The following is a 111,945-nucleotide window of genomic DNA, read 5'->3' as shown; positions in this document are numbered from 1 at the left end:
TGACAGCATCGGCCGCCCGCCTGTGCAGGGCTGATCGCCACACACGATTGTCATACCCCGCGTAGGCGGGGTATCCAGTAATCCCGATCTTCGTGATGATCGGGATCTGAGTTGACTGGATCACCCGCCCGGCGCGCAAGGCGGGTGATGACGGATGCGAGATCTTGCCCCGCAGTTTCGACACACCCCTTCCGATCGATGCCGTGCTCGATGATTTGTCGCGCACGCTGGAGTCCAACAATGCCGCCGTGCTGGTGGCGCCGCCCGGGGCCGGCAAGACCACGCGGGTGCCGCTGGCCTTGCTCGATGCGCCCTGGACGAAGGCTAAGAAGATCATCGTGCTGGAGCCGCGGCGCATCGCGGCGCGGGCCAGTGCCGACCGCATGGCCAAATCGCTGGGCGAACGCGCCGGCGAGACCGTCGGCTACCGCGTCCGGTTCGGCTCGAAGATCTCGCGCACCACGCGCATCGAGGTGGTGACCGAGGGCATCTTCACCCGCCAGATCCTCGACGATCCCGAACTGTCAGGCGTTGCCGCCATCCTGTTCGACGAATTCCACGAGCGCTCGCTCGATGCCGACATGGGCCTGGCGCTGGCCCGTGACGCCCAAACCGGCCTGCGCGAGGACTTGCGCATCCTCGTGATGTCGGCAACGCTCGATGGTGCGCGCGTCGCAAAGCTGCTTGGCGATGCACCCGTCGTCGAGAGCGAGGGCCGCGCCTTCCCCGTCGAGACGCGCTATCTCGGCCGCAAGGCGGATGTGCCCATTGAGCGGCAGATGGCGGATGCGATTGCATCGGCGCTGCGTGCCGACAGCGGCTCCGTGCTGGCATTCCTGCCGGGCGCCGCCGAAATCCGTCGCACCCAGAACTTTCTCAGCGAACGCGTGCAGGACGCCAGCATCGAAATCGTGCCGCTGTTCGGTGCGCTCGACGCCGCCGTGCAGGATCGCGCCATTTCGCCTGCTCCCAAAGGCATGCGCAAGGTGGTGCTGGCGACATCGATCGCGGAGACCTCGCTGACGATCGAAGGCGTACGCATCGTGGTCGATTCCGGTCTTGCCCGCGTGCCGCGCTACGAGCCGGACATCGGGCTGACCCGGCTCGAGACCGTGCGCGCCGCGCGCGCGGCAGTGGATCAGCGCCGCGGTCGCGCCGGCCGCACCGAGCCAGGTGTCTGCTACAGGCTCTGGGACGAGCCGCAGACGGCTTCGCTCGCGCCCTACACCCAGCCGGAAATTTTGAGCGCCGACCTATCTTCGCTGGTGCTCGATCTCGCGCAATGGGGCGTCAGCGATCCCGCCGCGCTGTCATTCCTCGATCCGCCGCCGGCGCCCGCGTGGAAAGAGGCAAAAAGCCTCCTCTCCGAGCTCAACGCACTCGATGGCGATGGCCGCATCACCGCAGAGGGAAAAAGCCTGCGTGCACTGGCGCTGCCGCCGCGGCTGGCGCGCATGATCGTGGATTCGCATCGCGCAGGCGAGGGCGAAGCCGCCGCCGAGATCGCGGCCATCATCACCGAGCGCGGGCTTGGCGGCGACAGCGTCGATCTCGAGCATCGGCGCGACCAGTTTCGCCGCGACCGTTCGCCGCGCGCCGCCAGCGCGCGCGATCTGGCGCGGCGCTGGGCCTCGCAAGTGGCGGCGTCGGAGAAGGCGGGGCCGCAGGATGATCTCTCGACCGGCTTGATGCTCGCCTATGCCTTCCCCGATCGCGTCGCGCGCAATCGCGGCAATGGCAGTTTCGTGCTGGCCAACGGCCGTGGCGCCGCCGTCGAGCAGACATCCTCGCTTGCCCGCGCGCCCTACATCGCGATCGGCGAGATGACCGGGACGGCGGCGAGCGGGCGTATCCTGCTCGCCGCGCAGATCACTGAGAGCGAGATCGAGCGGCATTTCGCCGAGCATATCGAGAGCGCCGACGAGATTTCGTTCGACCGCGGCGCGATGGCGCTGCGCGCGCGGCGCAAGCGCGTGCTGCATGCGATCACGCTGTCCGAAGCGACACTTGCCGTCTCGCCCTCCGAGGACACCGCGCGCATCTTCGCGGATGGATTGATCGCCGCCGGCCTTGATCGGCTGCCCTGGTCGAAGGCTGCAAAGCAATGGCGCGACCGGGTGATGTTCCTGCGCAAGGCCGAGGGCGACAGCTGGCCCGATCTGTCCGACGACGGATTGATCGCGCGCCGCGACGACTGGCTGGTGCCGGCGCTCTACGACAAGATCGCGCTCAAGGACATTTCGCCCGGCGATCTCTCCGACGCCCTGATGGCGCTGCTGCCGTGGGAGATGCGCGCGCGGCTCGATCGCGAGGCGCCGACGCATTTCGAGGCGCCGACCGGAAGCGTGCTCGCGATCGACTACGAGGCCGAGCAGGGGCCGACCATCGCGGTGCGGCTGCAGGAATTGTTCGGCCTCAACAGCCATCCCTCGATCGCCGCGGGCAAGGTGCCGCTGGTGCTGGAATTGCTGTCGCCGGCGCAGCGCCCGGTGCAGGTGACGCGCGATCTTCCCGGTTTCTGGCGCGGCAGCTACGCCGCGGTCCGTTCCGACCTGCGCGGCCGCTATCCCCGTCATCCCTGGCCGGACGATCCGGCCAGCGCAGTGCCGACCCGACGCGCCAAGCCGCGCGGGACGTGAATCCCCATTAACCGTTCGCTCATCCTTTTCGTCAAAATAGCATTGCTCTGGCCGCAGCAATGCTCGCGGCTTGGCGTGTCGCGTGGTGAAGTCGAGCTTTCCGGCTCGGAAGTGGTGTGATGCGTAACATTATGATCGTCGCAGCCGTCATGATCGGCCTTGGCACCTTCATGGCGCAGATGGCGGACAAGATGAGCTCCGCCTCCGCAACCTCGGTGCCGCGCACCGCGGTCGCCGTCGCGGCAACCGCGCCTGCCGGGGGGCGCAGCGTCGCAATTTCTCGCGATGGCCGCGGTCATTTCCAGACAGAAGGCAGGATCGACGGCCAGCGCATCGGCTTCATGCTCGACACCGGCGCCTCCGTGGTTGCGCTGAATGAGACCTCGGCGGCCCGCTTTGGTCTGCGTCCCTCGCGCAGCGATTACAACGCCACCGTCTCCACCGCCAACGGCACCATCAAGGCCGCGCGCACCCGCATCGCCATGCTCGAGGTCGGCGGTCTCGTCGTGCGCGACGTCGATGCCATGGTGCTGCCCGACGAGGCGCTATCGGAGAACCTGCTCGGCCTCTCCTTCCTCTCCCGCCTGAAGCGCTTCGAATATTCCAACGGCCAGATGGTGCTGGAGCAATAAGCGGAGCCTTTCGCGATCAAGCGCCGTCCATTTCAAGATAGCTATTTGCCTCGACCGCCTCTGCGGTAACGTTTCTTCGTTACCAAACTGCCGCAATTATCGGCCATAAGCCTTCATTCCCGCCTTCCGCTGCGGCCTGGCATTCGCTAAGGCTGCATCAATTCCTGCCCTTTTTCACGAGACCGTCTCAATGTTCCCCAAGCCGAAATCCGTATTGCTGCCCAACACCTACGCCTTCGAATCCGAGCCGATGGTGAAGCCCACGGGCTTTCGCGAATACGACGCGCGCTGGTTGTTCCAGAAGGAAATCAACCTGATGGGTGTGCAGGCGCTCGGCATGGGGCTGGGCGCGCTGATCGCCGAGCTCGGCGTGAAGCAGGAGATCGTTACTGGCCACGATTTCCGTGGCTATTCGGCCTCGATCAAATACGCGCTGATCTCCGGTCTGATGGCGGCGGGCTGCAAGGTGCATGACATCGGCCTTGCCGTGACGCCGATGGCCTATTTCGCGCAGTTCGACCTCGACGTGCCCTGCTGCGCGATGGTGACCGCCTCGCACAACGACAATGGCTGGACCGGCGTGAAGATGGGCGCCAACCGTCCGCTGACCTTCGGTCCCGACGAGATGACGCGGCTGAAGGAGATCGTTCTGAACGCGGAGTTCAAGAACAAGGCCGGCGGCTCCTACCAGTTCCACGAGAACTACCCGGCGCGCTACATCGCCGACCTCACCTCTCGTCCGAAGCTGACGCGCAAGCTCAAGGTGGTCGCGGCCTGCGGCAACGGCACCGCCGGCGCCTTCGCGCCGCAGGTGCTGGAGGCGATCGGCTGCGAGGTGATCCCGCTCGACACCGAGCTCGACCACACCTTCCCGAAATACAATCCAAACCCCGAAGACATGGAGATGTTGCACGCGATCCGCGATGCGGTGCTGCATCACAAGGCCGATGTCGGCCTCGGCTTCGACGGCGACGGCGATCGCTGCGGCGTCGTCGACAATACCGGCGAGGAGATCTTTGCCGACAAGGTCGGCGTGATGCTGGCGCGCGATATGTCGGCGATCCACAAGGACGCGCAGTTCATCGTCGACGTGAAATCGACCGGCCTGTTCGTCACCGATCCGGTGCTGCAGAAGCAGGGCGCGAAGGTCGCCTATTGGAAGACCGGCCATTCCTACATGAAGCGCCGCACCAACGAGACCGGCGCGCTGGCGGGCTTCGAGAAGTCCGGCCACTTCTTCTTCAACAAGCCCTATGGACGCGGCTATGACGACGGCCTGGTGTCGGCGCTCGCGATCTGCGACATGCTCGACCGCGCGCCGGGCAAGTCGATGGCGGACCTGAAGAACGCACTGCCGAAGACATGGTCGTCGCCGACCATGTCGCCACATTGCGCCGACGAGACCAAATACGGCGTCATCGACCAGGTGGTGAAGCATTTCGAGGGCTTGCAGGCCAAGGGTGCCAAGATCGGGGGACAGTCGATCCGCGATCTCGTCACGGTCAACGGCGTGCGCGTCACGGTCGAGGACGGTAGCTGGGGCCTGGTGCGCGCCTCCTCGAACAAGCCCGAGCTCGTCGTCGTGGTCGAGAGCCCGGTCTCCGAGCAGCGCATGCACGACATGTTCGAGATGGTGAACAGCGTGCTGCGCACGCATCCCGAGGTCGGCGAGTACAATCAGAAGATTTGAGGTTGCTTGAGTGAGGCACGATCCATGCCTCTCTCTCCGCTGTCATTCCCCGCGAAAGCGGAGAATCCAGTACGCCGCAGCTTCTCCGTATCCGATCACGGTCTCTGGAATACTGGATCGCCCGGTTAAACCGGGCGATGACAGTTTTCGTGTGGTAGTTGCTACGCCGCCACCACCGCCGGGATCGGCAGCGCCGTCACCGACTTGATCTTCTCCATCGCGAAGCGCGAGGTGACGTTCTTCAGCGGCACGGCGCTGATCAGCTTCTTGTAGAACACGTCATAGGCCTGCATGTCCGCGACCACGACGCGCAGCATGTAGTCGACGTCGCCGGCCATGCGATAGAACTCCATCACCTCGGGCATGGCGCTGACGGCTTCGGCGAATTTCTTGAGCCAGGCGTCGGAATGATCGGAGCTTTCCACCGAGACGAACACGGAGATGCCGAGCCCGATCTTGTTCTGGTCGACCAGGGCCACCCGCTTCAGGATCACGCCGTCGGCCTCCAGGCGCTGGATGCGCTTCCAGCAGGGGGTCGAGGACAGGCCGACGCGGTCGCCGATCTCGGCGACGGACAGGGAGGCATCCTCCTGCAGGACCATCAGAATCTTGCGGTCGATGGCATCGAGGCGGCGGCTGGTCTCGGGGATCTGGACGGCAACGTCGGTCATTTGAAGAACTTTGTTCCATTTAAGGGGCTGATTTCCCTGATATAGAGAAAATCTTTCCCCAGCAAGCCTATAATCTCGGCTCATCCATGGAATTGCTCTAGGGCCTCCCTCGCAAAAACTCTTCAACTTCAATGCGTTGGGGTGCAGCCATGCCACCGCCGTGGCGAGTGCATTTCAGTGCTGCCGCGGCCGCGGCGAATCGCAGCGCCTGCCGCACGTCGCCGCCCTCAGCGAGGCCGAGCGCGAAGGCGCCATGAAAGACGTCGCCGGCGCCGAGCGTATCGACCGCCTGGACCGGGAAGGCCGCGGTCTCCTCCAGCTCGCCTGTCTCGTTCAGCCAGATGGTACCGAGCGGACCGCGGGTTGCGGCAAGGAAGGCGGGCGTCAGCCTGGCCAGGCGTCGCAACGCCTTGCCGTCGTCGGCGATACCGGCGGTCTCCTGCACCTGCTCGCTGGCGAACAGCAGATGCGAGGCGGCGGTCAGCAGCCCGTCCTGCAACGACATCGCGCGATCGACACCGACGATGACGGGAATGCCGCGTCGCCGGGCCTCGGCGCAGAGATCAACGCAGAATGAGGCACAACGGCTTTCGACGAGGACGGCGCGGCAATCGGCCAGCAATTCGTCGGCATTGGGCAGCTTCACGCTCCACAGGCCGGGATCGCGATAGATCGTGAGGGTCCGTTCGCCAGAGGGCTCGATCATGATCGCCGACACCGGCGTGGTCACATCAGGCATGCGCACGATGCGCGTAGTGTTGATGCCCTCCTGCGCCATCTGTTCAAGGATGAAGCCGCTCGATGTCTCACGCGCATCGCCCATGGGACCTGCGAAAAAGACGCGGCCACCAAGTCGCGCAATCGCGATCGCGGCATTGAGCGCGTTGCCGCCGCAGATCTCGGCGAGATGGCTGGCGTTGGCCTTGCTGCCGCGCGTCGGCACGGCCTCGACCCGAAAGATGAGGTCGCGCACGGGAATGCCGATGCAGAGGATTCGCGGCGCGATCCCGGATGCGGCCATCGGCGGTCAGCTCTTGTCGTGCACCCAGCGGCCGAGCAAATGATGGGCGATGGCGAAGGGATGCGGGCCGGCGAGTCCGTCCGGATGCGTTCGCGCCAGCATCAGGGCTGCCTCCTCGCGCGTGAACCAGCGCGCATCCTCCAGCTCCGAGTGATCGACGACGATGTCCTCGCTCACAGCTCGCGCGCTGCAGCCGATCATCAGCGACGACGGATAGGGCCAGGGCTGCGTCATGTAATATTGCACGTCGGTGCAGCGGATCCCGGATTCTTCCAGGATCTCGCGGCGTACCGCGTCCTCGATCGTCTCGGCGGCCTCGACGAAGCCGGCGAGGCAGGAATACATCCCTGCCGGAAACTGCTTCTGGCGGCCAAGCAGGCACTTGTCGCCGGAGGCGACGTGCATGATCACGACAGGGTCAGTCCGGGGAAAATGCTCGGCCTTGCAAGCCGGGCACTCGCGCTTCCAGCCGCCCTCCTTCATCGCGCTGCGAGAGCCGCAATTGGCGCAATAGCCGTGCCGCTGGTGCCAGCCGACCATCGACTTCGCCATCGCGATCGCCGACAGCTCGTCGGGGGGAATCGCGCCCTGCATCGCCATGCCGCGCAGCTCGGTCACGGTGTAGTCCTCGCGTCCGACCAGCTTCTCGGCCGCGGCCTGCGACAGGCCCATGCCGAACATCGCGGCGCCGTCCCGCAGCCCCAGGAAGATCGTGCCGGGATTGGCGCCGCACTTCAGCGCCTCGTCGATCGAGAGCAGCGCGCGAATCTTGTCGCCCTCGCGCTTGACCAGGAGCGAGTCGCGGTAAACGACATAGGCGCGCGAGGAGGGCTTCTGCTCCATCGCGAACAGCTTTTGGTCGTCGCGGCGCAGATGCGCGGCGCGATCGAGGATGTTGGTGACGAAGGCCGGCTGTCCCAGCGGAAATGCGTTGAATGCTGACATTATCGTTCTTTCAACCCAACCAGATCTTGCGGCGAAGCGCGCTGATGAAATTCTGAACCTCTGCGGCGTCATGCGCCAATGGCGGCATCACGCCCCAGACCGGCCGCGGCCAGGCCGCGTCACTGGTGCGGCGCGCGATGATGTGGACGTGGAGCTGCGGCACGAGGTTGCCGAGCGCCGCGACATTGAGCTTGTCGCATCTGGTGATCTCCTTCAGCGCGCGCGAGACGCGGGAGATCTCCGTCATCAGCTGCGCCTGCTGCACCTCGTCGAGATCGATGATCTCGACCGCATCAGCGCGCCGCGGCACCAGCAGCAGCCAGGGATAATGCGCGTCCTTGATGACCAGCACCTTCGACAGCGGCAGATCGCCGATGTCGATGGTGTCCTCTTTCAGGCGGGAGTGCAGCGACCAGGCGGGTTCGGGCATATGCGTTTCCGGATGGCCCGACGGGGACGGGCGTGTTGGGCACGACCATACGATAGGGAGTTAGCGAGGGGAAGGATGGCAACTGCATACTCGATCGTCGTCCCGGGTCTGCGCTTACGCTTGCCCGGGACGACGACTGAGTTTGTGGCGGCGCTTGCGGCTAAGCTGCCTCACGCCTCCGCCAGCACCCGCGCGTTGGCGCGGATCGAGGCTTCGCTGACTTGAATGCCAAGGCCGGGCCCGTCGGGCACGACGACTTGGCCGGCGCGGTTGGCGACGCGCTCTTCCAGCACGTCCTCGGTCAGCACGTGGTGCGGCATGTAGAATTCGCAGCCGAGCGAGATGCCCGGCGTCGCCGCGATCAGCTGCGTGCCGGCGGCAAGGCCAATGCCGCCTTCCCACAGCGTGCCGCCGTAGCCGGGCAGGCCGGCGATGTCGGCGATGGCCATGATCGCCTGCGCCTCGAACAGGCCGCCGGCCTTCATCAGCTTGATCGAGACCGCATCGGCGGCCTCGCGGCGCACCACCTCCATCATGTCGCGGCGGTCGAAGCAGCTTTCGTCGGCCAGCACGGGCGTTTCCAGCGCGGCGGTGAGCTGCGCCATCACGTCGAGAAACTTGCGTGGTACCGGCTGCTCGATGAAGGTCGGCGCGAACTCTTCGACATCGCGCAAAATCTTGATGGCGCCGAATGGCGCGAGTGCCTGGTTGTAGTCGACGCGCAGATCGACCTTGTCGCCGAATTCCTTTCGGATCGCTTCGAGATGGTCGAGATCCTCGCGATGCGGCTTCACGCCAGTCTTGACCTTGTAGATGACGTTGCCGTCCGGAACCATTTTTCGCATGCGCTCGAGATCGGCGGCGAAATCCGGATCGGCGATGGAGAAGGAGAGCGGAATCGTGTCGCGCACGCGGCCACCGAGCAGGTCGGCAACCGAGAGCCCCGACGATTTGCCGACGATGTCGAGCAGCGCCATCTCGATGGCGACTTTTGCTTCGGCGTGACCGACCAGCGCGCGGTCGAGCTCGGCCATCAGCGCACGAATGCGGCGCACCGGTTTGCCGAGCACGATGGGCCTTAAGTAAATATCGAGCGCGGCGAACGCGGCTTCCGGTGTTCCCGTAAAGACCTCCCACGGCGCAGCCTCGCCCCAGCCGATCACGCCGTCGCTGGACGTGAGTTCGATCAGCACGCGCTTCACCGTGCCCTTGACGTTGCCGACGCCCTGCAGGCGCGCCATCTTGATCGGGCTCTCGATCAGGAACAGCCTGAGACGTTCGACGGTTGCTTCGGTCATGTCAGGCCTCCATTGACGTGCCAGACCTGGCCGGTGACGTAGGATGCTTTTGGGGATGCCAGGAAGGCGATGATTTCGGCGACCTCTTCCGGCCGCCCGCGGCGGCGCATCGGGATCAGCGCTTCGGTCGCGGCGATCTGCTCGGGCGACAGCCGGCTCTCGCTCGGCTTGTCCTTGACGATGAGGCCCGGCGAAACCGCGTTGACGGTGATGCCGTCGCTGGCGAGCTCGATCGCGGTCAGCCTCACCAATGCTTCCAGCGCGGAACGGCTCGCGGCCGTTGCCGCGAACGGCGCGAATTCGGGCCGGATCGCATGTGCGACGAAGGAGGACACGGCGACGATCCGTGCATCATGCCCCGCGCGCAGCAGTGGGAGCGCGGCATCAACCAGACGTGTGAAGGCCAGCGCAGACTCGTCCATCGCCTGCCGGAACTGATCCGCCGGCGTGCCGATCGCGCTGCCGCGGCGGGCATGGCCGCCGACCAGGATCAATCCGTCGAGCCGACCGAAGGCGGCTTTCGCGGCGGCGATGGCGTCGATGGCCGCGCTCTCCTCGGCGAGGTCGCCAAGGCATTTTGCCGCCACGGCGCCCTTCGCTTCGACGTCCGCTGCGGTGGCTTGAAGACCTTCTGCGTTCGATCGCGTGTGGAGCAGCAGGGCGGTGCCGGGCGCAGCGAGCAGTTTTGCGGTGGCGCGGCCGATGCCGCTGGCGGCACCGGTGACGAGATAGACGCGATTGATATCGGACATCACGATGCCGTTGTGGCCGGCGGCAGCGCGCCGGTGCGGTGGAAATGGCTGAGGAAGGCGCGCGTGGCGGCTTCCCTGGGATTGTCGATCACCTGCCGCGCCGGGCCTTCCTCGACCACGACACCGTCGCGCATGAAGATGAGGCGGTCGGCGACCTCACGGGCAAAGGCGATCTCGTGGGTCACGATCACCATGGTCATGCCTTCGGAGGCCAGTTGCTGGATCACGTTCAGCACCTCGCCGACCAATTCGGGATCAAGCGCGGAGGTGGCCTCGTCGAACAGCATCACGTCAGGCTCCATCGCGAGCGCGCGGGCGATGGCGACGCGCTGCTTCTGTCCGCCGGACAGCGTCGCCGGATATTGGTCGGCCTTCTCGGCAAGGCCGACCTTGGCAAGCTGGGCGCGCGCGAGCGTCTCGGCGTCCGCCTTGGCCATGCGCCGCACCGTAACCGGTCCCTCCATCACGTTCTCAAGCGTCGTCATGTGCGGGAACAGGTTGAAATGCTGGAACACCATGCCAGTGGTGGCGCGGAATTTTGCCAGCGTCTTCACGTCGGGCAGCTTCGCACCGTCGCCGAATGCAAAGCGCGTGTCGCCGACGCGGACGCTGCCGCCATCGGGCACGACCAGCAGATTGATGCAGCGGAGCAGCGTCGACTTGCCCGAGCCTGATGGCCCGATCAGCGCCACGACACCACCCTTGGCGACGTCGAGATTGATGTTCTTCAGGACCTCATTGCTGCCGAAGCTCTTGCGCAGGCTGCGGATCTCGATTTTTGATGCCTCGCTCATTCGCTGACCGCCAATCGCTTCTCGCCGCGGCGGACGAGGATGGTGAGCGGGATCAGGATCGCCGCATAGGCGACCGCGACCGCGGTGTAGGTCTCCAGCGGCCGGTAGCTGTCATGTGCCGCGACCTGGCTCTGATAGACGAGGTCGGGCACCGCCAGAACCGAGACCAGCGAGGTGTTCTTGAACTGGATGATCGACTGGTTCATCAGCGCCGGGATCATGCGCTTGATCGCCTGCGGCAGCACGATGCGCCGCATGGTCTGGATCGGCGTCATGCCCAGCGCGGCACCGGCTTCGGACTGGCCGCGGTCGATCGAGATGATGCCGCCGCGGATGATCTCCGAATAGAACGAGCCGCCATAGAGCGAGAGCGCCAGCGCCGAGGCCGTGATCGGCGTCATCTCGACGCCGGCGAGGATCGGCAGCGCGTAATAGAACCAGATCAGCTGCACCAGGATCGGCGTGCAGCGGAACGCTTCGATGAAGGTGAGCGCGAGAAGACGCAACGCCCTGAAGCGCGACAGGGTGCCGAACGCCCCGAACAGGCCGAACAGCAGCCCGCACACGACGATGACCACGGTGAAGCCGACGGTGACGCCCAGCCCGTTGAGAAACAGCCAGCGATAGCTCCAGAGGATGCCGAAGTCCCACTGATACATTTTTTTCCGGACCTCAGTCGCGGGATGACTTGGTAAGCTCGAGCCGCGTGCTCGGTGCACCTCTCCCGCTTGCGGGAGAGGTCGGCGCGAAGCGCCGGGTGAGGGTTCTCTCCTCTTGGGGAGTCTCCCCAGAGGAGACACCCTCACCCCAACCCTCTCCCGCAGGCGGGAGAGGGAGCGCAGCGAGAATGCCGATGCAGCAACGCTCAATCACCTTACAACGAAACGCCCGGCGGAATGTCCGCTTCGGTCACGCCCACCAGTTCCATGTTGGTGATGATCGCGTTGCGGATGAAGCCGAGGCCCTTGTTGAAGTCGATCCAGGTGTTGACGTAATCGCGCCAGGTCTTGTCGGTCTCGCGGCGGAAGCCGGCATTCGAGGTCGTTGCGAAGATCGGCGTCGGCAGCACGAGCTGGCCGAGCGAGGGGTTCTTCTTCAGCACGGTCAGCGACAGCATGGTGATCAGGCACTGCGCATCGACGCGGCCGGTCTGCAGCGCGGCGGTGGCGTCGTCCGCCGTCTTCAGCCGCGTGATCTGCGCCTTCGGTGTCAGGCGGCTGACGACCTGATCGTGCGAGGAGCCCTGGTCGACCGCGATCTTGATGTCGGGCGAGTTCAGTTCGGCCCAGCTCTTCGGCTTGAAGTCCTTCTTGCAGAGGATGGCGAAGGCGTTGTTGAAGACCGGCACCGAGAAGTCGACCACCAGCGCGCGCTTCGGGGTCGGGTTGAGGCCGAAGAAGATGTCGATCTTGTTGGCCTGCAGGTCGAGCACCGAATTGCCCCAGGTCGTCTCGGTGATCTCGAGCTCGGCCTCCATGTCGTCGGCGAGCCCCTTGGCGATGTCGATGTAGAAGCCCTTCCACTGACCGCTGGAGAGATCCTTCATGTAATAGGGCGCGCCGCCGCCGACCGCGCCGATCCGCATCTTCTTGGTGCGGCGGATGCGGGCGAAGGTCGATTCGTTCGGATCGGCGGTCTGGGCCACGACCGGCGAAGCCAGCGCGGCCGCGGCCATCGCGCCAAGTCCGACAATCGATGCAACATCACGACGTGTAACCATTGGGATCAATCGCTTTTCTGGTTGGGACAGGTTCCGGCAGGTTCATACCAAGGCAGCACCATCAGTGAAAGCACAGCCTATCGGCTGGGCAGATCGGGATTTGCCCGGATGCTGGGCAGGCGCCGTCAATCAAGGGCGATAGCCGCTTGCTTTCCGCCCCTTTTGGCCCCAAATAGGGACCGGGAGATTGGCGGTGGACGAGCCACTCGCCAACCGGGTCAGGTCCGGAAGGAAGCAGCCCTAACGAGGTCCGGATCGGGTCGCTCGTCAGTCTCCTACCTGTTTTTCGAGCGAACCAGCGCCGGCGGCACCAGCCGCCAGCGCGCTCCTTTCCGCAAAAGCCGGCCAAGAGACATTTCATTGCGGATCGACCGATGACCGACGCTGGCGCCCCTTCCAACCCCGATAGCGCCGGCCGGGCTGGCAACGCGCCCTACCGGGTGCTGGCGCGCAAATACCGTCCCTCCAGTTTTGACGATCTGATCGGCCAGGAAGCGGTGGTCCGCACCGTCTCCAATGCGTTCGAGACCGGGCGGATTCCGCAGGCCTGGATCCTCACCGGCGTCCGCGGTGTCGGCAAGACCACCACCGCGCGCATCCTGGCCCGTGCACTCAACTACGAGATGCCTGATGGTTCGGTGAAGGGCCCGACCATCCACATGCCGACCCTGGGCGTGCATTGCCAGGCGATCATGGAGAGCCGGCACATGGACGTGCTGGAGATGGACGCGGCCTCGCACACTGGCGTTGACGACGTCCGCCAGATCAATGACAGCGTGCGCTACGCGCCGGCCAGTGCGCGCTACAAGGTCTACATCATCGACGAAGTCCACATGCTGTCGACGGCGGCGTTCAACGCTTTCCTGAAGACGCTGGAGGAACCGCCGGAGCACGCCAAATTCGTGTTCGCGACGACCGAGATCCGCAAGGTTCCCGTCACCGTGCTGTCGCGCTGCCAGCGTTTCGACCTGCGCCGGGTCGAGGCCGACGTGCTGATGAAGCACCTCGCCAATATCGCCGCGAAGGAAAGCGTCGAGATCGAGCCCGAGGCGCTCGGCATCATCGCGCGCGCCGCCGAAGGCTCGGTGCGTGATTCGCTGTCGCTGCTCGACCAGGCGATCGCGCATGCGGCAGGCACCGTGAAGGCTGACGCCGTCAGGCAGATGCTGGGGCTCGCCGATCGCACCCGCGTCATTGACCTCTTCGATTCGCTGGCGCGCGGCGACATCGCCGCCGCCTTCAAGGAGTTCCGCGACCAGTACGACGTCGGCGCCGATCCCATCGTCGTGCTCTCGGACCTCGCCGAATTCGTCAATTTTGTTACCCGCGTGAAGGTCATTCCGGCGATTGCCGACAACGTCGCCTATGGCGAGACCGAGCGCGTGCGTGCGAAGGATTTCGCCTCAAAGATCTCGATGCGCGTGCTGTCGCGGATGTGGCAGATGCTGCTCAAGGGCATCGCCGAGGTGCAGGCCGCGACGCGCCCGGCTGCGGCCGCCGAGATGGTGCTGGTGCGCATCGCCTATGTCGCCGACCTGCCGACGCCGGACGAAGCGATCAGGATGCTGGAGCAGAACGGCGGCGGCTCGCCGGTCGCGAGCGGCGGCGGTGCTGCACGCAGCGTACCGGCCGCGCCGACGGCCTCCGCAGCGCCTGTTCGCATGCCGACCTCGTCGCCGCCTTCGTTTGGCGGTGGTGGAGCGCGGCCGCAGATGGCCGCACCTGCGCCGGATCCGCAAGGCGCCGCGCCGGCGTTGCGCATCACGAGCTTCACCCAGCTCGTCGCGCTGGCCGGGCAGAAGCGCGACATCATGACCAAGAGCGCGCTCGAAGGCGACATGCGCCTCGTCCGCTTCGAGGAGGGCCGGCTGGAGGTCGCGCTCGAGCCGAACGCCTCCAAGACCATGATCTCAGAGCTCGCGAAGAAATTCGAGCTGTGGACCGGCCGCCGCTGGACGGTGATCGTCTCCAATGAGCAGGGCCAGCCGACGCTGCGCTCGGTGAACCAGGCGGCGAAGCAGGAGCATGCCCGTACCGCGGAGGCCGATCCGCGCGTGCGGGAGGTGCTGTCGCGTTTCCCCGGCGCGAAGGTTGTCGAGGTCCGCAGGCTTGCCCCCGAGACGCCGGAAGCCAATATAAACGCTGACTATGGCAGTGACGATCCGCCCGACGGTTCCGACGGCGACGATCTCTGAGCCCATCTTTATTCCAAGGACGAGCACCGATGGCTGATTTTCTCGGCATGATGAAGCAGGCGGCGCAGCTGCAATCCAAGATGCAGGAGATGCAGGAGCAGCTGGCCAACGTGGAAGTCGAGGGCATCTCCGGCGGCGGCCTCGTCGCCGTGCGCATGACCGCGAAGATGGACGTGAAGGGCATCAAGATCGATCCTTCGCTGATGAAGCCGGAAGAGCGCGAAGTACTCGAGGATCTGCTCGTCACCGCGCTCGGTGATGCGCGCCGCAAGGCGGAGACCGCGATGCAGGATAAGATGCAGTCGCTGACCGGCGGTCTCGGCCTGCCGCCGGGGTTGTTCGGCCAGTAAGATGGGCGCGGTTGCAGGTCCCGAAATCGAGCGGCTGGTGCAGCTTCTCGCGCGGCTGCCGGGCCTCGGTCCGCGCTCGGCGCGGCGCGCGGCGCTGCATCTGATCAAGAAGCGCGAAGCGCTGATGATGCCGCTGGCCTCGGCCATGCAGGTCGCGCTCGACAAGGTCCAGGTCTGCAAGACCTGCGGCAACATCGATACGCAAAATCCCTGCACCGTCTGCACCGATCCCAAGCGCGATGACGCCATCATCGTTGTCGTCGCCGACGTCGCCGATCTCTGGGCGTTGGAGCGCGCCAATGCGACCCAGGGTCGCTATCATGTGCTGGGCGCGACATTGTCGCCGCTCGACGGCGTCGGCCCGCAGGATCTGACCATCGACGCGCTGGTCGCGCGCGCGCATGATTCTCGGGTGCACGAAATCATCCTGGCGCTGAATGCGACGGTGGACGGCCAGACCACGGCGCACTACATCACCGATCTGCTCCAGGACGCCAACGTAAAAGTAACCCGGCTGGCCCATGGTGTGCCTGTCGGTGGCGAGCTTGATTATCTCGATGAAGGTACGCTATCGGCCGCGATGCGGCAGCGTACCCTATTCTAGCCATCCAGACTTTACGGAACGGACGACATGACGAAACTTTTCGCCACACGCTTGGCTTTGGTCGCGACGATGATGCTGCTGGCGAGCCCGGCCATCTCCGCGCAGCAGGACGACGGGGCGCCGCCGCCGTCCAAGCCCGGCAAGCCGATCAACGCCGGCGAGGTGTTGTCCGGCGAGTTGAACGCCTTGAAAGTGCGCGACGTCAAGAATGCCGGCAAGCGGGTTGCGACCTACCAGATCACGTCCGAGCCGCGCCGCCTGCCGCCGCCGAACGGGCTGTGCAATCTCGAGACCGGGCCCGAGACCTTCCAGCTCGTTCCGAGCGGCGATGCGCAAGCCGCGCAGCTGAAGACGTTCGTCGGCAAGGAAATCTCGGTCAAGGTCGACGAAGTCGCCTGCGCCAGCGATCCCGGCCAGATGAGCGAAGCCGTGATCACGAAGTGGAGCCTGATCAAGAAGCAGTAGGGGCGGCGAGGCGAGATGCCGTAGGGTGGGCAAAGCGAAGCGTGCCCACCACCTGTTTCTAATTCATGGCGCGATGGTGGGCACGGCGCGTCGCGCCTTTGCCCACCCTACGAGACCTTCAAACTGCGAGACCATCACACCCGGACCGGCCCCAGCGCCTCGAAATGCCCACGCTTCTGCAAGTACGCCAGCAGCACCAGGCTCGGGATCGCCACAAGCACGCAGATCACGAAGAACAGCGGCCAGCCGGTCGTGTCCGCGACATAGCCCGCACTCGACGACAGATAGGTCCGCCCCACCGCCGCGAGCGCGGTGAGCAGCGCATATTGCGTCGCCGTGTGCAGCGGGTTCTGGCAGAGCGCCGAGAGGTAGGCCACGAAGATCACGGTGCCGATGGCGCTGGTGAAGTTCTCGGCGCAGATCGCGAGCGCCAGCGCCCATTGATTGGTGCCGACCACTGCGAGCCAGGCAAAGGACAAATTGGCCAGCGCCTGCACCACGCCACCGATCCAGAGCGACATTGCCAGCGGATAGCGCCGCGCGACGAAACCACCGGCAAACCCGCCGATCAGGGTCGCGGCGAGGCCGACGCCCTTCACGATCGCCGCATAGTCGTTGCGGGTGAAGCCGAGGTCGATCACGAACGGCGCCGTCATCGTGCCCGAGAAGGCATCGGTGAACTTGAACAGAACGACGAAGGCGAGCGCGGCGAGTGCGTCCTTGCGCGACAGGAATTCGGAGAACGCGCCGATCGCCGCGCTCAACACACGCGCAAATGCGGTCTCGGTTTGTGTCGCAGCTTCCGCCTGTGCGGATTGCGCCGGCTCGGTCGCGGCCAGCGCGGTGATCGTGCCAATCAGCACCATCGCGGCCATCACCACATAGCCCCACATCCACGCCGAGGTGCGGGGTATGCCGGTGCCTTCGAAGCCCGAGACGATGAACAACGCGCCCGCGGTCGAGACCAGCATTCCGATGCGGTAGGCCGCAACGTAAGCCGCCATACCGGCCGCCTGCTCGCTCTCCGGCAGGCTCTCGACGCGGAAGGCGTCGACCACGATGTCCTGCGTCGACGACGTCGTCGCCACCAGCAGCGCGCCCAGCGCGACGTAGAACGGCGAGCTGGCCGGGTCGGTCATCGCCAGCAGCAGGATCGCGACGATCAGCAGCAGCTGCGAAAACACCAGCCAGCCGCGCCGCCGCCCGAACGCCCGGGTGAACAGCGGCACATGCAGCGCATCCACCAGCGGGGCCCACAAGAATTTCAGCGTGTAGGGCGTGCCGACCAGCGCGAACAGCCCGATGGTCTTCAGATCGACCCCGGCCTCGCGCATCCACACCAGCAGCGTCGAGCCCGACAACGCCAGCGGCAGGCCGGAGGAGAAGCCGAGAAACAGCACGATCAGCACCCGCGGCTGCAGGTAAACGGCAAGACTGTCGCGCCAGGAGGCGGCGGGGGCGGAGGTCGCGGCGGGGGAGGTCGCGTCGGGAGCGGTCATGGGGCGGTGTTAGCAGATTCTGGGGGGAAAGACTCGTGGTAGCCGATGAGGCGGAAGAGCCCTCAAAATCCTCGGTGTCATCGTCCGCGAAGGCGGACGATCCAGTAAACACCAGCGCCCCGGTTCAATCCCACCCGCCGCGGCGTACTGGATACCCCGCCTTCGCGGGGTATGACAGAGTGGCGAAGGCGTGGCACCATCATGGTGGCCCGGCTATCTCGTGATAAAGATCATCCCAATTCGGGTTCTGCTGCTCGATCAACCGAACCTTTCAGGCCCTGTTCCACTTTTTCAACCGCTTTTCCCGCTTGATCGCATTCTCGGGGTCATCGAACTGCTCGAAGTAGACCGGCCTCACGACGCCGTAGTCTGTCGTGAAGCTCTCGATGACCTGCAGCTTGTGTTGTGCGACCCGGCGGATGAGATCGTTGGTGACGCCAATGTAGAGCGTTCCGCCAATCTTGCTGGCGAGAATGTAAACGTAGTAGCAGCGAGGGCTCATCTGCCGCCTCTGGGATACTGGATCGCCCGGTCAAGCCGGGCGACGACAGTGAAATTGGGCTGGCAGCGTACCTGATCTCAGAAGAGAATCACTCCCCCGCCTGGAGCTTCCTCGGGAACAGCTCACCCGCGCCCGTCGCCACCAGCCGCGGCCCTTCCGCATCGCTCTTGCTGAAATCGAGCTCCTCGATGCGTCCTGCGCGCTTCTCGATCTTGTCGGCGGAGATCAGGATCTGGCGGACGTCCTCGTTCGCGTCGGAAAAGTGTTTCTGCAATTTGACCACGCGATCCCTGAGGCGTCCCAGATCGTCGCCGAGCTTGATCACTTCAGTCTGAATCTGGTCGGCGGCATCGCGCATGCGGGCGTCCTTCATGATCTGCTGCATCACCTGGATCGCGAGCATCAGCAACGAGGGCGACACCAGCACGACGCGGGCGCGATAGGCCTTCTGGATCACGTCGTCGAAACCGTCGTGGATTTCCGCGTAGACCGATTCCGACGGCACGAACATCAGCGCCATCTCCTGGGTCTCGCCGGTGACGAGGTATTTTTCCGCGATGTCGCTGACATGCTTCATCACGTCGCCGCGCAGCCGCTGCGTGGCAACGCGCCGCTCCTCGTCGGTGCGGGCGTCGTGCAACGCCGTCATCGCCTCCAGCGGAAATTTCGCGTCGATGCAGAGCGGGCGCTGGTCGGGCAGGAACACGACGCAGTCCGGCCGCTTGCCGGTCGAGAGCGTGAACTGGAACTCATAGGCGCCCTTCGGCAAGCCGTCCTGGACGATCGCCTCCATCCGCGCCTGGCCGAAGGCGCCGCGCGACTGCTTGTTGGCGAGCACGTCGCGCAGGGTCGTCACCTGGGTGGTGAGATCGGTGAGGTTCTTGTGGGCGCTGTCGATGATGCCGAGCCGCTCGTGCAGCGCGCGCAGGCTTTCCATGGTGTTGCGGGTCGAGTGCTCCATCGATTGGCCGACGCGATGGGTTACCGAATCGAGCCGCTCGTTGACCGCGCGCGCCATCTCGGCCTGGCGTCCGGCCAGCGCCTGGGTCATGGCGTCGACCCTCCCGGAGGATTCGCTCTGGGCGCGCAGCACCTCGCTGAGGCGCTCCTCGAGTTCGTCGGCCCGGATCGCATGCGCCATCGCGAGTTCCGCGCCGCGCCGGCCCGAGCGGCCGATCACGACGGCGATTACCACCAGGAGGATGAGGACGAGGGCGCCGAAGCCGATCAGCGCATGGATCGTGCGCACCGGCCAGTCGCCCAACATGAAAATGATCTCGTTCATTCCGCCCTTCTAGCCGATTCGCTGGACTCCCGCGAACGAAGAGGGAACGGCGGCGGTTAACGACCCCCTAATTTTTATGGTTAACGAAAGCTGAAGTTTTATGGTTAGCGAGGGGTTAACGAGGTTCCTCTCCGCATTGACCGCATCCGGCATGGGGCTTAAATCGCGGCTATGGCCCTCAGAGAAATCATCATCCTGCCCGACAAGCAGCTGCGTCTGGTCTCCAAGCCGATCGAGAAGGTCACGCCGGAGATCCGCAAGCTTGCCGACGACATGTTCGAGACCATGTACGACGCGCCCGGCATTGGCCTCGCCGCGATCCAGATCGCGCAGCCGCTGCGGCTGATCACCATGGACCTCGCCAAGCGCGACGAGAACGGCGAGACCGCGCCGCTGCCGCGCGTCTTCATCAATCCCGAGATCGTCGCCTCGTCCGAGGAACTGTCGGTTTACGAGGAAGGCTGCCTCTCGATCCCCGAATATTACGAGGAGGTCGAGCGCCCTGCGAAGGTGCGCGTGCGCTTCACCGATCTCGACGGCAAGGTGCACGAGGAGGACGCCGAAGGCCTCTATGCCACCTGCATCCAGCACGAGATCGACCACCTCAACGGCGTCCTGTTCGTCGACTATCTGTCGAAGCTCAAGCGCGACCGCGTGATGAAGAAGTTCGAGAAAGCTGCCAAGCGCGCGGAGTGAGTAGAGCTCGGCTCTCTCACGTCGTCATGGCCGGGCTTGACCCGGCCATCCACGCCTTGCTTGCTTTGTCGCCAAGACCATGGATGCCCGGGACAAGCCCGGGGCATGACGGGGAATCAGAACTCTCACCGAACGCAGCCACATGCCCCTCCGCCTGATCTTCATGGGCACGCCCGATTTCTCCGTGCCGACGCTGCTCGAGCTGGTCGCGCATGGCCACGAGATCGTCGCCGTCTACACCCGCGCGCCGAAGCCCGGCGGGCGGCGCGGCCTGCAATTGCAGCCAACCCCGGTCGAAGAGGCCGCGCGAAAGCTCGGCATTCCCGTGCTGACGCCGAAGACGCTGAAGACCCAGGAGGCACTCGACGAGTTCAGCGCGTTCGACGCCGATGCCGCCGTGGTCGTCGCCTACGGCATGATCCTGCCGCAGGCGATCCTCGATGCGCCAAAACTCGGCTGCTACAATCTGCACGCCTCGCTGCTGCCGCGCTGGCGCGGCGCGGCGCCGATCAACCGCGCCATCATGGAGGGCGATGCCGAGAGCGGCGTGATGGTGATGAAGATGGATGTCGGTCTCGACACCGGCGACGTCGCCATGGCCGAGCGCCTCGCGATCACGGACAACATGACTGCGCTCGATTTGCACGATCGTCTCTCCCGCCTCGGTGCCGATCTCATGGTGCGGGCGATGGCCGCGCTCGCCCGCGATGGGCTTCGGCTCAAGAAGCAGAGCGAGGACGGCGTCACCTACGCCGCCAAGATCGACAAGGCCGAGGCGCGCATCGACTGGACCAGGCCTGCGCGCGCCGTGCTGCGCCACATCCACGGCCTGTCGCCATTCCCCGGCGCCTGGGCCGAGCTTGCCGGCGTCAGCGAGAATGCGCGCGTCAAGATCCTGCGGTGTGAATTGGCAAAGGGGTCGGGCGCGCCGGGCGAGGTGCTCGATGACAAGCTCACCATCGCCTGCAGCGAGGGCGCCATCCGCATCATCGAGCTTCAGCGCGAGGGCAAGGGCCGGATGCAGGCCGCGGACTTCCTGCGCGGCGTGCCGTTGAAGGCGGGAGCGAGGTTCACCTAGTCAACTCGTCATACGCGGGCTTGACCCGCGTATCCATCTTCTAACAAAACTCTTTCCCAGGCGATGGATTGCCGGGTCAAGCCCGGCAATGACGTCGGATAGAGCTGGATTGAGATGCCCCGCTACAAGCTCACCATCGAGTATGACGGCGCGCCGTTTTTCGGCTGGCAGGTGCAGGACACGCTGCCTTCGGTGCAGGGCGCGCTGGAGGCGGCCGTGAAGGCGATGACCGGCGCGGATTTGCGCGTGCATGGCGCCGGGCGCACCGATGCGGGAGTGCATGCGCGCGGCCAGGTCGCGCATGTCGACATCGACAAGCAGTTTCCGCCGGGCCGGTTTCGCGACGGGCTCAACGCGCATCTGCGCCCGCATCCGATCGCGGTGCTGGAGGCGGAGATCGTGCCTGACGCGTTCGAAGCGCGCTTCTCCGCGGTGAAGCGCCACTACCGCTACCGCGTCATCAACACCCGCGCCAACCTCGCGCTCGACATCGGCCACGCCTGGCGCGTGCCGCGCCGGCTCGATGCCGATGCGATGCATGCGGCGGCACAGCGTCTGCTCGGCAAGCACGATTTCACCACGTTCCGCGACACCGAATGCCAGGCCAAATCGCCGGAGAAGACGCTCGACCAGCTCGACGTGCTGCGTGACGGCCGCGAGATCACCATTGTCACCTCGGCGCGCTCCTTCCTGCACAGCCAGGTCCGCTCGATGGTGGGATCGTTGGTCTGGGTCGGCGAAGGCCGCTGGACCGCCGATGATCTCTCCGCAGCGTTGGAGGCGCGCAACCGCGCCGCCTGCGGCATCGTCGCCCCGCCGGACGGGCTGTATCTGATGAAGGTGGATTATTAGAGGTGTGAGAGCGCAGAGACCGCGCGCTCTCTCCACACCCTCGGTGTCATGCCCCGGCTTGACCGGGGCATCCAGTACGCCGCGGCCTTTCGGTTCGATCACTATCGTCTCTGGAATACTGGATCGCCTGGTCCTAGTGCGCAATTGCGCACTGGCCGGGCGATGACAGCGGAGTGTTAGGCAAAATACCTTGTCAAAATCCCGCGATAGACCTGAGTCAATTTCTCCAGATCCTTAACCGGCACGCGCTCGTCGACCTGGTGCATGGTCTGGCCGACCAGCCCGAATTCGATCACCGGGCAATAACTCGAGATGAACCGCGCGTCCGACGTGCCGCCTGACGTCGACAGCTCGGGCTTCCGCCCCGTCACCTCCTCGATCGCGGACACTGCGAGATCGGTGAAAGGGCCGGGCTTGGTGACGAACACGTTGGAGTTCGAGGGCTCCCAGACGATGCGGGCCTTGATGCGGTTGCCGCAGGCTTTTGTCAGCCGCGTCTCGACCAGCTCGCGCAAGGAGGCCTGGGTGTGGTTGTCGTTGTAGCGGATATTGAACTTGGCGCGGGCCTCGCCGGGGATGACGTTGTTGGCTTTATTCCCGACGTCGACAGAGGTGAACTCGAGATTGGAGGCCTGGAATTGCGCGCTGCCATGGTCGAGCGGCTCGTCGGAGATCGCCACGATCAGCCTGGAGATGTCAGGCACCGGATTGGAAGCGCGATGCGGATAGGCGACGTGGCCCTGCACGCCGTCGACATAAAGCGTGCCGGATTGCGAGCCGCGGCGGCCGACCTTGATGGTGTCGCCGAGGGTCTCGACATTGGAGGGCTCTCCCAGCACGCAATGGTCGAACTTTTCGCCGCGCTCGGCCGTCCATTTCAACAGCTTGATGGTGCCGTTGATGGAGACGTCTTCCTCGTCGCCCGTAATCAGGAACGAGATCGAGCCCTTTCCGTCGTTGCGCGGCTTGCCGTCATTGGCGGCGAGATGCTCCAGCACCGCGGCGACCGAGCAGGCGATGCCGCCCTTCATGTCGACAGCGCCGCGGCCGTGCAGGACGCCGTCCTTCACCTCTCCGGAGAACGCACCGACGCTCCAAGCGCTCTCGTCACCGGGCGGCACCACGTCGGTATGGCCGGCAAAGGTGATGTGCGGGCCTTCGGTGCCGATCCGCGCATAGAGATTGTCGACGTCGGCGGTGCCGGGCTCGCTGAACGTCACGCGGCGGCAGGCGAAGCCGGCGGCGGTGAGGGCTTTTTCGAGCACCCCGAGCGCACCGGCATCTTCAGGGGTTACCGAGGGGCAGCGGATCAGATCGCGGGCAATGGAGAGAGCATCGGTCATGCGCCCCGCTTAACATGCATGCCGCCGGGTGGGCTAGCACGGGGCGGGACAATTTCGATCTCGCGGCTCTGGTCCCAGCTTTTCGCAGGGGAGGCGGCGGATGCCGAACTGTCCTCGATATCGAGGAGCGGATCAGGGCCGAACCGGTTGTGGCCCGAGGTGCCGGACCGGCAGAACATTTCGACGAGGCCCCACAGCCACAGCAGTGCGGCAGTCAGGTTGAGCGAAAATATCCAGCTTGATTTGGGCAGCAGGTCCGCGAACTGGCTGAACAGGCCGGGCAGGAAGAAGAACGGAACGATCCACCAGCCGCTCTTGTCGCGGTCATGGAGTCGCTTGATCGCCGTCGCGAGATAGATCCAGAAGAACAGCGCCATGCCGGACGCCTTGAGGATCGAGCCCGCGAGATCGGCTGATGCCAGCGCGTGGGAGACGCGGGGGTCGACCAGCTTGAAGAGGCCGTCGAGACCGAAGTCGAAATCGAGCTCAATTCCGAGCTTCAGGGTGGACCTCGTCCCTCCGGCGATCCCGATGACTTGACCGGCAATCTCCAGCAAGCCCGCCAGCAGCGCGACGATCAGCAGCGCCTGCCACAGCAACGCGCGGTTGATGCGACCGTCGAAGCGGAACAGATACCAGGTCCAGTCCATGCGAACGGCTCCGGGCGGGAGGAGCCGCCCGAGGATTGGTCGCGATGGAGAAAGCGTGGGTTCGATGAGGTACCAAACCCGTCGCCCTTCGAGGGCCGCCGAACGGGGCGGCCGCCTCAGGGTGACGGTCAGAAAGCGGGGCTTATGGCCTCAACTCAATCCCGCAGCAGCTCGTTGATGCTGGTCTTGGAGCGCGTGCGCTCGTCGACGCGCTTGACGATGACGGCGCAAGCGGTGCTCGGGCCGATCTGGCCGTTCTTCATCGGCTTGCCGGGCAGCGCGCCGGGCACCACGACGGAATATTCGGGCACTTCGCCGATGAAGACCTCGCCGGTCTCGCGATCGACGATCTTGGTCGAGGCGCCCAGGAACACGCCCATCGCCAGCACCGCGCCCTTGCGCACGATCACGCCTTCGGCGACCTCGGAGCGCGCGCCGATGAAGCAATCGTCCTCGACGATCACGGGCTCGGCCTGCAGCGGCTCGAGCACGCCGCCGATGCCGGCGCCGCCGGAGATGTGCACGCGCTTGCCGATCTGGGCGCAGGAGCCGACGGTGGCCCAGGTGTCGACCATGGTGCTCTCATCGACATAGGCGCCGAGATTGACGAAGGACGGCATCAGCACGACGTTCTTGGCGATGAAGGCCGAGCGGCGCACCACCGAGCCGGGCACGGCACGGAAACCGGCGTCGCGAAAACGGTTCTCGCCCCAGCCTTCGAACTTCGAGGGCACCTTGTCCCACCAGGTCGCCTTGCCGGATCCGCCGGGAATGACGCCCATGTCGTTGAGGCGGAACGACAGCAGCACGGCCTTCTTCAGCCACTGATTGACCTTCCACTTGCCGTCGCTGCCGCGCTCGGCAACGCGCGCCTCGCCCTTGTCCAGAATCTCCAGTGCCTGGTCCACGGCCTCGCGCACCTCGCCCTTGGTCGAGGTCGAGATGCCGTCGCGCGCGTCAAAGGCGCTGTTGATGGTGGATTCGAGGGCTTGGAGGGACATCGGGATTTCCTCTGGGGAAGGCGTGGTTTCGTGTGAATTGGAGCGCTTTTTCGGGATTTGGAGCGGGAGAGTCAAGGCATACTCAGCTGTCGTCCCGGGGCGCGCGAAGCGCGAGCCCGGGACCCATAGCCACAGGCAGTCGTTTGGCGAGGACTCGGAGTTATCGATCTCGCGCCACAACCACTCCCTGTGGTTATGGGTCCCGGGCTCGCTTCGCGCCCCGGGACGACAGCGGTTATTTGGGCGACAACCCCGCCAAAAAGCCGGTCAGATCATCCGTGACGTGGTCGACATGGGCGGCATCCCGGCCTTCCAGTTCCCAGTCCTCCCGCACCACCTCCTTCGTTCCGTCCGGCACCACCAGTACGGTCGTCATGCCGAGCTGGTGGGGGACGGTGAGGTTGCGGGCGAGGTCCTCGAACATCGCGGCTCTGGTCGGATCGACCGCGTGGTCGGCGAGGAATTTCTGATAGGTCTGCGCCGCCGGCTTCGGCTCGAATTGGGCGGCGATGATGTCGAACACGCCGTCGAAATGCGTTGCTAGGCCGAGACGCGCCAGCACCGCATCGACATGGTCGACCGAGCCATTGGTCAGGATCAGCTTGCGCCCCGATAATTTTGCGATGGCTTCGCCGAGCGCCGGGTTCGGCTCCAGCGGCGAATGGTCGATCTTGTGGACATAGGCGAGATAGTCGTCGGCGGAAACGCCGTGCAGGGTCATCATGCCGCGCATCGTGGTGCCGAAGCGCAGGTAATAATCCTTCTGGAGTTTTCGCGCCTCCGCCGGCGTCACCTGCAGCCAGCTGGACACGAACTCTGTGATCCGCACATCGACCTGCTGCCACAGATTGACGTGATGCGGGTAGAGCGTGTTGTCGAGGTCGAACACCCAGGTGTCGACATGGGCAAAGGTGCGGGGAGATTTCATCACAGCTCTTTCGATCACGGCACCGCAAAGCGCAGCGTCTTGCCGCCGCTCGACATGTCCACCGCGCCAAAGCCGGTCGCCGCGAATCCGCGCGCGCCGCAATCGGTCTGCTCAACGGTCTCGAACTTGGTCTCGCGCGTGCAGAGCTGCCTGTCGCCGCCCCAGTTCAGCGGCCGGTCCTTCAGCTTGACGGCGCGGTTGTCGGCGTCGACGGCCTCCGCGAAGCTGAATATCTGCTTCGGCTGGCCGGTCACGTCAGGATGCAGGCACGTCTTGGGATCAATGCGATACCAGCCGCGGCTGGTCACGGACTTGCCGTCGTCGGTCGCGATCGCCGCCATCACCTTGTGCGGCGTATCGTTGCACCAGGTGAGGCCGGTCGCGGACGGCGTCTGCACCGCATCGACCATGGTCTTGAAGAAGTTTTGCGAGCCCACGATGTCCGACGACAATCCGCGGCTCTTCAGGAACGCGGCCAGGGCTGCCTGCGTCTTCGGCCCGTCGACGCCGTCGATCGGCGCGGCGTCGTAGCCCGCGATCACCAGGAGCCGCTGGATGCCGGCGAGGCGGGCCTGCTCGTCGTCATATTCGGAATCCTCGGCGAGATAGGCAATGAGGTTGCCGTCCGCGCTTTGCGTCGGGGTGACTTGCGTAAACGCGGCCTGGGTCTGGCCGCTGCGGCATTGCCGGGCCGCCGCGATGACGAAATTATCCTGGGCGACACAGAGCATGTCGCTGCCGTTCTGCGGAATCGGGGAGGCGCCATAGACGCCGAGCGCGCGGGCATTGAGCAGGATGCGGTCGGCGGTCAGCGTGCCCTGCACCACCACGCGGCAGGTGGCGGGATCGACCCTGAACCAGCCGCGCGTCGCGGTCGCCGCCTTGTCGTCGATGCCGATCGCGGCCTCGACGACATAGGACATGCGGTTGCAGATCTTCAGATCGGCGAAGGCCGGCACCGAGGAGAAGACGAACGAGACGGCCGCGGCCGGCAGCGCCATCAGGAAGCGGGTCAGGGGTGAGCGGCGGGGGCGCTGAGCCCTCCGCCCGTCATGCCCAGGCTTGTCCCGGGCATCCACGTTCTTGGCGCGGATCGAAAGATCGTGGATAGCCGGGACAAGCCCGGCCATGACGGCTTTCTTTGTCCGTTCGTCTCTCACTTGTGGATCAGCGTTCCCGTGCCCTGATTGGTGAAGAGCTCGAGCAGCACGGCGTGCTGCATCTTGCCGTCGATGATGACGACGCCCTCGACGCCCTGCTCGAGCGCATAGATGCAGGTCTCGACCTTCGGGATCATGCCGCCGGAAATAGTGCCGTCGGCGATCAGCTTGCGGGCATCCTTCACCGACAATTGCGGGATCAGCTTCTTCGACTTGTCGAGCACGCCGGGCACGTCGGTGAGCAGCAACAGGCGCTTGGCCTTCAGCGCGCCGGCAACCGCACCGGCAAAAGTGTCGGCGTTGACGTTCAGCGTCTGGCCGTCCTTCGAGGTTGCGAGCGGCGCCAGCACCGGGATCAGCTCGTAGCCGATCAGCTGGTTGAGCAGCGTGAGGTCCACCTTCTCGGGATCGCCGACGAAGCCGAGATCGATTGCCTTCTCGATGTTCGAGCCCGGATCGATGATGGTCCGCGTCGTTTTCGACGCTTTCACCATGTTGCCGTCCTTGCCCGACAGCCCCACGGCCTTGCCGCCGGCTTCGTTGATGTAGCCGACGATCTGCTTGTTGACGGAGCCGGCGAGCACCATCTCGACGATCTCGATGGTCGCCGCATCGGTGATGCGCAGGCCGGCTGCGAATTCCGAGACGATACCGAGGCGCTTGAGCATGGTCGCGATCTGCGGCCCGCCGCCATGCACCACCACCGGATTGATGGCGGTCTGCTCCAGCAGCACGATGTCGCGGGCAAAATTCTTCGCGGTCTCCTCGTCGCCCATGGCATGGCCGCCATATTTGATGACGATGGTTTCCTCGTCATACTGCTGCATGTGCGGCAGCGCTTCGGACAGGATGCGGGCCTGGTCGAGCGGGGAGATGTCGGTCATGTCACGGATCTCGCTGGCGGGACTGGAGCGGCCTGCGTTCTATCCGATTGGCGGGCGTGGCGCAAAGTGTGGTGTTCGCTCTTACCCTCCCCTGGAGGGGGAGGGTCGATCGCGCGTAGCGCGAGCGGGGTGGGGTGGCGGTCTCTCCGCAATGAGCAGTGCCCGAGTGGAGAGATCACCCCACCCCGGCTCACACTTCGCTACGCTCAATGTGAGCCGACCCACGGGCGAGCTACGCTCGTCCCGGACCCCTCCAGGGGAGGGTAAGAAAGAGCGTCACTTCCTCGCCACCGCCGCCGCCGCACTCACCGCCAGCCAGCCCAAAATCATCACCGTCCCGCCCGTCGGCGCTGCATAGGGAAACAGCGAATGCCCGGCATATTGCCGCAAGGTGAGGTCGCCCGCGAACAGCACGGCGCCGATCACGAAGCCGAATGCGCCGATCAGGCCCATTCCGTCGTGCAGAAGGCCGCGGGCGAGCAGGGCCATCGCTGCAAGTATGGCAGTTGCATGAAACAGCAGCATCGTGCTGGCCGAGGCTAACCGGCTCGCATCGCCGCCATGCGCCGAGGCGGCGGCCAGCGCGACGCCGGCGGCGCCCATCAAACCGGCAAGTCCGATCAGCAGGCGCTGCGCCACCATCACGAAGCCCGCTCTTCCAGGAGTTTCGCCATCGCGGCGCGCAAGCTCTCCATGCCGGTCGAGCTGCGTGACGAGGTCGCGAGCACGTTCGGGAACGCGGCCGGATGCTTGGCCAGCGCCGCCTCGGTGTCGGCGATGCGCGATTGCAGCTCGGAGGCCTTCACCTGGTCGGCCTTGGTCAGCACGATCTGGTAGCTGACCGCGGAGCGGTCCAGCGTCTTGAGGACCTCGAGGTCGACCTCCTTGAGGCCATGCCGCGCGTCGATCAGCACGTAGACGCGCGCAAGCGAGGCGCGTCCCAGCAGGAATTTGTGGATCAGCTCGGTCCAGGACGCCACCTGGCTCTTGGGCGCCTTGGCATAGCCGTAGCCGGGCATGTCGACCAGGCGCAGGTCGGTCTTGCCGGGGACTTCGAAGAAGATCAGCTCCTGGGTGCGGCCTGGCGTATGCGAGGTGCGCGCCAGCGCGTTGCGCCCCGTCAGCGCGTTGATCAGGCTCGACTTGCCGACATTGGAGCGCCCGGCAAAGGCGACCTCAAGCCCCGCCATCGGCGGCAGCGTCTGGATCGAGGGCGAGGCCCAGATGAACTGCCAGTCGCGCGCGAACAGCTTCCGTCCGGCCTCGATCAGCTTCGCATCTTTGTCGTCGGTCATGCCGTTCATCCGACCACTCTATCCTCTCGTCATGGCCGGGCTTGTCCCGGCCATCCACGCCTATCGGCGCGGCACCCTCCAAAACGTGGATGCCCGGGACGAGCCCGGGCATGACGATGTGGAGGCATTTGCCCGCGTGACCAGGCACTCGCGTGGAGCTACGTCGCCTTCTTCGCGAACGTCGCTTTGAGATTGTCGAACAGCTCCACCTTCACCCCGTTGCGGCGCATGATGTAGCTCTGCTGGATCACCGAGAGCAGGTTGTTCCAGGCCCAGTAGATCACGAGGCCCGCCGGGAAGCCCGCCAGCATGAAGGTGAAGATCAGCGGCATCCAGTTGAAGATGATCTGCTGCGTCGGGTCCGGCGGCGTCGGGTTCAGCTTCATCTGGAACCACATCGTGATGCCCATGATGATCGGCCAGATGCCGAGCGCGAGGTAATGGCCGAACACCGGGATCGTGGTCGGATCGAACGGGATCAGCCCGAACAGGTTGAACAGGTTGGTCGGATCCGGCGCCGAGAGGTCCTTGATCCAGCCGTAGAACGGTGCGTGTCGCATCTCGATGGTGACGAACAGCACCTTGTAGAGCGAGAAGAACACCGGGATCTGGATCAGCACGGGAAGACAGCCGGCGACCGGATTGATCTTCTCCTTGCGGTAGATCTCCATCATCTCCTGCTGCTGCTTCACCTTGTCGTCGGGATAACGCTCCTTGAGCGCCTGCAGCTGCGGCTGAACCGACTTCATCTTCGCCATCGAGGCGTAGGACTTGTTCGCCAGCGGGAAGAACAGCAGCTTCACGATCACGGTCACGAGCAGGATCGAGATGCCGAAATTGCCGAAGAAGCGGTAGAAGAAGTCGAGGCCGAGGAACATCGGCTTGGTGATGAAGTAGAACCAGCCCCAGTCGATCAAGAGATCGAAATGGTTCAGCCCCAGCTCCTTGTTGTAGCCGCCGAGGCCGGCGAACGGGAACACGCCGACCACGCCGGCTTCCTTGGCGCCGGCGAACAGCCGCGCGTTCGCGGTCGCCGTGCCGCCGATCGCGACGGTGACGGGGTCGAGCAGGTAATCGGTCTGGTAGGTGTGGACGTTGCCGGATGGGTTCGACGAGAAGCGCGCCTGCAGCTGGGCATTGGTATCCGGCAGCAGCGCTGAGGCCCAGTACTTGTCGGTGATGCCGAGCCAGCCGTTGGTGACCTTGAAGTCCACCTTCTTGCTTTCGTCGATCTTCTTGTAGGCATATTCCTGCAGGCCCTGGTCGCCGAGATAGCCGATCAGGCCTTCATGCAGGATGTAGTAGCCGGAGACCTGCGGCGCACCGTGGCGCGAGATCAGCGCGAACGGATAGAGCGTAACCGGCGCATTGCCGACATTGCTCACCTCGTCCTTGATGGTGAAGAGATAATGGTCGTCGACCGCAATGGTGCGGCGGAAGGTGAGACCATCGCCATTCTCCCATTTCAGCACCACCGGCGTCGTCGGCGTCAGGCTGCCGCTGCCGTCCTGCTGCCAGACGGTCTGGGCATCGGGCATCTTCGCCGTCACGCCCGTCGCCGCCACCCAGCCGAATTCGGCGTAATAGGGCTCCGCGGTGCCCGAGGGCGAATAGAGGATGATCGGCGGCGACTTCGGATCGACCGTTTCGCGGAATTGCACCAGCGCGATGTCGTCGATGCGGCCGCCCTTCAGCGCGATGCTGCCGGCAATCCGCGGCGTGTCGATCTTCACGCGCGGGCTGGCTGCAATCGCGGCCTCGCGCGCCACCACGGGCTGGGCCTGCTGGTTCGCGCCCGGCGTTGCCGGCTGAGCGGCGTTGCCCGGCTGCTGCGGCGCCGCGCCCGGCGTCGCCGAGGCCGACGGCTGCGGCGTGGTCTTCTGGAGCTCGGACTGCGCCTGCTGTTGGGCGCGCTGCTTCTCCATCGCCGGCACATTGTAGAAATACTGCCAGGCGATCAGGACGAGGCCCGACAGAATGACGGCGAGGATGGTATTGCGATTGTCGGTCATCTCTGGGGTCTCGTCATCAATCCGGTTTGCGGCTGGCAGCAGGAGCGGGGCCCGGTACGGTCAGTCCTCGGGCTGCGTCCCTTCGCAGGTCCCTTGGCCGTATGCCGCGCCGGCTTCGTGAACGCCATGCGCAGATCGTCGAGCATGGTGGCGAAGTCGCGCGAGAGCGCGCTGCTTCGTCCGACCAGGACATAATCATGATGGGGCTGCATCGACACCGGATCGAGCCGCTTCACCAGTTCGCGAAGCCGGCGCCGGATACGATTGCGCGCGGGGGCGTTGCCGTTCTTTTTGGTAACGGTGAAGCCAATCCGGATCGGGCCGCCGTCATCGCGGGGGCGGCTTTGCAGGACGAACGCGGGACTGTTCACCCGCGCGCCATTGGCAACGGCGAGGAAATCCGCCCGCTGCCTCAGCCGATCCATGATGAAATCCCGGAAAAGGGGGTCCGGCTCAGGCGCTCAGACGCTTGCGGCCGCGAGCGCGGCGCGCGGCGAGAACCTTGCGGCCGCCGGCAGTGGCGAGACGGGCACGGAAGCCGTGACGGCGCTTGCGCACCAGTTTGCTGGGTTGATAAGTCCGCTTCACGGGTTTTTCTCCGCTGACCGGGCAATTTGCCTGTAGAATTGATGGTAAAGTCCGGAAGATGCGGCCCAAAACGAGCCGTTTCCGGCCCCAAGAGAGCCGCTCCCGGTGTCGCACCGGGTCATCGCGGACAATTTGCGCGGCTTATAAGGGAGTGCCTTCTTTTCGTCAACGCCGCACAAGCGCACGATTCCGGTGAATATCGCTGTTTGTGCGGGGTTTTTAACCCTTGAGGTGGCGACTCGCGATATCAGCGCTTACATCCCACCTCGGCAGATTAGCGATCCGTAATTTGACCGGACCGGGGTCGGGCCGCATCTTCTTACCAACAATCCTTCATCCGCCAAAGGCGAGGGCGACTTTCGTGGCAACGACAGACCTCCAGCCGGTCCAGGATCAGGATCAGCCGGACCCGCCGGCGATGCGCCCCCGTGGGACGCGCGGGCTCGGGCTGTCGGGCAAGCTGTTGCTGCTCACCGTCCCCCTGGTGATGATCGCGGCCGTGCTGCTCTATGTGCCCGCCATTGCCAACTTCTGGGTCAACCGGCTGAACGACCGCGTCGCCGCAGCCAACACGGCGGCGCTGGTGCTGGATGCGGCGCCGCTCGGCATGGTTCCCGATTCGCTGTCGCGTCAGATCCTGAAAAGCATCAATGCCCGCGCCGTCGCCATCAAGATGGGCCAGCAGCGCCGATTGCTCGCCAGCGACAATTTGCCGACCGCCATCGAGCATGACATCGACCTGCGCGACATGACGGCGTGGGAGGCAATCACCGGCTCGTTCCGGATGATGCTGGAGACCGGTAACCAGGCCATCCGAATTGTCGGGCCCGGCGTCGGCACGGCTCAGTTCATCGAGATCGTGACCGACGAATTGCCGTTGCGGCAGCAGATGTACCGGTTCTCCCGCAACGTCGTGGTGGTCGCGCTGATCATCGCGGCGCTGACCGCGGGCCTCGTCTATCTGGCGCTTCATTATCTCTTCGTCCGCCCGATGCGGCGGCTGACCGCGAGTCTGGTCGGCTTCCACGAGAACCCCGAAAGCTCGGCGGGGATCATCGTGCCGAGCCAGCGCAGCGACGAGATCGGGGTCGCCGAGCGCGAATTGTCGGACATGCAGCGCGATTTGATGTCGATGCTGCATCAGAAGAGCCGGCTCGCCGCCCTTGGCCTCGCCGTGTCCAAGATCAACCACGATCTGCGCAATCTGCTGGCCTCGGCCCAGCTGCTGTCGGACCAGCTCGCCAGCGTGCCGGATCCGCGGGTGCAGCGCTTTGCGCCAAAGCTGGTGCGCTCGCTCGAGCGCGCCATCGCCTTCTGCCAGTCGACGCTGTCCTACGGCCGCGCCCAGGAGGCCGCACCGGACCGTCGCATGATCCCGATCGAGCCTGTGGTGCTGGAGGTGCGCGAGACCGCGGGCCTCGCCTCCGACGCCTCGATAGCCTGGGTCGCCGCGATCGATCGCGGGCTTGCGGTCGATGCCGATCCCGATCAGCTGTTCCGGGTGCTGCTCAACCTCGTCCGCAACGCCGCGCAGGCGCTGGAAAGTCACGCTTCCGGCGAGGGCGGGGTGCAGCAGATCCGGATCACGGGAAAACGCGAGGGTGCTGTCGCAATTCTCGAGGTTTCCGACACCGGCCCCGGTGTCCCCCCGAAAACCCGGGAGCACCTGTTCGAGGCGTTCCAGACCTCCGGCCGCCCCGGCGGCAGCGGCCTTGGCCTCGCCATCGCCGCCGAGCTGGTCCGCGCCCATGGCGGCGATATCCATCTGGTCGAAGGCACCATCGGCGCCACTTTCCGCATCGTCATCCCCGACCGCCCCGTCGAGCTCCTCTCCATCCGCAACGAGCGGCAGAGGGCGTAAGTCGGCCAAAGGCCGAGTTCTTCCGTCATTCCGGGGCGGCGCAAAGCGCCGAACCCGGAATCTAGAGGTTTGAGCGCGAGATTCCGCACTTCTCGCTTCGCGAGCCCGGGAATGACCGGGCGGAGATCGTCATCTCCCTGCAAAATCTCCCCATCCCGGACCTTGCCAATCGGGACAAGAGCGGTTAGTCAGAGCGCTCTTTCGCACCCCCTCCGGCTTTGCCGGGGGCTGCCTGCGGGCCAAGCCCGCGCTGTTTGCGAAAAACGCGCCCGTAGCTCAGCTGGATAGAGCATCAGACTACGAATCTGAGGGTCGGACGTTCGAATCGTTCCGGGCGCGCCATTCTTCGCCGAAAGGTCAGGACCTAGCAGCATCTGGTCGCCAGACGGGCCCGAGACCGGATGGCGATGCCGTGTGAGGAGCGGAATGAAGATATCGCAGGCGTTCAAGTTCGAGGCGGCGCATCGGCTGCCGAACGTGCCCGAGACCCACCGATGCCGGCGGCTGCATGGTCATTCCTACCGGGTCGAGGTCCAGCTGGACGGGCCAGTCGATCCGCACACCGGCTTCGTCGCGGATTTCTTCGACATCGAAAACAGCTTCGCCGACATCCTGGGCGCGCTGGATCACCACTGCCTGAACGAGGTCAAAGGCCTCGAGAACCCCACCGCCGAGAATATCGCGATCTGGATCTGGGACCGGTTGAAGCCGAGCCTTCGACAGCTGTCGGCGGTCCGTGTCTATGAAACGGCGGACTGCTGGGCCGAATATAACGGGCAGTAGCGATGGCCCTGCGCTGATCCGGCGCGGGCCGCCCTTGGCTCGGTCGGATAGAGCATCAGCTACAATTCCGGAGGGGGGACGTTCGAATTGTTCCGGGTGCGCCAGTTCGGTAGTAAGTACGTCCCATGCGTACCATCGATCGTCTGTTCTCCTGCCTCGTCCTGTTCCTTGCAATCGCAGCCGTCCCGGTGCTTCCCGCGAGCGCGGCCGAGATCTGCCCGTTCATCAGCGCCAAGGAGCTCGCCGGCGCGATGCCGGCGCCCAAATGGTCGCTGATTTCAAATCAGGACGGCCGCGGCTGCATCTACCAGGCCGGGCGCGGCGACACGATGATGCTCTCCGTGTTCCGCAATCCCGACAAGGACCGCGCCAGGGAATTGTACGCGACCTTCGTCAAGACGCTCGGCGAGCGTATGCCGCTTAACGCAGTCGCGGGGATCGGCGACGAAAGCCAGGGCGGAACGAGCGCGGCCGGCGCGGAGCGCCAGGAAGCCTCGGTCGTCGCCTTGTCAGGCGATTACATTCTGCAGATCACCGTCTATCCGATCGGCCGGCGCGCCGACGATGCGCTGCTTGGACCGATCACCGAGGCCGCGCGCGTGGCCATAGGCAACGTGAACAAGAGCAGCGAGCGGTTCGGTAATTGCGAGTGGCTCACGGCCGCGGATGCCGACGGCTTTCTCGACAAGAGCACGCTGACGGTCCAGCGCACCGGCGCGGGCAGCTGCATGATGTTCGATCGCGACGCCAACACCATGACCGTCGCGGTGATCGCGACCTCGCGCGATACCGCCATCGGCATGATGAAGCGCGCAGGTCCCTGCAAGCACGTGGCGATACAAGAGCTCGGCAGTGAAGCGTTCGGCGAGCATTCCTGCTCCAAGGGCAACGGCAACGCCGTCACCATCTACGTCTGGAAGAACGGCAGGCAGGCTTCGATCCTGTTCGCCCCGGTCAAGCCGCATCCGGAGTCCGGCTCGGTCGAGCGCCTGAAGGCGGTCGCCGGGCGGGTTTATGGGAAGCTGTAAGGGCGCCTGGCGTGTCATTTGGACGCGGTGGACGGGCCGATCGTCCCGGCGTTCGGGGCCCGTCACTTAACAGTCGATTCACCGTCGGGGGCTGACCTGCAATTTCGCAGATTGCGCGGCCTCGACCGGAACGGTTAGCTTACGAGCACTGATTCGGCTTCACGCCCTGAGGTTGATCAGCCCTGAGTGCGACGAGCTGACCAGCAGCCCAGTCGAGCGCGACATGGTGTCTGGTGAAAGCGTTCACTTCGGTTGGTCGAAACCGATTAACGTGCGGCTGCTATCGTGACGACTGGCATGAGGCCAGACCCCTGCCTGTGACCCGGCAATGATTGACGGTCGTCCAGGTCAATACGTTCAGGAGGCCTCATGGTTGCCATCAATCCCGTCGGCGCGACGGCGCTCACCCTGCTGAAAGCAAGCCCCACCGCAGCTGCTGACCCCCAACCAGGCGGGGCCAGTCCTATCCCTCATGTCAATGCCGCTTCTACTCGCAGTTTCGGGCCCGGAGTAGCCGGCGCCCTGGCCAGGATCGGAGAGCTCGCCAAACAGCTCGATGCCATCAAGAGCGGCTCGGCGAGCGATGCGGCCGCGAACGCATCAGCGAACGATGCGATCGCACTGGTGAAATCCTGGGTGAAGGCCGGGACATTCAAGGATGCTGCCAGCGGTCGCGACGATGCCTTGCTCAGGCAAATGGCTCGCGACCATCAACTCCCGACGCTGCCGGCTCTCACGACTGAGCAGGAGAGATCTTTGAGCCTCGCGGAGTTGCGCGTTTATGTTGAAGCAAAGTGGTGGCAGGCCAATTACGAAGTTCAGCCGGCTACTCTGGAGGATGCCAAAAGCCAGTTCGTTCAGATGACGTTGTCGGGACTTCCTGATGCAATCGCGGCACAACGAGCGGCGATCGCCTCCGGCGCATACAATGACGAACAGATGTCCAACGTGACCGCGGATCTTGCGTCGATGGAAGCCCAACTCGGCGCCGTCCGCAGTGGCAACGTCAAGATCGAGCTCATGGACCCCTCGTTCTATACGATGTCCACCAACACCTTTCGTACGGTGCGGGATGGCTCGGGACTCATCATCGGCGCAGCGATTGACAATGGCGCAATCGGAGGACCAAGCCTGACGGATCAGGGTTACGATCATTACGGCGTTAGCCGGGGGAGCTGGTTCTATAAGGGCCAGGGCCAATTTGGCCACAGCGAATACCTCGGCGCCTATGTCATCACGTGGGGAGAGACCTGAGCCCGGCACCCAGGGCGGGATCCAGGCCGTCGATGCCGGTCGGCTTCAACAGGCTGCCAGCACCTCCTTGCACTTGGCCGCAAAGGCGTTGAGGTACGCGCCCATCTCGCCGGCCAGCGCCTCGGACCGATCGACATTCTGCAGGCTCATGTTGAGTGCGTAGACCGGAAGCCCGCCCAGCACGATGGGCGTGGCAACGGCGAGAACGCCGGGTTGCCACGACACCGCGCAATAGCCGTTGCGTTCGACCGAGCGAATCGATGTCCTGACGCCCGCAAGCAGCGCCTTGGTGGCAGCAGTGTTGCGCCGCTTGAACAGTTTCAGCAATCGCTCGCGCTCGGCCTCGGCAATGCCGGCCAGATAAGCGCGACCCAGCGACGTCAACTCCATCGGGACCTGCTGGCCGGCGACGACGTTGCGCAGCGCCGCGCGCGGGCTGTAGCGGATCGACTCCAGATAAACCATCATGGTTCGATCCGCCGTCGCGAGCCCGACATTGAGCCGGCGCCTCGCCGATTCCGCCCGCATCATCGGCCCGATCGCGTTGAGCACGGGCGATCCCGTCCGCATCGCGTGGCCGATGCTGATGACGGAGGCGGCAAGGCGGTAGGTCCGCTGGCTACGAACTTCGTCGAGCATCCCGGAATTGACCAGCGTTCGCGTCAGCCGGCTGACCGTGGATCGCGGCAATCCGGTCCGCTCCGCAATCTCGCCGTTACCCAGCGTGTCGACGCCGGGCCGGAACGCCCGGAGGATCTCGATGCCCCGTTCGAGCGACCGGTTGCCGTGAACTCCGCCCGCATATCTGCGCGCCTGCGCCACATCCAGCCTCCGACTTGGCGTTTCCACTAAGTGGAATTAGGGGGATGTTCCGGGGGGCGCAAGCCGCTATCAGCACAGGGAAGAAGAATGCCCGGCCGCGCTGGGGCTCAACGAGGAAACGGCACGGCCGAAATCGGCATTCGGAGCCCGAACGGAGCTTGCCATGTCCTATCAGCTCATCGAATTTTCCGTCGAAACCGGTGTCGCGACGATTGCATTCAACCGGCCGGACCGGCGCAACGCCATGAGCGACGACATGCGCGCCGAGTTCGTCGGTGCGCTCGAAACCGTGGCTCGCGACAAAGCGATCAAGGCTCTGGTGCTGACCGGGCGCGGCAGTGCGTTTTGCGCCGGCGGCGACATCAGCGGAATGAAGCGCCGGCTCGAGTCGCCGCAGGGCGAAGTTGCATTCAACGGATGGAGCCGTCAGCAGGGCGTGCATCACGTGCAATCGTTCCTGCTGGGCCTGCCGAAGCCGACGATCGCCGCCGTCAACGGCGCCGCGGCGGGCCTCGGCGCGGACACCGCGCTGGCCTGCGACTTCATCATGGGCACGGAGCGATCGAAATTCACCTGGTCCTACATCAAGCGCGGTTTGATCCCCGACGGCGGCGGCCTGTATTTCCTGCCCCGCCGGGTCGGGCTTCCCAAGGCCAAGGAGCTGATCTTCACCGGGCGCGTCGTCGAGGCCGACGAAGCGCTCGCGCTGGGGATCGTCGATCGCAAGGTGGCCTCGAGCGAACTGCTGCCCGCAGCGCAGGCCTGGGCGGCCGAACTGGCTCAGGGCTCTCCCACCGCGTTGGCGCTGGGCAAGAAGATCCTGAACGAGACCTTCGAGCATTCCGCCAATGACATTTTCAGTCTCGGCAGCCAGGCGCAGGCCATCTGCTACACCAGCGCGGAGCATCGCGATGCAGTGATGGCCTTCCTCGCGCAATCCGCGTCGAAGGATTGAGCCATGGCTGCAATCGAACGCCTGATCCGGCCCCGCAGCGTCGCAATTATCGGTGCGTCGGCGGACCCGAGCAAGACGTCGGGGCGACCGGCGTCCTATCTGCAGAAGCATGGCTTTGCGGGTAAGATCTATCCCGTCAATCCGAAGGTCGAAAACATCGGCGGTCTGACCTGTTACCCCGACGTCGCCTCGCTGCCCGATGTGCCTGAAGTCGGCCTTGTCCTGCTCGGCGCGGAACGTGCGCACATCGCGGTGCGCGAATTGTCCGAGCGGGGGGCCGCCGCGGCGATCGTTCTCGCCAGCGGTTTCACCGAAGCCGGCGCGGAAGGCGCCGAGCGTCAGAAGCAGCTCATGCAAGCCGCCGGCTCCATGCGGATCCTCGGGCCGAACACGATCGGCCTCGTCAATCTCACCGACAATATCGTGCTGTCGGCGTCGGGCGCGCTGGCGATGGATGACTTCCCGGCGGGCGCCATCGGATTGGTCTCGCAAAGCGGGGGCATTCTCGGAGCCTTGCTGTCGCGCGCCGCGGCGCGCGGGGTCGGGCTGTCGAAGCTGGTGTCGACCAGCAACGAAGCCGATCTCGAACTCGCTGATTTCATCGACTTTCTCGCCGGCGACAGCGCAACCAGCGTCATTGCGCTCTATGTCGAGGCGATCCGCAATCCGGCCCGCTTTCGCGAGTCGGTTCTGAAAGCGCGACGTGCCGGCAAACCCGTCGTGGCCTTCAAGATCGGCCGATCGGAGGCGGGCGCACAGGCGGCCATCTCGCACACCGGTGCGCTTGCCGGCTCGGACCGCATGTATGACGCCTTCTTCCGGCAACTCGGCGTGATCCGTGCCAGGACCTTCGAAGATCTGCTCGACATTCCCGCAGTCCTCGCCGCGGGACGGCAGCTGTCCGGCCCGCGTGTTGCGATCCTCACCTCGACCGGCGGCGCCGGCACGATCGTATCAGACAGTCTCGGCGTCGCCGGCTTTGCAACGCCCGCACCCGATGCTGAGACGGCCGCGCAATTGCGCGCGTTGCAGTCGGGACCGCAAGCCAATCTCGATCGCAATCCGATCGACGTGACCCTGGCCGGTCTGCAGCCGGATCTGCTGCGCGCCGCAATCCGCATCCTGCTCGCAAGCCCGTCCTACGATGCGCTGGCCGTCATTGCCGGCTCGTCAGCCGTGGGATCGCCGGGCCTGATGGCCGATGCCATCCACGACTGCCTGCCGCTCAGCGACAAGCCGGTCATTGCCTATGTGAGTCCCCACGCGCCCGAGGTGGTTTCCGTCCTCACCCGGCGCGGCGTCCCGGCCTACACGTCCGCCGAAAGCTGCGCCGCTGCGCTCGATGGGCTCTTGCGCGCCGGAAGGCCGGAGCAGGTCCAGACCCCTGGCGCGATCGGGACGACGGTCGACATCGGCGACTTCCCGGCGGGATCGCTTGATGAAGCACAGGCCAAGGCGTTGTTCGCCCGCTTTGGTGTTCCTGTCGCTGCAGAGAAGGTGGTCGCAACGGCGAGCGAAGCGGAGCAGGCCGCACGAGACTTCGGCGACCGGGTCGTGCTCAAGATCCTCTCGCGCGAGATCGCGCACAAAAGCGATGTCGGCGGCGTCGCGGTCAACCTGACCGCCGAGACGATCAGTGGCCGCCTGACGGCAATGGCGGACGAGGTCGAGGCCAGGGTCGGGACGCGACCGCACCGGTTCCTCGTGCAGGAGATGGTTTCCGGTGGCGTCGAGATTATTCTCGGAATGCATCGCGATCCCCTGGGAACGGCCATCCTCCTCGGCATGGGCGGCGTCACCGCCGAACTGTTCAAGGACACGACGATGCGCCTGCTGCCACCGGATGGCGGCCTCAGTCATGCCGAGGCCCTCGCGATGGCGCGGGATCTCGTCACATGGCCGTTGCTGGACGGTTTTCGGGGCCGGCCGAAATGCGATGTCGAAGCGCTCGCAGAAGCGATCGTCGCTTTTTCGCGCATGGTTGCGCAACTCGGCGATCACCTCGTCGAGGCCGAAATCAATCCGGTCTTCGTGCTGCCGGCGGGCCGGGGCGTGAAGGCAGCAGACGGATTGGTTGTTCTCGATGTCTGAACAAAATCGGATGGAGTTCCAGATGGCCAGTAGCGGAATCATCAATCACGACGGCGCGCGCAGGAACGGCTTCGCCGTGCGGCGCTGGCTGAACCTCGCCATCCTCGCTTGTGCTGTCGTGTCGGCGGTCGCCGGGCTGGGCGTTGCGCCCGTGCGCGCGGAATATCCCGACAAGATCATCAAGATCGTCGTGCCCTTCGCAGCCGGCGGCGGGACCGACATCATGGCGCGAACGACGGCGCAGGAAATCCAGACGGAACTCGGCAAGTCCGTCATCATCGAGAACAAGCCGGGCGCCGGGACCATCATCGGGACCCAGACGGTGGCGACCAGCGAGCCCGACGGCTATTCGCTGCTGATGGCGACCTTCGCGCACGCGGTCAATCCAAGCCTGTACAAAAAGCTGCCGTTCGATCCGCACAAGGATTTCGCGGCGGTCTCTCTGATCGCGCGATCCTTCAATATCGTCGTCGTCAATCCGGCCTCCAAGATCAACTCGATCTCGGATTTGATCGCAGAAGCCAAGGCCAATCCCGGCAAGCTCAATTTCGGCACGTTCGGCACCGGCACCTCGGCCCATCTCGCAGGCGAGCTGTTCAATGCGATGGCCAAGGTCAAGATGACGGCGGTGCCCTACAAGGGCGCGGCGCCCGCGATCAGCGATCTCTTGGGTGGACAGATCGACGTGATGTTCACCACCGTGGCAAGCGCGGCCTCGCTGGTGGCTGCAGGCCAGCTCCGGGCGCTGGCTGTCACGTCCGCCGAACGCTCGGCGGCATTTCCGCAATTACCTGCTGTCGCCGAGGCCGGCGTGCCCGGTTACGCCGCCGAATCCTGGTACGGATTGTACGCTCCGGCCAAGACGCCCGCCCCGGTGATTGCGCGTCTCAATCAGGCGATCGCAAAGGCGGTTCAGTCCGGCGCTTTCAAGAAGCTGGAGGCCAACGAAGGCCTCATCATGGTCGGCGGCGCTCCGGAACAGCTCGATCGCTACGTCGGGCAGGAGGAGGAGCGCTGGCGCAAGCTGGTCAAGGACGCCAACATCGAGGTGCAATAGGACAGCAGGAGGGCGCCTGCGCATTGCGAAACATTGCGCAAGCACGCTCCGCTTCTATCTGTCCTCGCTAGAGTGTTCTGCTCGGTCGGATGACAGCCCTCATTCGGAGACGGCGAGAACGGTCAGCCCCCTGGCGCGCTTGTCCGGCGTCTCGAACTCGATCCGCTGCCCCACCGAGAGGCCGATCAGGGCCGCTCCAACAGGCGTCAGGATCGAGACCCGGTTGAGTTCGATGTTCGCCTCGTGCGGATAGACCAGCACGATCTCCCGGCTCGCACCGGTCCCGTCATCGCGATAGGTTACTTTGGAGCCCATCCTGACTACGCCGCGCAGATCGTTCTCTGCGGCGACCGACGCGCGCTCCAGTTCGCGCGCCAGAAACTGGGCGACACGGGGAAACAGATCCATGGTCGAATTCGCCAGCGAGCTGAGACGCCGCGATTCGTCTTCAGTGATCTTGATCGGCGGCAACGCCGGCTGGTCTCGCCGAATCTCGGTTTCAAAGTTGTGCATTTGATGTCTCCTATGCTGCAGTTGGTCCGGGATCGTCATCGAGCGGCTTGCTGCGCCGATGAGCCCGGAAGAGAGGGACGACGTTGGGACTTGATTGGGCGACGTTCTGAACCCTGACGACGTTCAGGCAGCCGGCGAGGATGTATGGCATTTGGTCGCCGACCCGCAGGCCGATCAACGCCGCCCCCAAAGGTGTCAGGACCGAAATGTGGGCGGGATCCGACCCACACTCCTCCGGCCAGACCAATTGCACGATGCGGCGCGGAACGCCCCAATTCGTGCAATAGGTGACCCATGTTCCTACGGTCACCCGCGAACGGAGATCGTCCCAATCGTTCGGCACGATGTCGGCGCGGTTGATCTCACTGATGAGGAATATCCCGTCCAAATCGCCTTTTTGGGCGGCAAGGCGGGCAAGCCGTTCGAGTCGCGGATAGTCCGATGCGGTGAGCGCGATTTTTGGAAGAGGCAGCACGGCACACTCCTTCTGCTTCAAGACGACCTCTCAGGGCGAGGTCACGAAAGCTGGAAAAGAGCCCGGACGGCGCAAGCACCGTCCGGCTAACCGCCTGCTTGGAGGCGGCCGGCGTGAAGACCAAAGCGCGCGGTGCGCGCATCTATGTCGACGACATATGCCATGACATCCTGACTATAGTGATTCATTTCACGGCGACCATTGCGGCGAAACCGCACAGTCGCGAGCGATCGAATCGTTGCAACGGCCATAATTCGACGGCGATGTGAGCTTGAGTTTTGACACCTCAGGCTTTCACCGCAGGCCCTGTTCGTCGATCAGGACGCGGTGGATCTCGATGCGCTCCGGCAGCTCGATCAGGAATTCCGCGTCGCGCGCGAGATGATGGACCTTGGTCGGCTCGCCCTTGGTGAAGGCCGTCATGGCCGCGATGTCCGCCCAATAGGAGATGGTCGTGAACCACGTCTCTTCGTCGCGGTCCTCGCGCAATTGCTGCACACCGAGCGCGGTCCCTAGCAGCGGCGGAATGCCCTCGGCCTGCAGATAGGCTTGGTAGGCATCGGCGAGATCGCGGCGGGTGCGCCCCCGCCAGATGCGAGCGATGGTCGGCTTGGTCGGCATGGTGGACTCCTTCCAGGCGAAACGCCGTGCTTCGCAGTCTCGTTCCATGCGCCTCCCTGTCGCTGCCGGCGGCGGAACCTGTGCCGGCTGCTGACGGTCCCGTCTCGGAATTCCCCATCATTGATCTGAAGCAATGATGATCCCGACGACCAATGCTAGAACGTCTCGCAAGTCGCGACTCAGGGCTCCCCAGCCGGTCGCGACAATCGCAGCGCGTGTTGGAATCTGAGGGCTCAATGGGACGACTACTGAATATCGTGACGCCGCTGCATACGGCGACGAAGCGCGACTACATGGGCCGCATGAACGACGACAAGATCGGCTGCTCGCTGAAAGCGCGGGAATACGAGGCCGACTATTGGGATGGCGACCGCCGCTTCGGCTATGGCGGCTACCGCTTCATCGAGGGGCGCTGGGCGCCGGTCGCCAAGGCGCTGATCGAGACCTATGGCCTGAAGAACGGCTCCAGCGTGCTCGACGTCGGCTGCGGCAAGGGCTTCCTGCTGTACGAGATGCAGAAGATCCTGCCGGGCTTGAAGGTCGTCGGCTTCGATATCTCCAAGCACGGCCTCGAAAATGCGCACGAGCAGGTGAAGCCCTACCTCTTCAACTATCGCGCCCAGGACATCTATCCCTATGGCGACGACAGTTTCGACCTCGTCATCTCGCTCGGCACCCTGCACAATCTCCGGCTGTACGAGCTCGAGGCGGCGCTCAAAGAGGTCGAGCGCGTCGGCAAGGACAAATACGTCATGGTCGAGGCCTACCGGAACGTCGCCGAATTGCACAACCTCGAATGCTGGGCGCTGACGGCGGAGTCCATCCTGCACACGTCCGAATGGATCTGGCTGTACGGCAAGCTCGGCTACACCGGCGATTACGAATTCATCTATTTCGAGTGATCGGGCGCTCCTCATGGACATCAAGACTGCCAAGGCAGCCATTCTCGTCGAATCCGGCAAGCCGCTGATCATCGATGAGTTCACTCTGCCGGATGCGCTGGAACACGGCCAGGTGCTCGCGCACGTGCACACGTCGAGCATCTGCGGCGCGCAGATCAACGAGATCGATGCCGTCAAAGGCGTCGACAAGTTCCTGCCGCACCTCTTGGGGCACGAAGCGCTGGCGACGATCGTCGAAACCGGACCCGGCGTCGTGTCCTGCAAGCAGGGCGACACCGTCGTCATGCATTGGCGGCCGGGCAAGGGCATCCAGTCCAATACGCCGGCCTATTCCTGGCGCGGCAAGCGCCTCAATGCGGGCTGGGTCACCACCTTCAATGAATATGCCGTGGTCTCGGAGAACCGTGTCACGCCCGTTCCCGCCTCGATCGACCGCACCAGCGCGCCGCTGCTCGGCTGCGCGGTGACGACCGCACTCGGCGTCGTCAACAACGATGCGCAAATCGCCATCGGCGAAGCTGTCGTCGTGTTCGGCGTCGGCGGCGTCGGGTTGAACATCGTGCAATTCGCCGCGATGGTCGGCGCCTATCCCGTCATTGCGATCGACCGCCTCGACAACAAGCTGGCGATGGCGAAGGATTTCGGCGCCACCCACACCATCAACTCCGAAGCGGTCAAGGATCTCGCTGCCGAGGTTCGCTCCATCACCGGCACTGAGGGACCCGACAAGGTCGTCGAGACCACCGGCGTCAAGAATTTGATCGAGCTCGCCTACGAGATCACGGCGAAGAAAGGCCGCTGCATCCTTGTCGGCGTTCCCCGCGAGAAGGCCGAGATCTACACGCTGCCGTTACATTTCGAGAAGGTGCTGAAGGGCTCCGAGGGCGGGCAGTGCCAGCCCGCGCGCGATATCCCGCGGCTCGTTCGCCTGAGCGACGCCGGCAAGGTGAGCTACCGCGGGATCGTGACCCACGAGTTCGCGCTCGACGACGTCAACGACGCGCTGGATTTGATGCGCAGCGGCACATCGGGGCGGATCCTGCTGAACATCAGCTGAGCGCGGCGGCGACGACGCCGACAACATGCCGACGCTGGCGCTGCAGCAGCCAGGCTGCGATCGCCATGTTCACGATGTTCCAGGTGATGCCATTGACCAGCGCCGAGGCGTAGGAGCCGGTCCAGTCGTAGATCGCGCCGGCCATCCAGGCCCCCAGCGCCATGCCGGCGAGGGTGACCGAGATGGCGAGGCTGACGCGGAAGCCGGCTTCCCGCGCCGGGAACAGCTCGCGGATGATCACCGCATAACTCGGCACGATGCCGCCCTGCGCCAGGCCGAAAATGGCCGACACGACGTAGAGTGAGACCAGCCCGTTGGACGGCAGATAGAGCGCGAGTGCCATGGCCTGCATCGCCGAGCCCAGCAGCAAGGTCGGCAGGCCGCCGATGCGGTTCAACAGCCAGCCGAAAACAAAGCGGCTCGCCACGCTGAAGCCGAGCATGACTGCCAGCATTTCGGCGCCGCGCGCAGAGCCGTAGCCGAGGTCGCCGCAATAGGCGACCAGGTGGACCTGCGGCATCGCCATGGCGACGCAGCAGCAGATGCCGGCTAAGGCCAGCAGGCCCTGGGTGACGGAAGGGGGCAGGCCGATGGTCTGCATCGTGCTGCCGCTGCCTGCCGCTTCCCGTGCGGCCATGCGGACGACGGGTCGCCGCAGCAAAACCAGAGACAGCGGCAGCATCGTCGCCAGGCAGAACAGGCCGATGCCGATATGGGTCTGCCGCCAGCCATACGCGGCGATGGCGTGCTGGACGATCGGTGGCCAGACCACGCCGGCCAGAGAGCTGCCGGCCATCGCCAGGGAAATGGCAAGGCCGCGGTGCTTGTCGAACCACAGCGAGACGTCGGCGACCAAAGGCGCGAAGCTGGCCGCGCCGCCGAGGCCGATCGTGAGTCCTGAGATCAGCGCGAACACGAACAGGCTCGGTGCGAAGACGGTGAGGACGTAGCCGAGGCTCATCAGGACCGTGCCGCCGGCCAGCGGCGGCAGGATGCCGAAGCGATCTGTCAGGCGGCCGATCACGATGCCGCCGATCATGAAGCCGATGATGGCGAGCGTGTAGGGCAGCGTCGCCTCGGCTCGGGGCGCATTGAAATCGGCCTGCACCGCCGGCAATGCCACGACCAGCGACCACATGCCGACGCAGCCCAGTGTGCTGAGTGCCATGGAGATGGTGAGGCGAATCCAGGAATAGGAGTTTTCGATCGACGGCGTTTCGGGGGGCACTGCGACAGGTTTCCTCGGGCTGGGCTAGGATCGGCCCTGGGGTATCGCTCGCCGTCAGCGGCGACAAAGCAGGATTTCTCTTTTGTCGGGCGAGCGAAACTCATGCATCCTCCCGGCATTCCCGCATCGCCCGGAGCCGGCCATGACGTATCTGCTGCCGCCACTCAATGCCCTGCGCGCCTTCGAGGCCGCCGCCCGCCATCTCAGCTTCAAGCAGGCCGCTCATGAGCTGCACGTCACGGCCGGTGCCGTCAGCCAGCAAGTCCGTCTGCTGGAGGAGCGGCTGGGCGTGCAGCTGTTCGAGCGACGGACACGGCAGATCATTCTGACCGCTGCCGGCGAAACCTATCTGGCGCCGGTCCGTGACGCCTTTCGTTGCCTTGCCGAGGCCACTGCCGAGCTCAAGCCCGAGGGCGTCACAAGCCTGCTGCATATCGGGCTCCACGCCAGTTTTGCGGTCGATGCGTTGCGGGCGCGCCTGGCGCAGTTCCGCCGGGCCGAGCCCCAGATCGCCATTCGGATCAGCCAGCCGGCGGGGCTGCACGAGCTGCTCGAAGGCAAGGTCGACGTCGTGATTGCGGACAGGGTGCAGCGCTGTCCCGGCTACAAATGCGAGCCCCTGGAGAGCGGCTTCCTGATCGGGCCGCTCGGCACTGCCGATTGTCCGGAGATCGAAACCTTGCGGTCCTGCCTGCTTGGCGATGTCGAGCGCGCGCGGCCGGCCACGCCGAGGGCGCCGTTGGCTGCCAGTGCGGCAGGCCCGGCACGCAGACCATCCAAGCCGTTCTTTTCCGCCTGAACGGGCCTGTTCTCAGGTTTTACCATGACGGCTTCGCGCGCCGGCCGTAACCGGCGGTTAACCATGGATATTTACGGTGTCGAAAGCCTCTGAACTGTGACTGTCAGTTGATTTCGAGTCGAGCCCATGGCGTTCGGTAGCCGCGCAACTCCGCGAAGCATCGCCCCGACGGAGCCTGCGGCTTCGTGGGAAGCGCCGCGGCCTGCGCGGATGAAACCTGACGGCGCCGCGCCGGCGCTGATCAAGGGATCGCTGACCGTCACCGGTGTGCTGTCTTTCCTGCGCGAGAACGGCCGGCGCATTCTGACGCTGGCGGTGGCGCTGTTTGCCCTCGGCGCCGTCGTTCTGATGATTCTGCCGGTCCGGTACGCCGCAACAGCCCTGGTCGTGCTCGATCCCCGGGAGCTGCGCGTGACTTCGGATCAGGAGGTGCTGCCGGGCATCGGCCAGGACGCCGCGGCGCTTCAGAGCCAGATCGAGATCGCCAAATCGGACGGCTTTCTCCGTCCCCTGATCGAGCAGCTCAAGATCGCCGATGACGATGATATCGCGGGCGGCTATACCGACATGACGCGCCTGCTCGAGAAATTCCGCAACCGCCTCGAGATCACGCGGCGCGGGCTCACCTACGTCATTGCGATTTCCTTCACCTCGAACCGCCCCGAGCGGGCCGCTTACTACGCCAACGCGATCGCCGAGGCGTTCGTTGCCAGCCAGGGCCGCGTCCGCACCGAGGCCACGGACGAGGCGGCCGACTGGCTCAAGAACCGGCTGAACACGTTGAACGAGCGGCTGCGCGCATCGGAAGACGCCGTCGCCGCCTTCAGGCTCGAGCACAAGATCCTCAATGCCGGCAAGGATTCAACCACGCAGCAATTGCGGGTGACCGATCTCAATCAGCAGGTCTCCGCCGCCCGTCTTCGCACCGAGGAAGCCAAGGCGCGCTACGAGCAGGTGCAACGCGATCTCAAGGCCAATGTCGAGGGGCCGGTGAAGCAGGACCTGTTGAGCATGCTGCGCGCGCAGCGCTCGACGCTGAATGACCAGATCGCGCAGAAGAAGGCGGTGTACGGCGACCGCCATCCCGACCTCGCGATCTCCTACAGCCAGCTGGCCGATATCAACCGGCAGATCGAGGTCGAGCGGAAAAAGAACATCGATACCGCCAAGTCCGAATATGAAGCTCAGCTGGAGCAGCAGAACGCGCTGGAAAAGCAGCTCAAGGCGGTCGAGACGCAGATGCTGGTCGACGGCCAGGCGCTGGTGAAGTTGCAGGAGCTGCAGCGCGACGCCGATGCCAACAGGAACATTTACGAGCAGTTCCTGTCGCGGTTCAAGACGACCAATGAGCAGCGTCAGCTGCAAAACTCCCAGACCAAGATCGCTTCGCCCGCCATTCCGCCGCTGCGCTCGACCCGTCCGCCGCTCGCTCTGCTGCTGGCGGCGCTGGCGATCGGCTCGCTGCTGACATCGACCGCCGCCATTGCGGCGATGACGAGCATGTCCGGCGGGCCAGCGCCTGCCGAGGCCGCCGTGCACGCTAGGGCAGAGGACTCGCAAGCCCGGCAAGTCCAGCAGCAAGCCCAAACTCAAGTCCAGCCTTCCGCCGCTGCCGCGCACCGGCCCGAGGCGATGCCGCGCGTTCCCGTCTGGGCCCGCATTCCTGATCTGGCGTCCGGGACTGCGACCAACACCGTCTGGCAAAGACCGATCGCCGCCTCGGCCGAGCTCGATCTCGGCGCCTATCTGCGGCCGCTGCTCGAGCGGATCGATCGCGTGCCGGTGCGCGGTTGCAAAGTCGCCCTCGTGCTGTCGGTCGGCAAGAGCGCCGGCGGCAACACCGTCGCGCGTTCGCTCAATCGCGCCGACGTGAACAGGGGCATGATGAGCGTATTGATCCGGCTGCAGCCGGAATTCGCAGGTCACCAGCCGCCGGTGACCGAATGGAACGACGGCTCGACCACGGCGGGACTTCAGTCGATCGACGAGCTCCTGAGCGCCGGCCGAAAGGCAGATGCGAGGCCCGAGGACGATATTCGCTCGGAGTTCGATCTGATCATCGTCCACGCCGGCAATCTCGCCTTGCAGCCCGACGCAATCGCGCTGGCAGCGCACGCTGACCTGATCGTCCTGGTGGCGCGCGCCGGCGAGCTCGGTTCGGCGGCGATGCGCAGGGTGACCGCGGCGCTGTCGAGGTATGAGACCGTGCCGACGGGTCTGGTCGTCAATCACGCGCCTGCGGGCTCGACGGCGCCGCACCCCGAGGGCGGCGCGTTGGGTCTTGCGGTTTGACGATGAAAGCGGCGCGCCGTCGTTGGCTGACTGCTGCGATGCTGCTGTCGATCTCATTCGGAGCGCCGGCCTTCGCCGACACTTGCGTGCCCTTGCCGCAGACGGTCGCGCCGGCGAGGCTCGCCGCATTGTCGCGCGGCTTCAATGCCGACGGCTGGATCAACGGTGAGGTGCCAAGCCGCGAACTGCTGCAGCAATTGCGCCGCGCTGGAATGACTCACGTCCGGTTGCCGGTGCCGGCCGAGCGCGTGATGCCGCGTTTCGCTGCAAAGGCCGAGCGCGACGAGACGCTGCGTATGCTCGACAAGGCGCTGAAGCAGCTCACCGCACTCGGCTATGCCACGTCCGTCGATCTTCATCCCGGCGAGCGTTTCAATCGCCTGCACAAGGAAGATACGGACGCGGCGCTGCGCGAGATGCAGGACGCCTGGAGCAGTCTTGCAGAGGTCATCCGCTCCTATCCGGCCGATCGCGTCTTCGCAGAGCTGCTCAACGAGCCCGATATCGACGCCGACACATGGCAAAGGCAGGTCGAGACGCTCGCCGGCTTCGTCCGCAAATTGCTTCCCGCCACGACCCTCATTGTCGGTCCGGTCAACTGGCAGCGTGCGGATTCGCTGCCACGGTTTCGTCCGCTGGAGGATCCCGACATCGTCTATGCCATCCACTTCTATGATCCCATGGTGTTCACCCATCAGGCCCACTGGGATGCGCAGGATCCGCTGCACGACATCATGGATCTGCCTTATCCGATCAACGCCGGCGATCCCAAAGTGCAGGCGCTGCGCCAGGATCTGCAGGCGAGGGGCGCGACCAAGGCGCTCGGCATGCTCGACGTCGCAATCGCCGCCGCCAAGGACAAGCCGCAGGCCGATCGCTGGCTCGCACCGGCGCTCGCATGGCAGCAGCAGTTCAAGCGGCCGATCATCGTCAACGAGTTCGGCGTGCTGAAAGCGGGAGCGCCGAGACAAAGCCGGTTGCGCTGGCTGGCGGACGTCACCGCTTATGCCAGGGAGCATTGCTGGGGCTGGACGCATTGGGAGCTGGCGCAAGGCTTTGGCCTCGTCGATCGCAGCACGGGCAAGCCCGATCCCGACGTGATGCGGGCGCTGCTCGGTGCGCCTCGGCCTAGCCCGCGCTGACATCGCGCCGGTTCGCTATCGTTAAGGAATCCTTACACATCGCCCCGCTATCGTGCTCCCCGCGCGCTGCCAAAGGACGATTGATGGGTGCCGGGGACTTAACCCAGGTTCAGACCGTGCCGGCCGAGCCGTCGCCGCCGGCCTGGCGCGAGCTGGTTCCGACCCTCTGCATCGCCGTGGCAGCGATCGGCTTTGCTCCGGTCCTGCATTTGGCCTATCCGGCCCTGGCCATTGTGGTCGAGGTCCTCATCGGCATCGCCATCGTCCTGGCGGTCCCGACCTACGCGCCGGCCATCGCGATCTTCGTCCTGTTCTTCCAGAACCTGTTCGTCTCGATCCTGTCGCCGCTGGTCCCGCTGCCGTCCGATCTCGACTTCATCAAGGGCTACAATTTCCTCGTCTGCTCCGTGATGTGGCTGGCGACGTTCGGCCTTTACGTGCTGGGCCAGAGGAATCAATCGGCTGAGGTGAACCAGATCATGCGCTGGGGTGTCGTCACCCTGGCCGTGGTGTCGCTGTATTTCGCGATCGGCTTCATCCAGGACGGACAGCCGGCGGCGGTCTATCTGCGCAATATCGTGCTGCCGCTGTTCCTGTTCCAGCTCTCGCTTCTGACGGCCGCGACCTATGAGGTGCGCGTCACGCCGTTCCTGGTGACGCTCGCGGTCATCCTTCTGCTGTGCGGGTATGTCGAACTCGTCTTCCGCGATCTCTGGCTGGCCATCACCAACAGCTATACGTTCTGGGGTTTCGACGAGCTCAAGGCGACCCATTCGGGTGTCTGGGAAGCCCAGATGCGGGCCACCGGCAACGTGCCCGTCGACCTCAAGGACCGCTTCAGCTTCGATTTTCTGAACACGCCCTTGCTCGAAGGGTTCGGCCTGTCGAAGATGCTGCGCATCAACGGTCCGAACATGCATCCGATCAGCTTCGCTTACGGCGTCGGCTTTCTCTCCCTGTTCCTGTTCTCGGTGGGACGGCCGCTGCTGGCCCTCGCAGCATTGCCGCTGCTGATCTTTTGCAGCGTGAAGGGCGCGCTCATCGTGGTGATCTTCGTGGTCGCGGCCTGGATCGCGACCCGTCTGATCGGCGCCGTGGTGACGTTGTTGCTCGGTTTCCTCGGCATGGCCGCCTTCGCGGTTCTGGCGATCCGCCTCGGGCTGCAGATCGGCGACTATCACGTCATTGGACTGATGGGTGGTTTGGACGGATTCGTGCAGAGACCTTTCGGCCGGGGCCTCGGCATTGGTGGCAATTTGTCGGAGAGCTATTTTTCCATCGACTGGAGTGCCGCACAGGCGGCCGGAACGATCGACGGCGCGGTCGAGAGCGCGATCGGCGTGCTCTTGTACCAGATGGGCGTTGGCGCCTTCGTGCTGCTGGCCTTCTATTTCGCGATGGCGCTTAGGGCATGGCGCCTCTACGCCTCATCGGGCTATCTGACGCAGGGTCTCGCCGGCTTCGGCGTCATGGTCGTGCTGCTCAACGGATTGTTCCAGGAAGAGGCGTTGTTCGCGCCACTCGCGCTCGGGCTCATGCTCTCGCTCACGGGCCTCGTCATCGGCAGCCATGTGAGGATGCAGGCCGCGGCGAGCGAACAGGTCGAAATCGAGCACGTCACGCAATATCAGCCGGTGACTTAAGCAGTCGAACCTGACATCTGTCGCAGGAACTTCCGCTTTTTCCCGGCGTTGATCACGCTCGCCATACAAGCGGCTGGTCCCGCCCGATGAAGAAGTTTTCCAACGCCTCGTTCTCCCCCGAAGTGATCGCGATCATGACGGGGGCCCTGGAAGCCGCAGTCTCGAGCCTGCCTGAGCCCGTGCATGCCTCGCATGTCGCCACACTTGCCGAATCCATCCTGCGCAGCGCCGGCGCTGGCGAGCGCAACGCCGCCGATCTGCAAAGGATCGCCCTGTTGGAGCTGCAATTGGTGCCGCGCGCGTGAGGAGCCGAACATGAGGACGACATTCGCTGCCATCGTTGCGCTGCTTGCAACGCTCTCTGCCGCCCAAGCCGGCAGCTGGACGACCTACCGCATCGTCGAGTCCGGAACATCGGTGGACATTCCCGCCTCGCTTTTTACGGAGATGGCCGGCAAGCCCGACGGCTACGGTCAGCAGTTTCGTACCGCCGACGGCAGGGCCGATCTCACCGTACAGGCCGTTTCCAACGGCGAAGGTCTTTCGCCGGCCGCGTTCTTGGCCAGGAAGGGGCCGCCGTCCGGCATCATCTACAAGCGTGTTGCCCCGAAGTTCTTCGTGGTCTCCAGCATCAAGCGCGACAAGATTTGGTACGACCGTTGCAATTTTTCGGGCAGCCATGTGCACTGCGTGCTGATCAATTACCCCGCGGCCGAAAAGCAGCAATGGGACCGCGTCGTCACACGGATCAGTCACAGCCTGAGCGCCGACTAGACTGGGGGCCATAAAAAGCTGCCCGAACTCACTCAGGCACCAGATTGCGAGCCTGGCGCTAGGTGATTGACGTTTGTCCAGGCGGCCATGGCCGGGCTTCGCGCCATAGGCTGTGCCGGACGTGCAGGTGAATCGCTCACGCCAGGAGCACGATTGCCTGGCCCGGCATCATCATCGAACTGTCATCGCATTGTCATTCGCGCTCTACTGATCGCTGCTCCTTTCGCCGCGCATCGTGGAGGCTGATATATGCATCTGATAAAGACCATTTCGTCCGACCGCCGGTCGATCCTGAAGGGCCTCGCCGCCGCAGCCATGGCGCCGATTGCTGCGCCGGCAATGGCGGCCGAGGGCCTTCCGGCGCAGCCGACCGGTTCGGCTGCCGCAATCGCCGCCGACAAGGCCTATTGGGCGGCCGTGAAGGGGCTCTACGCCGTGACGCCCGATGTCGTCAATTTCGAGAACGGCTATTGGGGCATCATGGCCGAGCCCGTGCGGCGCGAGTTCATCCGCCAGTCCGACATGATCAACTTTCAGAACACCTATTACGCGCGGCAGCGCGCGGGTGCGGATTTCGAGGCGGTGCGCGCCAAGGTGGCGGAGACGGTCGGCGCGGCGACCGAGGAGATCGCGCTCACCCGCGGTGCGACCGAAGCGCTGCAGCTCCTCATCGGCGGCTACAACAGGCTGAAGCCCGGCGATGCCGTGCTCTATGCCGACCTCGATTATGATTCGATGCAGTATGCGATGAACGCGCTGAAGGGGCGCCGCGGCGTCGACGTGGTCAAGTTCGACGTGCCGGAGCCCGCCACCCGCCAGGCGGTGCTCGACGCCTATGCCCGCGCCATCGAGGCGAACCCGAAGACGCGACTTATGCTCCTGACCCATGTCAGCCACCGCACCGGCTTCGTCATGCCGATCGCCGAGATTGCCCGCATGGCGAAGGCCAAGGGCATCGACACCATCGTCGACGCCGCGCATTCCTGGGGGCAGATCGACTTCCGGGTCGGTGAGCTCGAGGCCGATTTCGTCGGCTTCAATCTGCACAAATGGATCGGCGCGCCGCTCGGCGTGGGCTTCCTCTACATCAGGAAGGACCGCCTCGCCGCCATCGACCGCGACATGGGCGATGAGGATTTTGCGGAGGCCGATATCCGCTCGCGGGTTCACACCGGCACGGTCAATTTCGCCACGGTGCTGACGGTGCCGACGGCCGTGACGTTGCATCAGCAGATCGGCGCCGCGGCAAAGCAGGCCCGCTTGCGCCATTTGCGTGACTATTGGGTGAGCCGCGCCCGCGGATTCAAGGACATCGAGATCCTGACGCCGGACGAGGTCGGCTCATATGGCGCGATCACGTCGTTCCGTCTCGCCGGCAAGACCAGCAAAGTCGACAACGAGTCCATCGTGGCGAAGCTGCGGGACAGCCACAAGGTCATGACGGTGCGCCGGGCCGGCGTCGCCAGGGGCCAATGCATCCGCGTGACGCCTGCGCTCTTTACCGATGAGGCCGATCTCGACCGCCTCGTCGAGGCGCTGGCGGTGATCACGGGGACGAAGACGGGGTGAGGTGGAGGCGGCTAGCAAACCAAATTTGAGAGCACTCTCGTGCGGCCATCCTTCGAGACCCCCGCTTAGGCGGGCTCTCAGGAGAACGCGGAGCGCCTCAGATCACGCCTTGCCACATGAGCTGTTGCTCTGATGCAAGCTGGCGACATCGGCACGGCCTTGGCTTTCCGCGACCTGGATCAACGTGATCGCACCGGGCGTGATGATTCCCATCTGTGGCTGGGCGGAGAGGTAGGTGGTGCTGCCGGCGCGCAGATCGAGGCTCACTTTCTCGCTTCCCTGTCCGAACAGATTGCTGCTCAGCGGAAGATTATTGACCGCAACCTCGTGGCGGCCCGGAGGCAGGTCGCAGGCCAAGAAACCTGCAGCCTGACTGCCTCCAACGGAGCGTCCATCGACCGAATAGCTTGGTTGGATCGCGAAACCCAGGGCGGATGAGCGATAGACCACCAGCCGCGCAGTATTTGCCTTGACGTTATCCGTCAGAGCCGTGCTGCCCATCGGCCCTGATGCACACCCCGCAAGCAGGAAAGCCGCAACGAAAATCCCCGGACGCAAGCCCATTCCACCCCCCTGATTCAGTCTAACAGTCCCCGGGGGATCATTGGCGGGGGTGGTGGACGAAGTCAATCGCGACTTCTGGTCGTGCCGCGCCAGCTCATGTCACCGCCACCCCAGCGCCGGTGCGACGTGCTTCAGGATCGCCTCGATCGCATGCGCGCAGTAATCGACCCCTAACTGGTTCGGGATCGTCAACAGCAGCGTGTCCGCCTCCGCGATCGCCTCGTCCTGGCGTAGCTGCTCGATCAGCGCATCGGGCTCGGCGGCATAACTCCGACCGAAGATCGCCCGGGTCTGCGGGTCGATGAAGCCGATCTGGTCCTCGCCTCCGCGCTCCCGGCCGAAATAGGCGCGGTCGCGATCGTCGATCAGCGCAAAGATGCTGCGGCTGACGGAGACGCGCGGCTCGCGAGCGTGGCCGGCCTCTTTCCACGCCGCGCGATAGGCGCGAATCTGCGCGGCCTGCTGCACATGGAAGGCCTCGCCGGTCTCGTCGTTCTTCAGCGTCGAGCTCTGCAAATTCATGCCGAGCTTCGCCGCCCACACCGCGGTGGCGTTCGAGCCGGCGCCCCACCAGATCCGTTCGCGCAGGCCTTGCGCATGCGGCTCCAGGCGCAGCAGCCCCGGCGGGTTCGGAAACATCGGCTGCGGATTGGGCTCCGCAAAGCCTTCACCGCGAAGCAGGTCGAGAAACACCTCGGCGTGGCGCCGGCCCATGTCCGCATCGCTCTGGCCGTCGGCCGGGCGATAACCAAAGTAGCGCCAGCCGTCGATCACCTGCTCGGGCGAGCCGCGGCTGATGCCGAGCTGCAGCCGTCCGCCGGCGATGAGATCGGCGGAGCCGGCGTCCTCCACCATGTAGAGCGGGTTCTCGTAGCGCATGTCGATCACGGCGGTGCCGATCTCGATTGTGCTGGTTTTGGCGCCGACCGCCGCGAGCAGCGGGAAGGGCGAGGCGAGCTGGCGCGCGAAATGGTGCACGCGGAAATAGGCGCCGTCCGCGCCCAGCTCCTCGGCCGCAACGGCTAGCTCGATCGATTGCAGCAGCGTGTCCGCCGCGGAGCGGGTCTGCGATTGTGGCGAGGGGGTCCAGTGTCCGAAGGACAGAAATCCGATCTTTTTCATGGGGGCAACGTAGGCATGATCGGAAGAATTTGCGAGACGTTGGCCGAGGGAAAAATGGCGGCAAGGCGTGTGCCCGTAAGTGCTTCCAGGAGGAAGCAGGCCCCGCTTCGCACCACGACGTCAGGTCGTTCGACTTTGATCTGCCGTGCCGGGAAGCGGCCTCAGATTTCGCAACCGGTCAAATTCAATGCCTTGAGCAGGCCGCCGAACGCCTTCAGTCGACAGGACTCGGTCTCGCTGGTGGCCTTTGCAGGCTGAGCATTGGCAGTCCGCTTGGCAACAATTGCCTTTGGCTTCGGCTTGGGGCGTTCGGCGGTCGCGATCGTCTTCGCATCGCGCCGATGACGGACGATCGGTTCCGGCGAGGTCGAACCGACTTGGATGTCTTGCGGAGCAACGGGGTTGTCGACCGGAGCAACCTGTGTCGGCACCGCGCTGCTCACAGCGGCAACCTCGAGGCGATCGGCCTTCGGCAACGCGTCATGTGAAGCAGAGACGCTTGCGCTCTGCTCGGCAAGCGGCTGGGCGATCGCGACGGCGCGACGCGGTGGAGCGCTCAGCTCCATTGCCGACAGCACCCCTGCACTCAACAGGATGAGGAGACCCAACAACGCCATTTTCAGCATAAAGCGCCTCTAACCCGGGGTTAGTGCCGCTGAAAATTCTCCGCTGCAATAAGGCAACTTGTCGGCGGCAGCCGGCGTGCGGCCAACCATTTGCCAACAGGGTTAACGTCGGTGATGCGTCTGCAGCCGTTGAGAAGCCGCCGCCCACGTCGGTGAGCAGACCCTACTCCGTCGTCGGAACACGGTCTGTTAGCGGCTTCGAACTGAGCACCGAGAGAGCCATCGTCATGTCTGCTGTTTGAGGGGAGCCGACACGGTCTGACCGATTGGGCGACCGCTGCTTTTGGCCCCAAACGGACCTGGACGGGCGCCACTGCGGTTCAACTACGGAAGTCCTTTTGTCGACGTAAAGGGATTGAATCCCCGTTCTGCAAGAGCAGCCCATGAAGCAGCGCCAAGATGTGGCAATCGGAAATAGAGTCGTGGCTTGGCCGGATCGGTATCCAGCATGAACCCGGTCGGTAGCGCTCGGACACTTGTGGCATAGAACCCGCCATCCGGCGACCTCTGGGATTCGATGACAGCGACCAACGATTTTGCCTCCGCAGTCCTGCCGAGCAATTTCAGCAAGAGAGCCATTTGGCTTGTCCCTTCGGTCCACACACCATCTCGGTCTTCACCGTAAGAAAAGCCCTCGTCGACTCTCATTCGCTGTTCGGCGGTCGTAACGGCCGATGCAAATCTCCTGGCCGCTCCGGGGAGCGCCGTCAACGGCCAGACTTGAGCATCAAGGGCCAAAATCGGATTGCGCGTGACACCATCTTCGGCGGTGCCTGCGGCGAAACAGCCGCATGCCGAATCCCACATCGTATCCACGAAGCGCTCAGCAGCTGTTGCCATGTCCCGCCAGCGCGAATCGCCTGTACGGGTTGCAAGAAGGCCGAACGCGGCGGCGAGGTCAGTATTGTGTTCAGTCGATTTCCATGTCCGCAACTCGGGCGTCGGTTCGTGCCCAAACGTACCCCCCGTGAAACCGCCAGTCCCGCGCCTGTCGGCCCATTGCGCGACCCAGGTGCCAAGCCGTGCTGCACCATCGCGGAATCGAGAGCCGGTGTTCACATCATCAATCGACAGCAACGCCAACATGGCCCATGCGATGTTACCGTTATCGCTGCCCACCTGATATCGATCCTCTAACCACTTGTTCTGCGTGTCGTCCCACCACCCCGGAAGTTTGACAGGGCCATTCGCCACCACACCCCCGGCGTAAGCGTTCCGGAGCCGTCCATCATGCCAGGTTCGGTCATTGTCGATGGCCCAGAGAATCGCCGCGCCGATGCGACGTGCTTTGTCTCGCTCACCGCAACCGACCAATGCGATGGCGGCCACCGCATTGTCGTAAAGGTATGCGGCGCCACGCAGAGGCCCCGAGTCCACGGTCGGATAGCTGGGCAAGAACAAGGGCCCAGGCGGTGCCTTATCGATTAGACCAGCGAGGTACCCGCATGCAGACGCTTCCGGTGTTGCCAGAGCCGGTCGTGGAGTGGCGACCACAATGATAATGATAGTCGTTAGAATCCATACGAAGGATGTTATTCGGGCCACTTGCCGTTCTCCGGGTGGACGCTGATCCTATACCCATCGGCGATGTCTGGATGGCCCATCGCAGCCACTCCGCCCGACGTCTCGATATCGGCCGTGAGGAGTAGACTGGACGCCACTTTGACTAACTGAACGACTCGCTCGACCATTACGGACTGAGCGGGCCGATTGCTCCGCGTTTTCAACATGACAACGAACTCATCGGGCGGCGCCCTCAGTCGGCGGCCTCTTTGATCTTCCCCGATCCGCCACATTTCGTGCAGGGACGAAACTCATGCTTTTCGCCTAAGCGAACCGGATGCATGCCCCTGTCTTGGCCGGTCCCGTCACATTCAGGACAATTGCGTTCAACTTCCTTCTGGTCGGTCATATGCACCTCGCAGTTGAGATGCTTGCTTATCACACTAAGCAGGGAATGTCGCTTTCTGGCCCTTTGCCGATTCGCAGAGGCAAACCGGCCATGTCCGGTTTTGAAGGCAAAACGGATACGGCCTGATTTCGCGGAGTAAGGAATCATATCCACACACCCTGGCGCATCCGGCTCTGGCATGAATGCCCGGCCGTGGTGACACCTCACGCGTAAGCCACCCAGCCGCGGAAGGCGAAGCCGGTATAGAACAAGGTCGGGTCCGAGAAGCCGGCCTCGCGCAAGATCACTTCGTCCTGCGCGGGAGCGAGAATCTCCAGATGGTTGGTAACCGCGTTCCGCGCAGCCGCCGCCTGCTCGGGCTCGACGCCGGATGCGGCCAGAAACGCGGAGTAGCGCGACAGCCACAGCGGGCGCTCCTGCTCGCCATCGGGCGCGCTCAGATGCGCGACCACGAACGGTGCGCGCGGCTTGAGGCGGCGGCGGACCTCCGAGGCGATGCGGCGCCGCTCGGCGACATCGACGAAGTGCAGGGTCAGCAGGCAGGTGGCACCGTCGAACGGTCCCTCCGGCGCATCATCGATATAGCCTTGATGAAGGCGCGCACGGGGGGCGAGCGATCCCAGGGTTTGCCCTGCCAGTGCCAGCATCGCCGCGGACGGATCGACGCCGTCGAAGCGCCAGCCGGGATGCGCCTGCGCAAACGCTTTGAGCTCCAGGCCGCCACCGGCGCCGAGGACGAGCACCTGCCCATCGCTGGGGACGCTTTCGGCGAGCAGAATCGCCGTCATGGACTGCATGGCGTCATAGCCCGGCACGAAGCGCCGCGGCCCCTCGGTGTATTTCGCCACGAATTGCGGATCGGAGAATGCGGCTTGCATGTCGGTCATGATGTTGTCCCCGTGAATGGAGCCGTTCACGCGCGATGCGCGCTGATGTCGTGGATCTTTCGAGACCCGAGCCGCTTGCGCAGGTCCTCGCCCAGCATCGCCAGCGTCACCTCACCGAGCCGCGCCAGCAGCAGCGCCTCCGCATCGTCAAAGGCCTGATCGAGGGCGGCATTGACGGCCTGCTCGACCAGACAGCCGGGCGCCTCGGTCCGGTTGCCCATCGCCAGAAGCGGGGGATTGCCGAGCGCGGCGTAGACGTCGCGCAGCGTCACCTTCGACAGGTCGCAGACGATCGTCCAGCCGCCGCCGTGCCCCTTCTCGGAGCGCACGTAACCGATCTCCCGCAGGCCCGCCATGATACGGCGGATCACCACCGGGTTGGTGTCCATGGCCTTGGCCAGCGTCTCGGACGTGAACGGCCCAGGCTGTTGCGCCATGTGCAGCAGCACGTGCAGCACGCCGGAGAGTCGGGAATCTCGTTTCATGTAACTTTATATGTTACATGATGGCGGCAAGGTCAAGTGGTGTGGTCCGACGGATCAAATTCTGCGCAATCCGGCTAAGCCATTGATCCCACGAGTGCCGGCTACTGTGCATGGGGTCGTTTTCGGCTTTTTTGTTTGGGCGGCCCAAAAGACCGAGATCGCCATGGTGATTTGTCACGGTGACGCCGCCGCGCGCGAGGACAACAATCGGCCAGGGCGGACCGTATGGACTTTTCGTCCCTCACCTCGCGCGGCGCCCGTTTTTGATCAGTGCATTTTTTGGAGGCGCATCATGCAGGTTTATAATGTGGTCAGGTTCAAGGTGAAGCCGGGTGAGGAAGCTGCCTTCCTCGACGCGCATCGGAGCGGCAAGGCCAAATGGCCGGGGCTGGAGCACGGCGTCATCATCAAGACCGGCGAGCAGACCTTCTGCCTCATCGGCACATGGGCCAGTCAGGACGCGCTGGTCGCGGCGCGATCGGCGATGATCAAGACGCTCGACAGCTTCAGGTCCGTGCTGGAAGATCAAGGTGACGGGCGCGGTGTGACCGATGCTGTCTCGGGGGCGGTGGTGCTCGATCTCTAGCAGCGAGCAGTGCCCGCTACTTCATCACCCGCAGCCCCTTGGTCGTGAACCGCTGGGTCTTCTCGCCCGGCCGCACCGGTCGCCGCGTGCCGGCGGCCTTGCCGGTGCCGGGCGGCTGGTGTGCCGGCACGAGATGGTGGGGCTGCGAGCCGATCAGGTCGCGGCGACCCATCTCGATCAGGGCCTCGCGCAGCACCGGCCAATTGTCGGGATCGTGGTAGCGCAGGAAGGCCTTGTGCAGGCGGCGCTGGCGCAGGCCCTTGATCGCCTCGACCTTGTCGCTGCCGCCGTGGCGCACGCCGCGCAGCGGGTTGACGCCGGTATGGTACATCGCGGTCGCGGTCGCCATCGGCGAGGGCAGGAAGGTCTGCACCTGATCGGCGCGATAGCGGTTCTTCTTGAGCCAGAGCGCGAGGTTCATCATGTCCTCGTCGGTCGTGCCCGGATGCGCCGCGATGAAATAGGGGATTAGATAGTATTTCTTGCCGGCCCGTTCGGCCGCTTCGTCGAACATCCGCTTGAACTTGTTGTAGGCGCCGATGCCCGGCTTCATCATCTTGTCGAGCGGCCCGCGCTCGGTATGTTCAGGCGCGATCTTCAAGTAACCGCCGACGTGATGGGTGACGAGCTCCTTGATGTATTCGGGGCTCTCGACCGCGAGGTCGTAGCGCACGCCGGAAGCGACCATCACCTTCTTGATGCCGCGGGTCTCGCGCACCTTGCGATAGAGCCTGATCAGGTCGTCATGTGAGGTGTTGAGGTTCGGGCAGATCTCGGGGAAGACGCAGGACGGCCGCCGGCACGCCGCCTCGACCTTCGGGTCCTTGCACGCCATCCGGTACATGTTGGCGGTGGGGCCGCCGATGTCGGAGATCACGCCGGTGAAGCCCGGGGTCTTGTCGCGGATCTTTTCGATCTCGCGCAGGATCGATCCTTCCGACCGGTTCTGGATGATGCGGCCCTCGTGCTCGGTGATCGAGCAGAAGGTGCAGCCGCCAAAGCAGCCGCGCATGATCGTCACCGAGAACTTGATCATGTCCCAGGCGGGGATTTTTGCTTCGCCGTAGGACGGATGCGGCGCGCGCGCGTAAGGGAGGTCGTAGACCGCGTCCATCTCTTCGCTGGTCAGCGGGATCGGCGGCGGGTTGAGCCAGAGATCGCGATCGCCGTGACGCTGCACCAGCGGCCGCGCATTGCCGGGATTGCTCTCCCGGTGCAGCACGCGCGATGCGCGCGCATAAGCTTCCTTGTCCTGCTCGACCTGCTCCAGCGCCGGAAGGCGGATCACGGTCGCGCCCTTCTGGCGCGTTGCGCCCTCGTCGGCGGAATCGAGATCGTCGGCGTGCAGCTCGGTGTAATCCTCGGGGACCTTGCGGAACAGCGCGACGCCCCTGATGTCGTCGAGCGCGCGCGGCGCTTCGCCGGCGGCGAGCCGCTGCGCCACCTCGACGACGGCGCGCTCGGCGTTGCCGTACAGCAAGAGGTCGGCCTTGGCGTCGGCCAGCACCGAGCGACGCACCTTGTCCGACCAGTAATCGTAATGCGCGATCCGGCGGAGCGAGGCCTCGATGCCGCCGAGCACGATCGGCACATCCTTGAACGCCTCGCGGCAGCGTTGCGCATAGACGACCGTGCAGCGGTCCGGCCGCTTGCCGCCTTCGCCGCCGGCCGTATAGGCGTCGTCGCTGCGCAGGCGGCGGTCCGCGGTGTAGCGGTTCACCATGGAATCCATATTGCCGCCGGTGACGCCGAAGAACACGCGTGGCTTGCCCAATGCCCTAAACGGCTCGGCCGAATGCCAGTCCGGCTGCGAGATGATGCCGACCCGAAAGCCCTGCGCCTCGAGCAGCCGGCCGATGATCGCCATGCCGAAACTCGGATGGTCGACATAGGCGTCCCCGGTCACCAGCACGATGTCGCAGGCGTCCCAGCCGAGCGCGTCCATCTCGGCGCGGCTCATCGGGAGGAACGGTGCCGGCTTGCGCGGCTGCGCCCGGGCCATCAGCGGCTTTGCGGCGGTGATCATCTGGGTGTCCATGGCGCCTACGCATAGGACTCCGCGCCCCTGAATACAACCGACGGACGCGTGAAAGATCGAGGTTCCCGGGCCGCAGCCGGGTCGTGCCAACGCGTTAACCAGTGGGCGCCTGCCCTTCCTCCTCGACCCCGTTTGACCCGCGTCAGCGCCATGGCGGGTGTGACGCCCTCCACATACCGGCCGGTGCCGTCGCCTCATGCTCTCTCCAGTTTTGAAGGAGAGCCCCATGTTTCTGGTCGATGCGCTGCTGATCCTGGCGATGTTGTTCTTCCTGTTTCTGCCGATCACCGATCGCCGGACGGTGCGGATGAGGCTCTGCATGCTGTGCGCGCTGCTGGCGGTGTTCTCGGTCTCGCTTAGCCGCACCCCTGTCGTGCCGGTGCTGCTCGCGAGCATCGCCGCGCCTCCCGGAATGCTGCGCGTGCCGCATATGCATGCCAGTGAGCTGTCGTCGGGGTTCTCACCGCGGCCGACATCCGATATCCGATTGATCCATGGGCAAGGAAACGGGCAAGGAAACGGGCAAGGAAACGGGCAAGGAAACGGGCAAGGAAACCTCTGACGGCGGTCATGACGCGGTGGCCGGCGTATCGCCGTCCACGAATGTCTGGCTCGGCGTGATTGCGCTGGTCGGCTTCATCCTGGTGGCGACCGCGCAGGCCTCCAACCAGATTTTGGCGCGCGGACTCGCAGGCTCCGTCCCGCCCTTCACGCTCGCCTTCTTCCGCTGGAGCATCGTCGCAATCGGGCTCGCGCCGATCGCGCTCAAGGAGATTCTCGATGGCCGCGTGCCGCTGGCCGGGAACATCTGGCCGATCCTCGCCGCCGGCTTCATGGGCATGTTCCTGTGCGGCGGTCCGGTCTACGCCGCGGGCGTCTCGACGACGGCGATCCACATCGCGCTGATCATGGCGCTGTCGCCCATCACGGTGCTGTTGATTTCTGCCCTGCGCGGCATGGAGCATGTCGGCCCGCTGCAATGGCTCGGCACGGCGCTGGCGCTCGCAGGCGCGCTGCTCATCATCTCCGGCGGCCATCCGCAGACGCTGATCGAACTTCAGACTGCAGCGGGCGACGGCCTCGTCGTGATCGCGATGCTCGGCTGGTCCGGCTACACGCTGCTGCAATCGCGCGCCGCGCCAAAGGCGTCGCTGCTGGCACGCATCAGCCTGTTCTCGGGCGCCGGCGCCCTGTTCTCGCTGCCGCTCGCGGCCATGGAGATGTGGGCGACGCCGGGGCAGGTCTTCAGCATCAAGGCGCTGTCGGCCTATGTCTTCGCCGGGATCGTTCCCGGCCTGCTCGCCTATGCCGGCTTTGCCTGGCTCGGCGGCAAGTTCGGCTCGGTGCGGACCTCGCTCGTGCTCTATCTCGGGCCGATCGCCAGCGCGCTGCTGTCTTTCGCCATCCTCGGCGAACCGCCGCAGCTGATCCATCTTTTCGGCGGTTTGCTGATTTTGGGTGGCGTCTGGGCCAGTTTGCGCCGCTAGTTCCATCCGCATGCGTCCGAGTTCACCCGCAGGAACCATCGGCCTTCGCGGACATTCTGATGAGGGGTTGCCGCGAGCCCGGCTCGCGCGCACTCGCGATGTTCGCCTCTGGCGATGGGGGAGCTGTGAGTACAGTCATAGAGAACTTGCTGTTGCGAAAGCAGAAGCTCGTGGAGCAGCTCGAAAAGGCGCCATCGGTCGATGACCGCGACAAGATCGAGCACCAGCTCGAGCAGATCAATACCGCGCTGGATTTTCTGGACAGGCCGGGACCGAGGGAAGGGCGCTAGAGGCGCTCATTCCACCTTCAGCGCGTCCACCTTCAACGCCTCCACCTTCAAGGCCTTGGCGTAAACCACGCCAGAATTGGTGATATGCGTGGTCATCAATTCTTCGAAGGCGGTGAACTCACCGCGCGCGAACAAATCGAGCAGCCTGCGATGCTCGTCGAACGAGGTGCGGGTCCGCACGTCGATCGGCGAGGTCAGATTGGTGCGGAGCGCGGCGACGCGGCCCGAGACCAGCTGATAGGATTCGGCGAGATAGCGATTGCCGCAATGGGTGAATAGCGCCTCGTGAAACGCGGCATCGGCGCGGCCATAGGCGATGTTGTCCTTTGCCGTGACCGCCGGCTCCATTGCCGCGATGGCCTCGCTCATTGCGGCGATTGCACCGTCACGATCGTGACCATAGGCGAGCTCGGCGGCCTTGGGTTCGAGCGCGATGCGGAAGGTGCAGAGCGCGTTGATGTCCTCCGCGCTCGGCGTGAACACAAAGCTGCCGACCTGCGGGCGGATCACCACGAGGCCTTGCGCCTGCAGCTGGCCCATCGCCTCGCGCACCGGCGTGCGGCTGACGCCGAAGGAATTCGCCACCATCTCCTCGGAGATGGCGGCGCCGAGCGCGAACTCGCCGTCGATGATAGCCTGCCGCAGCCGCTGCATCACCCGCTGCGACAGCGATTTCGGCGTATCGAGCTTGAGCGATCGCATCGGCGCTCTCAGACGACCTTGCCGGGATTGAGCAGATGATCGGGATCGAGCGCCGCTTTCAGCGTCCGCATCAGCGCGATCTCGGCCTCGCTCCTGGCATGGCCCAGCCATTTCTTCTTCAGCGTGCCGATGCCGTGCTCGGCCGAGATGCTGCCGCCGAGCTCGCGGACGAGACCATAGATGATCGTGTCCATCTCTTCCTTCGGCTGCTGCTCGACGGACAGGCCGGTGACCCAGGAGACCAGGTGCAGATTGCCGTCGCCGATATGGCCGTAATAGACGCTCTCGCAGCCTTTGATGCCGGAAGCCAGCGCCGCCTTGCAGCGCGTGACGAATTCATCCATCCGGGCAACCGCAAGGCCGATGTCGTAGGAGATGTGCGGGCCCAGCACCTGGCCGAATTCGGCGCAGATGTCGCGCACCCGCCAGAAGGCTTGCGTCTGCGCCAGTGATTGCGCCACCGCGGCATCGGCCAGCAGCCCGCGTTCCATCAGCTCTTCGAGCCAGGCCTGGAAGCGCGGCGCGTCCAGACTCTCGTCGGTGCCTTGCGCCTCGACCAGCACGTAGAGGCCGTGACCTGCGGCGACCGGCGGCTTCACGCCGGCGCGAGTCGTGATCACGTCCCAATAGTCCGGCCACATCACCTCGAACGCCGACAGCAGCGGTCCGAGCCCGCTGCGCGCCGCATCGAGCAGTGCGATCACCGCGGCATAGTCCTTCAGTGCGCAGAGCGCGGCCATGGTCGAGCGCGGCTTCGGAAACAGTCTTAGCACCACGCGGGTGATGATGCCGAGCGTGCCTTCCGAGCCGATGAACAGATGCTTCAGATCATAGCCGGCATTGTTCTTCATCAGCTTGTTGAGGCTAGTGATGATGGTGCCGTCGGGCAGCACGACTTCAAGACCGAGCACCAGCTCGCGCGTCATGCCGTAGCGGATCACGCGGTTGCCGCCGGCATTGGTCGAGAGATTGCCGCCGATGACGCAGGAGCCGCGCGAGCCGAGGTCGAGCGGAAAGAAGAAGCCGGCTTGATCCGCCGCCTTCTGGATCGTCTCCAGCGGCGTGCCTGCTTTCACCGTCATCGTCATCGACGCGCGGTCGATCTCCTCGATGCCGCTCATGCGCTCGAGCGAGATCGCGACCCAGCCGGCTTCGGGCGATGCGCCGCGGCACAGCCCGGTCAGTCCGCCCTGCGGCACGAACGGCAGCTGCGCCTGCCGGCAGGTCGCAATCGCGTCGGCCACGCCCTGCGCATCGACGGGGCGGATCACCGCGAGCGGCGTCTGCGGCAGGCTCGCGCTCCAGTCGTTGCAATTGCGCGCCGGCACGTCGGTGCCGATCAAGACGGCGGCTGCGCCAAGCTTGTCGCGCAGGGCGCCGAGCAATTGGTCGGGACGCTTCACCGGGGTCACCATGTTCATGCGAGACCTCCCTAAATCTGGCTGCGTCCATGCGCGCCGTGATGGTGGAAAGGATTTGCCTCTTCCTTGTATGTAAGGTACAAGATGGAAAGTAAAGCAAAAACAAGGCTCGGAAGTCCCTTGAAGACCATTGGGAGATCAGAGGCTTGGTCCGAGATCGCAGCTTAGAGGGCGGTGTGATGACAGAGGCAATTCGCGGGTTCTGGGTGGCATCGGCGACGCCGCTGGCGGCCGACGGCAGCGTGGACTCCGCCAAGCTGGCGGCTCACGCCAAGCAGCTGTTCGGCAAGGGTGTCGACGGCGTCGTGCTGTTCGGCACCACTGGCGAGGGCACCTCGTTCAATGTCACCGAGCGCGTTGCGACCATCGAAGCCGTGCTCAAGGCCGGTGTCGCGCCGGAACGCATCGGCATCGGTGGTGGCTTCCCCGCCATCACCGACAGCATCGCACTCGCGCGCGCCGCGCTCGGTCTCGGCCTGCGCCACGTGCTGGTGCTGCCGCCTTACTTCGACCGCAGCGTCGCGCCCGAAGGTATCGAGGATGCCTTTGCCGCGATCATCGACGGCGTCGCCGACGATCGGCTGCGAGCTTATCTCTATCACATCCCGCAGATGTCGGGCGTTGCGATCCCCACCGCCGTCGCCGCGAGCCTGCGCAAGCGTTACGGCAGGGTGGTCGCGGGTCTGAAAGACTCCAGCGGCGACTTCAAGCAGTTCCAGGCATTTCGTGCCGCAGCTCCCGAGCTCGCCATCACCGTCGGCAATGAAGCCGATATCACCCGTGCGATCGCCGCCGGCGGTGCCGGCACCATCTGCGGCATGGCCAACGTCGTGCCTGAGCTGGTCAAGGGCATGGTCGAGGGCAAGGATGTCGAAACGCGTATGCAGGCTGCGATCGACGTCGTGCTGAAGACGCCCTCGTTCACCGCGACGCTGAAAGCGATTCTGGCGGCACAGACCGGCGATGCAGCCTGGCAGCGCGTGCGCCCGCCGCTCCGCGCCTCGTCCGACGGCTCCGCGTTCAAGCGGAAGCTCGACGAGTTGACGGCTCCTGCCATCGCCTGAGGCCGCACAAAATCGTGATACGCCGCGAATTCGCGTGCTGCGTGTTGCGGCCGGCACGACGGCAATCGAAGATTGCCGTTCGATGCCGCTCCGTTCTTAGAACGATTCAACACTAGAGCGATTCAACTCTGCCAGCGGTTCTCTTCGCGCACAGCGGCTGTTAGACGCGCCAGCTTCAATGCTGCGTCTGACCTGGAAGTGAATCGAACGTGCGTGCTCATCTGGATGGCCAGCGCATCTGCAGCCATCGAACTCATGCCGGCAAGAGCCGTGCGGGTCTTCTGATCGGAGCGGCCGTGCTGCTCGCCGAATGCCCCTCCAACATGACGACCGCGCAGGCGCAATCGGCCCTGCCGCCGGTGACGGTGGAGGCGCCGGCACAGCGGCCGAAGCCGGTGCGTGCATCGGATCAGACGTCACGCCGCACGCAGACCGCCGCGCGCCAGCGTAATCGTAACTCCGCGCCCGCCGCACCGACGCTCTCGGAGCGCGCGGCCGCGCAAGCCGCCGCGCAGCAGGCCGCAAAGCTCGGCTACCGCGCGATGCCGAGCGCGACGACGCTGCGCAGCGGCGCCTCGCCGCTCGACACCTCGCAGTCCGTCAATGTGGTGCCCGAGCAGGTGTTGAAGGACCAGTTGCCGCGCAACATCGATGATGCCTTGGTCAATATCAGCGGCGTCACCCAGACCAACACGCTCGCCGGCACCCAGGATGCCGTGATCCGCCGTGGTTTTGGCGACAATCGCGACGGCTCGATCATGCGCAACGGCATGCCCTTGGTGCAGGGCCGCAGCCTCAATGCCGCCGTCGAAAGCGTCGAGGTGCTGAAGGGGCCTGCTTCGCTGCTCTACGGCATCATGGACCCCGGTGGTATCGTCAACACGATCAGCAAGCGCCCCGAGCTCTACCAGCACGGCTCGGTCACGCTGCTCGGCTCGGCCTACAGCTCGTCCAAGACAGGCGCCGACGGCACGCTCGACATCACGGGCCCGATCGGCGACGGCGGTCTCGCCTATCGCTTCATCGGCTACGGCGTCAGCGAGGATTACTGGCGCAATTTCGGCCGCCACAGGGAAATGCTGGTGAACCCGTCGCTGGCCTGGTACGGCGACACCACGACGGTTCAGCTCACCTATGAGCACCGTGAGTTCATCACTCCGTTCGACCGCGGCACGTCCTTCGTCAAGGGGGCACCGCTGGCAATCCCGGCGACGCGCCGGCTCGACGAGCCCTTCAACAATATGTGGGGCACCTCCGACCTGATGCAGGCTTCGGTCGAGCAGAAACTCGACGACAATTGGAAGGTCACCGCGGCTTACAGCTACAACACCGAGACCTTCAGCGCCAATCAGCTCCGCATCACCAATGTCAACGCCACGACCGGCGTCGAGACGCGCAGCAACGACGGCACCCGTAACTCGCTGAGCAACGCCAGCTACGGCACCGCCTATTTGCAGGGCGACGTCTGGATGGGCGGCTTCCGCCACGAGATCCTGTTCGGAGGCGAGGCGCTGTATCGCACGATCGATCGCCACGACTTGATTCGGCAGGCGACGCCGAGCTTCAATTTCTACAACCCGGTCTACGGACTGGTCGTGCCGGGAACGACCGTTTCGGCAACCGACAGCGAGCAGACCGACAAGCTCGGCACCCGCGGCTTCTTTGCTCAGGACACCTTCCATCTGACCAACTGGCTGTCGGTAGTTGGCGGCGTGCGCTGGATGGAATACGAGCAGCTCGCAGGAAAGGGCCGGCCTGTCTTCGTCACGAACACCAATCTCGCAGGCGACAAGGTGCTGCCGCTCGGCGGCGTCATCGTCAAGCTGAACGAGCAGCTCTCGTATTACGTGAGCTATACGCAGTCGTTGAAGCCGACCTCGACCATCGCGGCTTTCACCACCGGCTTTGTCGTCGACTCCACCATTGCGCCTGAAGAGGGAACGCAGTGGGAGACCGGGCTGAAGTTCGATGTCAACAAGCGGCTGTCAGGCACCCTGGCGGTCTACGACATCGAGAAGAAGAACGTGCTGGTGCTCGATGACATCGGCAACGGCAAGTCGGCGGCGCGCACCTCCGGCGCGGCCCGGTCGCGCGGCGTCGAATTGGACGTGACCGGCAAGCTGACCGACCAGTGGAGCATGATTGGAAGTTACGGCTATACCGATGCGCGCCTGATCAATGATCCCGTCGTCGGCAACGCAAAATTGCTGAATGTCGCGATGAACACGGCCTCACTCTATCTCGTCTACGATTTCGGCGACGCGCTCGCTGGACGTCTGCGACTCGGCGGCGGCGCGCGCTATGTCGGTGACCGGCCGGGCGACGCCGCCAACACGTTCTTCATGCCGGCCTATACCGTCGCAGACATCTTTGCGACTTACGACACGAAGGTCGATAATCTGCCGGTGACCTATCAGTTCAACGTCAAGAACCTGTTCGACAAGGTCTACTATTCATCCACCACCGGTAACGCCCTGAACGTCGCGATCGGCGATGCGCGGCGCGTCTCGCTGTCGGCCACGGTGAAGTTCTAGCCATGGCCGCGCGGCTCGGACACACCATCAAGGCGGTCCTGTTCCAGGTCCATTCCATCGCGGGCCTGGTCCTTGCTCTGCTGGTGTCCCTGATCGCGCTGACCGGCGCGATCATAAGTTTCGAGGACGAGATCGTCGATCATCTCAACGCCGGCATCATGCAGGTCGCGCCGCGTCAGGCGCCGGTGCTGATGCCTGATGCGCTGGTTGCGCGGCTGAAGGCTTCGCAGGACCTCGGCAAGGTCGCCGCCGTCACACTGTCGAGCGATCCATCTGCGGCGGTTCATGTCCGCTTTGCGCGTGACGACCGGGGCGACCGGCCGACTTCGCTCTATGTCGATCCCTATGACGCTAGCATGCTCGGCGCGCCGCGCGGCGAAGCGTTTTTCGCGACCGTGCGCCGGCTGCATCGCTGGCTGCTCCTTCCCGGCGACGGCAAGGGCTGGGGACGTCCGATCACCGGCACGGTCGCGCTCGGCCTGATCGTCATGCTGGTGTCGGGCCTCGTGCTGCGCTGGCCGCGCCGTGCAGGCAGCGTGAAAATGTGGCTGAAGCCGAATCTTGGGCTCGGTGGCCGCGCTCTGCACCGGTCGTTGCACACCGTGATCGGCACCTGGGTCCTTCCGGTCTATCTGACGATGACGCTCACCGGCCTGTATTTCTCTTTCGAATGGTACAAGGACGGCGTGACCTGGCTGCTCGCGCGTCCGCATGTCACAGCAGCGAAAATGCCCGCAAAGCCGCCGCGTGCGGCCAACTCCGAACCGGCGCCGCCAATCGGATTCGATCCGGCCTGGGTGACGTTCCAGCGTGAGGAGGGCGACCGATTCTCCAGGGCCTTGCTGACGATGCCGGCTGGTCCCGGCATGACGATACGGATCCGGTCGTGGGGGAAAGCCTCGTTGCTGGAGACCACGCGCGATGAATTCCGCATCGACGCCGTGACCGGGCAGCTGCTCTCTGCGGAGCGCTTTGCTGACAAGACGTTCGGCGAAAAGATCATCGCGGCCATCTACGACATCCATCGCGGCGAGATCCTGGGCTGGCCGGGCAAGCTCGCGTTCATGATTGCCGCGATGTCGATGCCGTTATTCGCGGTCACCGGCATCCTGCTCTATCTGTCGCGCCGCAAGCTGCGCCGTCCGGCACAGAAGCCGCTCGGGCGACTCGTTCCCGGCGAGTGAGGCGACGAGGCTAGCCAACGCGCGTCTAATCGGTCAAAAGCTCATGGCCCTCTTCTCAAGGTCCGTGCCATGAAGCTTTCCACCGTCACCCCCGCCGATATTCGCCGCGCACTGCTGTTGCGCGAAGAAATCGCGCTGCTCGATCTCCGATACGAGGCAGGCTTTGCGACGGGGCATCCCCTGTTCGCGGCCAACATGGCCGTGGATCGGATCGAGGTCGAAGCCGAGGTGCGGCTGCCGCGCAAGGACGTGGCGATCGTGCTTTACGATGACGGCGAGGGGCTGGTCGCGGCCGGCGCCGAACGTCTCGCCGCGCTCGGCTACACCCGTATCAGCGCGCTCGATGGCGGCCTGAAGGCCTGGCGCGACGCGGGCTATCAGGTCTTCGAGGACGTCAATTCCTATTCGAAGGCGTTCGGCGAACTGGTCGAAGCGCGACGGCACACGCCGTCGTTCAGCGCCGACGAGGTAGCAAAACTCATCGCGGACAACGCCAACATCGCCATCCTCGACGTCCGCCGTTTCGACGAATATGCCACCATGAATATCCCGGGCTCGGTCAGCGTGCCCGGCGCGGAGCTGGTGCTGCGGGCAGGGCAGGCCGCGCCCGACCCTGAAACCACTATCATCGTCAATTGCGCCGGCCGCACGCGCTCGATCATCGGCACCCAGTCGCTGATCAATGCCGGCGTGCCCAACAAGGTGCGGGCGCTGCGCAACGGCACCATCGGCTGGACGCTGGCGCGACACGCGCTCGATCACGGCGCCGACAGGCAAGGCGCGATCGGCTCGTTCGAGAGCGGCCCGGCCAATGCGCGCGACGTCGCCTATCGCGCCGGTGTTCGCCATATCGGCGCAAGCGAGATGGCTGCACTCGTCGCGCAAACGGACCGCACGCTCTACCGTTTCGACGTGCGCGATGCCGAGGAATATGCGGCAGGTCACCTCGCGGGCTTCCGCCATTATCCCGGCGGCCAGCTGGTCCAGGAGACCGACATGGCCGCGCCCGTGCGCGGCGCTCGCATTCTCCTGACCGACGACAGGGGTGTCCGTGCCGATATGACCGCATCTTGGCTCGCCCAGATGGGCTGGGAGGTCTATGTGGTGGAAGGGGGCTATGACGCCGCGCTCGAAATCGGCCCGCCGCGCGTGCTGCCCAAGCCCGATCCGGCCCACCGCTACCGCCGGCCCTATGAAGGCACCGACGTCGCGCAAGCCGCGATGCAGGCCTATCTCGATTGGGAATACGGGCTGGTCGAGCAACTCCGCCGCGACGGCACGCACGGGTTTTATGTGATTTGACCTTGAACGGATGGGTTATCCGTCACCCTGAGGTGGCCGCTTCTCAGCGGCGCTCGAAGGGCGACGGCCCGGCTCTCCCCGCGCGGCTGCATCGGGGCCGTTCATCCTTCGAGGCTCGCCCAGCGGTGCATTCGCACCGCAGGGCTCACGCCTCAGGATGACGGAGTGGCTGATGCGAGCATGATGGGCCATCCGCCATTTTCTCCCCGTATCCGACCCCTATTGTGCCGTGCACCGTCCGCGGTCTATGAGCTGCGACAAAGCTCATCATCTATGGAGACACCATGCCAGCCCCAGGCCAAAGCCCTGAGCGGAGTGCCAAGGCGCTGCTGCTCGAAGGCGTCAATGACAGCGCTGTCGACCTTTTCAGGGGCGCGGGCTTCACCAATGTCGAGCGGCTGACCAAGGCGCTGGATGGTGAGGATCTGCGGCGCGCGCTCAAGGGCGTGTCGCTGCTCGGCATCCGCTCGCGCACCCAGATCACCGATGACGTGCTCGCGGCCGCCGATCAGCTTCTCGCGGTCGGTTGCTTCAGCGTCGGCACCAACCAGGTCGATCTCATGGCGGCGCACAAGCGCGGCATTCCCGTCTTCAACGCGCCGTTCTCCAACACGCGCAGCGTCGCCGAGCTCGTGATCGGCGAGATCGTGATGCTGCTGCGGCGGATCTTTCCGCGCTCGGTGTCCGCGCATGACGGCGGCTGGGACAAATCGGCGACCGGCAGCCGCGAGGTGCGTGGCCGCACCCTCGGCATCGTCGGCTACGGCAATATCGGCTCGCAGCTCTCGACGCTGGCCGAAGCCATCGGCATGCGCGTGATCTATTTCGACCGCACTGACAAGCTCCGCCACGGCAACACCGAGCCGGTCGAGAGGCTGGAGGAGCTGCTGGCGCAGAGCGACGTCGTCAGCCTGCACGTGCCGGAGACGCCGGAGACCGCGGGCATGATCGGCGAGAAGGAGCTGCGGGCGATGAAGCCTGGCTCGTTCCTCATCAACAACAGCCGCGGCACCGTGGTCGATCTCGATGCGCTCGCGCGCTCTTTGCGCGACGGTCATCTCGCCGGCGCGGCCGTCGACGTGTTTCCGGCCGAGCCGTCGTCGAACTCCGATCGCTTCAAAAGCCCCATACAGGGCCTCGAGAACGTCATCCTCACCCCGCATATCGGCGGCTCGACCGAGGAGGCGCAGGAGCGCATCGGCGGCGAAGTCGCGCGCAAGCTGGTCGACTATTTCATCACGGGATCGACCATGGGTGCGGTGAACTTTCCGGAAGTGCAGCTGCATCTGCGCCCCTCCGGCGCGCGCTTCAGCCACGTCCATCGCAACGTGCCCGGCATGCTGCGCCGGCTCAACGAGGTCTTCCTCCAGCGCGACATCAACATTGCCGCGCAATATCTGGAGACCGCCGGCGATCTCGGTTACGTCGTGCTCGATGCCGATCTGGCGGGGCAGGATTCCGCGGCGCTGCTCCAGCAGATCCGCGCCCTCGACGGCACGGTCGGCGCCCGGCTGGTGTTCGAGCACTGAAGCATGATCCGGAAAAGTGCGCAGCGGTTTTCCGAAAGATCATGCTTTAACAACGACCTAGAGCGCGATGACGATTCATCCTAACCGCATCGCGCTCTAGACGGCGAGGGGCCCACGTTCCAGTTGCATTCCTTCGCCAAGGCTCTCTACACTACGCCATCGACTTCGACGCGCACGTGACAAATCGCGTCGAATTTGAGCCTCAGTTGCGTGAGTGCCGCGATGGAACCGGACACCGTACTGATTGATCTCGCACTTCAAGGCGGCGGTTCGCATGGCGCCTTCACCTGGGGCGTGCTCGATCGCCTGCTGGAAGAGAAGCGGCTTACGATCGCCGCGATCTCCGGGACGTCCGCGGGCGCGATGAACGCAGCGGTGCTGGCGGATGGGTGGACGGCCGGTGGCGCCGAGGGTGCGCGTGATGCGCTCGAACGATACTGGCGCCGCGTTTCGAAGGCGGCAGCCTTCAGCCCGCTCCAGCGCTCGCCGCTCGACCGGCTGATGGGGCGCTGGACGCTCGATACGTCGCCGGCCTACATCCTGACCGACCTGATGTCGCGGGTGCTCTCCCCCTACGACCTCAATCCGACCGGCTACAATCCGCTGCATGCGGTGCTGGCTGAGAGCATCGATTTCGAGCGCCTCGCGCGCTCGCCGATCAAGCTGTTCATCACTGCGACGCGGGTGCGCACCGGGCGAGGACGCATCTTCCGCAACGCGGAGATCACGGCTGACGTGTTGCTCGCGTCGGCCTGCCTGCCAACCATGTTCCGCGCGATCGAGATCGACGGCGAACCGTATTGGGATGGCGGCTATGCCGGCAACCCGACTATCACACCGCTCATTCGCGAAAGCGACGCGCACGACACCATCCTGGTGCAGATCAATCCGACTGAAAAGCCGGAAGAGCCGCGGACGGCTGCGGAGATACTCAATCGGCTGAACGAGATTTCGTTCAACTCGCCGCTCATGAAGGAGTTGCGTATGATCGCGCTGCTGCGTCAGGCGGCCGACCCGGGAAGCGGCGAGGGCGCGCGCTGGGCGAAGATGCGGACCCACCGCGTCAAGAGCGACATGCTCGCGAAGTTCGGCGCCTCGTCCAAGCTCAACGCCGAATGGGAGTTCGTCTCGATGCTGCACGGCGAAGGACGTCGGGCGGCCGAAACGTTCCTCGACGAGCACGGCCCGGATATCGGTCGGCGCTCGACCGCCGATCTCGACATCCTGCTGTCGGAGTGCTGAGACGTGGGGCTTCTCGGCATTCTCGTCGGGCTCGGCCTTCTCGTCCTATTCGCCTTTCGCGGCTGGAGCGTTCTCCTGCTGGCGCCGTTCGCCGCGCTCGTCGCGGCGCTGTTCGGCGGCGAGCCGCTGCTTGCGAACCTGACGCAGATTTTCATGGTGAATGCTGCTGCATTCCTGGCGCAGTTCTTCCCGATCTTCCTGCTTGGCGCCGTATTCGGGAAACTGATGGACGACAGCGGGGCGGTCGCGTCGGTTGCCACCTTCATGGCGAGACGTCTCGGCGAGCGTCGCGTGATCCTGGCGGTCGTGCTCGCCGGTGCGATGGTCACCTATGGCGGCGTCAGCCTGTTCGTCGCATTCTTCGTGATCGTCCCCATGGCCCGCTCGCTGTTTCGTGCCGCCGCGATACCGCGGCGATTGATTCCGGCCGCGATCGTGCTGGGCACGTCGACCTTCACGATGTCGGCCTTGCCGGGCACGCCATCGATCCAGAACGCGATCCCGATGCCATTCTTCGGCACGACGCCGTTTGCCGCGCCGGGCCTCGGCATCATCGCCTCCCTCATCATGGTCGGCGCGGGATTGTGGTGGCTGCGCCGCGCCGAAGCCGCGGCTCGTCGTGCGGGGGAAGGCTATGGCGAGGACATGGAGGGTGCAGCCGAACGCGCCGTCGATGACGAACTGGTCCGCGAATACGCGACCACCGCACGAGAATTCGATCCGGCCGAGATCCGGCATGGACGGCGCGGTGAAATGGCTGCTCCGGTAGTGAGTGCCATCCTGCCGCTGGCCGTCGTCGTGGCTGTCAATCTCGTGATGTCGCTCCTGGTGTTGCCGCGGCTCGATGTCTCGTATCTGAGCGAGCAGCGCTTCGGCGGTACATCGTTGGCGGCGGTCGCTGGTGTGTGGTCGGTCAGCGCCGCGCTGGGTGCTGCCATCGTCACGACCATCTTTCTCAATTGGGCCCGGCTTCCGTCACTGCGGCAGACCATGGACGCCGGTGCCAATGCATCGGTTCTTCCGGCGCTCAGCGTCGCCAGCCTCGTCGGATTCGGCGCGGTCATCGCGGCGCTGCCGGCTTTCGAAACGGTGCGCGACTGGGTGCTTGCGATCGAAGGTGGCCCGTTGGTCTCGCTCGCGGTTGCGACCAATATTCTGGCCGCACTGACCGGCTCGGCATCCGGCGGCTTGACGATCGCGCTCGACGCGCTCGGCCAGACCTATGTCGAGATTGCCGCGCGCAGCGGCATCGACCTTGCGCTGATGCATCGCGTCGCGGTGATCGGTTCGGGGACGCTGGACATCCTGCCGCACAACGGTGCGGTGGTCAGCCTGCTCGCGATCTGCGGCCTGACCCATCGCGACAGCTATCTCGACATTGTGATGGTGGGCATCGTGACGTCGCTATTGGCGCTGGTGGCCGTGATCGCCTTGGGGAGCGCGCTCGGATCATTCTGATGGCGGCTCGGCGTGAGCGATTGACGGGAGGACGAAGGTTGCATTGGCTGCGGCCAGCCGTCGACGCAACAAATCGAGAAAGCCGGGTGGAAACGATGACGCGAAAGAAAGCGAAGCTGTGTGCGTTGCTTGTAAGCTCGATGGCGACACTGGGGACGGGCACGGCGTCGGCGGCAACGCTGGCAGAAGACGCCGATGCGGTCTGCAAGGGTCTCGTCGGCGGTGCCGATGCCGTGAAGATCGTCTCCGCAGCCTTGCAGACGCCCTCGCCGATCGCCGTCGCCGAACGCGGGCCGACGCCGTCAGGGCGCATCACGCCAGTCAATCCAGCGTTCTGCAAGGTGCTCGGCCATATCGATCCTGTCGATCCCAAGGCGCCGCCGATCAAGTTTCAGGTCAACCTTCCCGTCGAATGGAACGGCCGCTCGCTGCAATATGGCGGCGGCGGTTTCAACGGCGTGCTGATCACCGGCCTTGCGCTGCCGCCGGCCTATCCCTTCGACAAGCCGTCGCCACTGGCGCGCGGCTTTGTTACCTACGGCACCGATTCGGGCCACGAGACCAGGCAAGGCGAGCCGCCGCAGGTGTTTGCGCTGAACGATGAAGCCTTCGAGAATTTTGCTCACCGCGCCTACAAGAAGGTGCGCGACGCGGCCGTCGCGCTGATGGAGCGGGCCTACGGCAAGAAGCCGGAAAAGATGTACTTCATGGGCTCGTCCGAGGGCGGCCGTGAAGGCCTGACCATGGCGCAGCGCTACCCCGAGGATTTCGACGGCATCTTCGCACGCGTGCCCGTGATCAACTGGGTCGGCCTGCAGCATGCCGGCACGCGTTCGGGCCTCGTCACCATGGGTGGGGGTGGATCAATCCGGCGCAGGAGAAGCTCGTTGGCGAAGCGGTGCGGGCGGCCTGTGACAAGGCCGACGGCTCCGACGATGCGCTGTGAGGCCGAAAAGAGCGGTGATCAGCGCCTGACCGATGCGCAGATCAAGGCGATCGATACCTTGCACGGGACCTACAAATTCCCGTTCGTGCTTGCCAACGGTCTCGATGACTATCCCGGCTGGGGCGTGTCGGGGGAGGATACGCCGGCGATTGGCCCGACCGGCGGCTGGGTGGCGTGGTGGCTCGGCACCGCGCCGCCGGCGCAGCCGCCTGCGCCCAACAACGGCATCGCCTGGATCTACGGCGCCGGCGGCATTCAATATGTCTTCGCGCGCGATCCCAAGCTCGATGTCACCACCTACAAGGTTGAGGAGCACAAGGCGCGGCTGCTCGAGGTTTCGAAGCTGATGGATTCGACCGATCCCGATCTCAGCCGCTTCCGCGCCCGCGGCGGCCGTCTGATCATGCTCGAGCATATGGCCGACTACGCGCAGAGCCCCTATGCCGGCATCCGCTATTTCGAGAGCGTCGAGCGCAAGCTCGGCAAGACCGAGACCGCGGAGTTCGCGCGGCTCTACACCGCACCCGGCGTGGATCATGTCGGCTCCGGCGCACCAATGTCGATATGCTGAGCGTGCTGGTCGACTGGGTCGAGAAGGGCAAGGCGCCCGGCGACCTCGAAGTCAGCGAGCTGAAGGTCGAGGCGCCCTCATTCGCGACGCTGCGCGCGCTGCCGCTGTGTCGCTGGCCGGCCTGGCCGCACTACAAGACGGGTGCGGTGACGGAGGCGTCGAGCTTCACCTGCGCGCCGTAACGAGGTGGCCCGTTTGACAACAAGCTCGCGCCCGGCTATCTATTTCGCATGCGAAATAAACCGGCCGACGCGCGGCATCACCGGCTGATCTACCTGCTGAGCGTCGCGCAGCGCCGCTTGCAGCGCTGGATGGCGGCGCGTCCGGAGAACGAGGTGACGCCGGCGCAGGCTGGGCTGTTGTTCATCCTCGGCAGGCAGGACGGCGTCCTGATGGGCGAGGCGGGCGCTGCGCTCGATCTGGGGCCGGCCGGCATTTCCGGCCTCGTCGATCGCACGGAGGCGGCGAAGTTGATCGAGCGGCGGGCTGATCGCGAGGACGGACGCGCCTGGCGCATCTGGCTGACGCCGAAGGGACAGACCGCGCTGGCGCAAGCAAAGGCAGGCGCGGCAGAGGTCAACGCCGCGCTGACGGACGGATTCACGGCTGCGGAGATCGACATCGTCGCGCGCTGGCTGACCAGCATTCAGGGCAAGTTTCCAAGGCCTTCAGATACAAGATCTTCAGAAACAAGACATTCAGACGAATAAAAGGAGAGACCGATGACAGAGCACGTCCGGATCGAGAACAATGGCGGAATTCTCACCCTCACGCTGGCGCGTCCCGACAAGAAGAACGCGCTGACCGATGCGATGTACGGCAAACTTGCTGACAGCATCGAATCCGCCGAGTTCGATCCGTCCGCCCGCGTGATCCTGATCCGCGGCGAGGGCGACATGTTCACCGCCGGCAACGACGTCGGCGAATTCGCCGCGGTCGCAGCCGGCAAGTCCGAAGGCGGCCGTAACGTCGTGCGCTTCATCCAGTCGCTGGCGCGCTGCACCCGGCCGCTGGTCGCCGCCGTGCAGGGCCGCGCCGTCGGCGTCGGCACCACGATGCTGCTGCATTGCGACCTCGTCGTGCTCGCCGACAACGCGCAATTGTCGACGCCCTTCGTCAGCCTCGCGCTGGTGCCGGAAGCCGCCTCCAGCTTGCTGATGCCGGCGCGTATCGGCCATGCCCGCGCCTACGAGATGTTCGCGCTGGGCGAGACCGTGCCGGCGCAGGCCGCGCTGGAATGGGGGCTCGCCAACCGCGTGGTGCCGCTCGACAAGCTCGATGCCGAGGCGCTCGCGCTGGCGCAGCGTCTTGCCCGCCAGCCGGCCGGCGCGCTTACCGCCACCAAGAAGCTGATGCGCAACGGCGAGGCGCTGGTCGCGCAGATGCAAGCCGAGGGCGAGCAGTTCGCGCTGCGCCTGCGCACCGCCGAGGCGCGCGAGGCGTTTACGGCTTTTGCCGAGCGCCGTCCGCCGGATTTCACCAAGGTCGCGTGAGGGGGCGCCGCCCGCCAGGAGGCGCGGCGGGGCACAACCGCAGGTGTTTGATTAAAGTCTTAACCAAACCTTGGCATGTCGCGATGCAAGGTGGCCGCTCGTGAAGAGTAGGCCCCCGACCCATGGCAATGTTTAAGAAATCGGTAAGCTCGCTTCTCCTGACGCTGATGGCCCTGCTGGCCGTCGGCGCGCTTGCCTCGACGGCGTTCCAGATGGCGGGGGCGTTCGGCCGCTACAGCGAGAGTCTCGAGACGGAGCGGCTTGCCGCTGCCGACAAGGCGATCTTCCAGGGCGTGCTGTCGCTGCGGACCAATCGCGGCGATGCCCAGAGTGCGTTGCTCGGCGAGGACGATCCGCGCGCCAAGCTCGAAGCGGCGGAGAAGGCCGAGCAGGCCGGCTATGAGTCCGTCGGCGCTGCGCTCTCGACCGTCGACTTCGCCCGCCGCGACGAGCTCGCCGGCACGCTGAAGCAGCGCTGGGGCGAGGCCGCGCCGCAATTCCAGCTGTTCTACGACGAGGCCAAGCGTCCGCGCGCCGAGCGCAAGCTTGAGCGAACCAACTCCTGGTACGATTCCGTCACCAAGGTCATCGACACCGCGAACCTCGCCTCCACGGCGGTGTCGAACCGCGCCTGGATGAACGATCCCTATATCGCACGCATGATCCAGGTCCGCCGCTTCGCCTGGCAGGTGCGCGACCGCTATGGCATCCATTGTTCGTCGCTGCGCTCGAACGTCAACAGCAGCAAGCCGCTCGACGACACCCAGAAGCGGTCGGTGGCGCAATGGGACGGCACCATCACCTCCGCCTGGGCGGGCATGGCCGACCTGCTCGCTGCGCCCGGCGTGTCGGCGGAACTGGTCACGGCAGCGACGGACGCGAAGGCCAAGACCGATGGCGTGCTCAAGCAGATCAACGAGCTCACCAGGAATTTTGACGGTAGCGGCAAGCCGGCGCTCCCTGCGGCAGAATGGAATACGCTCTGCCAGTCGCCGTTCGCGCTCATTGTCGGCGTCGCGACCAAGGCACTGGATCAGTCGATCGCGCGTGCCGAGGCCGTTCAGGCCAAGGCTCTCACCAATCTCGTCGTACAGTCGCTCGCCTTCCTGCTCGCGCTCGCGGTGACCATGGCCGGCGTATACGTGGTGCGCAATCGCCTGATGCGCCCGGTGCGCGCCATTCTCGACGCCATCGCCCGCATCAGCGCGCGCGACTACGCGACGCCGGTGCCGCAATCCCGGCATCCCGACGAATTCGGCACCATGGCTGCCGCACTCGAAAGCCTGCGTGAGAGCGCGGCGGCCGCAGAGCGCCTGGGCCGGGAGCGCGAGTCGCAGCAAGCCCTGCAGCTGGCCCGCTCCGGTACCGTCGACGAAGCCTGCCGCAGCTTTGATGACACCGTGCAGGCGGTGATCCACAGCGTCGTGGCCTCGACGCGGGAGCTCGATGACACCGCAACCGGCGTGCGCTCGCTGGTGTCGGAATCGAGCAGCCAGACCGCCGCGGTCTCCTCCGCCGCCGAGCAGGCCACCAACAATCTCGAGACCATCGCGGCGGCGACCGAGGAGCTCTCCGCATCGGTCGGCGAGATCTCCGCGCAGGTGCAGTCGAGCGCCCGCGAGGCCCGCGAAGCCGTGTCGCAGGCCGAGCAGACCAACGCGACGGTCGAGATCCTCGACCAGACCGCAAGCCGCATCGGCGAAGTCGTGAAGATGATCAACGCCATCGCCGGCCAGACCAACCTCCTGGCCTTGAACGCCACTATTGAAGCCGCGCGCGCCGGTGAAGCGGGCCGGGGCTTTGCCGTGGTCGCGGGCGAGGTCAAGAACCTCGCTGCACAGACGGCGACGGCGACGGAAGAGATCTCGCGTCAGGTCGAGGAGATCCAGGGCGCCACCGGCCAGGCCGTGACCGCCATCCGCGCCATCGGCGGCGCCATCAGCGGCATCGACGAGAAGATGACGGCGATTGCCGCCGCCGTCGAGCAGCAGCGCGCGGCCACCACCGAGATCTCGCGCAACTTCCAGCAGGCCGCGCAGGGTACGCGCGAAGTCACCGATACAATCGGCAGCGTCGCCAGGCTCAACCAGGAGACCGGCAACGCCGGCACGGTCTTGTCGGAATCCGTCAAGAAGATGTCGGCCGACGCCGACCGCCTCCGCGCCGCGGTCGAGGGCTTTTTGGGCGCGGTCAAGACCGCGTAGTTTCGTCTCATTCTTCCAACCTGACGTCGTGCGTTCGGCATTGCCGCCGGTCCGCGCGGCGGCTACATCTGTGCCGCCTCGCTCCGTGAGCGCAGCGCCAGACGTAAGACATATCAGGGATGGAGAGTTCGATGCCGGTCACCCCACACAAGGCCCAGCGCCCCTATCGCGGCGTGTTCCCGGTCGCGCCCACCATCTTCGACGAGCGCGGTGAGCTCGATCTCGAGGGCCAGCGCCGCTGCATCGATTTCATGATCGATGCCGGCTCGAACGGTCTCTGCATCCTCGCCAATTTCTCCGAGCAATTCGTGCTCACCGATGCCGAGCGGGAAACCGTGATGCATGCGGTGCTGGAGCAGGTCGCGGGCCGGGTTCCCGTGATCGTGACCACCACGCATTTCAGCTCTGCCGTCTGCGCCGCACGCAGCCAGCAGGCCGAAGCCGCCGGCGCCGCCATGGTGATGGTGATGCCGCCCTATCATGGCGCGACCTTCCGGGTTCCTGAGAAAGGCATCGTCGAATTCTTCAAGGTGCTCTCGGGCGCCATCACCATCCCGATCATGATCCAGGACGCGCCGGTCGCGGGCACGCCGCTGTCGGTCGAGCTGCTGGCGCGGCTGGCGCGCGATTTCGCCAACATCCGTTATTTCAAGATCGAGGTGCCGGGCGCGGCCTCAAAGCTCCGCAGCCTGATCGAGGCGGGCGGCAAGGACATCGAGGGCCCCTGGGACGGCGAGGAGGCGATCACGCTGCTCGCCGATCTCGACGCCGGCGCCACCGGCGCGATGACCGGCGGTGGCTATCCCGACGGCGTCCGCCAGATCATCGATCCCTATTTCGCCGGCAAGCGCGAGGAAGCGAAGGCCGCCTACGAGCGCTGGCTGCCGCTGATCAATTACGAAAACCGTCAATGCGGCCTGATCGCCTGCAAGGCGATGATGCAGGCCGGCGGCGTGATCAAGTCGGAGGCGGTGCGCCATCCGCTCCAGCCGCTGCATCCGGCCACGCGCGCGGGCCTGCTGGAACTCGCCAAGGAGCGCGACGCGCTGGCGCTGCGGTGGGGGAAGTAACGGGCCAAACGCGTCGCTGTCGTAGGGTGGGCAAAGGCGCGGAGCGCCGTGCCCACCATCTTTACCGACGGCGACAGGTGGTGGGCACGCTCCGCTTTGCCCACCCTACGAAGGCTGAATATTTCAGCTGTCGTCCCGGCCTTTGCCGGAACGACCCGGAAGGGGAGTTGCGCGCTCGCCTCATCTCATCGGCCCATTTCGCCTGACGGCGTCGAATTAGCGCGGTTAGGGCCGTTCCCCGCAGCTCGGCGATGACATATTGTACGCTCGCCAATCGGGCCCGCGGAGCATATCGAGACATCGTGTAACACCTCTTCATATTGCCGTTATCCCGAGCGAGGTTGGCGCGAACCGACAGAACAGGGAGGCAGTCCATGACGATGAGGCCGGATCCCACCTTTCACGCATCGCCCAGGCTTGCGATGGAAGCACCTGCGGAGAACTTTGCCTACACGTTGCTGCTCAGTCCGGATTTCTCGAAGCCGGATGCTCTCGCGGTCATCGACGTCAAGCCGGGATCGCCGACCTACAGCCAGATCGTCCACACCGTGACGATGCCCAACAAGGGCGACGAATTTCATCACTTCGGCTGGAATGCCTGCTCCTCCGCTCTGTCGCCGCTCGCCGGACATGCCTTCATCGAGCGGCGCTATCTCATCATCCCCGGAATCCGTTCGTCGCGGATCTACATCATCGATACCAAGCCAGATCCGACCAAAGCCAAGATCCACAAGATCATCGAGCCCGAGGAAATCTTCAAGAAGACCGGCTACTCGCGGCCGCACACCATCCATTGCGGGCCGGACGGCGTTTACGTGAGCACGCTGGGCGGCGGCGGCAAGGACGGCACCAACGGGCCTCCAGGCGTCTTCATCATGGATTGCGAGACGTTCGAGGTCCTCGGACGATGGGAGATCGACCGTGGCCCGCAGACGCTGCACTATGACTTCTGGTGGAACTTGCCGCGCGATTACATGGTGACGAGCGAATGGGCGCTGCCGCCGCAGTTCGAGAACGGGATCGTCCCGGAGGATCTGCTGGCGAATAAATATGGCCATCGTCTCCACTTCTGGGATCTCCGCGCCCGGCGCAATGTGCAGACCATCGACCTTGGCGCCAATCATCAGATGGCGCTGGAGGTGCGGCCTGCGCACGATCCGGTTCGCGAATACGGTTTCGTGGGCGTTGTGGTCGACACTACCAATCTCGAAGCATCGATCTGGACCTGGTGGCGCGAAGGCGGGAAATTCCATGCCGAGAAGACGGCAACGATCCCGCCCGAGCCCGCGCCAAAGGAGAAGCTCCCGCCGCTGCTGCAGGGATTTGGCGCCGTGCCACCGCTGGTGACCGACATCGACCTGTCGATGGATGACCGGTTTCTCTACGTCTCGTGCTGGGGCACCGGTGAAATGCGCCAGTACGACGTCAGCGATCCCAGAAAGCCGAAGCTTGCGGGCTCGGTCCACATCGGCGGCATCGCACGCCGTACAACGCATCCGAATGGCAAGGCCTTTGCGGCCGGCCCGCAAATGGTCGAGATCAGCCGCGACGGCAGGCGCGTGTACTGGACCAACTCGCTCTATTCCACCTGGGACGACCAATTCTATCCCGATGGGGTTCCGGGTGCGGAAGTCATGGCCAATGTCGGTCGCAATGGCGGCCTCGAGCTCGACAAGGATTATTTCGTGAGCTTCCCGGACGGCTATCGTGCGCACCAGATCAGGCTCGAGGGCGGCGACTGTTCGACGGACTCCTTTTGTTACCCGTCGGTCTAGATGGGACGCATGCGAGCCCGGCGCTTGGCTGGCTGTGGCTCGCTCTTGTTGCGAGCGGCCTCTATCACGGAGTCAACCCGGGGATGGGATGGCCGCTCGCCGTTTCCGCCGGGCTCATGGACAAGAGCCCATCCGCACTCTTCCGTGCGCTGTGGGCCCTGTCGGCCGGGCATCTCCTGGCAACATTTCTCGTGCTGCTGCCGTTCGCGTTCCTGCTCGTGCTGGTCGAGTGGCAGCGTCCGATCCAGGTTGGCGCCAGCCTTCTCGTCATCGGCTTCGGCGTTTATCGGCTGATCGCGCGGCGTCATCCCCGCGCGCTGGCACGAATTCCGCCGACGCAATTGGCGCTCTGGTCATTTGCCGTCGCCATTGCTCACGGCGCCGCCTTGATGCTCGTGCCGATTTATCTCGGACTCTGCCAGGCCTTCGAATTCGATGCCGGCCATGAGGCGGCGGGCGCGCTGATGAAGACAAGTCTTTTTAAGACAAGTCTTTTTAAGACAAGTCTTTTTAAGACAAGTCTTGGGATGGCGGTGCTGGTGTCCCTGGTGCACGTCGCCGCCATGGTCGGCGCCGGCGGATGCCTGGCGTGGCTGGTCTACCGCCATCTGGGATTGAGGTTCGTCTCGCGAAGCTGGTTCAATCTGGATGCAGTCTGGGCGACCAGCCTCGTTCTGGTTGGCGCGGTGGCGCTCGCCTTGAATCTCGCGAGCTGGCGCTGAGGTCTATCGCGCCAGAGGCCACTCGTCGACGATGTGGAATCTTGCCGACGCATCATCCTGCCTGAACAACGCGATACGATCGATCGTCAGCGTATCGAGCTGCAACGTCGCAAAGCGTGCCCGCAGCATCGCCAGAATCGGCCCGCGCCGCTCCGCGTCCAGCCGCCCTGTCAGCGTCATGTGGAAGCGGAATTCTTCCATCACGTAAGGATAGCCCCAGCGGTCGAGATAGTTGCGCTGCCCCTCGCTGAGTTTCTCGGGTTTGCGTCGCGCGCGGTCGTCCGCCGACAGCTCGGCGCGGAAGGTATCGAAGTCCCGGACGCAATCGGCGGCGAGTTGCTGGAGCGCCTCGACCGGCTCGGCCGGAATGACGGCGATGAAGCCGCTGATGGAATCGACCACCGGCAGGATCACGGGAAGCGGCCGCGGCCTGCCGGCGAATGCGGCGCAGGCTGCCATCAGCTCCGCTTCGGTCCTGCCCGGCGCGAGCGCCATCGGCGCCTTCAGCGTGGCGTGAAAGCCGTACTTGCGGGGATCGGCGCTGACGTCGCGCCAGTCCGGCGCAACTTGCAGCGCATCGCGCGGGAACGGCAATTCGTTGCCGGTATAGGCGTCGTAGCCGAGCAGCTCCGCGCCGAAACGGGAGAGGTGGCTGTCGCTGCCTGCGGCAAAATAGATCGCGTAGCGGGGAAAACCTGTCATCGTCCGAACATAACCAATTTATGCCGCGACGACAGCCTCGCGCGGCGACGCCACAGCAGTGAGCAGCCGGGTCGCATCGGTGAGGTGCACGAGCTTTCCGCCTGATATCACCGCGATCAGCCGCGGCCGCAGCTTCACGCTGTCGTCCACCAGCAGAATGTCGGCGCGGCGTCCTTCCGCAAGCACGCCGCGGTCGGCAAGGCCGGTGGCGCGCGCAGGCCCGGCGGAGACCAGATTCCAGGCTTCCGTCAGCGGCAGCACGCCGTCGGCGGCGAGGCGGAACGCTGCGAGCAGCTGGGCGGGATAATAATAATCGGACGCCAGCACCGAACAGAGCCCCTTGGCGATCATGTCGGAGGCCCTGGTCCAGCCGGTGTGGCTGCCGCCGCGCACGACGTTCGGCGCGCCGTAGACGATGGCATCGCCGTGGCCTGCTGCCGCCCGTGCCGTCTCCTCGTTGATCGGAAACTCGGCGATCGTCGCGCCCAGCTCGCGAAACTCCTGGCGCATCGCCGGCGTCGCATCGTCGTGCGAGAGCATCCGCACCTCGGCCGCGCGCGCCGCGGCGGCCAGCCGCGCAACTGAAGCCGGCACCTCGTCGGCGCGCGAGACCACGCGTTCGACCAGCCGGTCGAATTCCTCACCTGACAGCCCGGTGCGCTCCACCATGCGGTTGCGCTTGCGCGGCTTGGCCATGTCGGCGACCGTGCCGTCCATGTGATCGTTGAAAGCGAACAGATCGACGCGGCCTTCGTTGAGCCACTCGCTGATCTCGGCCTCGGCGTCGAGATTGTAGGTCTCGTGCCGCAGATGGAAGCGGGTGTCGGCGGCGAATTGCGGACGCTGCCGCTCGATTGCCTCCATCAGGCCGCGCGCGTTGTCGGCGCTGCGCAGGCCCGGCTCCCACGAACAGGTCGTGGCGTGGAACACCGTGGTGATGCCGTTGCTGATCGCCTGGCGATCGCTGTCGGCGAGCGCGACGTCGATCGGGAAGTCCACGCCGGCGCGCGGCATCATTTGCCGCTCGAAAGCATCGCCATGCAGATCGACGATGCCGGGCAGCACCAGCAGGTTGCGTGCATCGATCGCGAGGCGCGCCCGGCCCCGTGAGGCATCGACCTGCGCGATGTCCTGTCCCGACACCGCCAATGACGTTTCGACGAGTTCGGTGCCGATCAGGGCCCGGCCGCCTTCAAGGAAAATGTCTGTCACGCGACCGCGTTTCGTTTGCTGGTAAGGGATCTGGTCTGGGGAGTCGCCCGTGCTTCGTATGTCGCGAGAAAATCTTCAATCCCGAGCTTGCGGAAATCGGGCAGCGCTTCGCGCAATTTGTCGTGATCCCAGTCCCACCAGGCGAGCCGCGCGAGCCTGCCGGCGATCTCTTCTGAAAACCGCCGCCGCACGATGCGGGCCGGATTGCCGGCGACGATGGTGTAGGCCGGCACGTCCTTGGTGACAATGGCGCCGGCCGCGATCACCGCGCCGGTGCCGATGTTGCGACCCGGCAGCACGATCGCGCCATGGCCGATCCAGACGTCGTGGCCGATATGGACGTGATGCTGGCGCCTCCAGTCGAAGAACTCGGCGTCGTCGCTGTCGCCCTCGAAGTAGGCGCTGGAGCGATAGGTGAAATGCGCCTGGGTCGCGCGGTGCATCGGATGATTGCCGGGGTTGATGCGCGTCATCGCCGCGATCGAGCAGAATTTTCCGATTGTACTGTAGGTGATCTGGGAATCGTTCACGACATAGGAGTAATCGCCCATCGCGACGTCGTGCAGGATGGTGCGCGCGCCGACCTCGGTATAAGCGCCGAGCCTGGTCTCGTGCAGCTTGGCCGAGGGGTCGATGGTCGGCTGGACCGAGAGAATCTTGGCGGCCATGTTGCATCCGGAGCGCGAGGGCGGGCGTTCCTCTTCGAGCGGCTTGATGACGATGTCATGACACGGCGATGACAGGGGATGAGCTGTGTAGGATCGCCGCACCGCAACACCCGTGTCACACAAGTGTCAAGCGCGGGCGTTAGCGGTTGGCTCCAGCTAATCTGGAGTCCTGCATGCTGGTGGTGGAAGGTCTGACGTGTCGCTTCGGCGCGAAAGCCGCGGTGGACGACGCTTCGTTTCAAATCTCCCCCGGCGGCTTCGTCGGTGTGATCGGACGGTCCGGCGCCGGCAAGTCGACGCTGCTGCGAACCATCAATCGTCTCGCGACGCCGACGCAGGGCCGCATCCTGTTCGACGGCATCGACGTCACCGCGCTGCGCGGCAAGGAGCTGCGGCAGTGGCGGGCGCGGTCGGCCATGATCTTCCAGCAATTCAACCTGGTCGGCCGGCTCGACGTCCTTACCAACGTCCTGATGGGACGGCTTGCGACGATGCCGGTCTGGCGCTCGCTGTCGCAAGTGTGGCCCGAGCAGGACAAGGCGCTGGCGATGTCCGCGCTCGAACAGTTCGACATCGCATCGCTCGCCGCCCAGCGTGCTGACCAGCTCTCAGGCGGTCAGCAGCAGCGCGTCGCGATCGCACGTGCGCTGGTGCAGCAGCCCGACATCATCCTCGCCGACGAGCCGATCGCGTCGCTCGATCCGCGCAACACCAAGATCGTGATGGATGCGCTGCTGCGCATTAACAAGCATTTCGGCATCACCGTGCTCTGTAACCTGCATTCGCTCGATCTCGCCCGCAGCTATTGCGACCGCCTGATCGGCATGGCGGCGGGCCGCGTGGTCTTCGACGGCGCACCGGCCGCACTGACCGACCACGTCGCGCGCGAGCTCTACGATCTCGAAGCCGCCGACGTCATGGGCGCCATGCCTGTCCCGGCGCCCGAGGGCGTGCCGGCGCTGGGAACGGCCGCGGCCGCCTGAAGCGCCACCTGTTTTGTTGTCAGTTTTGCGTCAACCGACCCCAACCGATGAAGAGGGTATCATGATCACTCGCAGATTAATTCTCGCCGGCGCCGCCGCGCTCGCGTTCACGGCCTCCGCCTCCGCCGACGATTGGAAGGCGAAATATCCCGAGCTGACCTTTGCGGTCGTCCCGGCCGAGAACGCCTCCGGCGTCACCGAGCGCTGGGCGCCTTTCGTGAACTATCTCTCCAAGGAATTGGGCGTGAAGGTCACGCTGCGCATCGCCAACGACTACGCCGCCGTCATCGAGGGCCAGCGCGCCGGCAACATCCACATCGCCAGCTACGGCTCGGCCTCGTTCGCCCGCGCCCGCTTGACCGGCGTCAAGTCCGACGCCTTCGCCAACGACATCAACGCCGACGGCTCGACCGGCTATTACTCGGTGTTCTTCGTCAAGGCGAGCAGCGCCTACAAGAGCGTCGACCAGCTCAAGGGCAAGAACCTCGGCCTCGTCGACCCGAACTCGACCTCCGGCAACAACGTGCCGCGCTTCGAGCTGGACAAGATGGGCATCCCCGATGCCGACGGCTATTTCGGCAAGGTCGTTTTCACCGGCAGCCACGAGAACGCGATGCTGGCGCTGTCGCAGGGCACGGTCGAGGTTGCCGCCAACCAGTGGACCAGCGACGACGATTCCACGCTGGCGCAGATGCTGACCAAGGGCATGCTGAAGAATGCCGACGGCTCGGCGATGAAGAAGGACGACTTCCGTATTATCCATAAGTCGGCGCCGATCATCAACGGTCCCTATGCCTACAATTCCGACCTGCCGGAAGACGCCAAGGCCGCTATCGCCAAGGCGTTCTTCGACGCGCCGGCCAAGGACAAGGCCGCGTTCGACCGCCTCTCCGACGGTCAGAAGAAGGGCTTTCATCCCGCCACCACCAAGGACTGGGATGGCACGATCGAGCTGATCAAGTTCGTCGATGCGCTGCGTAAGAAGAAGGCGTCCTGATCTCAGGGCGATGCAACTGGAGCCGGGTCCATGGACCCGGCTCTTTCTTTGACGGAACTTAGCTCAGGCCGATGACAACAGCGGTTTCGATCCTCCCCGAGCAACAGCTTGCCGTGCTCAACGCCGCTTATCGCCAGGCGGTCGGGCGCAGGCGGCTCCGCCTGCTGTTGGGGATTGCGGTCTTCGCCGCCGCGCTGGTTCTCGCGGGAATCGGCGCGGAAGTGAATCTGCGCACGCTGTTCACTTATTTCGGCAATTTCGTCAGTTATTTCGACCGCATCCTCACGCTCGACAACGGCCAGCGCGTCTGGACCGATGTCGGCGAGTGGCTCTGGGGCTGGCGCAAATGGCTGAAGATGCTCGGCGAGACGCTGCTGATCTCCTATGTCGGCACGCTGATCGGCGCGACCTTGGCATTTTGTCTGAACTTCTTCGCCGCTGAAAACACCTCGCCCGCCCCCTGGCTGCGCTTCGTCGTCAGGCGCCTGCTCGAGTTCGCCCGCACCGTTCCGGGCATCGTCTTCGCGCTGATCTTCGTGATCGCCTTCGGGCTCGGACCGATGGCGGGTGTGCTCGCGATCGCGATCCACTCCACCGGCGCACTCGGAAAGCTGTTCTCGGAAATCGTCGAGAACGCCGACATGAAGCCGGTCGAAGGCATCCGCTCGACCGGCGCGAGCTGGCTGTCCTGCATGCGGTTCGCCGTCGTGCCGCAGGTGACCGCGGGCTATGCCAGCTATGCGCTGCTGCGCTTCGAGATCAATGTCCGTGAAGCCTCCGTGATGGGCTTCGTCGGTGCCGGCGGCATCGGCCAGGAACTCGTCGTCGCGATCCGCAAATTCTACTATTCGGACGTCAGCGCCATTCTGCTCACCATCATCGTCACCGTGTTCATCATCGATATCAGCACCGGTTGGCTGCGCGGCCGCCTGTTCGGCAAGGAGGCGCGGACGTGACGAGGCGGCAAGCGGTCGACACGCGAGAGCTTCGCGCGCGCTATCCCGATGTGTTCGACCGGCCGGCCTCGGCGCGGCTTGCCACACCGGCGATGATCGTCGCGGCGTTCGCGATCCTCATTTACGGCCTGGTCGATCTCGACTTCTCGCCGTCGCGCTTCTTCGCCGGTCTCAGCCAGCTCGGCTGGATCACCTTGATGATGATCCCGCCTGACCCCGGATCGTCGCTCCCGATCTATCTGAAGGCGCTCGGCGAGACGCTGTCGATCGCGCTGCTCGGCACGACGCTGGCCGCGGTATTCGCGCTTCCCGTCAGCCTGCTCGCAGCGCGCAACGTGGTGCCGTCGAAACTGTTGCGTTTTCCTGTCCGCCGCGTCCTGGATTCGATCCGCGGCGTCGACACGCTGATCTGGGCGCTGGTTTGGATCAACGTCGTCGGGCTCGGCCCGTTCGCCGGCGTGCTCGCCATTGCGGTGTCGGATTTCGGCGCCTTCGGAAAGCTGTTCTCGGAGGCGATCGAGGGCGCCGACCAGAAGCAGGTCGAGGGCATCCGCGCCTCCGGCGGCAGCCCGCTGCACGAGATCCGTTTTGGCCTGTTGCCGCAGGTCCTGCCCGTGATCGCCGGGCAGGTGCTCTATTTCATCGAATCCAACACGCGCTCGGCCACCATCATCGGCATCGTCGGCGCCGGCGGCATCGGCCTCCAGCTCGCCGAGCAGATCCGCGTGCTGGAATGGCAGAAGGTGTCGTTCCTGATCCTGATGATCCTGGTCGCAGTCGCCGCGATCGATTTCGTCTCGGGCAAGCTGCGCTTTGCGATCATTGGGCGAAGGGCTGTCGCCTGATCACAGGTGCCGTAGGGTGGGCAAAGCGCAGCGTGCCCACCATCTTTAACGATCGAGGAGATCGTGGGCACGGCGCGAAGTGCGCCTTTGCCCACCCTACGGCTCCGGTGTCGTCGAGAGAGCCCTACGACTCCACCAAAAACTCCACGCGCTCCGCGGCAAACCGCGAATGCTTGGTCACCAGCGGCTTGCCCTGGAGATCGTGGTCGGTCGCATCGACCACGAGGATCGGCCGCCCCAGCGCCAGATCGAGCCGGACCGCGTCGGTGGCGTCGACGATACCGGCGGTGATCCGGGTCGCGCCGCGGCGATAGTCGCGGACGCCGTAATGTTCCAGCAGCTTCGTCATCGAGCGCGTCGCCGCGAACACGGCGCCGGCACCTGGAAACAAGTCCGCCGACAGCCATGTGGTGGAGACGCAGATTGGCGTGCGATCGGCAAGGCGAATCGCTTCGATTCGAACAAGAGGCGCGCCGGCCTTCAGGCCGAGCTCGCGTGCCAGCTCACGGGTCGCGACATCGTCCGTCGCCTCGATCAACTGCCCGCGCGGCTCGCGGCCGCCGGCGCCGACGATCTCGGAGAAGCGGGTACGCGAGCGCAGGGGATAAGCGAGCTTCTGCGCTTCGACATAGGTTCCGCTGCCGCGCTCGGCGCGCACGAGGCCGCGCTCGGCAAGGGCCGCCAGCGCGCGCCGCACGGTGTGGCGGTTCACCCGATAGCTTTCGGCGATCTCCATCTCGCCCGGCAATTTGTCGCCGGCCGCAAAGCGGCCGTCGGCAATGCCGCGCTCGATGCCGTCGGCAACGAGGCGCCATAGCGCGACGCCAGACGACGCAGTGTCTTGCATGCTCATATCGCCGGCCAGCCTAGCCCAGAAATCACAGCTTTGTCACGAAACAGTCATGGCGCTCCCGTATGAAGTTGTCTATTATCATAGACAACTTCGATGCGGCAAGTTCTGTCAAAGGTTCGGTGGATCAGGTGACCCAGCACAACAACCAGCAAGCCCAGCGCCAGGCCGCCATGGCCGTGCTGGCGCACGCGGAGGCGGGCGAGATCGCCGCCCGCCTCCGCAACTTGGCTGTCCCGGCCCATCAGGATTTGCGCGCGCCCGAAAACGGCCTCGTCATGCTGCGCGGCCGGGTCGGCGGCGACGGCGCGCCGTTCAATCTCGGTGAAGCCACGGTGTCGCGCGCCGCGGTGCGGCTCGCCAGCGGCGAGGTCGGGTTCGGCTACACGCTCGGGCGCGACGGTGAGAAGGCGCGGTTGATCGCGCTGTGCGATGCGCTGGTGCAGTCGAGGGATTTTGGCACGGCGGTCGAGCGGGACGTTATCGCCCCGTTGCGTGAGCAGCTTATGGCTGGCCGCGCGCAGGCAGCGGCCGAGACCGCTGCAACGAAGGTTGATTTCTACACCATGGTGCGCGGTGAGGGGTGAGATCATGACCACGATTGCGGAACTGCCGCCGGGCTTCGCCGACAAGGTGCTGTCGGCGCAATCGACCTTTCGCTCTGTCATGGACGCGATGGCGCGGCCCGGGTCGGTCCAGCGCATCGTGCCGGGGGCGGGGACGCCCGACAGGATGATGCGCGGCACCGCCGCGATCGCGCTGACGCTGTTCGACCACGACACGCCGCTCTGGCTCGACGCGCGGATGGCGGAGAGCCCGAACGTGGTGAAATGGCTGAAGTTCCACACCGGCGCGCCGGTGGTGCAGGATTCCTCCATCGCGAGTTTTGCGCTGATCAGTGACGGCGGTGCGCTGCCGCCGCTTGAATGCTTCGCGCTCGGGACCAGCGAATATCCGGATCGGTCCACCACGGTGATGCTGCAGGTCGATAGCCTCGACGCAGGACGTAGTTTCGAGCTGCGCGGCCCCGGCATCGACGGCGTCGCCATGCTCAATGCGGCGATCAGACCTTTCGATTTGTTCGAGCGTCTGCGTGTCAACGAGGCGCTGTTTCCGCGCGGCATCGATGTGGTGCTGGTCGCCGATGACGCCGTGGTCGCGATCCCCCGCACCACGCGAATCGTGAGCAAGGGAAGCTAGAAGCATGTATGTCGCAGTCAAAGGCGGCGACCGCGCCATCGAGAACGCCCATCGCCTGCTCGCAGACAAGCGGCGCGGCGACCGAGGCGTTCCGGAGGTCACGCTCGACCAGATCTCGGAACAGCTTGGGCTGGCCGTGGACCGCGTCATGAGCGAAGGCTCGCTCTATGACCGCGAGCTCGCGGCGCTCGCGATCAAGCAGGCGCGCGGCGATCTGATCGAGGCGATCTTCCTGGTTCGCGCCTTCCGCGCCACGATGCCGCGTTTCGGCGCGAGCGAGCCGGTCGACACCGGCGCGATGCGCGTGCAGCGGCGGGTGTCCTCGACCTTCAAGGACATTCCCGGCGGGCAGATCCTCGGGCCGACCTTCGACTACACCCATCGCCTGCTCGATCCCGCGCTCGCCGAAGGCTTCGTGCCGGAGGCGCCGGCAACGGCGGAAGCCTCGACGGCGCCGACGCCGCGCGTGACCGACATTCTCGGCCGCGACGGGCTGATCGAATCCTCACCGCAGGCGGAGGACGGCGCCAGCGTCGGCGATCTCACCCGCGAGCCGCTGAATTTTCCAGCGGAGCGTGACCTGCGCCTGCAGAACCTCGCGCGGGGCGACGAAGGTTTCCTGCTGGCGATGGGCTATTCCACCCAACGCGGCTATGGCCGCAACCATCCTTTCGCCGGCGAGATCCGCTTCGGCGAGGCCGAGGTGGAATTTTTGGCGGAAGACGTCGGCTTCGCCGTGCCGCTCGGCTCGATCGAGCTCACGGAGTGCCAGATGGTCAACCAGTTCAAGGGCTCCGCGACGGAAGCGCCGTGCTTCACCCGGGGCTATGGGCTCGCCTTCGGCCAGAGCGAGCGCAAGACGATGTCGATGGCCCTGGTCGACCGCGCGCTCCGCGCCCGCGAGCTCGGCGAGGAGGCACTCGCCCCGGCGCAAGATGAAGAATTCGTGATGTCGCATTCGGACAACGTCCAGGCCACCGGCTTCGTCGAGCATCTGAAGCTGCCGCATTATGTCGACTTCCAGTCCGAGCTCGGCCTGCTCCGCAAGCTGCGCAAGGAATTCGCTGACGCCCAAGCGCCTGACGCCATGAAGGAGGCCGCGGAATGAACGCGCCTGCCTACAATTTCGCCTATCTCGACGAGCAGACCAAGCGGATGATCCGCCGCGCGATCCTGAAGGCGATCGCCATTCCCGGCTATCAGGTGCCGTTCGCCAGCCGCGAGATGCCGATGCCCTACGGCTGGGGCACCGGCGGCGTGCAGGTCACCGCTGCGATCCTCGGTCCCGCCGACGTGCTGAAGGTGATCGATCAAGGCTCCGACGACACCACCAACGCGATCTCGATCCGGAAATTCTTCGCCAAGACCGCCGGCGTTGCCACGACCACGGCGACTGAAGATGCGACCGTGATCCAGACGCGTCACCGCATCCCGGAAGCGACGTTGCACGCAGACCAGGTGCTGGTCTATCAGGTGCCCATCCCGGAGCCGCTGCGTTTCCTCGAGCCGCGCGAGACCGAGACGCGGCGCATGCATGCGCTCGCCGAATATGGCCTGATGCATGTGAAGCTCTATGAGGACATCGCCCGCTTCGGTCACATCGCCACCGCCTACGCCTATCCGGTCAAGGTCAACGCGCGTTATGTGATGGATCCGTCGCCGACGCCGAAATTCGACAATCCCAAGATGGACAATTGCCCGGCGCTGCAGCTGTTCGGCGCCGGCCGCGAGAAGCGCATCTATGCGATCCCGCCTTACACGAAGGTGGTGTCGCTCGATTTCGAGGACCATCCGTTCGAGCCGTACCGCTTCAACGCGCCCTGCGCGCTCTGCGCTGCAGAGAATTCTTACCTCGACGAGATCGTCACCGACGACAAGGGCGGGCGGATGTTCGTGTGCTCGGACACCGATTATTGCGAGAGCCGCCAGGCCGCCGGCCATCACGGCAGCCTCAGCTCCGCGCCGTACAAGGAGAAGGCGCAAGGAGGCACAAATGGTTGATCAGGCCGCGCTCGAAAACGACCAGCCGCTGCTGATCGCGACCTCCCTCAGCAAATCCTTCGGCCGCATCGCCGCCTGCCGCGACGTCTCCTTCTCGCTCTATCCCGGCGAGGTGCTGGCGATCGTCGGTGAATCAGGTTCGGGCAAGTCGACGCTGCTGCAATTGCTGTCGGGCCAGCTCGCGGCCAGCGGCGGCCACGTGTCCTATCGGATGCGCGACGGCGTCGCCCGCGATCTCGCCTCGCTCGGCGAAGCCGAGCGGCGCTTCCTGTACCGCACCGATTGGGGTTTTGTGCATCAGGATCCCGCCCAGGGGTTGCGCATGGCAGTCTCGGCCGGCGCCAATGTCGGCGAGCGGCTGATGGCGGTGGGCTGGAATCACTATGGCCGCATCCGCGAGACTGCGTCCGACTGGCTCACCCGCGTCGAGATCGACACCGCCCGCATCGACGATGCGCCGCGCACCTATTCCGGCGGCATGCGCCAGCGCCTGCAGATCGCGCGCAATCTCGTCACCGAGCCGCGGCTGGTGTTCATGGACGAGCCGACCGGCGGCCTCGACGTCTCCGTGCAGGCGCGCCTGCTCGACCTCCTGCGCAGCCTCGTCGCCGAGCTGCAGCTCGCCGTCATCATCGTCACCCACGACCTCGCCGTCGCGCGGCTCTTGTCGCACCGCGTGATGGTGATGAAGGGCGGCCGCGTCATCGAGACCGGTCTCACCGACCAGGTGCTCGACGATCCCCGCGAGCCCTATACGCAACTCCTCGTCTCCTCGATCCTGCCGCCATGACTTTCCATATGAGTTCTCCAATGACCGCCATGATCGACATCACTGATGCCAACAAGACCTTCACCATGCACCTGCAGGGCGGCATCGAACTGCCTGTCGTCAGTGGCGTGACCTTCCGGGTCAACGCGAGCGAATGCGTCGTGCTGTCGGGGCCATCAGGCGCCGGCAAGTCCTCGATCCTGAAAATGATCTTCGGCAATTACCGCTGCGATAGCGGCCGCATCGGCATCCGCCACCGCGGCACGCTGATCGATCTCGCCGCCGCCGAGCCGCGGCAGGTGCTGAACGTCCGCCGCTCGACCATCGGCTATGTCAGCCAGTTCCTGCGCGCGGTGCCGCGCGTAGCCACCATCGACGTCGTCGCCGAGCCGCTGATCGTGAACGGCATGCCACGCACTGATGCGCAGCAGCGCGCAGGTAGCCTGCTGCACCGCCTCAACATTCCCGAGCGGCTCTGGCAGCTTCCGCCCGCGACCTTCTCCGGCGGCGAGCAGCAGCGCGTCAACATCGCGCGCGGCTTCATCTCCGACCTGCCGATCCTGCTGCTGGACGAGCCGACCGCCTCGCTCGATGCCGCCAACCGCGCCGTCGTGGTCGAGCTGGTCGCCGAGAAGAAACGCCAGGGCGTCGCCATGGTCGCCATTGTCCATGACGACGAAATCCGTCATCTGATTGCCGACCGTATCGTCGACGTCACCAGCTTCGCCGCCGCGGCCTGAGGGAAATGGAAATGAACGTCAAGCCGAAGGACATTGTGATCGCCAACGCCAGAATCGTGCTGGCTGACCGGGTGATCGAACAGGGCTGGCTCGCTCTTGCCGACGGACGCATCGCCGAGATCGGCGATGGCAGGGCGCCTGCGGGTGCCGAGGATGCCGGCGGCGATTTGATCATGCCGGGCCTGATCGAGCTGCACACCGACCATCTCGAAGCCCATTACGTGCCGCGGCCAAAGGTGTTCTGGAATCCGGTTGCCGCCGTGATCTCCTATGACGGCCAGCTCGCCACGTCAGGCATCACCACCGTGTTCGATTCGCTCCGGGTCTGGCGCGAGGACGGCGCCGAGGAGGTCGACGGCCGCGCCGGCGTGCTCGCCGCCGCGATCACGACCGCGCGCGACGCCAGCCTGCTGCGCGCCGACCACTTCCTGCACCTGCGCTGCGAGATCCCGATGCCGAGCGTGGTCGAGGAGGCCAGGGAGCTGATCGACCGTCCCGACGTCAAGCTGATGTCGCTGATGGACCACACGCCCGGCCAGCGCCAGTTCCGTGACGAGGTGAAGCTGCGCGACTATTACCGCGGCAAGGGCGGCGGCAAAACCGATGCCGAGCTCGACGAGCTGTTCGCAAAGCGCTTCGAATATCAGAGGCTCTATGCCGCGACCAACATGCGCGAGATCGTGGCGTTGGCGCATGGTCACAATATCCCGCTTGCGAGCCACGACGATACCACCGAGGAGAACGTCGCGGATGCCGTGCGCGATCGCGTCTCGGTGGCGGAGTTCCCGACCACGCTGGAGGCCGCGCGCGGCTTGCACGAGGCCGGCATCGACATCCTGATGGGCGCGCCGAACGTCGTGCGCGGCGGCTCGCATTCCGGCAACATCGCCGCGGTCGATCTTGCCCGCGAAGGACTGCTCGACATTCTGTCGTCGGACTACATCCCGTCGAGCCTCCTGATGGGGGCGCTGCAATTGCCCGAGCATGTGCCCGCCATCGGCCTTGCCGCGGCAATCCGCACCGTAACCAAGGCACCTGCGGAGGCAGTTGGCCTCACCGACCGCGGCGAGGTCGCGATCGGCAAGCGCGCCGACCTCATTCGCGTGCATGTCGCGGGCCACGTTCCCGTCGTCCGCAGCGTCTGGCGCGAAGGAAGCCGTGTCGCATGAGCGAGAGCGTGACCACAGCGCATCATGAGGCGGGTGCGATCGGCCCCGGCCGGCTCGTGCTGGTGGTCGGTCCCAGCGGCGCCGGCAAGGACACGCTGCTGCGGCTGGCGCAGGCGGCCTGCGCTGACGATCACGACATTGTCTTCCCGCGCCGAATCGTGACGCGCGAATCCTCCACCGACGAAGACAATGTCGCGCTGGGTCCCGACGAATTCCGCCGCGCGTGCGAGCATGGCGATTTCGCCGTGCATTGGGACGCGCACGGGCATTCCTACGCGCTGCCGCTCGACGTCAACGACGATATCCGCGCCGGCCGCACGGTCGTCGCCAACGTCTCGCGCACGGTGATCGGCGCGCTGCGCCAGACCTACGCTGACATCGTGGTGGTCGCGATCACGGCGCCGCCGGATGTGCTGGCCGCGCGGCTGGCTGCGCGCGCGCGACAAAGCGACGGCAACATCGCCGAGCGCCTCACCCGCAGCGTCGACGACCGGGCGGCGCAGGCGGACGTCACCATCCTCAATGCCGGCAGCGCGGACTATCACGCCCGCCAGCTCGTGCGCGTGATCAGGAATGAAGGCTGGCACGATTAGCCAGTACAGCAAGGAGAACGGAATGTCGGTGATTGAAACGATCGAACAGCTGGAGGCCATCTACGGCGCCACCAACGACGCCTCGACCGTGAAAGTCGCCGACCACGTCACCCCGCTCTACCGCGTCTTCATCGAGAAGGCGCCGTTCGCCGCGCTTGCCACCATCGGCCCCGAGGGCATCGACTGCTCGCCGCGTGGTGATTTGCCCGGCTTCGTCCGTATCCATGATCCCAAGACGTTGATGCTGCCGGATCGCCGCGGCAACAACCGGGTCGATTCCCTGCGCAACATCGTGCGCGATCCCAGGGTGTCGTTGATGTTCCTGATCCCCGGCTCCGGCAATGCGGTTCGCGTCAACGGCCGCGCCCATCTCTCGGTCGATCCCGAGCTGCTGGCCTCGTTCAAGGTCGAGGGCAAGGCGCCGCGCAGCGTCATGGTGATGAAGGTGGCCGAGATCTATTTCCAGTGCGCCCGCGCCATCGTCCGCTCCGACCTTTGGAATCCCGACAAGCGTATCGATCCCAAGACGCTGCCGACGCCCGGTCAGATCCTCGCCGAGATGAGCGACAACAAAGTCGGCGGCGCGGAATACGATCGCATCTGGCCCGAGCGCGCCGCTGCGACGATGTGGTGACGTTCGGCACTCTCTCGTCTCCCTCGCCCCGCTCTTGCGGGGAGAGGGCGGGGTGAGGGGCCTCTCTCCACAAGTTCGTTATCGTAGGGTGGGCAAAGGCGCACTTGCGCCGTGCCCACCATCTCTCCGATACGGCAACGGACGCGTGGGCACGCTTCGCTTTGCCCACCCTACAAGAGCCCGGGATGTCGTCACAGCCGACGACCGTTGGCCGCGAGATGAATCCGCCTGTCGGCACTTGCGCCGGGAGAAGCGCCCCCGCGCACCGCCCGCAAATATGGATAGCCATTTCATTGACCAATCGCGGCAATCGCTCGATATTCGCAACATCGAAACTGCTCCTCGAGTCCGAGCCGCACGATGAGAACCGATCGCCAGCGCAAGTCTAATGACATGCAAGCCTGCATGACGCGGCGCTGTTTTTCGGCGGCGACGGGTGCCTGTTGTTGTTGCTGAGCTCGTCCTAGCAACATCCACACCGCAAATTTCCAGACAGGAGCGCCGGAGTTCCGGCGAACGAGCAGTCATGTCTCACACCCAGTCGAACGCCTACATCATCGAGATCCACGATCGCGCCGCCGGCATCGTCACGAGGGATGCCCGCGGCTTCCGCTTCTTCTCCTCGGAGCGCCTGTTCGACAGCCTCGAAGGGCGTCAGTTCCGCTCGGCGCGCGAAGCCGAGCGCGCGGCGCGGGCCGTGTTCTCGGAGCGTCGCAATCGCCTGAGCTGATCAGCTCCGGCGGCGTGCCCTGGTGCGGGCCGCTTTCTTCGCGGCAGCGGAGCGGGTCTTGGCGCCCTTGGTCTGGCTCGCCTTCCGCGCGGCAGCTGAACGCGACGCCGCGGTTCGCCGGTTTGAGGCTTGCTTGGTCTGTTTCGAAAGCGCGCTGCGCGATGCGGTCGAGCGCGCCTCCTTCTTCAGGACGTTCTCGACCGCGCGCGACACCTTAGGCCGGCGCTTCGGCGTGCGTTTGCCCTGGCCGACCTCGTAAGCATATTTGGCACTGCGGCGTGTCGATGTCTTGGTTCGCCCCTTGCGCGGTGGCGGCAGATCGACGCCGGCGCGGCGTGCTTCGGACAAGCCGATCGCAATGGCCTGCTTGGTCGACCGCGCGCCGTGCTTGCCCTTCCGGATCCTGTCGATCTCGTCCTTGACGAATTCGCCGGCCTGCGTGCTTGCCGATTTGCCCGCGCGCTTGTCCTGCTTCGCTTTGCGGATCACTTCTTGTCTTGGCATGGGGTGAGTTCCCTCTGGAAATGACAGGGATATCTCACCGCAACGCGCAAGATGATCGAATGATCCTTCTCAGTTCCGCAATGCTGCCAGCAACTCATCCGGCCGCTCGGCCATGATCATGTGGCCGGCACCCGGTACCACGACCGTCTTCGCATGCGGGATCGCAGCGGCAAGCGCCTTGCCTGCCTTCGCCGGGGTCATCATGTCCAGCTCGCCGAGGATGAGCGTCGTCGGCACCTTCACGCTCGCGGCAGCGGCAAGCGCATTCGCGTAAGCATTGCAGGCCGACAAATCCCTGAACAGTACGCCCGGCTCGCAAGACTTCAGCACCGCCTGCGCGCCGCCATGCATCCACAGGCCTGGGGCGAGGCTGCCGCCGAGCTCGGCGTTGAAGCCGAGGCCCCAGATCGACACCATGTCGTTGGCATCCTGCGAGTTGGCCTCGGCGGCCTTCAGCAGATCCGGGCCAACCGTCATGGTCGCGGCAGTGCCGATCAGGCTCAGCGCCGAGACTCTTTCCGGATGTCGCGCCGCCGTCTCCAGCGAGATAAGCGATCCCATGGAATGGCCGATCAGATGCGCCTTCGCAGCTCCCGCCGCATCGAGCAGTGCCGCGGTCCAGTCGGCCATCTCGGCGATGCTGCCGAGCGAAGGCCCGCTGGAGCGGCCGTGGCCGGGAAGGTCCGGCGCAAGCACGGAAAAACCGTGATGGGCGAACCAGCGCGTATGCAGCGCCCAGGTCGAATGGTCGAAGCCGGCGCCGTGGAGGAAGACGACCGCGGGCAGGGACTTGTCGAAGTCGCGGCCGCCGGTTGCTACAAACACATCAGCGCCGTTGACGGAGAGCTTCATGGTGTCAGACCTTCTGCGAGATGCGCAGCGCCTGCGCGAGATCGTCGATGATGTCGCCGGCGGTCTCGATGCCGACCGACAGCCGCACCAGCTCCTCGCCGATGCCGGCCGCCTTGAGCTGCTCGGCATCCATCTGCTGATGGGTGGTCGATGCCGGGTGGATCACCAGCGTCTTGGCATCGCCGACATTGGCGAGGTGGCTGATCATGCGCAGCGATTCGATGAACTTGCGGCCCGCGGGCCGCCCGCCCTTGATACCGAAGGAGATGATCGAGCCGGCGCCGCGCGGCAGCAGCTGCTTTGCGAGCTGATAGTCCGTGTGCGTCTCCATCGAGGGATGCAGCACCCAGTCGACGGCTTTGTTGGATTTGAGCGCTTCCAGCACGAGGTGCGTGTTCTGCATGTGGCGGTCCATGCGCACGCCCAGCGTCTCGACGCCCTGCAGGAGCTGGAACGCGTTGGTGGGCGACAGGCAGGCGCCGAAATCGCGCAGGCCCTCGGTCCGTGCGCGCATGATGAAGGCCGCCGTGCCGAACTGCTCGTCGAAGACGATGCCGTGATAGCCGCCATAGGGCTCGGTCAGCACGCCGAACTTGCCGGATGCGCGCCAGTCGAAGCGGCCGCCGTCGACGATCGCGCCGCCGATCGCGATGCCGTGGCCGCCGATCCATTTGGTCGCCGAATGCATGACGATGTCGGCCCCGAGCTCGATGGGCCGGCTGAGATAGGGCGTGGCAAAGGTGTTGTCGATCAGCAGCGGAATCTTTGCGTCATGGGCGATCTGAGCGACCTTGGGAATGTCGAGCACTTCCAGCCCGGGATTGCCGATGGTTTCGCCGATCACGAGTTTCGTGTTGGGCCTGATCGCCGCGCGGAACGCATCGAGATCGCGCGGCTTCACAAAAGTGGTGGTGATGCCGAAGCGCGGCAGCGTGTGCGCCAGCAGATTGATGGTGCCGCCATAGAGCGAGCTCGACGCCACGATGTGGTCGCTGGCGCTGAGCAGCGTCGCGATCGCCAGATGCAGCGCGGCCATGCCGCTCGCGGTGCAGATCGCGCCGACGCCGCCCTCCAGCGCCGCGAGCCGCTCCTCCAGCACGCCAGTGGTCGGGTTGGAGATGCGCGTATAGATGTGGCCGGCGCGCTCCAGATTGAACAGTGCGGCGGCGTGATCGGAATCCTGGAACACGTAGGACGTGGTCTGGTAGATCGGCACCGCACGGGCTCCGGTCACGGGATCCGGATGCTGGCCCGCATGCAGGCTCAGGGTCTCGAAGGCAGGCGGTTTTGGCGCGGGCATGCGGGGGCCTCGTTTGGTCGGTCGGCGGAGGGGGCGTTGTGCCATAAAAACGCGGACGAAGTCAGCCCATTGACGTCGCGGGGGAGGACGGTGCGCTCCCTCTCCCGCTTGCGGGGGAGGGTTGGGGTGGGGGTATCTCCGCGTCGGGATTGTTGAGGATTGAGGAGAATGTCCCCGCGTGGCGAGAGCCCTCACCCGCCGCACTCTGCGAGCGCGTCGGCCTCTCCCGCAAGCGGGAGAGGCGGAGAAGCGCCGTCCGTGCTCAGCCCCGAATCGCCTGCTCGATACTCCGCGCCTCCCGTAACAAGATCTCCGCGACCTCCTGCTCGCGGCGGGGGCCGAGCCTCGTTCGCACCGCGGAGACGGTGATGGCTGCAGCCGGTCGCCCGTCCGGGGTCTTGATCCAGGTCGAGATCGATTTCGTGCCCTGCACGAGGCCGATTTCCCTCAGGCCGTATCCCAGCCGGCGCGCGGCGGTGACCTCGCCGAGGACCGTCGCCACATCGGTCTTGTAAGCCTCGAACCGCTTCTCGTTCGCTGCGACGATCTTTCGCGCCTCCGGCGCCGGCATCGCCGCGAGGATGGCGACGCCGGCACTGGAGACGCCGAGCGGCCGGCGCGCGCCGATCTCGATCGACAGCACCTGGATCGGATAGATTCCGATCCTGCGGTCGACGCACAGCGTGTCGTTGCCGGTGCGCACCGTCAGGAACATCGTGTCGCCGATCTCGGTGGAGGCACGTTGCAGCGATGGATTGGCGGCGATCAGCAGCCGCGACGGCCGGGGACGTGCCAGCGCGAGCTCCGGCACCTGGTTGCCGATCGCGTAGCGGCCGGTCCGCTCGTGCCGCTCGACGATGCCTTCCTCGATCAGCACGTGGACGATGCGGTGCACGGTCGGACGGGTGAGGCCGGTCGCCCGGATCACTTCGGCCAATGGCACACCGTCCTCGCGGCCTGCGGCAAGAATGCGCAGCACTGCGAGCGCGCGCCGGATCGCCTGCGCGCCCTGTCGGGGTGATGTCGCGTTGCTGGCGATTTTCGTCTTGTCCATAATATGGACAAGAACGCCACAATTCACTCGACAGGACAAGCGCCCATCTGAAGATTGCGTCCCGATCGGGTTGCCGTGCGCATCGCCGCACGCGACATGGAATTGGAAGCGCTGCCGGGAGGTTAACATGAGATTAATCTGGATTGCCATAGCTGCCGCCATCGCGATGCTGGCAGGGCCCGCGTCGGGCCAGCAATGGCCAGCCCGCAGCGTCAAGCTGATCGTGCCTTATCCGGCCGGCGGCAATGTCGACAGCGCCGCGCGCATCGTCGCCGACAAGCTTCAGGAAAAGCTCGGCCAACCCTTCATCATCGAGAACAAGGCCGGCGCCGGCGGCATGATCGCGGGCGAGGCGTTCGCGAAGTCGGCGCCCGACGGCTACACGCTGTTCGTCGGCGCCAACGGCCCAGTGCTGTTCGCGACCGAGATCAACAAGCGTGAGGCCTATAACTGGAAAAAGGACTTCATGCCGATCTCGACCATCTCGATGACGCCGCTGGTGCTCGAGGTGCATCCGTCGGTGCAGGCGACGACGCTGAAGGAATTCCTCGATCTCGCCAAGCGCGAGCCCGGCAAGCTGACGATGGCCTCGCCCGGCCCCGGCACCACCAACCATCTGCTCAGCGAGCTGATGCAGTCGAACCTCGAGCTGCAATGGGTCACCGCGCATTACCGCGGCAATGCGCCGGCGATCAACGATCTGCTCGGCGGCCAGGTGCAGTTCGCATTCGACCAGCTCACGGTCAGCCTTCAGCACATCAAGGCCGGCCTGTTCCGCGCGCTCGCCGTGACCAGCCCGCACCGGCTGAAGTCGCTGCCCGACGTGCCGACCTTCGCCGAGCTCGGCTACAAGGACTTTGATGGCCAGACCTTCACCGGCCTGTTCGCGCCCGCGGGCACGCCGGCGCCCGTCATCGAGAAGCTGCACGAGACGCTGGTTGCGATCCTGAAGGATCCTGCCGTGGTTGACAAATTCGAAAAGCTCGGCGGCGAAGCCACGCCGATGACGCCGGACGAGTTCAAGGCTTATCTCGAGCGCGAGGACGCCAAGTGGATTCCGGTGGTGCGCAAGGCCAACATCAGGGCGGATTGATCGATGCGGATCGATCCGACCGAGCTCGGCGCCGAGCGCATCTACCGCCTGATGACCGGCATCGTGGTGCCGCGTCCGATCGCCTGGGTCACCAGCCTGTCGAGCAAGGGCGTGCTCAATCTCGCCCCGTTCAGCGCCTTCACCTTCGTCTCGCAGAAGCCGCCGATGCTCGCCATCAGCGTCGGCCGCAAGGGCGCCGACTACAAGGACACCGCGCACAACATCCTCGATACCGAGGAATACGTCATCCACATCGCCGATACGCCGCTGATGTCGGCGGTGCACGACTCATCGGTCGAGCATCCGCCTGAAATCAGCGAGGTCGAGCATCTCGGCCTGGAGACGCTGCCCTGCGAGCGTATCAAGGTGCCGCGGCTCGCCGCCGCGCCGGCGGCGATGGAATGCCGCTTCCGGCAGTGTCTCGAGTTCGGCGAGGCCAAGAGCCGGCTGATCGTCGGCGAGGTCGTGATGTTCCATTTGCGCGACGGCCTCGTGAACGACGGCAAGGTCGAGACCAAGGCGCTCGACCCGATCGCGCGCATCGGCGGTCCCCGTTACGCCCGCCTCGGCGAGATCGTGACGCTGAACACCGTATTTCAGACGCCCAAATCGAAAGACTGAGCGCGCCGCCCGCCGCGCTGCCCGACACAAATTGGAGAACGACCATGCGACTCCTGAGCTATCTCGTGGACGGAGAGCCACGCTACGGCGCGGCCGTCGCTGACGGTGTGATCGATCTGACCAGGCGGATCGGCCGCGACTTCTCCGACGTCAAGGCGCTGATCGCGGCCAACGCGCTGTCTGACGCGCAGGAAGCCATCGCGGGCGCGAAGCCGGACTATGCGCTCGACGATCTCGTCCTGCTGCCGCCGGTGCTGGCGCCGGAAAAGCTCTGGTGCATCGGTGTCAACTACGCCGAGCGCAATGCGGAATATAAAGACAATTCGGACCTGCCCAAATATCCCAGCCTGTTCGTGCGCAGCATGTCCTCAATGACCGGCTCCGGCCAGCTGCTAGAGAAGCCCAAGGTTTCCGATCAGCTCGACTATGAAGGCGAGCTCGTCATCGTGATCGGACAGGGCGGCCGCCATATCCCGCGCGAAAAAGCATGGTCGCACATCTTCGGGATGACGCTGTGCAACGAGGGCACGATTCGCGACTGGCTGCGTCACGGCAAGTTCAACGTCACGCAAGGCAAGAATTTCGATCGCTCCGGCAGCATCGGCCCGTGGATTGTCACGTCGGACGAGCTCGACCCGCGTGGCCCGCACGACATCGTCACGCGCGTCAATGGCGAGGTGCGGCAGCAGGACACGACCGAGCGGCTGATGTTCCCGTTCGATTATCTGATCTCCTACCTCTCGACCTTCGCGACGCTGAAGCCCGGCGATATGATCGTGACCGGCACGCCGACGGGGGCGGGCGTTCGCTTCGATCCGCCGCGCTGGCTGAAGGTTGGCGACGTCGTCGAGATCGAGTCGAGCCGCATCGGCGTGCTGCGCAACACCGTTGTGGCGGAGCAGTAAACCATGCTCGATGCCGCCACGATCGAACGGCTTGCCGCGCGCCTGGATGAAGCCGAGCGTACCAAGACGCTGATCCCGATGTTCACGAAGGAATATCCTGATTTCAGCATCGAGGATGCCTACGCCGTTCAGCGCGCCTGGACCAAGCTGCAGCTCGGCCGCGGCCGTGTCATCAAGGGCCACAAGATCGGCCTGACCTCGAAAGCGATGCAGAACGCCGTCGGCATCAACGAGCCCGATTACGGCGTGCTGTTCGCCGACATGTTCTATGCCGACGCCACGCCTGTTCCGTTCGACCGTTTCCACGCGCCGCGGATCGAGGTCGAGCTCGCCTTCGTGCTGAAGGCGCCGCTGCGCGGACCCGACTGCACCATCTTCGACGTGCTCAACGCCACCGATTACGTCACGCCGGCGCTGGAGATTCTTGAAACACGGATGCATCGCGTCGATCCCGAGACCGGGAAGACGCGAAAAGTCATGGACACGATCTCGGACAACGCGGCGAATGCGGCGCTGGTGCTCGGCGGCCGGCCGTTCCGCCCGCTCGATGCGGATCTGCGCTGGATCGGCGCGCTCTTGTTCCGCAACGGCGAGGTCGAGGAAACCGGGCTCGCGGCCGGTGTGCTCAATCACCCCGCCAACGGCATCGCCTGGCTCGCCAACCGCCTCGCGCCGCATGACGAGCATCTCGCCGCCGGCGAAATCGTGCTGGCGGGATCGTTCACACGCCCCGTCGACATCCGCCGCGGCGACACGTTCCATGCCGATTATGGCGCCTTCGGCTCGGTGTCGTGCCAGTTCGTCTGAATCAATAACAAAGAGGAAGCGCACCATGAGTGGTCACACGCGGCGCAGGAGCATCCACATCGGGGGCTTCAAGCACGCCAACCCGATTCCGAACGCCTGCCGCATCGGCAATCTCGTGATGTCTGGCGTCATCCTCGGCCGCGATAACGCCGGCGTCATGCCGGAGAGTCTCGACGCCCAATGCGCCAACATGTTCGCGCACATGAAGGCGACGGTGGAGGCCGCCGGCGGCACCACGGACGATATCATCAAGATGACGGTATGGCTGAAGGACCGCACGCAGCGCGGCCCGGTCAATGTCGAGTGGCTCAAGATGTTTCCGGACGAGCATTCGCGCCCGGCGCGCCACGCGCTGCCGATGGACAATATGGACGGCGGCGCGCTGGTGCAGTGCGACTTCACCGCTGTGATCGACTGAAGGAGTTCTAGCGCATGCCGACCTATCTGCCGTTCGATCCCAATCCGCGCCGCCCGGTCAAGGCACCGCCGCCGAAGACCGTCGACAGCCAGTTCCACGTGCTCGGGCCCATCGACAAATATCCGGAGCGCCCCGGCGCGGCCTATCGGATGCCGACCGCAACATGGGAAGCGGCGCTGCGCGTCCACAAGACGCTCGGCATCGAGCGCGGCATCATCGTGCAGACCACGACCTACGGCGCCGACCACGCCGTCGTGCTCGACGGCCTCGCCGCGATGGGCCCGAACTATCGCGGGTGCGCCAACGCGCTGGTGTTCGCGGAGGCGAACGACGCCTATCTCGCCAAGCTGCATGACGCCGGTGTGCGCGGTGCGCGCTTCAGCTTCCGCCAGGAGCTCGGTGCGGTGCTGTCGGATGCGGATTTCGCCCGCGCCATCGCCCGCATCCGCGAGCTCGGCTGGTACGTCAAGATCCAGCCCGAGAAGGACGGCATCATGTCGAGCGTCGCCAAATACGAGAATCTCGACGTTCCCGTGCTGATCGATCACATGGCGCGCCCCGATCCGGAAGCCGGCAAGAACGATCCGAATTTGCGCAAGATGCTGGAGCTGCTGGCCAAGGGCAATTTCTGGGTGATGCTGTCGCTCGGCGAGAAGACCTCGAAAGCCGGCGCTCCTTACGACGACGTGATCCCGATCGCGCGCGCCTATATCGAGGCCGCCGTCGACCGCTGCGTCTGGGCCAGCGACTGGCCGCACCCGGTCTCGGTGAAGCAGCCGCCCAACGACGCCGATCTGCTCGAGCTGATGTACCGCTACGCGCCCGACCAGGCGGAGCTGGAGAAGATTCTCGTCCACAATCCGGCAAAGCTGTTCGGCTTTCCGGACTAGTCGGAGCATTCACGGTCGGGGGGCCGCATGTTGATCGTCTCGGCACGAAGGTTGCCTCGTCCGGTCTGGCGGGCGGCGCTCGCTTGCATCGCAAGTGTTGCCTCCACCGCAATCGCAGCAGCAAGCGACACCATCCCGCCCGTGACCGCGTGCGATCGGCTCCACCAGGAGGCCGGTCCGGCGATGCGCGTGAGTGAGGCGCAGTCACGTCCGGCGGCCGGCGGGCTTGCCGCGCATTGCGAGGTGATCGCGTATCTGGACGAGCGAACCGGCGCCGACGGCCAGAAGTTCGCCATCGGCCTGCATCTCCGATTGCCGGAGGCGTGGAACGGCCGCTTCGTGTTCCAGGGGCAGGGCGGCACTGACGGCGTTCTCGGCACCGGCGATGCGCAGCCCGGCGGCGGCCAGCCGAGCGCGCTCAGTCAGGGTTTCGCGACGGTTACAACGGATGCCGGCCACAGCAACGCGCCGGGCCCTCTCGGCGGCGCCAGCTTCGGCCTCGATCCACAAGCGCGCATCGATTTCGGCTACCGCGCCGACGATGTCGTGACACGGCAGGCGAGGCACTTCATCGAGACCTATTACGGCCGCTTGCCAAAATACTCCTATTTCCTCGGCTGCTCCAACGGCGGGCGGCACGGCATGGTGATCACGCAGCGCTTCCCGGAGCATTTCGACGGCGTGGCGGCTGGTGCACCGGCGTTTCGAATGCCCGAGAAGGGGCTTTCGGGCGCCGCCGTGACGCAAGCCTTTGCGGCGATCGCACCGAAGGCGCCGGACGGCCGCCCCATCCTGGCGCAGGCCTTGTCCCAGGCCGATATGGATTTGCTCTCCAAGGCGATCGTTCAGTCCTGTGATACAGCCGACGGGCTTGCCGACGGCATCATCGACAATGTGCCGGCCTGTCGTTTTTCGCCGCGTACGCTGCAATGTTCCGCCGAGAAGACCGCGAGCTGTCTCTCCGCCGCGCAGGTCGGCGCGCTCGAAAGCTATTTCCGGGGACCGACCACGGCACAGGGCCGCCGGATCTATGCGTCCTATCCCTATGATTCCGGCATTGCCACGGAGGGATGGCGGCGCTGGATTCTCGGCACGGCACCCGACAGCCGCGTCAACGCGTTCAACGTGTCCTTTGGCGCGACGCTGGCCTATCTCTACATGACGCCGCCCCACGCGCCGTTGGCGAACGAAGCTGAGGCCGTCTACGACTTCTATCGCTCCGTCGATGTGACGGAAGCCCACGCGAAAATCTTCGGCACGAGCGCGGCGATGCCGGAAAGTTCCGTGCAGACGATCTCGGCGAACTCAGTCGATCTCTCCGGCTTCCGTGCGCGGCGCGGCAAGCTGCTGCTCTATCACGGCGTCAGCGATCCCACGTTCTCGGCGCTGGATACGGTCGATTGGTACAAGCGGCTCGCGAGTGCTGTGGGCGGAGAAAAAGAGACGGCCGACTTCGCCCGTCTCTTCCTGGTGCCCGGCATGAACCACTGCTCGGGAGGGCCCGCCACCGACAGCTTCGACGTGCTGACCCCGCTGGTGAACTGGGTCGAGCAGGGCCGCGCGCCTGAGGGCATCGAAGCTCGTGCGGGCGCGAAGACGCCCTGGCCGGACCGCAGCCGGCCGCTGTGCCCCTATCCGCGCCAGGCGCGCTATCTCGGCACTGGCAGCATCGAGCAGGCCGAGAACTTCACCTGCGCCGTCCCTTAAGCCGCCGTGACGCTCGCGCTGCGCATGGCTCACGCCGCCGGCTGCTTCGCCAGCCGATCCCGCACCTGCGCCGCGATCTCAAATGAGCGCAGCCGTGCGGCGTGGTCGTAGATCTGCCCCGTGGTGATCAGCTCGTCCGCGCCGGTATCAGTGATCAACGCCTTCAGCTTCGCTTCGACGACATCAGGGGACCCGACCGCGGAGCAGGACAGCGACTGGCCGACCATGGCCTTCTCCGCCGGCGACCACAGCGCGTCCATGTCGTCCACCGGCGGCGGCAGTGGCCCCGGCGTGCCGCGGCGTAAGTTGATGAATGCCTGCTGCAGCGAGGAGAACATCCGCTGCGCCTCCACGTCGCTATCGGCCGCGAACACATTGACGCCGATCATCGCGTAGGGCTTGTCGAGCTGCGCCGACGGCTCGAAGCGCGCGCGATATTCGCGCAGCGCCGGCATCATCATCTGCGGCGCGAAATGCGAGGCGAACGCGAACGGCAGCCCCAGCATCGCGGCAAGCTGTGCGCCAAAGGTGCTCGATCCCAAAATCCAGAGCGGCACCTTCGTCCCCATGCCGGGCACGGCGCGGATCGCCTGGTTCGGTTGCACATCGCCAAGCAGCGCCTGCAGCTCCAGCACGTCATGCGGAAAATTCTCGGACGTGGTGGCAAGGTCGCGCCGCAGCGCCCG

The 111,945-nt window shown here is 65.1% G+C and carries 109 protein-coding genes, 1 tRNA gene, 1 other RNA gene and 3 pseudogenes (2 of these 114 only partly in view); 68 read left to right on the top strand and 46 right to left on the bottom strand.

Annotation, left to right across the window (positions count from 1 at the left end):
- The 4 genes from RAD10_RS01615 to RAD10_RS01600 form a co-directional block, all read left to right on the top strand.
- On the top strand, nucleotides 1–34 hold the 3' end of the coding sequence (locus RAD10_RS01615; protein WP_461616061.1) for a UDP-glucose dehydrogenase family protein. Its footprint begins 1,283 nt before the window's first position; the window shows 34 of its 1,317 coding nt (coding positions 1,284–1,317); its start codon lies beyond the left edge, outside the window; its stop codon occupies nucleotides 32–34.
- A 130-nt stretch (nucleotides 35–164) separates the two neighbouring features.
- Nucleotides 165–2,639: an ATP-dependent helicase HrpB gene (gene hrpB, locus RAD10_RS01610; protein WP_461616060.1), complete on the top strand. Its 2,475-nt coding sequence runs from the start codon at nucleotides 165–167 to the stop codon at nucleotides 2,637–2,639.
- Nucleotides 2,640–2,758: 119 nt separating this feature from the next.
- Nucleotides 2,759–3,271: a TIGR02281 family clan AA aspartic protease gene (locus RAD10_RS01605; RefSeq protein ID WP_461616059.1), complete on the top strand. Its 513-nt coding sequence runs from the start codon at nucleotides 2,759–2,761 to the stop codon at nucleotides 3,269–3,271.
- 190 nt (nucleotides 3,272–3,461) lie between these two features.
- Nucleotides 3,462–4,961, top strand: coding sequence for a phosphomannomutase/phosphoglucomutase (locus RAD10_RS01600; RefSeq protein ID WP_461616058.1), 1,500 nt, complete (start codon nucleotides 3,462–3,464; stop codon nucleotides 4,959–4,961).
- A gap of 161 nt (nucleotides 4,962–5,122) precedes the next feature.
- On the opposite strand, the gene RAD10_RS01595 is transcribed toward RAD10_RS01600, so the two are convergent.
- From RAD10_RS01595 to RAD10_RS01555, 9 genes are all read right to left on the bottom strand, one after another.
- Entirely contained in the window at nucleotides 5,123–5,632 is a 510-nt protein-coding gene (locus RAD10_RS01595) for an Lrp/AsnC family transcriptional regulator (RefSeq protein WP_018320799.1), read from the bottom strand.
- A gap of 97 nt (nucleotides 5,633–5,729) precedes the next feature.
- Nucleotides 5,730–6,653 carry a sugar kinase gene (locus RAD10_RS01590; protein WP_461616057.1) on the bottom strand — a complete coding sequence of 308 codons (924 nt, stop codon included), beginning with the start codon at nucleotides 6,651–6,653 and terminating at the stop codon, nucleotides 5,730–5,732.
- Between the two features lie 6 nt (nucleotides 6,654–6,659).
- Nucleotides 6,660–7,598 carry an NAD(+) diphosphatase gene (gene nudC, locus RAD10_RS01585; RefSeq protein ID WP_461616056.1) on the bottom strand — a complete coding sequence of 313 codons (939 nt, stop codon included), beginning with the start codon at nucleotides 7,596–7,598 and terminating at the stop codon, nucleotides 6,660–6,662.
- A 10-nt stretch (nucleotides 7,599–7,608) separates the two neighbouring features.
- A complete protein-coding gene (locus tag RAD10_RS01580) occupies nucleotides 7,609–8,028 on the bottom strand; it encodes an HIT domain-containing protein (protein WP_028140850.1) in 420 nt (139 codons plus the stop codon).
- A 170-nt stretch (nucleotides 8,029–8,198) separates the two neighbouring features.
- Entirely contained in the window at nucleotides 8,199–9,326 is a 1,128-nt protein-coding gene (locus RAD10_RS01575) for a muconate cycloisomerase family protein (RefSeq protein ID WP_461616055.1), read from the bottom strand.
- Nucleotides 9,323–10,078 carry an SDR family NAD(P)-dependent oxidoreductase gene (locus tag RAD10_RS01570; protein ID WP_461616054.1) on the bottom strand — a complete coding sequence of 252 codons (756 nt, stop codon included), beginning with the start codon at nucleotides 10,076–10,078 and terminating at the stop codon, nucleotides 9,323–9,325. Before RAD10_RS01570 ends, RAD10_RS01575 begins: the two co-directional genes overlap by 4 nt.
- Nucleotides 10,078–10,872 (bottom strand): amino acid ABC transporter ATP-binding protein, encoded by a 795-nt coding sequence (locus tag RAD10_RS01565; RefSeq protein WP_461616053.1) that lies wholly within the window; start codon nucleotides 10,870–10,872, stop codon nucleotides 10,078–10,080. Before RAD10_RS01565 ends, RAD10_RS01570 begins: the two co-directional genes overlap by 1 nt.
- The gene (locus RAD10_RS01560) at nucleotides 10,869–11,531 is read right to left on the bottom strand and encodes an amino acid ABC transporter permease (protein ID WP_183259364.1); all 663 of its coding nucleotides are present in this window, start codon (nucleotides 11,529–11,531) and stop codon (nucleotides 10,869–10,871) included. Before RAD10_RS01560 ends, RAD10_RS01565 begins: the two co-directional genes overlap by 4 nt.
- 215 nt (nucleotides 11,532–11,746) lie before the next feature.
- A complete protein-coding gene (locus RAD10_RS01555) occupies nucleotides 11,747–12,592 on the bottom strand; it encodes a transporter substrate-binding domain-containing protein (RefSeq protein ID WP_461616052.1) in 846 nt (281 codons plus the stop codon).
- A gap of 182 nt (nucleotides 12,593–12,774) precedes the next feature.
- Between RAD10_RS01555 and ffs the strand changes: the two genes are divergently transcribed.
- The 5 genes from ffs to RAD10_RS01530 all read left to right on the top strand — a co-directional run bounded on the left by ffs (nucleotide 12,775) and on the right by RAD10_RS01530 (nucleotide 16,206).
- An RNA gene (gene ffs / locus RAD10_RS01550) (signal recognition particle sRNA small type) lies at nucleotides 12,775–12,871 on the top strand.
- 95 nt (nucleotides 12,872–12,966) lie between these two features.
- Entirely contained in the window at nucleotides 12,967–14,787 is a 1,821-nt protein-coding gene (locus tag RAD10_RS01545) for a DNA polymerase III subunit gamma/tau (RefSeq protein ID WP_461616051.1), read from the top strand.
- Nucleotides 14,788–14,816: 29 nt separating this feature from the next.
- The gene (locus RAD10_RS01540; protein ID WP_461616050.1) at nucleotides 14,817–15,137 is read left to right on the top strand and encodes a YbaB/EbfC family nucleoid-associated protein; all 321 of its coding nucleotides are present in this window, start codon (nucleotides 14,817–14,819) and stop codon (nucleotides 15,135–15,137) included.
- Nucleotide 15,138: 1 nt separating this feature from the next.
- Nucleotides 15,139–15,741: a recombination mediator RecR gene (gene recR, locus RAD10_RS01535; RefSeq protein ID WP_018320788.1), complete on the top strand. Its 603-nt coding sequence runs from the start codon at nucleotides 15,139–15,141 to the stop codon at nucleotides 15,739–15,741.
- Nucleotides 15,742–15,768: 27 nt separating this feature from the next.
- Entirely contained in the window at nucleotides 15,769–16,206 is a 438-nt protein-coding gene (locus RAD10_RS01530) for a hypothetical protein (protein WP_018320787.1), read from the top strand.
- Between the two features lie 134 nt (nucleotides 16,207–16,340).
- Here the strand turns inward: RAD10_RS01530 and RAD10_RS01525 are convergent, their stop codons facing one another.
- The 3 genes and pseudogenes from RAD10_RS01525 to RAD10_RS01515 form a co-directional block, all read right to left on the bottom strand.
- The gene (locus RAD10_RS01525; protein ID WP_091955439.1) at nucleotides 16,341–17,705 is read right to left on the bottom strand and encodes an AmpG family muropeptide MFS transporter; all 1,365 of its coding nucleotides are present in this window, start codon (nucleotides 17,703–17,705) and stop codon (nucleotides 16,341–16,343) included.
- Between the two features lie 199 nt (nucleotides 17,706–17,904).
- Nucleotides 17,905–18,207, bottom strand: a pseudogene (locus tag RAD10_RS01520) (GIY-YIG nuclease family protein).
- An 88-nt stretch (nucleotides 18,208–18,295) separates the two neighbouring features.
- The gene (locus RAD10_RS01515) at nucleotides 18,296–19,492 is read right to left on the bottom strand and encodes a DNA recombination protein RmuC (RefSeq protein ID WP_461616049.1); all 1,197 of its coding nucleotides are present in this window, start codon (nucleotides 19,490–19,492) and stop codon (nucleotides 18,296–18,298) included.
- A gap of 171 nt (nucleotides 19,493–19,663) precedes the next feature.
- Between RAD10_RS01515 and def the strand changes: the two genes are divergently transcribed.
- The 3 genes from def (at nucleotide 19,664) to truA (ending at nucleotide 22,118) form a co-directional block, all read left to right on the top strand.
- A complete protein-coding gene (def, locus tag RAD10_RS01510) occupies nucleotides 19,664–20,188 on the top strand; it encodes a peptide deformylase (protein WP_461616048.1) in 525 nt (174 codons plus the stop codon).
- A gap of 142 nt (nucleotides 20,189–20,330) precedes the next feature.
- Nucleotides 20,331–21,266 carry a methionyl-tRNA formyltransferase gene (gene fmt / locus RAD10_RS01505; RefSeq protein WP_461616047.1) on the top strand — a complete coding sequence of 312 codons (936 nt, stop codon included), beginning with the start codon at nucleotides 20,331–20,333 and terminating at the stop codon, nucleotides 21,264–21,266.
- A 114-nt stretch (nucleotides 21,267–21,380) separates the two neighbouring features.
- On the top strand, nucleotides 21,381–22,118 hold the full coding sequence (gene truA / locus RAD10_RS01500) for a tRNA pseudouridine(38-40) synthase TruA (RefSeq protein ID WP_461616046.1): 738 nt from the start codon (nucleotides 21,381–21,383) through the stop codon (nucleotides 22,116–22,118).
- A gap of 176 nt (nucleotides 22,119–22,294) precedes the next feature.
- On the opposite strand, the gene dapE is transcribed toward truA, so the two are convergent.
- The 11 genes and pseudogenes from dapE to rpmH form a co-directional block, all read right to left on the bottom strand.
- Complete coding sequence (dapE, locus tag RAD10_RS01495; RefSeq protein WP_461616045.1) at nucleotides 22,295–23,461, bottom strand: succinyl-diaminopimelate desuccinylase; 1,167 nt, start codon at nucleotides 23,459–23,461, stop codon at nucleotides 22,295–22,297.
- A complete protein-coding gene (locus RAD10_RS01490) occupies nucleotides 23,458–24,111 on the bottom strand; it encodes a DUF805 domain-containing protein (protein ID WP_461616044.1) in 654 nt (217 codons plus the stop codon). The genes dapE and RAD10_RS01490 overlap by 4 nt, the downstream gene beginning before the upstream one ends.
- Before the next feature lie 155 nt (nucleotides 24,112–24,266).
- Nucleotides 24,267–25,112 carry a 2,3,4,5-tetrahydropyridine-2,6-dicarboxylate N-succinyltransferase gene (dapD, locus tag RAD10_RS01485; protein ID WP_028140835.1) on the bottom strand — a complete coding sequence of 282 codons (846 nt, stop codon included), beginning with the start codon at nucleotides 25,110–25,112 and terminating at the stop codon, nucleotides 24,267–24,269.
- 235 nt (nucleotides 25,113–25,347) lie between these two features.
- Nucleotides 25,348–26,040: a pyrimidine 5'-nucleotidase gene (locus RAD10_RS01480; RefSeq protein WP_461616043.1), complete on the bottom strand. Its 693-nt coding sequence runs from the start codon at nucleotides 26,038–26,040 to the stop codon at nucleotides 25,348–25,350.
- 14 nt (nucleotides 26,041–26,054) lie between these two features.
- A complete protein-coding gene (locus RAD10_RS01475) occupies nucleotides 26,055–27,041 on the bottom strand; it encodes a DUF1036 domain-containing protein (protein WP_461616563.1) in 987 nt (328 codons plus the stop codon).
- A gap of 155 nt (nucleotides 27,042–27,196) precedes the next feature.
- On the bottom strand, nucleotides 27,197–28,084 hold the full coding sequence (gene argB, locus RAD10_RS01470) for an acetylglutamate kinase (RefSeq protein ID WP_091955477.1): 888 nt from the start codon (nucleotides 28,082–28,084) through the stop codon (nucleotides 27,197–27,199).
- Between the two features lie 276 nt (nucleotides 28,085–28,360).
- A complete protein-coding gene (locus tag RAD10_RS01465; protein WP_461616562.1) occupies nucleotides 28,361–28,726 on the bottom strand; it encodes a DUF423 domain-containing protein in 366 nt (121 codons plus the stop codon).
- Nucleotides 28,726–29,379 (bottom strand): ribosome biogenesis GTP-binding protein YihA/YsxC, encoded by a 654-nt coding sequence (gene yihA / locus RAD10_RS01460; protein ID WP_461616042.1) that lies wholly within the window; start codon nucleotides 29,377–29,379, stop codon nucleotides 28,726–28,728. Before yihA ends, RAD10_RS01465 begins: the two co-directional genes overlap by 1 nt.
- Nucleotides 29,380–29,537: 158 nt before the next feature.
- Complete coding sequence (yidC, locus tag RAD10_RS01455; RefSeq protein ID WP_461616041.1) at nucleotides 29,538–31,391, bottom strand: membrane protein insertase YidC; 1,854 nt, start codon at nucleotides 31,389–31,391, stop codon at nucleotides 29,538–29,540.
- 16 nt (nucleotides 31,392–31,407) lie between these two features.
- Nucleotides 31,408–31,816 (bottom strand): annotated as a pseudogene (rnpA, locus tag RAD10_RS01450) (ribonuclease P protein component).
- 28 nt (nucleotides 31,817–31,844) lie between these two features.
- On the bottom strand, nucleotides 31,845–31,979 hold the full coding sequence (gene rpmH, locus RAD10_RS01445; protein ID WP_008542748.1) for a 50S ribosomal protein L34: 135 nt from the start codon (nucleotides 31,977–31,979) through the stop codon (nucleotides 31,845–31,847).
- A gap of 361 nt (nucleotides 31,980–32,340) precedes the next feature.
- Here rpmH and RAD10_RS01440 point away from each other — a divergent pair, with 361 nt between their 5' ends.
- The 5 genes from RAD10_RS01440 to RAD10_RS01420 all read left to right on the top strand — a co-directional run bounded on the left by RAD10_RS01440 (nucleotide 32,341) and on the right by RAD10_RS01420 (nucleotide 36,905).
- The gene (locus RAD10_RS01440) at nucleotides 32,341–33,840 is read left to right on the top strand and encodes an ATP-binding protein (RefSeq protein WP_461616040.1); all 1,500 of its coding nucleotides are present in this window, start codon (nucleotides 32,341–32,343) and stop codon (nucleotides 33,838–33,840) included.
- 265 nt (nucleotides 33,841–34,105) lie between these two features.
- A tRNA-Arg gene (locus RAD10_RS01435) sits at nucleotides 34,106–34,182 on the top strand.
- Between the two features lie 84 nt (nucleotides 34,183–34,266).
- Complete coding sequence (gene queD, locus RAD10_RS01430) at nucleotides 34,267–34,623, top strand: 6-carboxytetrahydropterin synthase QueD (protein WP_461616039.1); 357 nt, start codon at nucleotides 34,267–34,269, stop codon at nucleotides 34,621–34,623.
- A 125-nt stretch (nucleotides 34,624–34,748) separates the two neighbouring features.
- Nucleotides 34,749–35,651, top strand: coding sequence for a hypothetical protein (locus RAD10_RS01425; RefSeq protein ID WP_461616038.1), 903 nt, complete (start codon nucleotides 34,749–34,751; stop codon nucleotides 35,649–35,651).
- Between the two features lie 369 nt (nucleotides 35,652–36,020).
- Nucleotides 36,021–36,905, top strand: coding sequence for a hypothetical protein (locus RAD10_RS01420; protein ID WP_461616037.1), 885 nt, complete (start codon nucleotides 36,021–36,023; stop codon nucleotides 36,903–36,905).
- Nucleotides 36,906–36,950: 45 nt separating this feature from the next.
- Here RAD10_RS01420 and RAD10_RS01415 read toward each other — a convergent pair whose 3' ends face one another.
- Nucleotides 36,951–37,727 (bottom strand): IclR family transcriptional regulator, encoded by a 777-nt coding sequence (locus tag RAD10_RS01415; protein ID WP_461616036.1) that lies wholly within the window; start codon nucleotides 37,725–37,727, stop codon nucleotides 36,951–36,953.
- Nucleotides 37,728–37,890: 163 nt separating this feature from the next.
- Between RAD10_RS01415 and RAD10_RS01410 the strand changes: the two genes are divergently transcribed.
- Genes RAD10_RS01410 through RAD10_RS01400 form a run of 3 tightly spaced genes read left to right on the top strand, consistent with a single transcriptional unit; the run spans nucleotide 37,891 to nucleotide 41,830 of the window.
- On the top strand, nucleotides 37,891–38,682 hold the full coding sequence (locus RAD10_RS01410) for an enoyl-CoA hydratase/isomerase family protein (protein WP_461616035.1): 792 nt from the start codon (nucleotides 37,891–37,893) through the stop codon (nucleotides 38,680–38,682).
- Nucleotides 38,683–38,685: 3 nt separating this feature from the next.
- Nucleotides 38,686–40,773 (top strand): acetate--CoA ligase family protein, encoded by a 2,088-nt coding sequence (locus tag RAD10_RS01405; protein WP_461616034.1) that lies wholly within the window; start codon nucleotides 38,686–38,688, stop codon nucleotides 40,771–40,773.
- Nucleotides 40,774–40,795: 22 nt separating this feature from the next.
- Entirely contained in the window at nucleotides 40,796–41,830 is a 1,035-nt protein-coding gene (locus RAD10_RS01400) for a tripartite tricarboxylate transporter substrate binding protein (RefSeq protein WP_461616033.1), read from the top strand.
- 99 nt (nucleotides 41,831–41,929) lie between these two features.
- Here the strand turns inward: RAD10_RS01400 and rnk are convergent, their stop codons facing one another.
- The 3 genes from rnk to RAD10_RS01385 all read right to left on the bottom strand — a co-directional run bounded on the left by rnk (nucleotide 41,930) and on the right by RAD10_RS01385 (nucleotide 43,439).
- Nucleotides 41,930–42,343, bottom strand: a complete 414-nt coding sequence (rnk, locus tag RAD10_RS01395) for a nucleoside diphosphate kinase regulator (RefSeq protein ID WP_461616032.1) — start codon at nucleotides 42,341–42,343, stop codon at nucleotides 41,930–41,932.
- 10 nt (nucleotides 42,344–42,353) lie between these two features.
- Nucleotides 42,354–42,839 carry a GreA/GreB family elongation factor gene (locus tag RAD10_RS01390; protein WP_461616031.1) on the bottom strand — a complete coding sequence of 162 codons (486 nt, stop codon included), beginning with the start codon at nucleotides 42,837–42,839 and terminating at the stop codon, nucleotides 42,354–42,356.
- 273 nt (nucleotides 42,840–43,112) lie between these two features.
- Nucleotides 43,113–43,439 carry an antibiotic biosynthesis monooxygenase family protein gene (locus RAD10_RS01385; RefSeq protein WP_461616030.1) on the bottom strand — a complete coding sequence of 109 codons (327 nt, stop codon included), beginning with the start codon at nucleotides 43,437–43,439 and terminating at the stop codon, nucleotides 43,113–43,115.
- Nucleotides 43,440–43,675: 236 nt separating this feature from the next.
- Here RAD10_RS01385 and RAD10_RS01380 point away from each other — a divergent pair, with 236 nt between their 5' ends.
- Together RAD10_RS01380 and RAD10_RS01375 are read left to right on the top strand one after the other, a co-directional pair.
- Entirely contained in the window at nucleotides 43,676–44,341 is a 666-nt protein-coding gene (locus RAD10_RS01380) for a class I SAM-dependent methyltransferase (RefSeq protein ID WP_461616029.1), read from the top strand.
- A 13-nt stretch (nucleotides 44,342–44,354) separates the two neighbouring features.
- Nucleotides 44,355–45,398 (top strand): zinc-binding dehydrogenase, encoded by a 1,044-nt coding sequence (locus RAD10_RS01375; protein WP_461616028.1) that lies wholly within the window; start codon nucleotides 44,355–44,357, stop codon nucleotides 45,396–45,398.
- Here the strand turns inward: RAD10_RS01375 and RAD10_RS01370 are convergent.
- Nucleotides 45,391–46,626, bottom strand: coding sequence for an MFS transporter (locus tag RAD10_RS01370; RefSeq protein ID WP_461616027.1), 1,236 nt, complete (start codon nucleotides 46,624–46,626; stop codon nucleotides 45,391–45,393). The genes RAD10_RS01375 and RAD10_RS01370 overlap by 8 nt on opposite strands.
- A gap of 142 nt (nucleotides 46,627–46,768) precedes the next feature.
- Between RAD10_RS01370 and RAD10_RS01365 the strand changes: the two genes are divergently transcribed.
- From RAD10_RS01365 to RAD10_RS01335, 7 genes are all read left to right on the top strand, one after another.
- Nucleotides 46,769–47,425 (top strand): LysR family transcriptional regulator, encoded by a 657-nt coding sequence (locus tag RAD10_RS01365; RefSeq protein ID WP_461616026.1) that lies wholly within the window; start codon nucleotides 46,769–46,771, stop codon nucleotides 47,423–47,425.
- A 126-nt stretch (nucleotides 47,426–47,551) separates the two neighbouring features.
- Nucleotides 47,552–49,717 (top strand): GumC family protein, encoded by a 2,166-nt coding sequence (locus tag RAD10_RS01360; protein ID WP_461616025.1) that lies wholly within the window; start codon nucleotides 47,552–47,554, stop codon nucleotides 49,715–49,717.
- A 2-nt stretch (nucleotides 49,718–49,719) separates the two neighbouring features.
- Nucleotides 49,720–50,859 (top strand): glycoside hydrolase family 5 protein, encoded by a 1,140-nt coding sequence (locus RAD10_RS01355; protein WP_461616024.1) that lies wholly within the window; start codon nucleotides 49,720–49,722, stop codon nucleotides 50,857–50,859.
- A gap of 83 nt (nucleotides 50,860–50,942) precedes the next feature.
- Nucleotides 50,943–52,502, top strand: coding sequence for a hypothetical protein (locus tag RAD10_RS01350; RefSeq protein WP_461616023.1), 1,560 nt, complete (start codon nucleotides 50,943–50,945; stop codon nucleotides 52,500–52,502).
- Between the two features lie 86 nt (nucleotides 52,503–52,588).
- Nucleotides 52,589–52,807 (top strand): hypothetical protein, encoded by a 219-nt coding sequence (locus RAD10_RS01345; protein ID WP_461616022.1) that lies wholly within the window; start codon nucleotides 52,589–52,591, stop codon nucleotides 52,805–52,807.
- Nucleotides 52,808–52,817: 10 nt separating this feature from the next.
- A complete protein-coding gene (locus RAD10_RS01340; RefSeq protein ID WP_461616021.1) occupies nucleotides 52,818–53,276 on the top strand; it encodes a hypothetical protein in 459 nt (152 codons plus the stop codon).
- 249 nt (nucleotides 53,277–53,525) lie between these two features.
- The gene (locus RAD10_RS01335) at nucleotides 53,526–54,845 is read left to right on the top strand and encodes an aminotransferase class V-fold PLP-dependent enzyme (protein WP_461616020.1); all 1,320 of its coding nucleotides are present in this window, start codon (nucleotides 53,526–53,528) and stop codon (nucleotides 54,843–54,845) included.
- A 102-nt stretch (nucleotides 54,846–54,947) separates the two neighbouring features.
- On the opposite strand, the gene RAD10_RS01330 is transcribed toward RAD10_RS01335, so the two are convergent.
- The 6 genes from RAD10_RS01330 to RAD10_RS01305 form a co-directional block, all read right to left on the bottom strand.
- Nucleotides 54,948–55,409: a DUF2846 domain-containing protein gene (locus tag RAD10_RS01330; protein WP_104465015.1), complete on the bottom strand. Its 462-nt coding sequence runs from the start codon at nucleotides 55,407–55,409 to the stop codon at nucleotides 54,948–54,950.
- A 99-nt stretch (nucleotides 55,410–55,508) separates the two neighbouring features.
- Entirely contained in the window at nucleotides 55,509–56,531 is a 1,023-nt protein-coding gene (locus RAD10_RS01325; RefSeq protein WP_461616019.1) for an LLM class flavin-dependent oxidoreductase, read from the bottom strand.
- 161 nt (nucleotides 56,532–56,692) lie between these two features.
- Entirely contained in the window at nucleotides 56,693–57,157 is a 465-nt protein-coding gene (locus RAD10_RS01320) for a hypothetical protein (RefSeq protein WP_461616018.1), read from the bottom strand.
- Nucleotides 57,158–57,481: 324 nt separating this feature from the next.
- Nucleotides 57,482–58,486 carry a hypothetical protein gene (locus RAD10_RS01315; RefSeq protein WP_461616017.1) on the bottom strand — a complete coding sequence of 335 codons (1,005 nt, stop codon included), beginning with the start codon at nucleotides 58,484–58,486 and terminating at the stop codon, nucleotides 57,482–57,484.
- Nucleotides 58,487–59,272: 786 nt separating this feature from the next.
- Nucleotides 59,273–59,956, bottom strand: coding sequence for a class I SAM-dependent methyltransferase (locus RAD10_RS01310; RefSeq protein ID WP_461616016.1), 684 nt, complete (start codon nucleotides 59,954–59,956; stop codon nucleotides 59,273–59,275).
- A gap of 26 nt (nucleotides 59,957–59,982) precedes the next feature.
- Nucleotides 59,983–60,441, bottom strand: a complete 459-nt coding sequence (locus tag RAD10_RS01305; protein WP_461616015.1) for an Rrf2 family transcriptional regulator — start codon at nucleotides 60,439–60,441, stop codon at nucleotides 59,983–59,985.
- A 292-nt stretch (nucleotides 60,442–60,733) separates the two neighbouring features.
- On the opposite strand from RAD10_RS01305, the gene RAD10_RS01300 reads away from it, so the two are divergent.
- A complete protein-coding gene (locus RAD10_RS01300) occupies nucleotides 60,734–61,027 on the top strand; it encodes an antibiotic biosynthesis monooxygenase family protein (RefSeq protein WP_461616014.1) in 294 nt (97 codons plus the stop codon).
- A gap of 16 nt (nucleotides 61,028–61,043) precedes the next feature.
- Here RAD10_RS01300 and RAD10_RS01295 read toward each other — a convergent pair whose 3' ends face one another.
- Nucleotides 61,044–63,065, bottom strand: a complete 2,022-nt coding sequence (locus tag RAD10_RS01295) for a YgiQ family radical SAM protein (protein WP_461616013.1) — start codon at nucleotides 63,063–63,065, stop codon at nucleotides 61,044–61,046.
- A gap of 226 nt (nucleotides 63,066–63,291) precedes the next feature.
- Here RAD10_RS01295 and RAD10_RS01290 point away from each other — a divergent pair, with 226 nt between their 5' ends.
- From RAD10_RS01290 to RAD10_RS01280, 3 genes are all read left to right on the top strand, one after another.
- Nucleotides 63,292–63,627, top strand: a complete 336-nt coding sequence (locus RAD10_RS01290) for a hypothetical protein (protein ID WP_461616012.1) — start codon at nucleotides 63,292–63,294, stop codon at nucleotides 63,625–63,627.
- On the top strand, nucleotides 63,560–64,552 hold the full coding sequence (locus RAD10_RS01285; RefSeq protein WP_461616011.1) for a DMT family transporter: 993 nt from the start codon (nucleotides 63,560–63,562) through the stop codon (nucleotides 64,550–64,552). The genes RAD10_RS01290 and RAD10_RS01285 overlap by 68 nt, the downstream gene beginning before the upstream one ends.
- Before the next feature lie 152 nt (nucleotides 64,553–64,704).
- Nucleotides 64,705–64,842 (top strand): hypothetical protein, encoded by a 138-nt coding sequence (locus RAD10_RS01280; protein WP_461616010.1) that lies wholly within the window; start codon nucleotides 64,705–64,707, stop codon nucleotides 64,840–64,842.
- A 6-nt stretch (nucleotides 64,843–64,848) separates the two neighbouring features.
- On the opposite strand, the gene RAD10_RS01275 is transcribed toward RAD10_RS01280, so the two are convergent.
- Nucleotides 64,849–65,544, bottom strand: coding sequence for a GntR family transcriptional regulator (locus tag RAD10_RS01275; RefSeq protein ID WP_461616009.1), 696 nt, complete (start codon nucleotides 65,542–65,544; stop codon nucleotides 64,849–64,851).
- Between the two features lie 8 nt (nucleotides 65,545–65,552).
- Nucleotides 65,553–66,965 (bottom strand): FAD-binding oxidoreductase, encoded by a 1,413-nt coding sequence (locus RAD10_RS01270; RefSeq protein WP_461616008.1) that lies wholly within the window; start codon nucleotides 66,963–66,965, stop codon nucleotides 65,553–65,555.
- Between the two features lie 179 nt (nucleotides 66,966–67,144).
- Here RAD10_RS01270 and RAD10_RS01265 point away from each other — a divergent pair, with 179 nt between their 5' ends.
- From RAD10_RS01265 to RAD10_RS01200, 14 genes and pseudogenes are all read left to right on the top strand, one after another.
- Nucleotides 67,145–68,029: a dihydrodipicolinate synthase family protein gene (locus RAD10_RS01265; RefSeq protein ID WP_461616007.1), complete on the top strand. Its 885-nt coding sequence runs from the start codon at nucleotides 67,145–67,147 to the stop codon at nucleotides 68,027–68,029.
- 209 nt (nucleotides 68,030–68,238) lie between these two features.
- Nucleotides 68,239–70,563 (top strand): TonB-dependent siderophore receptor, encoded by a 2,325-nt coding sequence (locus RAD10_RS01260; RefSeq protein WP_461616006.1) that lies wholly within the window; start codon nucleotides 68,239–68,241, stop codon nucleotides 70,561–70,563.
- 2 nt (nucleotides 70,564–70,565) lie between these two features.
- Complete coding sequence (locus RAD10_RS01255) at nucleotides 70,566–71,747, top strand: PepSY-associated TM helix domain-containing protein (protein WP_461616005.1); 1,182 nt, start codon at nucleotides 70,566–70,568, stop codon at nucleotides 71,745–71,747.
- Between the two features lie 69 nt (nucleotides 71,748–71,816).
- Entirely contained in the window at nucleotides 71,817–73,049 is a 1,233-nt protein-coding gene (locus RAD10_RS01250; protein WP_461616004.1) for a rhodanese-like domain-containing protein, read from the top strand.
- A 284-nt stretch (nucleotides 73,050–73,333) separates the two neighbouring features.
- The gene (serA, locus tag RAD10_RS01245) at nucleotides 73,334–74,578 is read left to right on the top strand and encodes a phosphoglycerate dehydrogenase (RefSeq protein WP_461616003.1); all 1,245 of its coding nucleotides are present in this window, start codon (nucleotides 73,334–73,336) and stop codon (nucleotides 74,576–74,578) included.
- 222 nt (nucleotides 74,579–74,800) lie between these two features.
- Entirely contained in the window at nucleotides 74,801–75,820 is a 1,020-nt protein-coding gene (locus tag RAD10_RS01240) for a patatin-like phospholipase family protein (protein ID WP_026202509.1), read from the top strand.
- Between the two features lie 3 nt (nucleotides 75,821–75,823).
- Complete coding sequence (locus RAD10_RS01235) at nucleotides 75,824–77,278, top strand: GntP family permease (RefSeq protein WP_461616002.1); 1,455 nt, start codon at nucleotides 75,824–75,826, stop codon at nucleotides 77,276–77,278.
- A pseudogene (locus tag RAD10_RS01230) lies at nucleotides 77,278–78,977 on the top strand (tannase/feruloyl esterase family alpha/beta hydrolase). The gene RAD10_RS01235 and the pseudogene RAD10_RS01230 overlap by 1 nt, the downstream one beginning before the upstream one ends.
- 48 nt (nucleotides 78,978–79,025) lie before the next feature.
- A complete protein-coding gene (locus RAD10_RS01225; RefSeq protein WP_461616001.1) occupies nucleotides 79,026–79,505 on the top strand; it encodes a MarR family winged helix-turn-helix transcriptional regulator in 480 nt (159 codons plus the stop codon).
- A gap of 12 nt (nucleotides 79,506–79,517) precedes the next feature.
- Complete coding sequence (locus RAD10_RS01220) at nucleotides 79,518–80,288, top strand: enoyl-CoA hydratase (protein ID WP_461616000.1); 771 nt, start codon at nucleotides 79,518–79,520, stop codon at nucleotides 80,286–80,288.
- A 122-nt stretch (nucleotides 80,289–80,410) separates the two neighbouring features.
- A complete protein-coding gene (locus RAD10_RS01215; protein WP_461615999.1) occupies nucleotides 80,411–82,492 on the top strand; it encodes a methyl-accepting chemotaxis protein in 2,082 nt (693 codons plus the stop codon).
- A 131-nt stretch (nucleotides 82,493–82,623) separates the two neighbouring features.
- Complete coding sequence (locus RAD10_RS01210) at nucleotides 82,624–83,562, top strand: dihydrodipicolinate synthase family protein (RefSeq protein WP_461615998.1); 939 nt, start codon at nucleotides 82,624–82,626, stop codon at nucleotides 83,560–83,562.
- Nucleotides 83,563–83,936: 374 nt separating this feature from the next.
- Complete coding sequence (locus tag RAD10_RS01205; RefSeq protein WP_461615997.1) at nucleotides 83,937–85,337, top strand: selenium-binding protein SBP56-related protein; 1,401 nt, start codon at nucleotides 83,937–83,939, stop codon at nucleotides 85,335–85,337.
- 83 nt (nucleotides 85,338–85,420) lie between these two features.
- Nucleotides 85,421–86,059 (top strand): hypothetical protein, encoded by a 639-nt coding sequence (locus tag RAD10_RS01200; protein WP_461615996.1) that lies wholly within the window; start codon nucleotides 85,421–85,423, stop codon nucleotides 86,057–86,059.
- 3 nt (nucleotides 86,060–86,062) lie between these two features.
- Here RAD10_RS01200 and RAD10_RS01195 read toward each other — a convergent pair whose 3' ends face one another.
- Genes RAD10_RS01195 through RAD10_RS01185 form a run of 3 tightly spaced genes read right to left on the bottom strand, consistent with a single transcriptional unit; the run spans nucleotide 86,063 to nucleotide 88,641 of the window.
- The gene (locus tag RAD10_RS01195; protein WP_461615995.1) at nucleotides 86,063–86,761 is read right to left on the bottom strand and encodes a DUF1045 domain-containing protein; all 699 of its coding nucleotides are present in this window, start codon (nucleotides 86,759–86,761) and stop codon (nucleotides 86,063–86,065) included.
- 18 nt (nucleotides 86,762–86,779) lie between these two features.
- Nucleotides 86,780–87,973, bottom strand: a complete 1,194-nt coding sequence (locus RAD10_RS01190) for an alpha-D-ribose 1-methylphosphonate 5-triphosphate diphosphatase (RefSeq protein ID WP_461615994.1) — start codon at nucleotides 87,971–87,973, stop codon at nucleotides 86,780–86,782.
- A complete protein-coding gene (locus tag RAD10_RS01185; RefSeq protein WP_461615993.1) occupies nucleotides 87,970–88,641 on the bottom strand; it encodes a transferase hexapeptide repeat family protein in 672 nt (223 codons plus the stop codon). Before RAD10_RS01185 ends, RAD10_RS01190 begins: the two co-directional genes overlap by 4 nt.
- 173 nt (nucleotides 88,642–88,814) lie before the next feature.
- Here RAD10_RS01185 and phnC point away from each other — a divergent pair, with 173 nt between their 5' ends.
- From phnC to phnE (RAD10_RS01165), 4 genes are all read left to right on the top strand, one after another.
- Complete coding sequence (gene phnC, locus RAD10_RS01180; protein WP_461615992.1) at nucleotides 88,815–89,624, top strand: phosphonate ABC transporter ATP-binding protein; 810 nt, start codon at nucleotides 88,815–88,817, stop codon at nucleotides 89,622–89,624.
- A 61-nt stretch (nucleotides 89,625–89,685) separates the two neighbouring features.
- Complete coding sequence (phnD, locus tag RAD10_RS01175; RefSeq protein ID WP_461615991.1) at nucleotides 89,686–90,621, top strand: phosphonate ABC transporter substrate-binding protein; 936 nt, start codon at nucleotides 89,686–89,688, stop codon at nucleotides 90,619–90,621.
- Between the two features lie 71 nt (nucleotides 90,622–90,692).
- Nucleotides 90,693–91,577, top strand: coding sequence for a phosphonate ABC transporter, permease protein PhnE (phnE, locus tag RAD10_RS01170; protein WP_091955628.1), 885 nt, complete (start codon nucleotides 90,693–90,695; stop codon nucleotides 91,575–91,577).
- Entirely contained in the window at nucleotides 91,574–92,422 is an 849-nt protein-coding gene (phnE, locus tag RAD10_RS01165) for a phosphonate ABC transporter, permease protein PhnE (protein ID WP_461615990.1), read from the top strand. Before phnE (RAD10_RS01170) ends, phnE (RAD10_RS01165) begins: the two co-directional genes overlap by 4 nt.
- Nucleotides 92,423–92,546: 124 nt before the next feature.
- Here phnE (RAD10_RS01165) and phnF read toward each other — a convergent pair whose 3' ends face one another.
- Nucleotides 92,547–93,275 (bottom strand): phosphonate metabolism transcriptional regulator PhnF, encoded by a 729-nt coding sequence (phnF, locus tag RAD10_RS01160; protein ID WP_461615989.1) that lies wholly within the window; start codon nucleotides 93,273–93,275, stop codon nucleotides 92,547–92,549.
- A 119-nt stretch (nucleotides 93,276–93,394) separates the two neighbouring features.
- Between phnF and phnG the strand changes: the two genes are divergently transcribed.
- From phnG to RAD10_RS01110, 10 genes are all read left to right on the top strand, one after another.
- On the top strand, nucleotides 93,395–93,859 hold the full coding sequence (gene phnG / locus RAD10_RS01155; protein ID WP_461615988.1) for a phosphonate C-P lyase system protein PhnG: 465 nt from the start codon (nucleotides 93,395–93,397) through the stop codon (nucleotides 93,857–93,859).
- A gap of 4 nt (nucleotides 93,860–93,863) precedes the next feature.
- Nucleotides 93,864–94,472, top strand: coding sequence for a phosphonate C-P lyase system protein PhnH (gene phnH / locus RAD10_RS01150; RefSeq protein WP_461615987.1), 609 nt, complete (start codon nucleotides 93,864–93,866; stop codon nucleotides 94,470–94,472).
- Between the two features lie 4 nt (nucleotides 94,473–94,476).
- Nucleotides 94,477–95,580 carry a carbon-phosphorus lyase complex subunit gene (locus RAD10_RS01145; RefSeq protein WP_461615986.1) on the top strand — a complete coding sequence of 368 codons (1,104 nt, stop codon included), beginning with the start codon at nucleotides 94,477–94,479 and terminating at the stop codon, nucleotides 95,578–95,580.
- Entirely contained in the window at nucleotides 95,577–96,473 is an 897-nt protein-coding gene (locus RAD10_RS01140) for an alpha-D-ribose 1-methylphosphonate 5-phosphate C-P-lyase PhnJ (RefSeq protein ID WP_461615985.1), read from the top strand. Before RAD10_RS01145 ends, RAD10_RS01140 begins: the two co-directional genes overlap by 4 nt.
- Nucleotides 96,466–97,263, top strand: coding sequence for a phosphonate C-P lyase system protein PhnK (gene phnK, locus RAD10_RS01135; RefSeq protein WP_461615984.1), 798 nt, complete (start codon nucleotides 96,466–96,468; stop codon nucleotides 97,261–97,263). Before RAD10_RS01140 ends, phnK begins: the two co-directional genes overlap by 8 nt.
- 20 nt (nucleotides 97,264–97,283) lie before the next feature.
- A complete protein-coding gene (gene phnL, locus RAD10_RS01130; protein ID WP_461615983.1) occupies nucleotides 97,284–97,982 on the top strand; it encodes a phosphonate C-P lyase system protein PhnL in 699 nt (232 codons plus the stop codon).
- Nucleotides 97,983–97,993: 11 nt separating this feature from the next.
- Nucleotides 97,994–99,151, top strand: a complete 1,158-nt coding sequence (locus tag RAD10_RS01125) for an alpha-D-ribose 1-methylphosphonate 5-triphosphate diphosphatase (protein WP_461615982.1) — start codon at nucleotides 97,994–97,996, stop codon at nucleotides 99,149–99,151.
- Nucleotides 99,148–99,744, top strand: coding sequence for a phosphonate metabolism protein/1,5-bisphosphokinase (PRPP-forming) PhnN (gene phnN, locus RAD10_RS01120; RefSeq protein WP_461615981.1), 597 nt, complete (start codon nucleotides 99,148–99,150; stop codon nucleotides 99,742–99,744). The genes RAD10_RS01125 and phnN overlap by 4 nt, the downstream gene beginning before the upstream one ends.
- Nucleotides 99,745–99,766: 22 nt before the next feature.
- A complete protein-coding gene (locus RAD10_RS01115) occupies nucleotides 99,767–100,378 on the top strand; it encodes a pyridoxamine 5'-phosphate oxidase family protein (protein ID WP_461615980.1) in 612 nt (203 codons plus the stop codon).
- A 526-nt stretch (nucleotides 100,379–100,904) separates the two neighbouring features.
- Nucleotides 100,905–101,108, top strand: coding sequence for a hypothetical protein (locus RAD10_RS01110; RefSeq protein WP_091955664.1), 204 nt, complete (start codon nucleotides 100,905–100,907; stop codon nucleotides 101,106–101,108).
- Here the strand turns inward: RAD10_RS01110 and RAD10_RS01105 are convergent, their stop codons facing one another.
- From RAD10_RS01105 to RAD10_RS01090, 4 genes are all read right to left on the bottom strand, one after another.
- Entirely contained in the window at nucleotides 101,109–101,612 is a 504-nt protein-coding gene (locus tag RAD10_RS01105; RefSeq protein WP_461615979.1) for a DUF6496 domain-containing protein, read from the bottom strand.
- A 69-nt stretch (nucleotides 101,613–101,681) separates the two neighbouring features.
- Nucleotides 101,682–102,464: an alpha/beta fold hydrolase gene (locus RAD10_RS01100; RefSeq protein ID WP_461615978.1), complete on the bottom strand. Its 783-nt coding sequence runs from the start codon at nucleotides 102,462–102,464 to the stop codon at nucleotides 101,682–101,684.
- 4 nt (nucleotides 102,465–102,468) lie between these two features.
- A complete protein-coding gene (locus tag RAD10_RS01095) occupies nucleotides 102,469–103,764 on the bottom strand; it encodes an O-acetylhomoserine aminocarboxypropyltransferase (protein ID WP_461615977.1) in 1,296 nt (431 codons plus the stop codon).
- Nucleotides 103,765–104,026: 262 nt separating this feature from the next.
- Nucleotides 104,027–104,818: an IclR family transcriptional regulator gene (locus RAD10_RS01090; protein ID WP_461615976.1), complete on the bottom strand. Its 792-nt coding sequence runs from the start codon at nucleotides 104,816–104,818 to the stop codon at nucleotides 104,027–104,029.
- 127 nt (nucleotides 104,819–104,945) lie between these two features.
- Between RAD10_RS01090 and RAD10_RS01085 the strand changes: the two genes are divergently transcribed.
- From RAD10_RS01085 to RAD10_RS01055, 7 genes are all read left to right on the top strand, one after another.
- Complete coding sequence (locus RAD10_RS01085; protein ID WP_461615975.1) at nucleotides 104,946–105,911, top strand: Bug family tripartite tricarboxylate transporter substrate binding protein; 966 nt, start codon at nucleotides 104,946–104,948, stop codon at nucleotides 105,909–105,911.
- Nucleotides 105,912–105,914: 3 nt separating this feature from the next.
- On the top strand, nucleotides 105,915–106,532 hold the full coding sequence (locus RAD10_RS01080) for a flavin reductase family protein (RefSeq protein ID WP_461615974.1): 618 nt from the start codon (nucleotides 105,915–105,917) through the stop codon (nucleotides 106,530–106,532).
- A gap of 44 nt (nucleotides 106,533–106,576) precedes the next feature.
- Nucleotides 106,577–107,437: a fumarylacetoacetate hydrolase family protein gene (locus RAD10_RS01075; protein WP_461615973.1), complete on the top strand. Its 861-nt coding sequence runs from the start codon at nucleotides 106,577–106,579 to the stop codon at nucleotides 107,435–107,437.
- 3 nt (nucleotides 107,438–107,440) lie between these two features.
- A complete protein-coding gene (hpaH, locus tag RAD10_RS01070) occupies nucleotides 107,441–108,244 on the top strand; it encodes a 2-oxo-hept-4-ene-1,7-dioate hydratase (protein ID WP_461615972.1) in 804 nt (267 codons plus the stop codon).
- Nucleotides 108,245–108,269: 25 nt separating this feature from the next.
- Nucleotides 108,270–108,662 carry a RidA family protein gene (locus RAD10_RS01065; protein WP_179738329.1) on the top strand — a complete coding sequence of 131 codons (393 nt, stop codon included), beginning with the start codon at nucleotides 108,270–108,272 and terminating at the stop codon, nucleotides 108,660–108,662.
- 14 nt (nucleotides 108,663–108,676) lie between these two features.
- On the top strand, nucleotides 108,677–109,552 hold the full coding sequence (locus RAD10_RS01060; RefSeq protein ID WP_104463575.1) for an amidohydrolase family protein: 876 nt from the start codon (nucleotides 108,677–108,679) through the stop codon (nucleotides 109,550–109,552).
- Nucleotides 109,553–109,735: 183 nt separating this feature from the next.
- On the top strand, nucleotides 109,736–111,259 hold the full coding sequence (locus RAD10_RS01055; RefSeq protein ID WP_461615971.1) for a tannase/feruloyl esterase family alpha/beta hydrolase: 1,524 nt from the start codon (nucleotides 109,736–109,738) through the stop codon (nucleotides 111,257–111,259).
- A gap of 29 nt (nucleotides 111,260–111,288) precedes the next feature.
- Here the strand turns inward: RAD10_RS01055 and RAD10_RS01050 are convergent, their stop codons facing one another.
- A protein-coding gene (locus tag RAD10_RS01050) for an LLM class flavin-dependent oxidoreductase (RefSeq protein ID WP_461615970.1) crosses the window boundary here: on the bottom strand, nucleotides 111,289–111,945 show its 3' portion. Its footprint extends 351 nt past the window's final position; 657 of the gene's 1,008 nt are visible here — the last part of the coding sequence; its start codon lies off the right edge, out of view — the gene reads right to left on this strand; the stop codon is at nucleotides 111,289–111,291.

The sequence above is a fragment of the Bradyrhizobium sp. 23AC genome, from assembly GCF_054863025.1.
The sequence above is the reverse complement of the archived record's forward strand: the minus strand, read 5'-3'. Positions and strand labels throughout refer to the sequence as shown.

Coding starts and splice junctions, on each gene's coding strand:
- RAD10_RS01605 (WP_461616059.1), top strand. CDS start 2,759: ATGCGTAACATTATGATCGTCGCAGCCGTCATGATCGGCCTTGGCACC.
- RAD10_RS01600 (WP_461616058.1), top strand. CDS start 3,462: ATGTTCCCCAAGCCGAAATCCGTATTGCTGCCCAACACCTACGCCTTC.
- RAD10_RS01595 (WP_018320799.1), bottom strand. CDS start 5,632: ATGACCGACGTTGCCGTCCAGATCCCCGAGACCAGCCGCCGCCTCGAT.
- RAD10_RS01590 (WP_461616057.1), bottom strand. CDS start 6,653: ATGGCCGCATCCGGGATCGCGCCGCGAATCCTCTGCATCGGCATTCCC.
- nudC (WP_461616056.1), bottom strand. CDS start 7,598: ATGTCAGCATTCAACGCATTTCCGCTGGGACAGCCGGCCTTCGTCACC.
- RAD10_RS01580 (WP_028140850.1), bottom strand. CDS start 8,028: ATGCCCGAACCCGCCTGGTCGCTGCACTCCCGCCTGAAAGAGGACACC.
- RAD10_RS01575 (WP_461616055.1), bottom strand. CDS start 9,326: ATGACCGAAGCAACCGTCGAACGTCTCAGGCTGTTCCTGATCGAGAGC.
- RAD10_RS01570 (WP_461616054.1), bottom strand. CDS start 10,078: ATGTCCGATATCAATCGCGTCTATCTCGTCACCGGTGCCGCCAGCGGC.
- RAD10_RS01565 (WP_461616053.1), bottom strand. CDS start 10,872: ATGAGCGAGGCATCAAAAATCGAGATCCGCAGCCTGCGCAAGAGCTTC.
- RAD10_RS01560 (WP_183259364.1), bottom strand. CDS start 11,531: ATGTATCAGTGGGACTTCGGCATCCTCTGGAGCTATCGCTGGCTGTTT.
- RAD10_RS01555 (WP_461616052.1), bottom strand. CDS start 12,592: ATGGTTACACGTCGTGATGTTGCATCGATTGTCGGACTTGGCGCGATG.
- RAD10_RS01545 (WP_461616051.1), top strand. CDS start 12,967: ATGACCGACGCTGGCGCCCCTTCCAACCCCGATAGCGCCGGCCGGGCT.
- RAD10_RS01540 (WP_461616050.1), top strand. CDS start 14,817: ATGGCTGATTTTCTCGGCATGATGAAGCAGGCGGCGCAGCTGCAATCC.
- recR (WP_018320788.1), top strand. CDS start 15,139: ATGGGCGCGGTTGCAGGTCCCGAAATCGAGCGGCTGGTGCAGCTTCTC.
- RAD10_RS01530 (WP_018320787.1), top strand. CDS start 15,769: ATGACGAAACTTTTCGCCACACGCTTGGCTTTGGTCGCGACGATGATG.
- RAD10_RS01525 (WP_091955439.1), bottom strand. CDS start 17,705: ATGACCGCTCCCGACGCGACCTCCCCCGCCGCGACCTCCGCCCCCGCC.
- RAD10_RS01515 (WP_461616049.1), bottom strand. CDS start 19,492: ATGAACGAGATCATTTTCATGTTGGGCGACTGGCCGGTGCGCACGATC.
- def (WP_461616048.1), top strand. CDS start 19,664: ATGGCCCTCAGAGAAATCATCATCCTGCCCGACAAGCAGCTGCGTCTG.
- fmt (WP_461616047.1), top strand. CDS start 20,331: ATGCCCCTCCGCCTGATCTTCATGGGCACGCCCGATTTCTCCGTGCCG.
- truA (WP_461616046.1), top strand. CDS start 21,381: ATGCCCCGCTACAAGCTCACCATCGAGTATGACGGCGCGCCGTTTTTC.
- dapE (WP_461616045.1), bottom strand. CDS start 23,461: ATGACCGATGCTCTCTCCATTGCCCGCGATCTGATCCGCTGCCCCTCG.
- RAD10_RS01490 (WP_461616044.1), bottom strand. CDS start 24,111: ATGGACTGGACCTGGTATCTGTTCCGCTTCGACGGTCGCATCAACCGC.
- dapD (WP_028140835.1), bottom strand. CDS start 25,112: ATGTCCCTCCAAGCCCTCGAATCCACCATCAACAGCGCCTTTGACGCG.
- RAD10_RS01480 (WP_461616043.1), bottom strand. CDS start 26,040: ATGAAATCTCCCCGCACCTTTGCCCATGTCGACACCTGGGTGTTCGAC.
- RAD10_RS01475 (WP_461616563.1), bottom strand. CDS start 27,041: ATGGCGCTGCCGGCCGCGGCCGTCTCGTTCGTCTTCTCCTCGGTGCCG.
- argB (WP_091955477.1), bottom strand. CDS start 28,084: ATGACCGACATCTCCCCGCTCGACCAGGCCCGCATCCTGTCCGAAGCG.
- RAD10_RS01465 (WP_461616562.1), bottom strand. CDS start 28,726: ATGGTGGCGCAGCGCCTGCTGATCGGACTTGCCGGTTTGATGGGCGCC.
- yihA (WP_461616042.1), bottom strand. CDS start 29,379: ATGACCGACGACAAAGATGCGAAGCTGATCGAGGCCGGACGGAAGCTG.
- yidC (WP_461616041.1), bottom strand. CDS start 31,391: ATGACCGACAATCGCAATACCATCCTCGCCGTCATTCTGTCGGGCCTC.
- queD (WP_461616039.1), top strand. CDS start 34,267: ATGAAGATATCGCAGGCGTTCAAGTTCGAGGCGGCGCATCGGCTGCCG.
- RAD10_RS01425 (WP_461616038.1), top strand. CDS start 34,749: ATGCGTACCATCGATCGTCTGTTCTCCTGCCTCGTCCTGTTCCTTGCA.
- RAD10_RS01420 (WP_461616037.1), top strand. CDS start 36,021: ATGGTTGCCATCAATCCCGTCGGCGCGACGGCGCTCACCCTGCTGAAA.
- RAD10_RS01410 (WP_461616035.1), top strand. CDS start 37,891: ATGTCCTATCAGCTCATCGAATTTTCCGTCGAAACCGGTGTCGCGACG.
- RAD10_RS01405 (WP_461616034.1), top strand. CDS start 38,686: ATGGCTGCAATCGAACGCCTGATCCGGCCCCGCAGCGTCGCAATTATC.
- RAD10_RS01400 (WP_461616033.1), top strand. CDS start 40,796: ATGGCCAGTAGCGGAATCATCAATCACGACGGCGCGCGCAGGAACGGC.
- rnk (WP_461616032.1), bottom strand. CDS start 42,343: ATGCACAACTTTGAAACCGAGATTCGGCGAGACCAGCCGGCGTTGCCG.
- RAD10_RS01385 (WP_461616030.1), bottom strand. CDS start 43,439: ATGCCGACCAAGCCGACCATCGCTCGCATCTGGCGGGGGCGCACCCGC.
- RAD10_RS01380 (WP_461616029.1), top strand. CDS start 43,676: ATGGGACGACTACTGAATATCGTGACGCCGCTGCATACGGCGACGAAG.
- RAD10_RS01375 (WP_461616028.1), top strand. CDS start 44,355: ATGGACATCAAGACTGCCAAGGCAGCCATTCTCGTCGAATCCGGCAAG.
- RAD10_RS01365 (WP_461616026.1), top strand. CDS start 46,769: ATGACGTATCTGCTGCCGCCACTCAATGCCCTGCGCGCCTTCGAGGCC.
- RAD10_RS01360 (WP_461616025.1), top strand. CDS start 47,552: ATGGCGTTCGGTAGCCGCGCAACTCCGCGAAGCATCGCCCCGACGGAG.
- RAD10_RS01355 (WP_461616024.1), top strand. CDS start 49,720: ATGAAAGCGGCGCGCCGTCGTTGGCTGACTGCTGCGATGCTGCTGTCG.
- RAD10_RS01350 (WP_461616023.1), top strand. CDS start 50,943: ATGGGTGCCGGGGACTTAACCCAGGTTCAGACCGTGCCGGCCGAGCCG.
- RAD10_RS01345 (WP_461616022.1), top strand. CDS start 52,589: ATGAAGAAGTTTTCCAACGCCTCGTTCTCCCCCGAAGTGATCGCGATC.
- RAD10_RS01340 (WP_461616021.1), top strand. CDS start 52,818: ATGAGGACGACATTCGCTGCCATCGTTGCGCTGCTTGCAACGCTCTCT.
- RAD10_RS01335 (WP_461616020.1), top strand. CDS start 53,526: ATGCATCTGATAAAGACCATTTCGTCCGACCGCCGGTCGATCCTGAAG.
- RAD10_RS01330 (WP_104465015.1), bottom strand. CDS start 55,409: ATGGGCTTGCGTCCGGGGATTTTCGTTGCGGCTTTCCTGCTTGCGGGG.
- RAD10_RS01325 (WP_461616019.1), bottom strand. CDS start 56,531: ATGAAAAAGATCGGATTTCTGTCCTTCGGACACTGGACCCCCTCGCCA.
- RAD10_RS01320 (WP_461616018.1), bottom strand. CDS start 57,157: ATGCTGAAAATGGCGTTGTTGGGTCTCCTCATCCTGTTGAGTGCAGGG.
- RAD10_RS01310 (WP_461616016.1), bottom strand. CDS start 59,956: ATGACCGACATGCAAGCCGCATTCTCCGATCCGCAATTCGTGGCGAAA.
- RAD10_RS01305 (WP_461616015.1), bottom strand. CDS start 60,441: ATGAAACGAGATTCCCGACTCTCCGGCGTGCTGCACGTGCTGCTGCAC.
- RAD10_RS01300 (WP_461616014.1), top strand. CDS start 60,734: ATGCAGGTTTATAATGTGGTCAGGTTCAAGGTGAAGCCGGGTGAGGAA.
- RAD10_RS01295 (WP_461616013.1), bottom strand. CDS start 63,065: ATGGACACCCAGATGATCACCGCCGCAAAGCCGCTGATGGCCCGGGCG.
- RAD10_RS01290 (WP_461616012.1), top strand. CDS start 63,292: ATGTTTCTGGTCGATGCGCTGCTGATCCTGGCGATGTTGTTCTTCCTG.
- RAD10_RS01285 (WP_461616011.1), top strand. CDS start 63,560: ATGGGCAAGGAAACGGGCAAGGAAACGGGCAAGGAAACGGGCAAGGAA.
- RAD10_RS01275 (WP_461616009.1), bottom strand. CDS start 65,544: ATGCGATCGCTCAAGCTCGATACGCCGAAATCGCTGTCGCAGCGGGTG.
- RAD10_RS01270 (WP_461616008.1), bottom strand. CDS start 66,965: ATGAACATGGTGACCCCGGTGAAGCGTCCCGACCAATTGCTCGGCGCC.
- RAD10_RS01265 (WP_461616007.1), top strand. CDS start 67,145: ATGACAGAGGCAATTCGCGGGTTCTGGGTGGCATCGGCGACGCCGCTG.
- RAD10_RS01255 (WP_461616005.1), top strand. CDS start 70,566: ATGGCCGCGCGGCTCGGACACACCATCAAGGCGGTCCTGTTCCAGGTC.
- RAD10_RS01250 (WP_461616004.1), top strand. CDS start 71,817: ATGAAGCTTTCCACCGTCACCCCCGCCGATATTCGCCGCGCACTGCTG.
- serA (WP_461616003.1), top strand. CDS start 73,334: ATGCCAGCCCCAGGCCAAAGCCCTGAGCGGAGTGCCAAGGCGCTGCTG.
- RAD10_RS01240 (WP_026202509.1), top strand. CDS start 74,801: ATGGAACCGGACACCGTACTGATTGATCTCGCACTTCAAGGCGGCGGT.
- RAD10_RS01225 (WP_461616001.1), top strand. CDS start 79,026: ATGCGAAATAAACCGGCCGACGCGCGGCATCACCGGCTGATCTACCTG.
- RAD10_RS01220 (WP_461616000.1), top strand. CDS start 79,518: ATGACAGAGCACGTCCGGATCGAGAACAATGGCGGAATTCTCACCCTC.
- RAD10_RS01215 (WP_461615999.1), top strand. CDS start 80,411: ATGGCAATGTTTAAGAAATCGGTAAGCTCGCTTCTCCTGACGCTGATG.
- RAD10_RS01210 (WP_461615998.1), top strand. CDS start 82,624: ATGCCGGTCACCCCACACAAGGCCCAGCGCCCCTATCGCGGCGTGTTC.
- RAD10_RS01205 (WP_461615997.1), top strand. CDS start 83,937: ATGACGATGAGGCCGGATCCCACCTTTCACGCATCGCCCAGGCTTGCG.
- RAD10_RS01200 (WP_461615996.1), top strand. CDS start 85,421: ATGGGATGGCCGCTCGCCGTTTCCGCCGGGCTCATGGACAAGAGCCCA.
- RAD10_RS01195 (WP_461615995.1), bottom strand. CDS start 86,761: ATGACAGGTTTTCCCCGCTACGCGATCTATTTTGCCGCAGGCAGCGAC.
- RAD10_RS01185 (WP_461615993.1), bottom strand. CDS start 88,641: ATGGCCGCCAAGATTCTCTCGGTCCAGCCGACCATCGACCCCTCGGCC.
- phnC (WP_461615992.1), top strand. CDS start 88,815: ATGCTGGTGGTGGAAGGTCTGACGTGTCGCTTCGGCGCGAAAGCCGCG.
- phnD (WP_461615991.1), top strand. CDS start 89,686: ATGATCACTCGCAGATTAATTCTCGCCGGCGCCGCCGCGCTCGCGTTC.
- phnE (WP_091955628.1), top strand. CDS start 90,693: ATGACAACAGCGGTTTCGATCCTCCCCGAGCAACAGCTTGCCGTGCTC.
- phnF (WP_461615989.1), bottom strand. CDS start 93,275: ATGAGCATGCAAGACACTGCGTCGTCTGGCGTCGCGCTATGGCGCCTC.
- phnH (WP_461615987.1), top strand. CDS start 93,864: ATGACCACGATTGCGGAACTGCCGCCGGGCTTCGCCGACAAGGTGCTG.
- RAD10_RS01145 (WP_461615986.1), top strand. CDS start 94,477: ATGTATGTCGCAGTCAAAGGCGGCGACCGCGCCATCGAGAACGCCCAT.
- RAD10_RS01140 (WP_461615985.1), top strand. CDS start 95,577: ATGAACGCGCCTGCCTACAATTTCGCCTATCTCGACGAGCAGACCAAG.
- phnK (WP_461615984.1), top strand. CDS start 96,466: ATGGTTGATCAGGCCGCGCTCGAAAACGACCAGCCGCTGCTGATCGCG.
- phnL (WP_461615983.1), top strand. CDS start 97,284: ATGACCGCCATGATCGACATCACTGATGCCAACAAGACCTTCACCATG.
- RAD10_RS01125 (WP_461615982.1), top strand. CDS start 97,994: ATGAACGTCAAGCCGAAGGACATTGTGATCGCCAACGCCAGAATCGTG.
- phnN (WP_461615981.1), top strand. CDS start 99,148: ATGAGCGAGAGCGTGACCACAGCGCATCATGAGGCGGGTGCGATCGGC.
- RAD10_RS01115 (WP_461615980.1), top strand. CDS start 99,767: ATGTCGGTGATTGAAACGATCGAACAGCTGGAGGCCATCTACGGCGCC.
- RAD10_RS01110 (WP_091955664.1), top strand. CDS start 100,905: ATGTCTCACACCCAGTCGAACGCCTACATCATCGAGATCCACGATCGC.
- RAD10_RS01105 (WP_461615979.1), bottom strand. CDS start 101,612: ATGCCAAGACAAGAAGTGATCCGCAAAGCGAAGCAGGACAAGCGCGCG.
- RAD10_RS01100 (WP_461615978.1), bottom strand. CDS start 102,464: ATGAAGCTCTCCGTCAACGGCGCTGATGTGTTTGTAGCAACCGGCGGC.
- RAD10_RS01095 (WP_461615977.1), bottom strand. CDS start 103,764: ATGCCCGCGCCAAAACCGCCTGCCTTCGAGACCCTGAGCCTGCATGCG.
- RAD10_RS01090 (WP_461615976.1), bottom strand. CDS start 104,818: ATGGACAAGACGAAAATCGCCAGCAACGCGACATCACCCCGACAGGGC.
- RAD10_RS01085 (WP_461615975.1), top strand. CDS start 104,946: ATGAGATTAATCTGGATTGCCATAGCTGCCGCCATCGCGATGCTGGCA.
- RAD10_RS01080 (WP_461615974.1), top strand. CDS start 105,915: ATGCGGATCGATCCGACCGAGCTCGGCGCCGAGCGCATCTACCGCCTG.
- RAD10_RS01075 (WP_461615973.1), top strand. CDS start 106,577: ATGCGACTCCTGAGCTATCTCGTGGACGGAGAGCCACGCTACGGCGCG.
- hpaH (WP_461615972.1), top strand. CDS start 107,441: ATGCTCGATGCCGCCACGATCGAACGGCTTGCCGCGCGCCTGGATGAA.
- RAD10_RS01065 (WP_179738329.1), top strand. CDS start 108,270: ATGAGTGGTCACACGCGGCGCAGGAGCATCCACATCGGGGGCTTCAAG.
- RAD10_RS01060 (WP_104463575.1), top strand. CDS start 108,677: ATGCCGACCTATCTGCCGTTCGATCCCAATCCGCGCCGCCCGGTCAAG.
- RAD10_RS01055 (WP_461615971.1), top strand. CDS start 109,736: ATGCGCGTGAGTGAGGCGCAGTCACGTCCGGCGGCCGGCGGGCTTGCC.